Annotated in this window: 107 protein-coding genes, 2 tRNA genes and 1 pseudogene (1 of these 110 cut by a window edge); 72 read left to right on the top strand and 38 right to left on the bottom strand. The window is 57.5% G+C overall.

Annotation, left to right across the window (positions count from 1 at the left end; translation table 11 throughout):
• The 9 genes from ABIE59_RS02330 to flhB form a co-directional block, all read left to right on the top strand.
• Window positions 1–517: the 3' portion of a flagellar hook-length control protein FliK gene (locus ABIE59_RS02330; RefSeq protein ID WP_354443880.1), read on the top strand. 626 nt of this gene lie to the left of the window's left edge; only the last 517 of its 1,143 coding nucleotides appear in the window; its start codon lies off the left edge, out of view; its stop codon occupies window positions 515–517.
• Window positions 518–699: 182 nt separating this feature from the next.
• Window positions 700–1,200: a flagellar basal body-associated FliL family protein gene (locus tag ABIE59_RS02325; protein ID WP_354443878.1), complete on the top strand. Its 501-nt coding sequence runs from the start codon at window positions 700–702 to the stop codon at window positions 1,198–1,200.
• Between the two features lie 40 nt (window positions 1,201–1,240).
• Window positions 1,241–2,239 carry a flagellar motor switch protein FliM gene (fliM, locus tag ABIE59_RS02320; protein WP_072677664.1) on the top strand — a complete coding sequence of 333 codons (999 nt, stop codon included), beginning with the start codon at window positions 1,241–1,243 and terminating at the stop codon, window positions 2,237–2,239.
• Window positions 2,232–2,735: a flagellar motor switch protein FliN gene (fliN, locus tag ABIE59_RS02315; RefSeq protein WP_058090165.1), complete on the top strand. Its 504-nt coding sequence runs from the start codon at window positions 2,232–2,234 to the stop codon at window positions 2,733–2,735. The genes fliM and fliN overlap by 8 nt, the downstream gene beginning before the upstream one ends.
• 1 nt (window position 2,736) lies before the next feature.
• Window positions 2,737–3,183, top strand: a complete 447-nt coding sequence (fliO, locus tag ABIE59_RS02310) for a flagellar biosynthetic protein FliO (RefSeq protein WP_152437760.1) — start codon at window positions 2,737–2,739, stop codon at window positions 3,181–3,183.
• Between the two features lie 4 nt (window positions 3,184–3,187).
• Window positions 3,188–3,949, top strand: coding sequence for a flagellar type III secretion system pore protein FliP (gene fliP / locus ABIE59_RS02305; RefSeq protein ID WP_058090163.1), 762 nt, complete (start codon window positions 3,188–3,190; stop codon window positions 3,947–3,949).
• Between the two features lie 10 nt (window positions 3,950–3,959).
• The gene (gene fliQ, locus ABIE59_RS02300) at window positions 3,960–4,229 is read left to right on the top strand and encodes a flagellar biosynthesis protein FliQ (protein ID WP_106695404.1); all 270 of its coding nucleotides are present in this window, start codon (window positions 3,960–3,962) and stop codon (window positions 4,227–4,229) included.
• 4 nt (window positions 4,230–4,233) lie between these two features.
• Entirely contained in the window at window positions 4,234–5,019 is a 786-nt protein-coding gene (fliR, locus tag ABIE59_RS02295) for a flagellar biosynthetic protein FliR (protein WP_354443874.1), read from the top strand.
• A gap of 2 nt (window positions 5,020–5,021) precedes the next feature.
• Complete coding sequence (gene flhB, locus ABIE59_RS02290) at window positions 5,022–6,158, top strand: flagellar biosynthesis protein FlhB (RefSeq protein ID WP_354443872.1); 1,137 nt, start codon at window positions 5,022–5,024, stop codon at window positions 6,156–6,158.
• A 283-nt stretch (window positions 6,159–6,441) separates the two neighbouring features.
• Here the strand turns inward: flhB and ABIE59_RS02285 are convergent, their stop codons facing one another.
• Both ABIE59_RS02285 and upp read right to left on the bottom strand, forming a co-directional pair.
• Window positions 6,442–7,695: a uracil-xanthine permease family protein gene (locus ABIE59_RS02285; protein WP_354443870.1), complete on the bottom strand. Its 1,254-nt coding sequence runs from the start codon at window positions 7,693–7,695 to the stop codon at window positions 6,442–6,444.
• Between the two features lie 2 nt (window positions 7,696–7,697).
• On the bottom strand, window positions 7,698–8,336 hold the full coding sequence (upp, locus tag ABIE59_RS02280; protein WP_058090158.1) for a uracil phosphoribosyltransferase: 639 nt from the start codon (window positions 8,334–8,336) through the stop codon (window positions 7,698–7,700).
• Window positions 8,337–8,561: 225 nt separating this feature from the next.
• Between upp and flhA the strand changes: the two genes are divergently transcribed.
• From flhA to ABIE59_RS02200, 16 genes are all read left to right on the top strand, one after another.
• A complete protein-coding gene (gene flhA / locus ABIE59_RS02275; protein WP_058090157.1) occupies window positions 8,562–10,736 on the top strand; it encodes a flagellar biosynthesis protein FlhA in 2,175 nt (724 codons plus the stop codon).
• Window positions 10,737–10,793: 57 nt separating this feature from the next.
• The gene (gene flhF / locus ABIE59_RS02270) at window positions 10,794–12,110 is read left to right on the top strand and encodes a flagellar biosynthesis GTPase FlhF (RefSeq protein ID WP_354443867.1); all 1,317 of its coding nucleotides are present in this window, start codon (window positions 10,794–10,796) and stop codon (window positions 12,108–12,110) included.
• A 70-nt stretch (window positions 12,111–12,180) separates the two neighbouring features.
• A complete protein-coding gene (locus tag ABIE59_RS02265; protein ID WP_058090155.1) occupies window positions 12,181–12,993 on the top strand; it encodes a MinD/ParA family protein in 813 nt (270 codons plus the stop codon).
• A gap of 32 nt (window positions 12,994–13,025) precedes the next feature.
• Window positions 13,026–13,769, top strand: coding sequence for an RNA polymerase sigma factor FliA (locus ABIE59_RS02260; RefSeq protein ID WP_061331817.1), 744 nt, complete (start codon window positions 13,026–13,028; stop codon window positions 13,767–13,769).
• Window positions 13,770–13,928: 159 nt separating this feature from the next.
• Entirely contained in the window at window positions 13,929–14,312 is a 384-nt protein-coding gene (gene cheY / locus ABIE59_RS02255) for a chemotaxis response regulator CheY (protein WP_011785448.1), read from the top strand.
• Between the two features lie 20 nt (window positions 14,313–14,332).
• Window positions 14,333–15,118 (top strand): protein phosphatase CheZ, encoded by a 786-nt coding sequence (locus ABIE59_RS02250; protein ID WP_138436592.1) that lies wholly within the window; start codon window positions 14,333–14,335, stop codon window positions 15,116–15,118.
• 20 nt (window positions 15,119–15,138) lie between these two features.
• Window positions 15,139–17,232, top strand: a complete 2,094-nt coding sequence (locus ABIE59_RS02245; protein WP_354443863.1) for a chemotaxis protein CheA — start codon at window positions 15,139–15,141, stop codon at window positions 17,230–17,232.
• 44 nt (window positions 17,233–17,276) lie between these two features.
• Entirely contained in the window at window positions 17,277–18,437 is a 1,161-nt protein-coding gene (locus ABIE59_RS02240; RefSeq protein WP_354443861.1) for a protein-glutamate methylesterase/protein-glutamine glutaminase, read from the top strand.
• Window positions 18,437–19,177, top strand: coding sequence for a flagellar motor protein (locus ABIE59_RS02235; RefSeq protein ID WP_061331820.1), 741 nt, complete (start codon window positions 18,437–18,439; stop codon window positions 19,175–19,177). Before ABIE59_RS02240 ends, ABIE59_RS02235 begins: the two co-directional genes overlap by 1 nt.
• Window positions 19,178–19,194: 17 nt before the next feature.
• A complete protein-coding gene (gene motD, locus ABIE59_RS02230) occupies window positions 19,195–19,977 on the top strand; it encodes a flagellar motor protein MotD (RefSeq protein ID WP_152437766.1) in 783 nt (260 codons plus the stop codon).
• A 187-nt stretch (window positions 19,978–20,164) separates the two neighbouring features.
• Window positions 20,165–20,962 carry a ParA family protein gene (locus ABIE59_RS02225; protein ID WP_354443858.1) on the top strand — a complete coding sequence of 266 codons (798 nt, stop codon included), beginning with the start codon at window positions 20,165–20,167 and terminating at the stop codon, window positions 20,960–20,962.
• Window positions 20,955–21,758, top strand: a complete 804-nt coding sequence (locus tag ABIE59_RS02220) for a chemotaxis protein CheW (protein ID WP_354443856.1) — start codon at window positions 20,955–20,957, stop codon at window positions 21,756–21,758. Before ABIE59_RS02225 ends, ABIE59_RS02220 begins: the two co-directional genes overlap by 8 nt.
• Before the next feature lie 153 nt (window positions 21,759–21,911).
• A complete protein-coding gene (locus ABIE59_RS02215; protein ID WP_072677648.1) occupies window positions 21,912–22,400 on the top strand; it encodes a chemotaxis protein CheW in 489 nt (162 codons plus the stop codon).
• A gap of 65 nt (window positions 22,401–22,465) precedes the next feature.
• The gene (locus ABIE59_RS02210) at window positions 22,466–22,858 is read left to right on the top strand and encodes a DUF2802 domain-containing protein (RefSeq protein WP_354443854.1); all 393 of its coding nucleotides are present in this window, start codon (window positions 22,466–22,468) and stop codon (window positions 22,856–22,858) included.
• 26 nt (window positions 22,859–22,884) lie between these two features.
• Window positions 22,885–25,164, top strand: coding sequence for an ATPase, T2SS/T4P/T4SS family (locus tag ABIE59_RS02205; protein ID WP_354443852.1), 2,280 nt, complete (start codon window positions 22,885–22,887; stop codon window positions 25,162–25,164).
• Window positions 25,161–26,264, top strand: coding sequence for an ATP-binding protein (locus ABIE59_RS02200; RefSeq protein ID WP_354443850.1), 1,104 nt, complete (start codon window positions 25,161–25,163; stop codon window positions 26,262–26,264). Before ABIE59_RS02205 ends, ABIE59_RS02200 begins: the two co-directional genes overlap by 4 nt.
• On the opposite strand, the gene ABIE59_RS02195 is transcribed toward ABIE59_RS02200, so the two are convergent.
• Both ABIE59_RS02195 and fliK read right to left on the bottom strand, forming a co-directional pair.
• Complete coding sequence (locus ABIE59_RS02195; protein WP_152437771.1) at window positions 26,250–26,567, bottom strand: EscU/YscU/HrcU family type III secretion system export apparatus switch protein; 318 nt, start codon at window positions 26,565–26,567, stop codon at window positions 26,250–26,252. The two genes, ABIE59_RS02200 and ABIE59_RS02195, sit on opposite strands and share 15 nt — an antisense overlap.
• Entirely contained in the window at window positions 26,564–27,961 is a 1,398-nt protein-coding gene (gene fliK, locus ABIE59_RS02190) for a flagellar hook-length control protein FliK (RefSeq protein ID WP_354443848.1), read from the bottom strand. The genes ABIE59_RS02195 and fliK overlap by 4 nt, the downstream gene beginning before the upstream one ends.
• Before the next feature lie 135 nt (window positions 27,962–28,096).
• Here fliK and ccmA point away from each other — a divergent pair, with 135 nt between their 5' ends.
• The 9 genes from ccmA to ccmI are packed head-to-tail and all read left to right on the top strand — an operon-like array spanning window position 28,097 to window position 35,357.
• Window positions 28,097–28,726, top strand: a complete 630-nt coding sequence (ccmA, locus tag ABIE59_RS02185) for a cytochrome c biogenesis heme-transporting ATPase CcmA (protein ID WP_354443846.1) — start codon at window positions 28,097–28,099, stop codon at window positions 28,724–28,726.
• Window positions 28,726–29,451, top strand: coding sequence for a heme exporter protein CcmB (gene ccmB, locus ABIE59_RS02180; RefSeq protein WP_354443844.1), 726 nt, complete (start codon window positions 28,726–28,728; stop codon window positions 29,449–29,451). Before ccmA ends, ccmB begins: the two co-directional genes overlap by 1 nt.
• Before the next feature lie 60 nt (window positions 29,452–29,511).
• Window positions 29,512–30,255: a heme ABC transporter permease CcmC gene (gene ccmC, locus ABIE59_RS02175; RefSeq protein WP_354443842.1), complete on the top strand. Its 744-nt coding sequence runs from the start codon at window positions 29,512–29,514 to the stop codon at window positions 30,253–30,255.
• Between the two features lie 3 nt (window positions 30,256–30,258).
• The gene (gene ccmD, locus ABIE59_RS02170; protein ID WP_354443840.1) at window positions 30,259–30,495 is read left to right on the top strand and encodes a heme exporter protein CcmD; all 237 of its coding nucleotides are present in this window, start codon (window positions 30,259–30,261) and stop codon (window positions 30,493–30,495) included.
• Between the two features lie 14 nt (window positions 30,496–30,509).
• Window positions 30,510–30,989 carry a cytochrome c maturation protein CcmE gene (gene ccmE / locus ABIE59_RS02165; RefSeq protein ID WP_354443838.1) on the top strand — a complete coding sequence of 160 codons (480 nt, stop codon included), beginning with the start codon at window positions 30,510–30,512 and terminating at the stop codon, window positions 30,987–30,989.
• Between the two features lie 35 nt (window positions 30,990–31,024).
• Complete coding sequence (locus ABIE59_RS02160; RefSeq protein WP_354443836.1) at window positions 31,025–33,028, top strand: heme lyase CcmF/NrfE family subunit; 2,004 nt, start codon at window positions 31,025–31,027, stop codon at window positions 33,026–33,028.
• On the top strand, window positions 33,025–33,561 hold the full coding sequence (locus ABIE59_RS02155; protein WP_354443834.1) for a DsbE family thiol:disulfide interchange protein: 537 nt from the start codon (window positions 33,025–33,027) through the stop codon (window positions 33,559–33,561). Before ABIE59_RS02160 ends, ABIE59_RS02155 begins: the two co-directional genes overlap by 4 nt.
• Window positions 33,561–34,043: a cytochrome c-type biogenesis protein gene (locus tag ABIE59_RS02150; RefSeq protein WP_354443832.1), complete on the top strand. Its 483-nt coding sequence runs from the start codon at window positions 33,561–33,563 to the stop codon at window positions 34,041–34,043. The genes ABIE59_RS02155 and ABIE59_RS02150 overlap by 1 nt, the downstream gene beginning before the upstream one ends.
• Window positions 34,044–34,079: 36 nt before the next feature.
• Complete coding sequence (gene ccmI / locus ABIE59_RS02145; protein ID WP_354443830.1) at window positions 34,080–35,357, top strand: c-type cytochrome biogenesis protein CcmI; 1,278 nt, start codon at window positions 34,080–34,082, stop codon at window positions 35,355–35,357.
• 31 nt (window positions 35,358–35,388) lie between these two features.
• Here the strand turns inward: ccmI and ABIE59_RS02140 are convergent, their stop codons facing one another.
• The 6 genes from ABIE59_RS02140 to ABIE59_RS02115 are packed head-to-tail and all read right to left on the bottom strand — an operon-like array spanning window position 35,389 to window position 42,318.
• Window positions 35,389–37,116, bottom strand: a complete 1,728-nt coding sequence (locus ABIE59_RS02140; protein ID WP_354443828.1) for a BatD family protein — start codon at window positions 37,114–37,116, stop codon at window positions 35,389–35,391.
• Window positions 37,110–38,912: a VWA domain-containing protein gene (locus ABIE59_RS02135; protein ID WP_354443826.1), complete on the bottom strand. Its 1,803-nt coding sequence runs from the start codon at window positions 38,910–38,912 to the stop codon at window positions 37,110–37,112. Before ABIE59_RS02135 ends, ABIE59_RS02140 begins: the two co-directional genes overlap by 7 nt.
• Window positions 38,905–39,924 (bottom strand): vWA domain-containing protein, encoded by a 1,020-nt coding sequence (locus ABIE59_RS02130; protein ID WP_354443824.1) that lies wholly within the window; start codon window positions 39,922–39,924, stop codon window positions 38,905–38,907. The genes ABIE59_RS02135 and ABIE59_RS02130 overlap by 8 nt, the downstream gene beginning before the upstream one ends.
• Window positions 39,921–40,388, bottom strand: a complete 468-nt coding sequence (locus ABIE59_RS02125; RefSeq protein WP_354443822.1) for a DUF4381 domain-containing protein — start codon at window positions 40,386–40,388, stop codon at window positions 39,921–39,923. Before ABIE59_RS02125 ends, ABIE59_RS02130 begins: the two co-directional genes overlap by 4 nt.
• Entirely contained in the window at window positions 40,385–41,323 is a 939-nt protein-coding gene (locus ABIE59_RS02120; protein WP_354443820.1) for a DUF58 domain-containing protein, read from the bottom strand. Before ABIE59_RS02120 ends, ABIE59_RS02125 begins: the two co-directional genes overlap by 4 nt.
• A gap of 32 nt (window positions 41,324–41,355) precedes the next feature.
• Window positions 41,356–42,318, bottom strand: coding sequence for an AAA family ATPase (locus tag ABIE59_RS02115; RefSeq protein WP_354443818.1), 963 nt, complete (start codon window positions 42,316–42,318; stop codon window positions 41,356–41,358).
• Window positions 42,319–42,483: 165 nt separating this feature from the next.
• On the opposite strand from ABIE59_RS02115, the gene ABIE59_RS02110 reads away from it, so the two are divergent.
• The 5 genes from ABIE59_RS02110 (at window position 42,484) to ABIE59_RS02090 (ending at window position 50,933) form a co-directional block, all read left to right on the top strand.
• Window positions 42,484–47,364: an NAD-glutamate dehydrogenase gene (locus tag ABIE59_RS02110; protein WP_354443816.1), complete on the top strand. Its 4,881-nt coding sequence runs from the start codon at window positions 42,484–42,486 to the stop codon at window positions 47,362–47,364.
• 65 nt (window positions 47,365–47,429) lie between these two features.
• On the top strand, window positions 47,430–48,107 hold the full coding sequence (gene can / locus ABIE59_RS02105) for a carbonate dehydratase (protein WP_354443814.1): 678 nt from the start codon (window positions 47,430–47,432) through the stop codon (window positions 48,105–48,107).
• Between the two features lie 124 nt (window positions 48,108–48,231).
• Window positions 48,232–48,405, top strand: a complete 174-nt coding sequence (locus ABIE59_RS02100) for a hypothetical protein (RefSeq protein ID WP_354443812.1) — start codon at window positions 48,232–48,234, stop codon at window positions 48,403–48,405.
• A 142-nt stretch (window positions 48,406–48,547) separates the two neighbouring features.
• The gene (locus tag ABIE59_RS02095; protein WP_354443810.1) at window positions 48,548–49,615 is read left to right on the top strand and encodes a class I SAM-dependent methyltransferase; all 1,068 of its coding nucleotides are present in this window, start codon (window positions 48,548–48,550) and stop codon (window positions 49,613–49,615) included.
• 184 nt (window positions 49,616–49,799) lie between these two features.
• The gene (locus tag ABIE59_RS02090) at window positions 49,800–50,933 is read left to right on the top strand and encodes a class I SAM-dependent methyltransferase (RefSeq protein WP_354443808.1); all 1,134 of its coding nucleotides are present in this window, start codon (window positions 49,800–49,802) and stop codon (window positions 50,931–50,933) included.
• Between the two features lie 4 nt (window positions 50,934–50,937).
• On the opposite strand, the gene ABIE59_RS02085 is transcribed toward ABIE59_RS02090, so the two are convergent.
• Window positions 50,938–51,561, bottom strand: a complete 624-nt coding sequence (locus tag ABIE59_RS02085) for a riboflavin synthase subunit alpha (RefSeq protein ID WP_354443806.1) — start codon at window positions 51,559–51,561, stop codon at window positions 50,938–50,940.
• 156 nt (window positions 51,562–51,717) lie between these two features.
• On the opposite strand from ABIE59_RS02085, the gene ABIE59_RS02080 reads away from it, so the two are divergent.
• Genes ABIE59_RS02080 through ABIE59_RS02060 form a run of 5 tightly spaced genes read left to right on the top strand, consistent with a single transcriptional unit; the run spans window position 51,718 to window position 55,913 of the window.
• Window positions 51,718–52,614, top strand: a complete 897-nt coding sequence (locus ABIE59_RS02080) for a hypothetical protein (RefSeq protein ID WP_354443804.1) — start codon at window positions 51,718–51,720, stop codon at window positions 52,612–52,614.
• A 60-nt stretch (window positions 52,615–52,674) separates the two neighbouring features.
• Complete coding sequence (locus ABIE59_RS02075; RefSeq protein ID WP_058090121.1) at window positions 52,675–53,352, top strand: TetR/AcrR family transcriptional regulator; 678 nt, start codon at window positions 52,675–52,677, stop codon at window positions 53,350–53,352.
• Between the two features lie 59 nt (window positions 53,353–53,411).
• Window positions 53,412–53,912 (top strand): L,D-transpeptidase family protein, encoded by a 501-nt coding sequence (locus ABIE59_RS02070; protein WP_354444171.1) that lies wholly within the window; start codon window positions 53,412–53,414, stop codon window positions 53,910–53,912.
• A 23-nt stretch (window positions 53,913–53,935) separates the two neighbouring features.
• Complete coding sequence (locus tag ABIE59_RS02065; RefSeq protein WP_354443802.1) at window positions 53,936–55,141, top strand: mechanosensitive ion channel family protein; 1,206 nt, start codon at window positions 53,936–53,938, stop codon at window positions 55,139–55,141.
• Entirely contained in the window at window positions 55,125–55,913 is a 789-nt protein-coding gene (locus ABIE59_RS02060) for an S-methyl-5'-thioinosine phosphorylase (RefSeq protein WP_354443800.1), read from the top strand. The genes ABIE59_RS02065 and ABIE59_RS02060 overlap by 17 nt, the downstream gene beginning before the upstream one ends.
• Here ABIE59_RS02060 and ABIE59_RS02055 read toward each other — a convergent pair.
• Window positions 55,897–56,676, bottom strand: coding sequence for a CsiV family protein (locus ABIE59_RS02055; protein WP_354443798.1), 780 nt, complete (start codon window positions 56,674–56,676; stop codon window positions 55,897–55,899). The two genes, ABIE59_RS02060 and ABIE59_RS02055, sit on opposite strands and share 17 nt — an antisense overlap.
• A 30-nt stretch (window positions 56,677–56,706) precedes the next feature.
• Window positions 56,707–60,240, bottom strand: a complete 3,534-nt coding sequence (gene mfd, locus ABIE59_RS02050) for a transcription-repair coupling factor (RefSeq protein ID WP_354443796.1) — start codon at window positions 60,238–60,240, stop codon at window positions 56,707–56,709.
• Between the two features lie 171 nt (window positions 60,241–60,411).
• Here mfd and ABIE59_RS02045 point away from each other — a divergent pair, with 171 nt between their 5' ends.
• The 10 genes from ABIE59_RS02045 (at window position 60,412) to sthA (ending at window position 70,775) form a co-directional block, all read left to right on the top strand.
• Window positions 60,412–61,881, top strand: coding sequence for a glyceraldehyde-3-phosphate dehydrogenase (locus tag ABIE59_RS02045; RefSeq protein WP_502915316.1), 1,470 nt, complete (start codon window positions 60,412–60,414; stop codon window positions 61,879–61,881).
• A 236-nt stretch (window positions 61,882–62,117) separates the two neighbouring features.
• Window positions 62,118–63,464: a Na(+)-translocating NADH-quinone reductase subunit A gene (locus tag ABIE59_RS02040; protein ID WP_354443792.1), complete on the top strand. Its 1,347-nt coding sequence runs from the start codon at window positions 62,118–62,120 to the stop codon at window positions 63,462–63,464.
• 4 nt (window positions 63,465–63,468) lie between these two features.
• Window positions 63,469–64,677, top strand: a complete 1,209-nt coding sequence (locus ABIE59_RS02035) for an NADH:ubiquinone reductase (Na(+)-transporting) subunit B (protein WP_072677624.1) — start codon at window positions 63,469–63,471, stop codon at window positions 64,675–64,677.
• Window positions 64,670–65,464 carry a Na(+)-translocating NADH-quinone reductase subunit C gene (locus tag ABIE59_RS02030; RefSeq protein WP_354443789.1) on the top strand — a complete coding sequence of 265 codons (795 nt, stop codon included), beginning with the start codon at window positions 64,670–64,672 and terminating at the stop codon, window positions 65,462–65,464. Before ABIE59_RS02035 ends, ABIE59_RS02030 begins: the two co-directional genes overlap by 8 nt.
• A 2-nt stretch (window positions 65,465–65,466) precedes the next feature.
• Window positions 65,467–66,132, top strand: a complete 666-nt coding sequence (locus ABIE59_RS02025; protein WP_058090112.1) for an NADH:ubiquinone reductase (Na(+)-transporting) subunit D — start codon at window positions 65,467–65,469, stop codon at window positions 66,130–66,132.
• The gene (nqrE, locus tag ABIE59_RS02020) at window positions 66,132–66,740 is read left to right on the top strand and encodes an NADH:ubiquinone reductase (Na(+)-transporting) subunit E (RefSeq protein WP_354443787.1); all 609 of its coding nucleotides are present in this window, start codon (window positions 66,132–66,134) and stop codon (window positions 66,738–66,740) included. The genes ABIE59_RS02025 and nqrE overlap by 1 nt, the downstream gene beginning before the upstream one ends.
• Window positions 66,741–66,781: 41 nt before the next feature.
• On the top strand, window positions 66,782–68,008 hold the full coding sequence (gene nqrF / locus ABIE59_RS02015; protein ID WP_061331858.1) for an NADH:ubiquinone reductase (Na(+)-transporting) subunit F: 1,227 nt from the start codon (window positions 66,782–66,784) through the stop codon (window positions 68,006–68,008).
• Between the two features lie 9 nt (window positions 68,009–68,017).
• Complete coding sequence (locus ABIE59_RS02010; protein ID WP_354443784.1) at window positions 68,018–69,067, top strand: FAD:protein FMN transferase; 1,050 nt, start codon at window positions 68,018–68,020, stop codon at window positions 69,065–69,067.
• An 11-nt stretch (window positions 69,068–69,078) separates the two neighbouring features.
• The gene (nqrM, locus tag ABIE59_RS02005) at window positions 69,079–69,321 is read left to right on the top strand and encodes a (Na+)-NQR maturation NqrM (protein WP_152437793.1); all 243 of its coding nucleotides are present in this window, start codon (window positions 69,079–69,081) and stop codon (window positions 69,319–69,321) included.
• 62 nt (window positions 69,322–69,383) lie between these two features.
• A complete protein-coding gene (gene sthA / locus ABIE59_RS02000) occupies window positions 69,384–70,775 on the top strand; it encodes a Si-specific NAD(P)(+) transhydrogenase (protein WP_354443782.1) in 1,392 nt (463 codons plus the stop codon).
• Window positions 70,776–70,803: 28 nt separating this feature from the next.
• Here the strand turns inward: sthA and ABIE59_RS01995 are convergent, their stop codons facing one another.
• The 5 genes from ABIE59_RS01995 to dusA all read right to left on the bottom strand — a co-directional run bounded on the left by ABIE59_RS01995 (window position 70,804) and on the right by dusA (window position 75,316).
• Window positions 70,804–71,577: a glycerophosphodiester phosphodiesterase gene (locus ABIE59_RS01995; protein WP_354443780.1), complete on the bottom strand. Its 774-nt coding sequence runs from the start codon at window positions 71,575–71,577 to the stop codon at window positions 70,804–70,806.
• Entirely contained in the window at window positions 71,574–72,701 is a 1,128-nt protein-coding gene (locus tag ABIE59_RS01990; RefSeq protein WP_354443778.1) for a 3-deoxy-7-phosphoheptulonate synthase, read from the bottom strand. Before ABIE59_RS01990 ends, ABIE59_RS01995 begins: the two co-directional genes overlap by 4 nt.
• A gap of 15 nt (window positions 72,702–72,716) precedes the next feature.
• Window positions 72,717–73,166 (bottom strand): tellurite resistance TerB family protein, encoded by a 450-nt coding sequence (locus ABIE59_RS01985; RefSeq protein ID WP_354443776.1) that lies wholly within the window; start codon window positions 73,164–73,166, stop codon window positions 72,717–72,719.
• 33 nt (window positions 73,167–73,199) lie between these two features.
• Window positions 73,200–74,168 carry a transaldolase gene (gene tal, locus ABIE59_RS01980; protein ID WP_354443774.1) on the bottom strand — a complete coding sequence of 323 codons (969 nt, stop codon included), beginning with the start codon at window positions 74,166–74,168 and terminating at the stop codon, window positions 73,200–73,202.
• A gap of 119 nt (window positions 74,169–74,287) precedes the next feature.
• Window positions 74,288–75,316 carry a tRNA dihydrouridine(20/20a) synthase DusA gene (gene dusA, locus ABIE59_RS01975; protein WP_354443772.1) on the bottom strand — a complete coding sequence of 343 codons (1,029 nt, stop codon included), beginning with the start codon at window positions 75,314–75,316 and terminating at the stop codon, window positions 74,288–74,290.
• A 232-nt stretch (window positions 75,317–75,548) separates the two neighbouring features.
• On the opposite strand from dusA, the gene ABIE59_RS01970 reads away from it, so the two are divergent.
• The gene (locus tag ABIE59_RS01970) at window positions 75,549–76,403 is read left to right on the top strand and encodes a putative RNA methyltransferase (protein WP_354443770.1); all 855 of its coding nucleotides are present in this window, start codon (window positions 75,549–75,551) and stop codon (window positions 76,401–76,403) included.
• Here ABIE59_RS01970 and ABIE59_RS01965 read toward each other — a convergent pair.
• Together ABIE59_RS01965 and ABIE59_RS01960 are read right to left on the bottom strand one after the other, a co-directional pair.
• Entirely contained in the window at window positions 76,400–77,128 is a 729-nt protein-coding gene (locus ABIE59_RS01965; RefSeq protein ID WP_354443768.1) for a DUF3581 family protein, read from the bottom strand. The genes ABIE59_RS01970 and ABIE59_RS01965 overlap by 4 nt on opposite strands.
• Before the next feature lie 128 nt (window positions 77,129–77,256).
• Window positions 77,257–78,114, bottom strand: a complete 858-nt coding sequence (locus tag ABIE59_RS01960) for a PA4780 family RIO1-like protein kinase (protein WP_354443766.1) — start codon at window positions 78,112–78,114, stop codon at window positions 77,257–77,259.
• A 94-nt stretch (window positions 78,115–78,208) separates the two neighbouring features.
• On the opposite strand from ABIE59_RS01960, the gene ABIE59_RS01955 reads away from it, so the two are divergent.
• The 3 genes from ABIE59_RS01955 to ABIE59_RS01945 are packed head-to-tail and all read left to right on the top strand — an operon-like array spanning window position 78,209 to window position 80,323.
• Window positions 78,209–79,726, top strand: a complete 1,518-nt coding sequence (locus tag ABIE59_RS01955; RefSeq protein WP_354443764.1) for an intermembrane phospholipid transport YdbH family protein — start codon at window positions 78,209–78,211, stop codon at window positions 79,724–79,726.
• Window positions 79,723–79,938 carry a YnbE family lipoprotein gene (locus ABIE59_RS01950; protein ID WP_502915314.1) on the top strand — a complete coding sequence of 72 codons (216 nt, stop codon included), beginning with the start codon at window positions 79,723–79,725 and terminating at the stop codon, window positions 79,936–79,938. The genes ABIE59_RS01955 and ABIE59_RS01950 overlap by 4 nt, the downstream gene beginning before the upstream one ends.
• Before the next feature lie 40 nt (window positions 79,939–79,978).
• Entirely contained in the window at window positions 79,979–80,323 is a 345-nt protein-coding gene (locus tag ABIE59_RS01945) for a YdbL family probable chaperone protein (protein ID WP_354443762.1), read from the top strand.
• A 3-nt stretch (window positions 80,324–80,326) separates the two neighbouring features.
• Here ABIE59_RS01945 and ABIE59_RS01940 read toward each other — a convergent pair whose 3' ends face one another.
• Together ABIE59_RS01940 and ABIE59_RS01935 are read right to left on the bottom strand one after the other, a co-directional pair.
• A complete protein-coding gene (locus tag ABIE59_RS01940; RefSeq protein WP_354443760.1) occupies window positions 80,327–80,770 on the bottom strand; it encodes a gamma-glutamylcyclotransferase family protein in 444 nt (147 codons plus the stop codon).
• Window positions 80,771–80,776: 6 nt separating this feature from the next.
• Window positions 80,777–81,226: an acyl-CoA thioesterase gene (locus ABIE59_RS01935; protein ID WP_354443758.1), complete on the bottom strand. Its 450-nt coding sequence runs from the start codon at window positions 81,224–81,226 to the stop codon at window positions 80,777–80,779.
• A gap of 138 nt (window positions 81,227–81,364) precedes the next feature.
• Here ABIE59_RS01935 and ABIE59_RS01930 point away from each other — a divergent pair, with 138 nt between their 5' ends.
• On the top strand, window positions 81,365–82,285 hold the full coding sequence (locus tag ABIE59_RS01930) for a hypothetical protein (protein WP_354443756.1): 921 nt from the start codon (window positions 81,365–81,367) through the stop codon (window positions 82,283–82,285).
• A gap of 39 nt (window positions 82,286–82,324) precedes the next feature.
• Here ABIE59_RS01930 and ABIE59_RS01925 read toward each other — a convergent pair.
• A pseudogene (locus ABIE59_RS01925) lies at window positions 82,325–83,356 on the bottom strand (NAD(P)H-dependent flavin oxidoreductase).
• Window positions 83,357–83,697: 341 nt separating this feature from the next.
• Between ABIE59_RS01925 and ABIE59_RS01920 the strand changes: the two are divergent.
• The 4 genes from ABIE59_RS01920 (at window position 83,698) to ABIE59_RS01905 (ending at window position 87,836) form a co-directional block, all read left to right on the top strand.
• Entirely contained in the window at window positions 83,698–86,829 is a 3,132-nt protein-coding gene (locus ABIE59_RS01920; protein WP_354443754.1) for a DEAD/DEAH box helicase, read from the top strand.
• Window positions 86,826–87,419 carry a class I SAM-dependent methyltransferase gene (locus ABIE59_RS01915; protein WP_354443752.1) on the top strand — a complete coding sequence of 198 codons (594 nt, stop codon included), beginning with the start codon at window positions 86,826–86,828 and terminating at the stop codon, window positions 87,417–87,419. The genes ABIE59_RS01920 and ABIE59_RS01915 overlap by 4 nt, the downstream gene beginning before the upstream one ends.
• Before the next feature lie 85 nt (window positions 87,420–87,504).
• Window positions 87,505–87,684, top strand: coding sequence for a hypothetical protein (locus ABIE59_RS01910; RefSeq protein WP_354443750.1), 180 nt, complete (start codon window positions 87,505–87,507; stop codon window positions 87,682–87,684).
• 26 nt (window positions 87,685–87,710) lie between these two features.
• Complete coding sequence (locus ABIE59_RS01905; protein ID WP_354443748.1) at window positions 87,711–87,836, top strand: hypothetical protein; 126 nt, start codon at window positions 87,711–87,713, stop codon at window positions 87,834–87,836.
• Between the two features lie 141 nt (window positions 87,837–87,977).
• Here the strand turns inward: ABIE59_RS01905 and ABIE59_RS01900 are convergent, their stop codons facing one another.
• Entirely contained in the window at window positions 87,978–88,418 is a 441-nt protein-coding gene (locus ABIE59_RS01900) for a methylglyoxal synthase (RefSeq protein WP_354443746.1), read from the bottom strand.
• 211 nt (window positions 88,419–88,629) lie between these two features.
• Here ABIE59_RS01900 and ABIE59_RS01895 point away from each other — a divergent pair, with 211 nt between their 5' ends.
• Window positions 88,630–89,406: an SDR family oxidoreductase gene (locus tag ABIE59_RS01895; protein ID WP_354443744.1), complete on the top strand. Its 777-nt coding sequence runs from the start codon at window positions 88,630–88,632 to the stop codon at window positions 89,404–89,406.
• 60 nt (window positions 89,407–89,466) lie between these two features.
• Here ABIE59_RS01895 and ABIE59_RS01890 read toward each other — a convergent pair whose 3' ends face one another.
• From ABIE59_RS01890 to ABIE59_RS01870, 5 genes are all read right to left on the bottom strand, one after another.
• Window positions 89,467–90,729: a type II toxin-antitoxin system HipA family toxin gene (locus ABIE59_RS01890; protein ID WP_354443742.1), complete on the bottom strand. Its 1,263-nt coding sequence runs from the start codon at window positions 90,727–90,729 to the stop codon at window positions 89,467–89,469.
• Window positions 90,722–91,036 (bottom strand): helix-turn-helix domain-containing protein, encoded by a 315-nt coding sequence (locus tag ABIE59_RS01885; RefSeq protein WP_354443740.1) that lies wholly within the window; start codon window positions 91,034–91,036, stop codon window positions 90,722–90,724. The genes ABIE59_RS01890 and ABIE59_RS01885 overlap by 8 nt, the downstream gene beginning before the upstream one ends.
• A gap of 142 nt (window positions 91,037–91,178) precedes the next feature.
• Window positions 91,179–93,485, bottom strand: coding sequence for a protein translocase subunit SecD (gene secD / locus ABIE59_RS01880; RefSeq protein WP_354443738.1), 2,307 nt, complete (start codon window positions 93,483–93,485; stop codon window positions 91,179–91,181).
• 74 nt (window positions 93,486–93,559) lie between these two features.
• On the bottom strand, window positions 93,560–93,937 hold the full coding sequence (locus ABIE59_RS01875) for a hypothetical protein (RefSeq protein WP_354443736.1): 378 nt from the start codon (window positions 93,935–93,937) through the stop codon (window positions 93,560–93,562).
• Between the two features lie 115 nt (window positions 93,938–94,052).
• Entirely contained in the window at window positions 94,053–94,931 is an 879-nt protein-coding gene (locus ABIE59_RS01870; protein ID WP_354443734.1) for a fatty acid desaturase family protein, read from the bottom strand.
• 195 nt (window positions 94,932–95,126) lie between these two features.
• Between ABIE59_RS01870 and ABIE59_RS01865 the strand changes: the two genes are divergently transcribed.
• Window positions 95,127–96,104: an AraC family transcriptional regulator gene (locus ABIE59_RS01865; RefSeq protein ID WP_354443732.1), complete on the top strand. Its 978-nt coding sequence runs from the start codon at window positions 95,127–95,129 to the stop codon at window positions 96,102–96,104.
• A gap of 82 nt (window positions 96,105–96,186) precedes the next feature.
• Here the strand turns inward: ABIE59_RS01865 and ABIE59_RS01860 are convergent, their stop codons facing one another.
• From ABIE59_RS01860 to ABIE59_RS01845, 4 genes are all read right to left on the bottom strand, one after another.
• Entirely contained in the window at window positions 96,187–97,359 is a 1,173-nt protein-coding gene (locus ABIE59_RS01860) for a trans-sulfuration enzyme family protein (RefSeq protein WP_354443730.1), read from the bottom strand.
• Between the two features lie 36 nt (window positions 97,360–97,395).
• Window positions 97,396–98,691 carry a type II toxin-antitoxin system HipA family toxin gene (locus ABIE59_RS01855; protein WP_354443728.1) on the bottom strand — a complete coding sequence of 432 codons (1,296 nt, stop codon included), beginning with the start codon at window positions 98,689–98,691 and terminating at the stop codon, window positions 97,396–97,398.
• Between the two features lies 1 nt (window position 98,692).
• On the bottom strand, window positions 98,693–98,941 hold the full coding sequence (locus ABIE59_RS01850) for a helix-turn-helix domain-containing protein (RefSeq protein WP_354443726.1): 249 nt from the start codon (window positions 98,939–98,941) through the stop codon (window positions 98,693–98,695).
• A 244-nt stretch (window positions 98,942–99,185) separates the two neighbouring features.
• Window positions 99,186–100,118, bottom strand: a complete 933-nt coding sequence (locus ABIE59_RS01845; RefSeq protein WP_354443724.1) for a zinc ABC transporter substrate-binding protein — start codon at window positions 100,116–100,118, stop codon at window positions 99,186–99,188.
• Window positions 100,119–100,262: 144 nt separating this feature from the next.
• Here ABIE59_RS01845 and gltX point away from each other — a divergent pair, with 144 nt between their 5' ends.
• From gltX to ABIE59_RS01830, 3 genes are all read left to right on the top strand, one after another.
• The gene (gene gltX / locus ABIE59_RS01840; RefSeq protein WP_354443722.1) at window positions 100,263–101,744 is read left to right on the top strand and encodes a glutamate--tRNA ligase; all 1,482 of its coding nucleotides are present in this window, start codon (window positions 100,263–100,265) and stop codon (window positions 101,742–101,744) included.
• A 116-nt stretch (window positions 101,745–101,860) separates the two neighbouring features.
• A tRNA-Ala gene (locus tag ABIE59_RS01835) sits at window positions 101,861–101,936 on the top strand.
• Between the two features lie 7 nt (window positions 101,937–101,943).
• Window positions 101,944–102,019: transfer RNA gene (locus ABIE59_RS01830), tRNA-Glu, on the top strand.
• A gap of 295 nt (window positions 102,020–102,314) precedes the next feature.
• On the opposite strand, the gene ABIE59_RS01825 is transcribed toward ABIE59_RS01830, so the two are convergent.
• Window positions 102,315–103,169: a 6-carboxytetrahydropterin synthase gene (locus tag ABIE59_RS01825; RefSeq protein ID WP_354443720.1), complete on the bottom strand. Its 855-nt coding sequence runs from the start codon at window positions 103,167–103,169 to the stop codon at window positions 102,315–102,317.
• 185 nt (window positions 103,170–103,354) lie between these two features.
• Between ABIE59_RS01825 and ABIE59_RS01820 the strand changes: the two genes are divergently transcribed.
• A complete protein-coding gene (locus tag ABIE59_RS01820) occupies window positions 103,355–103,897 on the top strand; it encodes a nucleotidyltransferase family protein (protein WP_354443719.1) in 543 nt (180 codons plus the stop codon).
• Here ABIE59_RS01820 and ABIE59_RS01815 read toward each other — a convergent pair.
• From ABIE59_RS01815 to ABIE59_RS01805, 3 genes are all read right to left on the bottom strand, one after another.
• Window positions 103,880–104,977 carry a response regulator gene (locus tag ABIE59_RS01815; protein WP_354443718.1) on the bottom strand — a complete coding sequence of 366 codons (1,098 nt, stop codon included), beginning with the start codon at window positions 104,975–104,977 and terminating at the stop codon, window positions 103,880–103,882. The genes ABIE59_RS01820 and ABIE59_RS01815 overlap by 18 nt on opposite strands.
• A gap of 51 nt (window positions 104,978–105,028) precedes the next feature.
• Window positions 105,029–106,342, bottom strand: coding sequence for a PEGA domain-containing protein (locus ABIE59_RS01810; protein ID WP_354443717.1), 1,314 nt, complete (start codon window positions 106,340–106,342; stop codon window positions 105,029–105,031).
• A gap of 114 nt (window positions 106,343–106,456) precedes the next feature.
• Window positions 106,457–106,912, bottom strand: a complete 456-nt coding sequence (locus tag ABIE59_RS01805) for a hypothetical protein (RefSeq protein WP_354443715.1) — start codon at window positions 106,910–106,912, stop codon at window positions 106,457–106,459.
• A 100-nt stretch (window positions 106,913–107,012) separates the two neighbouring features.
• On the opposite strand from ABIE59_RS01805, the gene ABIE59_RS01800 reads away from it, so the two are divergent.
• Window positions 107,013–109,937, top strand: coding sequence for an insulinase family protein (locus ABIE59_RS01800; RefSeq protein WP_354443713.1), 2,925 nt, complete (start codon window positions 107,013–107,015; stop codon window positions 109,935–109,937).
• 102 nt (window positions 109,938–110,039) lie between these two features.
• Here the strand turns inward: ABIE59_RS01800 and ppsR are convergent, their stop codons facing one another.
• Complete coding sequence (gene ppsR, locus ABIE59_RS01795) at window positions 110,040–110,855, bottom strand: posphoenolpyruvate synthetase regulatory kinase/phosphorylase PpsR (protein ID WP_354443711.1); 816 nt, start codon at window positions 110,853–110,855, stop codon at window positions 110,040–110,042.
• Window positions 110,856–110,987: 132 nt separating this feature from the next.
• Between ppsR and ppsA the strand changes: the two genes are divergently transcribed.
• Both ppsA and rraA read left to right on the top strand, forming a co-directional pair.
• Window positions 110,988–113,360: a phosphoenolpyruvate synthase gene (gene ppsA / locus ABIE59_RS01790; protein ID WP_354443709.1), complete on the top strand. Its 2,373-nt coding sequence runs from the start codon at window positions 110,988–110,990 to the stop codon at window positions 113,358–113,360.
• Window positions 113,361–113,410: 50 nt separating this feature from the next.
• On the top strand, window positions 113,411–113,890 hold the full coding sequence (rraA, locus tag ABIE59_RS01785; RefSeq protein ID WP_354443707.1) for a ribonuclease E activity regulator RraA: 480 nt from the start codon (window positions 113,411–113,413) through the stop codon (window positions 113,888–113,890).
• Window positions 113,891–114,034 lie beyond the last annotated feature (144 nt).

The raw sequence follows: 114,034 nt of genomic DNA, 5'->3' as shown, positions 1-114,034 counted from the left end.
GGAGGTTGCTTCACAACAGGCAGCGCAACCCGCACGGCTGGCGGCAGAGGCTGCGGTGCCCCTGAAGGGATATGCCACATCGGTGGAAGTGCCCGTGGGGCAGGCGGAATGGGGCGACAAGGTGATGGGCAAGCTCAGCTGGCTGACCGCCCGAAACATGTCTGTGGCAGAAATTCACCTGACGCCACCGGATATGGGACCGATGGAGGTAAAGGTTCGGGTACAGAATGACCAGGCCAACATCACCGTGCAGGCCGCCAACCCGGTTGTACGGGAGCAGCTGGAACTCAACTCCCACAGGCTGCGGGATATGCTGGGGGAGCAGGGTTTGTCTCTGAGTCAGTTTGATGTTTCCGACCAGCCCGGCAGGCAGGGTGCTGAGCAGGGAGATGGTTCCGGAGAGCATGCGTCGGCTGGCGAAAGTGGCGGGCCGTTGACCGGAGATACTGATGAGTCCCTGCAAGAGATGGCTGGCCTCGACCTGGCCTGGAAGGGTGAGGTGGATGTGTTTGCCTGATTTTGTTCGTTTTCTGACCGCTTTGCGTTAACGCTCCAATCCTCTTTGCCCATCCCCTCCGGCAACGCTAAACTGCGGTTCTGAACCGGGGGGGGGTGGGAGTTCTGGCCCGCCCCTTGCATTAATCATGGAAAGTCAGGTGCAGATTGCCTGACTGACAAAAATCTGACAAAGCGGACATTATGGCTGAGAACACTGCTGCACCGGCACCCGCCAAGAAAGGTAAACTGAAGCTCATCATCATGCTGGTGGTGATCATTGTTTTGGCGGTTGCGCTTTCGATCGTTGGAACGCTCTGGTTCCTCGGGGGTGGCCTTCCGGGTGGCGGTGAAGGTGAGCGGGCATCAACGTCAGAGCCGGCCTTTGTCGCCAGCAGCTATATTGACCTGGAGCGCCCGCTGGTAACGACAGTTCAGGCCCAGGGGCGCCAGCGTTACGCCCAGGTTCACCTGTCACTCGAAGCGTCGGACCCAGTCGCCCTGGCCGCGGCGGAAACGCACATGCCGTTGATTCGCAGCCAGTTGGTGATGGTGCTTGGGAAGAGTGAATTCAATGAGCTGCAGACGCCGGAAGGGCGGTCAGCTCTTGCCGAGCAGCTGCTAACGACCGTTAACCAGGTGCTTGAGGAAGAAGGTGAGCCGTCGATCAAGCGGGTGCTATTCAGAAACTTTGTAGTGCAATAGGTACCCGATCGGGTAAACGAATCTCAGGGCAGGGTCAGGTATGCAGGATTTATTGTCACAGGACGAAATTGATGCGCTTCTCCACGGTGTGGATGACGGTGACATAGATACCTATGAAGAGACTGATGAAACCGGCGTAAAGACCTACGACCTGGCCAGTCAGGACCGTATCGTCCGTGGCCGTATGCCCACCCTTGAGATGATCAACGAGCGGTTTGCCCGCTACACCCGTATCAGCCTGTTCAACCTTTTACGCCGGAATGCTGACGTCTCCACCGGTGGCGTGCAGATCATGAAGTTCGGTGAATATATTCACACCCTGTATGTGCCCACCAGTCTCAACCTGTGCAAGGTGCGCCCACTGCGTGGCACCTCGCTGTTCGTTCTGGACGCCAAGCTGGTGTTCAAACTGGTGGATAACTTCTTCGGCGGGGAGGGCAGGCACGCCAAGATTGAGGGCCGGGAATTCACGCCCACCGAAACCCGCATTGTCCAGATGGTTCTGAACCAGGTTTTCCACGACATGAAAGAAGCCTGGCATGCGGTCCTGCAGGTGGAATTCGAATACCTGAGCTCGGAAGTGAATCCGGCGATGGCCAATATTGTCAGCCCGAGTGAAGTGGTGGTGGTCAGTACCTTCCATATCGAACTGGATGGCGGTGGTGGTGAGCTGCACTTTGCTTTGCCCTATTCCATGATTGAGCCCATTCGGGATGTGCTGGATGCCGGGGTGCAGAGCGATATCGACGATGTTGATGAGCGGTGGGTCAACGCCCTGCAGGAAGACATCAAGGAAGTGAATGTTCCGATCAATACAACGGTTTGCCGGCGCAGAATATCACTTAGGGATATTGCCAGGATGAAGGCCGGGGACGTGATCCCTGTAGAAGTGCCCGAGTATTTGACGGTTACCGCCAATGGAATTCCGATCTACAAGGCCACACTGGGAACCCGAGACGGAAAGCTGGCGCTGAGAATTCATGAGCGGGCGACATTGCCCAAAGTAAAGAAACAACTGAAGGTGGGACGCAATGGCTGAGGACGACAAGAAAGACGATAAGGAGCTCAGCGAGGACGAAAAGCTGGCTGCTGAGTGGGAAGCTGCCATGGAGGAAACCGGTGGTTCTGAAGAGAGCGATGCGGATGGCCGTGAGGACGAATGGGCAGCCGCGATGGCCGAAGCCGAGGGCGCCGATGAGCCCGGGCAGGATGTTCGTGCCGCCCCGATGGAAGAATTCCCTGACGACGCTGGTATGGGTGGTAGCGGGGAAGCTCCGGATATCGACGTTATCCTCGATATTCCAGTGACCATCTCCATGGAAGTGGGCAACACCCAGATTCCAATCCGCAACCTGCTGCAGCTTAACCAGGGCTCTGTGATTGAGCTGGACAGACTGGCGGGTGAGCCGCTGGATGTGCTGGTGAATGGCACCTTGATTGCCCACGGTGAGGTTGTGATGGTGAATGAAAAGTTCGGTATCCGCCTGACCGATGTGATCAGCCCGGGTGAGCGCATCAAACGGTTGCAGAAGTAACATGGTGCGACTTCTGAACGGCCTGGTGCCCCTTATTTTTGCTGTTCCAGCATTCGCCGAGGAGGCCAGTGCACCGGCTCGGGACGCTGGCCGAAACGCGCCGGATACTCTGGGGACCATTGTCAGCCTGGGCCTTGGGTTGCTGGCGGTTGTCGCGGTGATCTACGGCTGTGCCTGGCTGATCCGGCGTATGAACGGCATGACCGGCATGAATAACAACGCGATCAAGGTGGTCTCTGTGCTGGCTATTGGGGCCCGGGAGCGGATTGCCCTGGTGGAGGTGGGTGGCCAACAAATATTGCTGGGTATTACCCCTTCCACCATTCGAACCCTGCAGGTGTTCGACCACCCGGTTGTGGATTCCGCCAACCCTCCCACCGGAGAGTTTGCCCGCCGGTTACAGGGCATGATCGGCAAGTCCTGGTCGGCACCGGAAAGGAAAGACTGACGCTATGACCGTGGCCCTGCTCAAACGCTGTCTTCCATTGCTTGTGCTGTTCCCTGGGTTGTTGCTGGCGCCTGTGGCTTTTGCCGACCTGCCGGGCATTCCGGCCTTTACGGTGCAGCCCGGAGAAAACGGAACCGAGGAATACTCGGTAACCCTGCAAATCCTGGCGCTGATGACAGCGCTGACCTTCCTGCCCGCCATGTTGATGATGATGACATCGTTCACCCGCATCATCGTGGTCTTCGCCATTCTTCGGCAGGCCCTGGGTTTGCAGGCAACGCCATCCAACCAGATTCTGCTGGGCTTGGCTCTGTTCCTGAGTATTTTTATCATGAAGCCGGTACTGGAAGAGGCCAATCGGGTGGGGCTGCAGCCCTACATGCAGGAAGAGGTCACCTCCCTGGAGGCGGTGGAGCTGGCCAGTCAGCCGTTCCGCCGGTTCATGCTGGAGCAGACGCGGGAGTCGGATCTTGCGTTGTTTATGCGCATCGCCGATGTGCAGTATGAAACCCCCGAAGACGTTTCCTTCTGGGTGCTGATGCCGGCATTTGTGACCAGTGAACTCAAGACGGCGTTTCAGATCGGGTTTATTCTGTTCATACCCTTTCTTATCATCGATATGGTGGTGGCCAGTGTTCTGATGGCCATGGGTATGATGATGCTGTCGCCCATCATCATCTCCTTGCCTTTTAAAATCATGCTCTTTGTTCTGGTGGATGGCTGGGCGCTGATCATGGGCACCCTTGCCGCCAGTTACGGGATATAGGAGGCCAACCATGACCCCTGAGACCGTGATCGACATTCTGCGCGAAGCGCTCTGGATGATCGTGTTGCTTGCCGCTGTCATTATCGGGCCGGGTCTGGTGATCGGTCTGGTGGTGAGTACCTTCCAGGCAGCTACCCAGATCAACGAGCAGACCCTGAGCTTTCTACCTCGCCTGTTGGTCACACTGATAGTGATCATTGCGCTCGGCCCGTGGATGCTGACCCTGCTGCTCGATCATGCCAATCGCCTGATATCCAGCATCCCTTTCCTGATCGGCTGACGGGATGGTACCGGCGGAGTTCAGTGCAGACCTGATTGGCCAATGGGTGGGCCAGCACCTGTGGCCGCTGTTCCGGCTGGCCAGCTTTTTGATGGTCATTCCCATTTTCGGTACCCAACTGGTACCTGCACGAGTGCGGCTTGGGCTGGCCCTGCTGATGACCGTGCTTATTGCCCCACTGATCCCCGAAGTTCCCCAGGTTGAGGCGTTCAGCGCCGATGCCGTGGTGATCACCCTGCAGCAGATCCTGATCGGCGTTGGGCTGGGGTTTGCGCTGATGGCCCTTTGGCAGCTTTTCGTGATTGCCGGCCAGATGATCGCCATGCAGATGGGTCTTGGTTTTGCCTCCATGATGGACCCGGCCAATGGCGTCAACGTGCCGGTACTGGCGCAAATCTACACCATCACCATCACTCTGTTGTTTCTCGCCATGAACGGACACCTGGTGGCGTTCGAAGTGTTCATTGAGAGCTTCTACATCATGCCCATTGGCATGGAGGGGCTTGGCCAGGCGGGGGTGTGGGACCTTGCCCACCGGATCAGCTGGATGTTTGTGTCGGCCATTCTACTGGCACTGCCCGCCGTCACTGCCGTGTTCATCGTCAATATCTCCTTTGGCGTGATGACCCGCGCCGCTCCGCAGATGAATATCTTTGCCCTCGGTTTCCCCATTGGCCTGATTTTTGGATTGTTTGCTATCTGGGTGCTGCACGCCAATTTTCTGCCGCACTTTGAGCAGTACACCCGGGAAACCTTTGATTTTATGCGGCAGCTGCAGGGGCAACCATAGCCATGGCTGAAGAGAACGATAACAGCCAGGAGAAAACCGAAGAGCCGACCCCCCGACGACTTGAGAAAGCCAAGGAGGACGGCCAGACTGCCCGTTCGAAAGAGCTGGCCACCATGGCGGTGTTGCTGGCCGGGGCCGGGGGATTGTTGATGTTTGGTGGCGGCCTGGGCAATACCCTTGAAGGCATCATGCGCGACTCGTTTGTGATTGAGCGTGCCGCGATCTACGACACCCGCCACATGAGTGTTCAGCTCATACTTTCTGCCAAGGCAGCTGCCTTTGCCTTGTCTCCCATTCTGATCATGCTCTTGGTGGCGGCCATCGCAGGCTCTATTGGCATTGGTGGTTTGTTGTTCAGCGCCAAGGCGATTGCCCCGAAAGGCAGCCGGATGAATCCCATCAAGGGTCTGGGGCGGATGTTCTCGATGCGCTCCCTCATTGAGCTGGTCAAGGCGATTGCCAAGGTGGGGTTGGTGCTTTCGGTGGCCATTCTGATTCTCAACCTGCGCACTGAGGACCTGCTTGCGATCGCTGAAGAGCCGGTTATTCCGGCCATGGCCCATGTGGTCTGGACCTTGGGCTGGAGCTTCTTTTTCCTGTCTTGTGCCACCATCATCATTGCCATGATTGATGTGCCGTTTCAGATCTATGATCACCAGAAGAAACTACGTATGACCAAGCAGGAGGTGAAGGACGAGTACAAGGACACCGAGGGTAAGCCGGAGGTAAAGGGCAAGATTCGCCAGTTGCAGCGTGAGATGGCCCAGCGCCGGATGATGCAGGACGTGCCGACAGCGGATGTGGTGATTACCAACCCGACCCATTATGCGGTGGCGTTGAAGTACAACCAGGATTCGATGGGTGCGCCGGTGGTGGTGGCCAAGGGGGCGGATGAGATTGCCTTCAAGATCATGGAAATTGCCCGTGAGCACAAGGTAGAAATCCTGCGGACGCCGCCGCTGACCCGGGCGGTGTATCACAATACCGATGTGGGGCAGGAAATTCCCGACGGTTTGTATATGGCCATTGCTCAGGTGTTGGCTTATGTGTTTCAGCTTCGGCAGTTCCGAAAGGGGCGCGGGGCAAAACCGGGCATGCCTGATTTTCCGATTCCGCCGGAGATGCGGCGCGATATTTAGATCGTGGAGTTTGGCTCTGATTGTAGCCTGATGGTTTGGTGTGGCGAGCCGTCGGCATGGCCTCCCAAAAAACGCTACGAGCTCATCCATGAGCGCTTCGCTCCGGCCATCCATGGCCTTCGAGATTTTTGGGAGGCCATGCCGACGGCTCGCGACCGAATTGGCCAGTATGGGAATCAGAGCGTTCGTGAATTGAATCGGACAACGCCGGGATGGAAATCCGGCGGCTGTTAGGGGAGAGAGGTCAGGCCGAGCTCGGTGTCGACCTGACCGGTTTCATTTACTAAGCCTTGGGCTCCTGAATTCGCTTACCCCAGGCTTCTTTCTCGCCCGGCAGAATAAGGTTCAAGGCGATCGCGACAACCGCGCACAGAGCAATACCTTCCAGCGTTCCAATCACCATGTTGCCGATGCCGAATACCAGGGTCACGCCTACGATGACCAGGTTACGGGACTGGGACAGGTCTACCTGGTGGCGGATCAGGGTGTTCAGGCCGACCACGGCGATGGAGCCGAACAGCAGGCACAGGATGCCGCCCATAACCGGAACCGGAATGGTCTGCAGGGCTGCACCGAATTTGCCGACGAAGGCCAGGACGATGGCAGTACCCGCGGCCCACCACATTACTTTCGGGTTGAAGTTGCGGGTCAGCATGACGGCGCCGGTGACTTCAGAGTAGGTGGTGTTGGGTGGTCCGCCGAGCATGGAGGCAGCACTGGTGGCCAGGCCGTCGCCCAACAGGGTGCGATGCAGGCCGGGCTTTTGCAGGTAGTTTTTGCGGGTGACGTTGCCGATGGCGAGTACGTCACCGATGTGTTCAATGGCCGGGGCGATGGCGACCGGGATCATGAACAGGATGGCGCCCCAGCTGAAGGAGGGGGCGACAAAGTTGGGAACAGCAAACCAGGGGGCTTCCTGAATTGGTGTGGTATCTACAATGCCGGCGAACCAGGACAGGATGTAGCCGACGATAACGCCAAACATGATCGGGATCAGCCGGAAGATGCCCTTGGCCCAGACCGACATGACGATGGTGACGGCCAGGGAGATCATGGCAATGACGATGGCGGTGTTGTAAGGCACCAGTTCGGCGGCGCCGTCTCCGGTGCGGCCAGAAGCCATGTGTACCGCAACGGATGCCAACCCCAGGCCGATGGTCATGATTACCGGGGCGATGACCACCGGTGGCAGCAGGCGGGTGACGAATCCGGTGCCCCGGGCCCGTACCGCACCGGCAAGGATAATGTACAGGATGCCGGCCGCCATCAGGCCGCCGAGCGTTTCTTCCAGGCCAAAGCGGCCTTTGGCGGCGATGATCGGCGCGATGAAGGCAAAGGATGAGGCCAGGAAAATGGGGATCTGGCCGCCGGTGACTATGTGGAAAATCAGGGTGCCCACGCCGGCGGTAAACAGCGCCACGTTGGGGTCCAGCCCGGTGATCAGGGGCATCAATACCAGGGCGCCGAAGGCGACCAGTAGCATCTGGGAGCCGGCTAGTGCCTGCTTCCATACGGGTTCATTGGTGTGTTCCTGCATGCTCAGACGTCCTTCTGCTTGGTGCCGAAGATCTTGTCACCGGCATCCCCCAGGCCAGGCAGGATGTAGCCTTTTTCGTTCAGGCGCTCATCAACAGAAGCGGTGTAGATGGAAACGTCCGGGTGTTTCTCCAGTACTTTCTCGATACCCTCCGGGGCAGCCACCAGCACCAGGGCCCGAATTTCGGTGCTGCCGGCTTTCTTGAGCAGGTCGATGGTGGAGATCATGGAGCCACCGGTGGCCAGCATCGGGTCGATGATCAGGGCCATACGCTGGTCCAGCTCGCCCACCAGCTTTTCCAGATAGGTTTCAGCTTCCAGGGTGTCTTCGTTACGGATCTGGCCTACCACGCTCACTCGTGCCACCGGGATCAGGCTCAGCACGCCGTCGAGCATGCCCAGGCCAGCGCGCAGAATCGGCACGATGGTGACTTTCTTGCCGTGAATCTGTTCCACGGTCACCGGCCCGGCCCAGCCATCAATGGTCTTTTCCTGCAGGTTGAAGTCTTTGGTCGCCTCGTAGGTCAGAAGCGCGCCAACTTCCTGTGCCAGTTCACGAAAATTCTTGGTGCTGATGTCTGCGCGGCGCATCAGGCCGAGTTTGTGGCGGATCAGGGGGTGCTTCACTTCGTGGATCGGCATTGGGGTCACCTGTGTGTTCGAATGTTCGGGCTTGGATTCGGATGCAATAAATGGCGCAAGGATACCGTATCTGGGCGCCTGCGTCAGGCGCTGGTCGTGCTGTAGATATCAAAAATTGTAAGGCCTGGTACGGTTCTTGCGATAACTCTCCCAGATTGGCGCGCCGCGTCAGATTTTCGACCCTGACAGTTCCGGAAAGCACGGCAGAGCGGAGAAGTATCCAGCATGGACAGAGCGTTAGTTCTGAGTAACGTCAAAACCCTGACGCGGGGCAGTATCGGTATTCCGCTGATGCTGATGGGCTTGTTGGGTATGATGATCCTGCCCATGCCGGCCTTCCTGCTGGATGTGTTCTTTACCTTCAACATCACTTTGTCCATCGTCATCCTGCTGGTGTGTGTGTACGCGCTTCGGCCCATGGAGTTTGCGTCGTTCCCGACGGTACTGCTGGTTGCCACGCTCCTGCGTCTGGGGTTGAACGTGGCCTCTACCCGGATTGTCCTGCTCAACGGTCACGAAGGTGGCGATGCCGCCGGTAAGGTGATCGAATCGTTCGGTGAGGTACTGATCGGCGGTAACTACGCCGTTGGTCTGGTGGTGTTTGCCATCCTGATGATCATCAACTTCCTGGTAGTGACCAAGGGCGCCGGCCGGGTGTCGGAAGTCAGTGCCCGCTTTACCCTGGACGCCATGCCCGGCAAACAGATGGCCATTGATGCGGATTTGAACGCGGGCCTGATCAACCAGGACGAGGCCAAAAGCCGCCGTTCGGAGATTGCCCAGGAAGCGGATTTCTATGGGTCCATGGATGGTGCGTCCAAGTTTGTGAAGGGCGATGCCATTGCGGGGTTGCTGATTCTTGCGATCAATATCATCGGTGGTATCTCGATCGGCATGCTCCAGCATGGCCTGGACTTTGGCCTGGCGATGCAGCGGTACGCGCTGCTGACCATCGGTGACGGCCTGGTTGCCCAGATTCCATCACTGTTGCTGTCTACTTCCGCTGCCATCATGGTAACGCGGGTAACGGCCAGCCAGGACATGGGCGGGCAGATCATTCATCAGATGTTCAACGCGCCGAAGGCCATCGGTATTGCCGCCGTCATCCTGATTATCCTGGGCCTGATTCCGGGCATGCCCCATGTTGCTTTCCTTGGATTGGGCAGCCTTGCGGCCGGTGCGGCCTGGCTGATCTGGAAAAAGCAAAGCCAGACTGTGGAAGAAGAGGGCGTTTACGCCGGTCGTGGCGGCATGGCTGGTGGAGCGCCCCGTGCCGGTGGCGAGGTGGTTCAGGATCGGTCCGGCGCAGAAGGACAGGCGCTGCCGGCGCCCGGTGAAACCCGGGAGCTGGGCTGGGATGATGTGGCGACCGTTGACATCGTTGGTCTGGAAGTGGGCTACCGGCTGATTCCTCTGGTCGATAAATCCCAGGGCGGGCAGCTGCTCAGTCGCATCAAGGGGGTTCGCAAAAAACTGTCTCAGGATCTGGGTTTCCTGATGCCGTCAGTGCACATTCGGGACAATCTGGACCTGATGCCGAACGTCTATCGCATTACCCTGATGGGTGTGACCATTGCCGAGGCGGAGATTCACCCGGAACGTGAGCTGGCCATTGATCCGGGCCAGGTGTTCGGCAAGGTGGAAGGCATTGCCGGCAAAGACCCGGCCTTCGGCCTGGATGCCATCTGGATTGAGCCTGACAAGAAAGACCAGGCCCAGACTCTGGGCTACACCGTGGTGGATGCCAGCACGGTGGTGGCTACCCACCTTAACCAGATTCTGCAAAAGCACGCCCATGAACTTATCGGCCATGAAGAGGCCCAGAAGTGGCTGGACCAGTTGGAGAAAATGGCTCCGAAACTGGCTGAGGAGCTGGTGCCTACGACGATCTCCGTGAGCGTCCTGTTGCGGGTGCTTCAGAATCTGCTCCGGGAAGAAGTGCCGGTCAGGGATATGCGCTCCATTGCCGAAGCCATCGTTAACGTCCACCCCAGAAGCCAGGACCCGAAACTGTTGACCACCCTGGCTCGGCAGGCGTTGCGCCGAATGATCGTTCAAAGCATCTGTGGCAACGACACCGAGATACCGGTGATCACTCTGGATCCAGACCTGGAACAGTTGTTGCTTAAGTCAGTACAACAGAGTCAACAATCCGGCGGACAGGACGATATTGGCCTGGTGCTTGAGCCCAATATGGTGGAAAAGCTGCAGCGGTCCCTTCAGGACAGTGTTCAGCGCCAGGAAATGCTGGGCAAGCCGGCGATTCTTCTGGTTTCCGGGCCCTTGCGGCCAGTGCTGGCAAAGTTTGCCAGTTATGGGGTAGAGCGTTTGCATGTGCTCTCGTACCAGGAAATTCCGGATAACAAACAGATCACGATAGTCGCCTCTGTTGGTCAGTAAGGCCGGCAGGGCAAGGCGAACACCCGATTCGGGCACGCCGGTGGAGGATGAAGCGCTATGAAAGTACAACGGTTTTTTGCAAAGACCATGGCCGAAGCCCTGAAACAGGTCAGTCATGAGATGGGACCGGATGCCGTTATTTTGTCCAATCGCCGGGTGGACGGAGGCGTCGAAATTGTGACGGCCCTGGACTATGACGAAAATATGGCACGCCAGCGCCTTGGCGAGAAAGCGGCACAGGCCACCAACGGCTCGCGCCTGGCGGAGCTGCAGGCAGACCAGCATCGTCGGCTGGAAGAAGAGTTGAACCGATCACGCAGTCGCATTCGCGAAGTGCGGGAGAAGCGGGCGGGTGTCGGCGCGGAATATGATCGTGCACTGGCTGACGATCGGCCGGCTGCCGACTGGTCAGGTGAGTTGGCCGGCGGGTCGACCTCGGTGGGCAATGCAGGTGGCCGGCCAGCGGCGGGCTACTCGGATGAGTTGGCGAGCATGAGAGCGGAAATCAACTCCCTGAGAGAGATGGTCAGCGGCCGTACCTCGGTAACCGAGAATCCTGCAGTCGCGGCATCCAATGCAGTTCAGCAGAGGCTTGCCGAGCGGCTGCAGGAATTTGGTCTGGGCGCGGAGCTGGCAACCTCTCTGTCCCGTCAGCATCGTGCCGGCAGGTTGGAAGACGGTTGGAAGCAATCCCTGAAGATGCTGGCCACCGGCGTGCGTACCGCTCGGGAAGACTGGCTTGAGGCCGGCGGCGTCTATGCGCTGGTGGGGCCAACCGGGTCTGGGAAGACCACCACCATTGGCAAGCTGGCAGCCCAATATGTACTGGAGCATGGGCCGGATTCCCTGGCGTTGGTCACCACCGATCGCTACCGGGTGGCAGCCCATGAACAGCTATTCGTGTTTGGCCGTATTCTCAATGTGCCGGTCCGGGTTGTGGACGAGAGTCATTCCCTGGATGACATTCTGGACGAATTGTCAGATCGGCACCTGGTTCTGATTGATACCGCCGGGCTGACCAGCTCGGATCGCGGTTATCAGGAACAGCTGGCGGAGTTGGCCCGGAGCGATCACAATATCCGTACCCATCTGGTCGTGTCTGCCACCAGCCAGCCGCGCATCATGAAATCCGTGTGGCATTGCTATAAGATGGCAAACCTTGCAGGCTGCGTCATGACCAAGATTGACGAAGCGCTGACACTGGGTGAGTCTTTGGGCTTTGTCATGGAAACCGGCCTGCCAGTGGCGTGGTATACCGATGGCCAGAAGATTCCCGAAGACCTGCACCGGGCAGAGGCCATTCCTCTGGTGCGGTTGGGCGTAGAACGCCTGAAAACAATGCAGCACGGCCAGGCCGTTGCAGAAGGGGCCTGAGGCCCGGTGGTACAGCCGGTGCGCTGCCGTTTGTGCCCACACAAGAACGCAGTAAGAGACTGATAACAGTATGAGCAGACCACATCCGGTTCAGGTGATTGCGGTTACCGGCGGCAAGGGCGGTGTCGGCAAGAGTAATGTGTCCGTCAACCTCGGTATCGCGCTGGCCCAGAAAGGCCGGCGGGTGGTGTTGCTGGATGCAGACCTTGGCCTTGCCAATATCGACGTGCTGTTGGGCATTACCGCCAATCGCAATCTGCAGGATGTGCTCAGTGGCGAGTGCGACCTCAAGGACGTTCTGGTCAACGGCCCGGGTGGTATCAAGATTGTTCCCGCATCGTCCGGCACCCAGCGTATGACCCAGTTGAGCCCGATGGAACATGCGGGGCTGATCAACGCCTTCAGCGAGCTGGGTGACCAGATTGATGTGCTGATTGTTGACACCGCAGCCGGTATTTCCGAGTCCGTCGTCAGTTTCCTGCGGGCCTCCCAGGAATTGCTGCTGGTGGTGTGCGATGAGCCTACCTCGATTACCGACGCCTATGCCCTGATCAAGCTGATGAATCGCGACTACGGTACCAACCGTTTCCGTATTCTGGCGAATCAGGTGCGAAATGAGCAGGAAGGTCGGCATCTGTATGAAAAACTGACCCGTGTCACCGAGCGTTTCCTTGATGTAGCACTACAATATGTAGGTATCGTGCCTTACGACGAAGCCGTCAAAAAAGCCGTTCAGCGGCAGCGGGCCGTTCTGGATGCCTATCCACGGGCCAAGGCGTCGCTGGCGATCCGTGCCCTGGCAGAGAAAGTGGACAGCTGGCCGCTGCCATCATCGCCAAGAGGGCATCTGGAGTTTTTCGTGGAGCGGCTCGTCGAAGTCTGATCTGAATCCAGTCCTACAAGAAAATCGGATACATGACATTGGCGAAAAACCTGGGAATCTACCATCAGGCTGGCGCAAAAGGCCCCTCTCAGCTGATTGAGGAGCATGCGCCGCTGGTCAAGAAAATCGCCCTACACTTGATGGCCCGTTTGCCGGCCTCGGTTCAGCTTGAAGATCTTATGCAGGCGGGCATGATCGGCCTGCTGGAAGCTGCGCAACGCTATTCCACCGGCAAGGGTGCCACCTTTGAAACCTACGCAGGTATTCGTATCCGCGGTGCCATGGTGGATGAAATCCGCAAGGGCGACTGGGTTCCCCGCTCCGTTCACCGTAATGCCCGCCGTATCGCGGCAGCCATCAAGACGGTTGAAGACCGCACCGGGCGCGAGGCCCAGGATGTTGATGTTGCCGAAGAGCTGGGCATTGACCTGTCGGAATATCATGCCTCCCTGGCAGACGCCAACAGTGGCCGACTTTTTAGCCTTGATGAGCTCAATGAATCCGGGGAGCTGCCGATAGAAGAAACAGAGGCCAGCGATAATCCCCTGGATGGCATTGCATCAAATGCATTCCAGAAAAGCCTGGCAGAGGCAATTGAGGAGCTTCCTGAGCGAGAAAAGCTGGTGTTGAGCCTCTACTACCAGGAAGAGCTCAACCTGAAGGAAATTGGCGCGGTGCTTGGCGTCAGCGAGAGCCGGGTCAGCCAGATTCATAGCCAGGCGGCCCTTCGTCTCAGGGGACGGTTGTCCGATTGGCGGGAAGACGAGCCAGAATAAACCGGGCCGGCGCTGACCGCGCGGCGCGTAACTGTGTAGATTTTGGTAACCGGCGCTTTACAACGCGGCCAAACAACACACAATAAGCGGTTAAAGCAGCGGCCTGCTAGACTTTCAAAAGGCTTAATGAAATCCGGGTGTTACTGACTGGAGGTCCCATTGGACAAAAACATGAAAATTCTCATTGTGGATGACTTTTCCACAATGCGGCGAATCATCAAGAATCTGCTGCGCGATCTTGGCTTCACCAATACGGATGAAGCGGACGATGGCAACACTGCCTTGCCCATGCTCAGGAGCGGCAAGTACGACTTCCTGGTGACCGACTGGAACATGCCAGGCATGTCGGGTTTTGATCTGCTCAAGGCGGTGCGGGCAGACGAGAACCTGAAGAACCTGCCGGTGCTGATGGTAACTGCGGAGGCCAAGCGTGACCAGATTGTGGCGGCGGCCCAGGCCGGCGTTAACGGGTACGTCGTCAAACCCTTTACCGCTGCCGTTCTCAAGGAAAAGATTGAGAAGATCTTCGAGCGAATCCAGTAACCAGAGGTCGGATGGCTGTCATGACTGACAAGAACGAGAACCATCAGGGCCTCGACCCGGAGGTAACCGAAAAGCTCCAGCAGCAGAGTTCGGAGTTGGCCGAATGTATCAGTTCCGGTAACTACGCCCGGGCAATGTCGGTGATCAACGAGCTAAGTGAAGTTCGCGACCAGAGCCTCTATCGGGAAGTGGGGCGGTTGACCCGGAGCCTGCACGAGGCTATCCGGAATTTTCAGATAGACGCCCGCAGTGCCGAGCAGAAAGAAGCCTTGTCCAAGATGTCCGATGCCTCGGATCGGCTGGCCTACGTTGTCCAGATGACCAGCCAGGCGGCCAATCGCACCATGGACCTGGTCGAAGAAAGCATGCCGGTGGCGCACACCATGCGCGACGAAGCGACCGCCCTGCGAGACGAATGGCAGCGGTTGCGCCGTCGGGAAATGGAGCCGGCAGAATTCCGGGAACTGTACGGCCGCATTGATCGCTTCTTTGCGGGCCTGGCCACAGATTCCGATACCCTGTACAGCAATCTGTCTGAAATCCTTCTGGCCCAGGACTTCCAGGATCTTACCGGGCAGGTTATCCAGAAAGTCACGGCCCTTGTGAAAGAAGTCGAAGAGAACCTGCTTGGCCTGGTGGTGATGGCCAGCCACGTGGACCAGCTCACCGGCACCGTGCACCAGATTGAAGAAAAAGAAGAATCGGCCGAAAAAGGGGTAGGGCCTCAGATCAAGGCTGAGGAGCGTGATGATGTAGTTTCGGGGCAGGACGACGTTGATGACCTGTTATCCAGTCTCGGTTTCTGAACGATTATAGAGGGTGACGCATGGCGTTTGATGCCGACGAAGAGATCCTGCAGGACTTCCTGGTTGAGGCCGGCGAGATTCTCGAAAAGCTGTCCGAGCAGCTGGTAGATCTTGAACAGCATCCGGATGACAGCAACCTGCTCAACGCCATCTTCCGTGGTTTCCACACGGTCAAGGGCGGTGCCGGGTTCCTGCAGCTCGAAGCGCTGGTCAACTGCTGTCACTCTGCGGAAAATGTGTTCGATATCCTTCGCAACCACAAGCGCAAGGTTACCTCCGAATTGATGGACGTGGTGCTGGAAGCCCTGGACCACGTCAACGCCATGTTTGATCAGGTTCGTAACCGTGAAGAGCCGACGCCGGCTCCGGACGAATTGATCGCCGCGCTGGATGAACTTGCCAAGCCGGAAGGCGACACGGCAGCGCCGGCAACGCCAACGCCAGAACCCGAACCTGCCGTGGGTGCCGGCAATGATTCCGGTGATATTACCGACGAAGAGTTTGAGCAACTGCTGGATGCCCTGGCCGATGAAAAAGGTGCGGAGCAACAGCCGGCGGCCGCACCGGAAAACACCTCTGCCAATGACGCCGGGTCAGACGGCGACGAGATCACCGACGACGAATTTGAAGCCCTGCTGGACCAGTTGCATGGCAAAGGCCAGTTTGCCGGCCCCCCGGTTGTTGATAACGACACCCCGCCGGAGCCGGAACCAGAAGAACCGGCAAAATCATCCACTGGTGATGATCTGATCACCGATGACGAGTTTGAAAATCTGCTGGATGAGCTGCACGGCAAAGGCAAGAGCCCTGGTGCAGCCCCCGCAGCGGAGACCAAACCTGAGCCTGCGGCCAAGCCTGAGCCAAAGAAGCCGGAGCCAAAACAACCGGAACCCGCCAAGCAGGAAGCCAAACCGGCAGCCCCCGCCGCCCCGGCAAGAGATGCGGCGCCCGCAGCCGAGACCACTGTGCGGGTGGATACCAAGCGCCTTGACGACATCATGAATATGGTGGGTGAGCTGGTGCTGGTCCGTAATCGCCTGCAGCGTCTGGGTTCCGAGAGCGAAGATGAACATATGCACAAGGCGGTCGCCAACCTCGACGTGGTGACCACCGATTTGCAGGCGGCGGTCATGCAGACCCGCATGCAACCGATCAAAAAGGTATTTGGGCGCTTCCCACGGGTGGTACGAGACCTGGCCCGAGGGCTGAAGAAAGAAATCAACCTGGTGATGCACGGGGAAGAAACCGACCTGGACAAGAACCTGGTCGAAGCGCTGTCCGACCCGCTGGTTCACCTGGTAAGAAACTCCGTTGATCATGGCATTGAAATGCCAGAGGTGCGGGAAAAGGCCGGTAAGCCCCGTGCTGGCACCGTTACCCTGTCAGCGGAACAGGAGGGGGATCATATCCTGCTTTCCATCTCTGACGATGGCGCGGGTATGAACCCTGATGTTCTGCGCCGAAAAGCGGTGGAGAAGGGGCTGTACGACCAGGATGCCGCAGATCGACTGACCGATAACGAGTGTTTTAACCTGATTTTTGCCGCTGGTTTCTCGACCAAGGAACAGATATCCGACGTGTCTGGCCGGGGCGTGGGCATGGACGTGGTGAAGACCAAGATCGGCCAACTTAACGGCCAGATCAACATCGTGTCTGAACAGGGCAAGGGCACCAGCATTATTATCAAGGTGCCGCTCACCCTGGCGATCATGCCTACGCTGATGATCATGCTGGGCGATCAGTCCTTCGCCTTGCCCCTGGTGAACGTGGTTGAGATATTTCATCTGGATCTGTCAAAAACCAATATTGTCGACGGCAGGGAATGCATTGTGGTTCGTGACAAGGTGTTTCCTCTGTTCCACATCAAGCGTTGGCTGGTGCATGGCGCGGCCGGTCAGAAAGAACCAGATAATGCCCATGTGGTGATTGTGGCCATGGGCACCAAGCAGGTCGGATTTGTGGTGGACCAGCTGATCGGTCAGGAAGAGGTGGTGATCAAGCCGCTGGGGCGGGCGTTACAGGGTACGCCCGGTATGGCCGGGGCCACCATCACCGGTGACGGCCGCATTGCCCTGATTATTGACGTACCCAGCCTTCTTCAACATTACGGTTAGCGGTGCCAGGGCAGACAACATGCAGGATTGTTTAGGAGAAATGGATGACAGTTTCTGTCCTGGTCGTTGATGATTCAGGGTTCTTTCGCAAACGGCTGACGGAAATCCTCACGGCCTCGGGGCAGATCGAGGTTGTTGGTGCGGCAACCAATGGCCGTGAAGGGGTGGAGCTGGCCGAAAAGCTGCGCCCTGATGTGATTACCATGGACTACGAAATGCCCGTGATGGATGGCATTTCGGCGGTTCGTGAAATCATGAAAAAGCACCCGACCCCGGTATTGATGTTCTCCTCTCTGACGTATGAGGGCGCGCGGGTTACTCTGGATGCCCTTGAAGCCGGGGCAGTGGACTTCCTGCCCAAGAACTTCGAGGAAATTGCCCGGGATACCAGCCAACTTCAGAAAATCCTCATCGATCGGATTCTTGACGTGGCCGGCAGCAAGCCCAGCGGTCGTTCTGCGGCTCCGGTTGCGCGCCCGGCAGCGCCGCGTCCCGGGGTTTCGCGCCCGGCTGCCCCGCAGCCTCCAGAGCGGCCCGCCAGACCGGTAACCCGCGACCGCTCAACCCCGGTCCAGCCAGAGCCGACCCGCGAGCCGGAAACGCCAAGGCGGCCCTCCCGGAAAGCCGCACCAAGACATTACAGCGTGGTTGCAATTGGCACTTCCACAGGAGGACCGGTGGCGCTGCAGAAGGTCTTGACCGCACTGCCGGCGTCGTTCCCGGCTCCCATTGTGCTGGTGCAGCACATGCCTGCCAGTTTTACCCCGGCTTTTGCCGAGCGCCTGAACAAACTTTGCCGTATTCAGGTCAAGCAGGCAGAGGATGGCGATATCCTGAAGCCTGGTCATGCCCTGTTGGCGCCCGGCGGCAAGCAAATGATGATCGAAAATCGTGGCGGTCAGGCGAGAGTCAGGATCCTGCCGGGTGACGAACGGCTGAACTACAAACCCTGTGTGGATGTCACTTTCGGTTCTCTTGCCCGCAGCTTCCCGGGAAAAACCCTGGGCGTCATCCTGACGGGAATGGGAGCAGACGGTAAGGAAGGCTGCCGGATGATGAAGCAGTCCGGTTCGGTGGTCTGGTCCCAGGACGAGAAATCCTCGGTGATCTACGGCATGCCCATGGCCGTCGCCAAGGCCGGATTGAGTGACGAAATCCTGCCGCTTGATGAAGTGGGTCCCCGGCTGGTTGAAGGCGTGAGCTGATGGATATTCTGAGCCTGCTGGGCATCATCCTTGCCTTTGTAGCCATCCTGGGTGGCAATCTGCTCGAAGGTGGTGCCGTCGGCTCCCTGTTCAATGGGCCTGCCGGGCTGATCGTGGTTGGGGGCACACTGGCGGCCACCATTCTGCAAACCTCCTGGCCGATGCTCAAGCGTGCCATGGCGCAGATTCGCTGGGTGTTTGTGCCGCCCTACATCAGCCTGGAAGATGGTATTGGCAAGGTCATCGATTGGAGCGTCAAGGCTCGTAAGCAGGGTTTGCTGGGCCTTGAGGGCCTGGCAGAGCGAGAGCCGGAGAAATTTGCCCGCAAAGGGCTGCAGTTGCTGGTTGACGGCGCTGAGCCGGAAGCCATCCGCAGCATTATGGAAGTGGATCTGGAATCCCGTGAACAGCGGGATCTTGAGGCGGCGCGTATCTACGAAGCCATGGGTGGTTATTCGCCGACGATCGGTATCATCGGGGCGGTCATGGGCCTGATACAGGTAATGACCAACCTTGAAGACCCGCAGTCCCTGGGCAGCGGCATTGCCACCGCGTTCGTAGCCACCATCTACGGCGTGGCCCTGGCTAATCTGCTGTTTTTCCCTGTCGCCAACAAGTTGCGAAGTATCGTCAAGGAACGTACCCGCTACGAAGACATGATGATCGATGGCATCATCGCCATCGCTGAGGGTGAGAACCCGAAATCCATTGAACTGAGGCTGCGGGGCTTCCTGCAGTAATCAGTACGGAATAGCCTATGCGTCGGCGCAGACAACCCCAGGATGACCTGCACAACAAAGAGCGTTGGCTGATTTCCTACGCGGATTTCATCACGCTTCTGTTCGCTTTTTTTGTCGTCATGTACTCGGTGTCTTCGGTTAACGAGGGCAAATACAAAGTTCTGTCCGAAACCCTGACAGGCGTGTTTAACGCACCCCAGCGCTCGGTGCAGCCGGTCCAGGTGGGCGACCAGCCACTGCGGGTACGGACCAGTTCACCAGAAGACGTCATTCCCCCGCCGGTCACCGAAGCCCCTCGCAATCCTCAACTGGATGCCGAGAGCCGCACACAAGCCCTCAGAACCATGGCAGATCAACTGACTATGGAGTTTGATGAACTGATCAGTCAGGGCGTGGTCAGCCTGGAAACCAATGAACACTGGCTGGAGCTAAACCTGCCAAACAGCATGCTGTTCAGTAGTGGCGACGCCGAACCCCACTACGATGCATTCCAGGTCATCGAAAAGATCGCGACAGTGCTTCGCAACCGCGATAACGCGGTCAAAGTGGAAGGGTTTACCGATAACCAGCCAATAAGAACCAGCCGGTTTCCATCCAATTGGGAGCTTTCCAGCGCCAGGGCATCGGCCGTGGCTCGTATGTTGATGATGGAAGGTGTAGAACCCGAACGCCTGGCCGCGGTTGGTTACGGCCAGTACCAGCCGGTGGCGAGAAACGATACCGAGGAAGGGCGGCGGCGTAATCGCCGGGTTGTACTTCTGATTTCCCGAGACGCCAGTATTCGTGGTGCCGTTCGCTGATCTGTCGGTGGCAGATGCGTATGGCCGAACTGGCACGCTTCCTGTATTACAGTCTTTTTATCATCCGGATCGGCAAAGGCTTGCCGCGTAAAACGGACAGCGGACAGTCAAGTTTCGGGTCCGCGTGCCGATATGGTCAGTAGCGGCCGGTATTTCTGTCGGGCATAGCCAAACTGGAGTAACAAGAGTGCGAATCTGGGCTGTAGCCAATCAAAAAGGTGGTGTAGGTAAGACAACCTCGGTGGTAGCCCTGGGCGGGTTGTTGGCCGAACGCGGCAAACGCGTGCTGGTGGTCGACCTTGACCCCCATGGCTCTCTGACCAGCTGGTTCGGGTATGACCCCGATTCGCTGGCGCACAGCGTATTCGATCTGTTCCAGCACCAGGGCAAGGTGCCGGAAGGCCTGCCTGCCCAGCTGATTACCGAGACCAGTTGTCCGAATCTGTCGTTGCTGCCGGCCAGCACAGCCCTGGCCACCCTTGAGCGTCGGATGATTGGCGTGGAGGGGATGGGGTTGATTGTTTCCCGGGCCCTGGCGCAACTCTGGGATGACTTTGATTACGTGATTCTGGACAACACCCCGTCGTTGGGCGTGCTGATGGTCAATGCCCTGGCGGCGGCCCAGCATCTGATTATTCCGGTACAGACCGAGTTTCTGGCGATCAAGGGCCTGGAGCGCATGCTGCACACCCTGCAAATGATCATGCGTTCCCAGAAGAACGAATTGGCGTACACCATTGTGCCCACGCTCTATGATCGCCGTACCCAGGCCTCAGTGAAGAGCCTGAATCTGTTGCGTAAAACCTACGGCGACAAGCTCTGGCGTTTTGCCATTCCGGTGGACACCAAGTTCCGGGATGCCAGCCAGGCCGGCGTCATTCCCTCGGAATTGGACGCGGACACCCACGGCGTTCGAGCCTACCGGCACCTGCTCGACGATATTCTGGCGTTGACCGCTACCGCGAAGGAGCGGCAGCATGGCTGACAAAAAAATGACACGGCTGGCCACGCCCGATGCGGCGATCGCCAGCTACCTGGACGAACTTCTGCACACGGCAACCAGCAGTGCCCAGGTGCAAGAGCCGGAAAAGGCTCAGCCAGAACCGACATTGAAAACCGAAGCCCCAACCAGAGTCCGGGAAAAACCGCCTGAGATCGTGAAACCTGAGCCTACCCCGGTTATCGAGAAGGCGCCGACCGCGCCGCTGGTGTCAGCCAGGGTTGTTCAGTCTAAGGCGCAAGAGGTTCGGCAGGCTGAGGCCTCAGTAGCGACCACTCCTGAGCCATCGGCAGCCAGCACGGAGCCACCGACCCGGCCAGATTGGTCTCAGGGGCCGTTTGAATGCCTGATCTTTACGGTAGCCGGCCTGCAGCTAGCGGTACCATTGGTGTTACTTGGTGCCATTCATCGAATTGAAGAGGAAATCCGGCCAATTCCCGGTAGCCCCCGCTGGTACATGGGGATTCGGCCTGACCGGGACCATAACCTGCGGGTGGTGGACACCGCCGAGTGGATCATGGCGGGGCGGGTTCCGGCCGGTGCCCGGGATAACTATCGGTTTGTGATTCGTCTGGATGACAGTGATTGGGGCCTGGCCTGTGACGATGTTGCCCAGTCGTTCACCCTCAAGCCCGATGAGGTACGCTGGCGCACCGCGCGAAGCAAACGGCCCTGGCTGGCTGGCACGGTGATTGATCACATGTGCGCACTGATTGATGTCAGAACCATGGCTCACCTGTTGGTGAGGGCGGAGCGGGAGCATCACCTGGATCTGAGTTGACGTGGCCGCACAGGCGGGAACTGTACAAATTGGTTACTGAAAGAAACCGTGCAAGGCTGGCACGGTTTGTGCCCTTAACTATAGTATTGGGCACTGATGATGAATTTTTGACGATCAGGTTGCCCGCCGGGCAGCCGAGAAGGAGAGAGCGCTATGGCATCCCCGAGCGGACAAGTGAATCAGGCCCAGGATGATCAGGTACTGCAGTACGTGACCTTCCGCCTGGATGATGAGACCTATGGCATCAATGTGATGCAGATCCAGGAAGTACTTCGGTATACCGAGATCGCTCCGGTACCGGGTGCACCGGACTACGTACTGGGCATCATCAACCTGCGGGGCAACGTGGTTACGGTTATTGACACCCGTCGGCGCTTCGGCCTGGCGGATGCGGAAGTGACGGACGCCACGCGGATTGTGGTAATGGAGTCCTCCAGCCAGGTCATGGGAATTCTGGTGGATTCCGTGGCGGAAGTGGTCTATCTCAAGGCCAGTGAAATTGAAACTGCACCGAACGTGGGTAACGAGGAAAGTGCCAAGTTTATCCAGGGCGTGTGCAACAAGAATGGCGAGCTGATCATTCTCGTCGAGTTCGACAAAATGTTGTCAGACCACGAGTGGGCTGAAATCGCATCGCTGTAAGGGCCAGTCCTTCCAGCGCTCCCGATGGACGTCTTCCGTGGTTAAACACAAGGGAGACGTCTGTCATGAGTTATACCATTCCTTCCTGGCTCCCCTGGGGCCTGACTGCAGCCGCGATTGGCCTGGTGCTGGTTCAGAGCATCATCCATGGGCGTCAGATCAGTGCCTTGCGGGCCTCCGTTAAACAGCGTTGCGATACCCTCGGCCGTGAATTGCATGCCACAACCAGCGGCAGTATTGGCGTTGGCCAGCGCCTGGTGGCCTGCGAACGGCAGCTGCACGAACTGCGCAACTCTCTGGATGAAATGCGCCAGAACGACCCGCTGAGAATTTCCTACGACGAAGCGGCTCGCCTGGTTGATCTTGGTGCGGATATCGACGATCTTATGAATACGTGCGGAATATCCCGCCCCGAGGCCGAACTGGTGTCAGCGTTAAAGAAACGTCAGGCGGCCTGATCCATTGCTGTCACAGGCGCTGCTGAATGAAGAAACTCTACCCGAGAGCCGTCGAGGCTCTCAATGCCGTAGACCGGCGGGCGTTCGTCTCCGGTGTTGATATTGGCCCGTCGATTACCGGCCACTCCATTCCCAGGGAAGAAACCGTTGAGCATCTGCTGGCGCTTTGCCCGGAGATTGAGCCTGACCACGTGGTCATGCACATTGGTGGTGGTTCCGGTTACCTCACGGCCGTGCTCTCCGAGCTGGCGTACCGCGTCCTGTACGTTGATCGCAATCCGGTGCTTGCCGAAAAAGCCAGAGAACGCTTTACCCTTGGAGGCAAACACAACGTCGAGGTTCTGGTGGCTGATGCCGGCAAGGGCATGCCGACGGATCAGCTATGTGACCTGATTCTGTGTACCACCTTTATTGCTGAGCCCGCGGCTTTGGTCACCGCGTTGCGGGATGGCGGCAAACTGGTGTGCCTGGAAGGCCGGGCGGGACCGGTTCCGAGTCTGGCCATGTTCCAGCGCAGTGGCACCCGGATTGAACGGGTTCGAACCCTGGGTTGGGTGGATTTTAACCGCAATGCCGAACAGATCCTGATTGATCTTGGCATTGTGGACGAGGCGGTTCTGGCCCAGGCGCGGGCAGAAGCGGCAGGAAGGAATGAGCGTATTCTGGACGTGGTCCGGCGCAAGCTGAATCTTGAAGAGATTGATCTGTACCGATCCCTGGCCCAACAGCGTGGGATGACCTTTACGGATGCTGACGAAGTGCTCGGCAGCCTGCAACCTGCACTGTTCAGGCGGTTCTCCCGCACCTTCCTCGATCTTTCCCGGATGATCCCGGTGGCAGAGGAAGACGGCAGCTTGACGGTGGTAACCGATGACCCTGACGCCCACACCGATCAGCTCGAACGCCTGACTCCCAGGCACACGATTGTCTGCCTGCTGGTTACACCCACGGATTTTCGCAGGATCTGGTCAGCGCTTGATCTGACGGTCAAGGGCAGCCGTTTTGTCGCAGAGCATGGCAAGACCGTTCCGGAAGATGAGAATGAGCGGTCCCGGGATTTGTTGGGAGAGGAGAAGAACAACAATCGGAACATCAGCCCCTATCTGGTTTCCGTGTATGAGGCCATACTGCTGGACGCCGTCAGTGAGAAAGCCAGCGATATTCACATCGAGCAGTACGAAAACCGGGTTCGTATCCGGTTACGTGTAGATGGCGAGTTGCGTGACCTTCCCCAGTACCAGTTATCTGCCCGTGAAATCCGGGGCGTGATCAATGTTATCAAGCTCCGGGCCGAGCTCAATATTGCAGAACACCGTTTGCCTCAGGGTGGGCGCTCCCGATTGCAGCTCGGAAACACCTCCTACGACTTGCGAATTCAGACCCAGCCATCGTTGCATGGCGAAAATGCGATTATTCGGTTATTACCCCAGACCGGGCGGGCCATGACCATCGCCGAGCTCGGCATGTCACCGGCCATCGGCAGCCGCTATCAGCGTTTGCTGGATAACCCGGCGGGACTGGTGCTGGTGGTCGGGCCGACCGGTTCGGGTAAATCGACAACGCTTTATGCAGGTTTGCAGACCCTTGCTGATGATGGTCGCCGTAAGGTGATCACGGTGGAAGATCCCATCGAGTATTCCATTGAGAACATCCAGCAAACCCGCGTGCGTGCGGACATTGGTTTCAGCTTTGCGGATGCCATGCGAGCGTTCGTGCGGGAAGATCCGGATGTCATTCTGGTGGGCGAAATCCGGGACCAGGAGACGGCTCTGGAAGCTATCCGGGCCTCCCAGACCGGGCACGTGGTGCTGTCGACACTGCATTGTAACGACGCTGTGGATTCCCTCCAGCGCCTGTACGATCTCGGGGTTCACCCCAACTCTATCGCCGGTGAACTGCTGGCGGTGATTGCACAGCGTCTGGCCAAGCGCATCTGCAAACATTGTCGCAAACCGGCCAAACCGGACCCTGCCATTATGGCCGAGGTGTTCCCGGATGGCGCCCCTGCGGACTTCCGCTGTTTCGAGGGTAAAGGCTGCGACAAATGCAACGGCCGTGGCACCCAGGGGCGGGTGGCCATTATTGAGTATATGGAAGTGGAATCCGATATCCGGAACGCCATCTCCAGCCAGCCACCTATCGGTGAGCTGCGTTGGCGGGCACTGGATGCCGGTCTGGTAACCATGCGGGACAGCGCGCTGGATCACGTTATTGAGGGGATCATCCCGTTGTCGGAGTTGCCTCGCATCATACCGAGAGAGCGAATGGCACCGGAAGTTCGCGGCGGTCGCAGGAGTATCGGATGAAACAGAACAAACAAGCAGCCCGGCCTGCCCAGCGGGAACCGGCCGAGGTGACCTACCGGGAAGAGCTCGAAAAACTGATCGCCATGGACCTGGGCCCGATTCCGCCTGGCTGGCAAATGTCTCCCCGTGGAGTGGAAAAATTCCTGCTGGGCGATGAGACGCTGGGCATCGAGCGCAAGTTCGTTGCCGATCGTGGTGTCGTGGTCCGTATTATTATTTCCCTGTGCACCAGCCGTGGTTGCTTGCTGGTTGGTGAGCCGGGAACGGCCAAGTCCTGGCTATCTGAGCTGTTGGCGGCAGCCATTTCCGGCAACTCCACGTTGACGCTTCAGGGCGGTGCCATCAGTCAGGTTAGCCAGCTGTTGTACAGCTGGAACGAAGCGATTCTGCACAGTGAAGGACCAACCCTGAACGCCCTGGTGCCAACACCATTGCTACGGGGCATGATGGAAGGGCGCCTGGTTCGCTTCGAAGAAATCGCCCGCTGCCCTCAGTCGTTGCAGGACGCCATACTGTCGGTATTGTCTGACCGGGTTGTGGTGATTCCGGAACTGGCCGGGGAGGAAGGGGTCATCCTGGCTCGGGAAGGGTTCAATCTGGTGGCTACCTCGAACAGCATCGATGAGGGCGTGCATAGTATGAGTGCCGCCCTCAAGCGCCGGATGGATTTCGAAGAAATCCGGCCTATCCGCCACCTGGCTGATGAAATGGACGTAGTCCTTCGTGAGGTGGCCAAGGCGAATCGGCGTGCCGGTGTCGAGGTGGCGCTGGATGAGCCAGTGGTTGAGGTGTTGGTGACGCTGTTTCACGAATTGCGCAACGGCCAGACCCTGGATGGACGAAGCACCGACCGCCTGGCGGGCGCCGCCCTTTCAACCGCCGAAGCTGTCTCGGTGGCCCACGCGGCCAGCCTGAATGCCTGGTACTTCGGTGGCGGAGCCATGACCGTGGAGCACCTGATGCACCATATCATTGGTTCCGCACTCAAGGATCAGCCGGAAGACCGGCGGCGCCTGAAGCACTATTTCGAGACCGCAGTGGCGCCCCGCAAAGGGGATCATTGGCAGCAGGCCTGGGCCCTGCGCTCACTGATTAACTGAAGCGCTGCCCCCGATTGGCCGGGCGTCTCCGGGCGTCCGGCCCCGAATGTGAAACGCGAAAGCGAGTATTTCCGCAATCACCCGGTAAAGCTCTTCCGGGATTTCCTCGTTCAACGACAGTCTGGCGAGAATGCTGGCCAACTCGGCATTTTCATACAGCGGCACGTCGTGCTCCCTGGCGATGCGGATAATCTCTTCCGCCAGTTCCCAGGTCCCGGTTGCTGCGATAACCGGTGCCCGCTCGCCATCGTATTTCAGGGCGACGGCTGCCGGTATGGCTGTGTCAGTCTGTTTGTTCTTCATGCCTTGGTGTCCACCAGTCGGTGTTCCAGTCGGGTTTGTGTGCGCTGGGGGCTGCCGCGCCGGCAATCCAGGTCTTTTACCTCCAGCCCCAGGTCGGTCAGGCTCTGGCGAAGCAGCGGCAGTTCTTCGTTTACCTGGCGCAGGGTGCTCTGCTTTTCCGCCCACACCTGTGCACTGACCGATGGATACCGGAAAGAAACGTCGAAGTGAAGCGGCCCGGCTTCGTCCAGATCCATGGACAGCGCCAGCCGCCATTCACTGACAGTGGCATGACCGGTGGCTTTGGCAGACTCCTCGTCCCTTTCATATTGTTCCAGCCGCAGTTGAGCCATTCGTGGTTCCTGATGCGGCGTCAGCCAGGGCAATTCGATCAGTAGCGTGTTGGTGGGTGTGCCGGGTTCGGCACCGGCCCTGGCAGTAAGCACCTGGCTATGGAGCTGATTGACGGTAATCCGGTTCAGCATGCCGGCCAGCAGGCGCAGGGCCTGTGCCACCGACAGCGGTTCGGCCGTGCTGGTTGATGAGGGGCCAGTGGTATTCGGGAATTGCAGAGGTGATTGAACCAGGTCGTGGCTGGCAAGCGGTGTCAGCCGATTGAAGTGTTCAGGCCCCTGGCCCTGTGCAGCCAGGAGTGCATCTGCAACCCGAGCCAGGGCCAGCTTCAGATCGGTCGGCGAACCCTGGGCCGGGCTGGAATGCAACAACCTGGATTCTGCGAAAACTCCACTTTCGGTTAGCCATTGCCGGACCTGTTGGGCAATACCATCGGTCTTGCCCACGCCGGGTGCCAGGGCATCCGAGCGGGGCAGGCTGGCAAGCAGGTTCTGCAGTTGTTGCTGGGCCAGGGCAGGCAAGGGGAGTGCGGTGTTGGCGGCCGGCGGTTGGCCGGGCTGTAGCGCCGGTTTCAACCCGTTGGTCAGGCTTTGCAGCAGTTGCCCGAGCCCGGTTTGCAAGTTCTGCTGCCAGGGCAGCCTCTGGGCCAGTGCTCTCGCAATACTGGCGTCCGGCCCCGGAGCCAGCTTGCCAAGTAGTTGCAGCTCGTTGCCGGCCCGCATCACCTTGATCAGGTCACCTACAGACAGGCCTGCGGAATCCCGGCCGCTCGCAACCGCCAGGGCGCGGCCTCGCAACTCCAGAATCAGCTCGTGGCCGCCGCCCTTCTGTTGCACAATGTCGGCTACTCGCGCAATGGCAGCCTCGTTATTAGCGAGACGGAGCTGAGTTAACTGTTGCTGTGCGGATTTGAGAGGGTCTGCCCGGGGCACAGGCGATACGCCGTCCCGAAGTTCAGGGGGAGCCTGCCCGGGAGAAGTCCGGGCCGCTGGCGAGTCTGGAACTTTGACTGGTGGTTGTCCGCCGTTCAGCTTCATTGTCATGGATTTGATGTTGGGCAAGAGTATTCCGGTAACGCTTTCGTTATAATACGCCGCGCTGGCAACGATTGCCTTGATTTCATGATGGCACCTGCGTGACCTTCATCCATACACCCGATGCCTGCTGCGCATCCTTCGTCCTGAAACGGGGCCCTGATGTCCGAACCGTTACTACAGGCGGTTGATCTCGAGTGTGAACGGGATGAGCGCCTGTTGTTCCAGAACCTGTCTTTCTCCATAGTGCCCGGTACGCTCACCCGTGTCGAGGGCCCCAATGGCTCAGGTAAAACAACCCTGTTGCGCATTCTGGCAGGCCTCAATGATGCCTGGTCCGGGGAGATTCTGTGGTGTGGACAGCCCCGGGCTCATGATCGCGAGTCATTTTACCGAAACACCCTGTACCTGGGCCATCGCCCCGGTATCAAACCGTTGCTGACACCGCTGGAAAACCTGCGGGCATTGATGGCGGGCCGTCGCCCAGTCAATGACGAGGTGTTGGTTCAAGCCCTGGCCGGCACTGGCCTGGCGGGTTTTGAACATGTCCCCTGTCGCAACCTCTCGGCAGGCCAGCAGCGCCGGGTTGCGCTGGCTCGGTTGCTGATCGCCGACGAACCCTTGTGGCTATTGGACGAAGTATTTACCGCCATCGATGCGGACGGCGTTCAGGCCATCGAAACCCTGCTTCAGCAGCGAGCGGCAGAGGGCGGCGCCATTCTGGTCACCACCCACCATGACCTTCAGGTTGAGGGAATGGGCCGCATTACCTTGGGCAGGGGGGCGGCGTGATGAATAGCCCGGCAAACCCTGGGATAAAGCCGGTGGAGCAGGGCGTCGGGCCTGTCAACGCTATGGTGGCAGTGTTTGCCCGCGACGTCAGAGTCGCGTTCCGGCAGCGCCAGGATCTGCTTAACCCCCTCCTGTTCTTCGTTATGGTTGTCACTCTGTTTCCGCTCGGTGTCAGCCCCGAGGTAGAATTTCTGAAACAGTCAGGAGCGGGGATTCTCTGGGTGGCAGCGTTGTTGTCGGTGTTGTTGTCGCTTGATCACCTGTTCCGGCATGACTTTGATGACGGCACCCTGGAGCAACTGGTGTTGCAGCCGCAGCCCCTGTTTTTGCTCATCCTGGCAAAGACACTGGCGCACTGGATGCTGACTGGCCTGCCTTTGGTGCTACTGACCCCCGTTTTGGGTGTCATGGTGCATCTGGACGGGAACTCTGTTGCAATTCTGTGTCTAACGCTGCTGATCGGCACACCGGTACTCAGCCTGATCGGCTCCATTGGTGCTGCGTTGACACTGGGGCTGCGTTCTGCGGGCGTGCTCTTGTCATTGTTGATTATTCCGCTGTACATTCCCGTGCTGATTTTCGGAACCGGCACGGTGGCAGCGGCAGCCGAGGGTGCTCCAGTGGCTGGCTATGTAGCCCTGATGGGGGCTTTCTTGGTGCTGGCCCTGACTCTGGCCCCGTTCGCTTCCGCGGCAGCGTTACGGATCAGTATGTCAAACAGTTAAACGCCCCGGGTGTGCCCCGCCGGCAAAACGAACAGTGAACAGTAAGACGGTGACCAACTGATGTGGCAATGGTTTCACAAATTGGGTTCTCCCAAGTGGTTCTACGGGATTGCAACCCGGTTTATGCCCTGGCTTCTGGCTGGCGGTTTGCTCCTGCTGGTGGCGGGGCTGGTTTGGGGGCTGGCTTTTGCGCCCAAGGACTACCTGCAGGGCAATAGCTACCGGATTATTTTCATTCACGTGCCGAGTTCTTTCCTTGCCCAGTCGATTTATGTCTCCATGGCGGTCGCTGCGGTGGTGACTCTCGTCTGGCGCATGAAACTTGCTGATGTATTTGTCAAAGCGATAGCACCGGTGGGCCTTGTTTTCACGTTTCTGTCGCTGTTTACCGGCGCGGTATGGGGCAAACCCACCTGGGGCACGTGGTGGGTTTGGGATGCTCGCCTGACGTCCATGTTGATCCTGCTGTTTCTCTATGGTGGCGCCATTGCCCTGGATAGGGCCATTAATGATGAAAAGTCCGCCGCTCGTGCCGTTGCTGTCCTGGTTCTTGTGGGGGTAGTAAATATCCCGATTATTCAGTACTCCGTGGAGTGGTGGAATACGCTGCATCAGCCATCAACATTTACCTTGACCGAAAAGCCTGCCATGCCCATGGAGATGTGGATGCCGTTGCTGTTGTCGGTGTTGGGCCTTTACCTGCTGTTTGGCTGGTTTGCCTGCATCAGAATGAAAACCGAGATTCTGATTCGGGAGCAGAGAACCCGTTGGGTAAAAGAAATGATTCTGGCAGGAAGGACATAACCGATGGCGTTTGATTCGTTCTCAGCATTCATTGCGATGGAAGGCCACGGACCCTACGTCTGGGTCTGTTACGCGGTATTTGCCATTCTCCTTGCCGGCATGATGATCTGGTCGGTGAAGCGAAATCAATGGGCCCTGGAAGACTGCCGGCGCAGACATGAAACAGAAAGCCGGGCATCTGCCAAGGCACCGGGAAAGGCATCGGCAACCTTTACCCGGGTTGAAATTCCCCAAGACTGAAGAGCAGGTAATACATGCATCCGATTCGGAAAAAGCGACTGACCATTGTTTTGTTTCTGGTAGCCGGGCTTGCTATCGCAGTTGGCCTGACCACCTACGCATTTCGCCAGAATATCAATCTGTTCTACGACCCCAGCGAAATCGCAGACGGCAAGGCGCCGGTGGATGTTCGTATAAGGGCGGGCGGCATGGTCGAAGAGGGCAGCGTGTTGCGCGATCCGGAAAGCCTGAAGGTGGAGTTTCGGGTAACCGATTTTGCCGCATCCGTTCCAGTTGAGTACGTGGGTATACTGCCGGATCTTTTTGCAGAGGGACAGGGTGTGGTTGCCATGGGCCGGTTGAACGCCGATGGACGATTTGTGGCTGACCAGGTTCTGGCCAAGCACGATGAGAATTATATGCCACCAGAAGTGGCCGAAGCCCTTGAGCGGGCGTCGAAAGGCAGGCATCCCGCGGCTGATGCTGAAAAAGCCGCAGAATCCGCTGCATACTGATTACTTAATTCAAACCCTGTCACTGGAGGAATCCGATGTATCCGGAACTCGGACAGCTTGCACTGATTATTGGGCTGCTGCTGGCAGTACTCCTCGCCACCGTCCCTCTCGCCGGGGCAATGACCGGACGTGATAGCCTGCAGGCTTTTGCCCGCCCGCTGTCCGCCGGTATGTTTGTGTTCACCGGTCTGTCGTTTGCAGTGCTGACCCATGCCTTCATGGTGGACGACTTTTCCGTTGCTTACGTAGCGAACAACAGCAACAGCATGTTGCCCTGGTATTACAAGTTCAGTGCCGTGTGGGGAGGGCACGAGGGCTCTCTTCTGCTGTGGATTCTGATGCTGGCTGGCTGGACTCTGGCGGTGGCAATTTTTAGCCGTAAGCTCCCGTCAGTGATGGTGTCGCAGGTACTGTCTGTGATGGGCATGATCTGTGTCGGGTTCTTCCTGTTTATTATCATTACATCAAACCCCTTTGAACGTATCCTGCCCAATATTCCGGCCGATGGCCGGGATCTTAATCCGCTGCTGCAGGATATTGGTTTGATACTGCATCCACCCATGCTTTACATGGGCTATGTCGGTTTCTCCGTTGCCTTTGCCTTTGCCATTGCAGCGTTGATCAACGGTAAGCTGGATGCAGCCTGGGCGCGCTGGTCGCGGCCCTGGACCACGGTAGCCTGGTCTTTCTTGACGCTTGGAATTGCGCTTGGAAGCTGGTGGGCCTATTACGAGCTTGGCTGGGGCGGCTGGTGGTTCTGGGATCCGGTGGAGAACGCCTCCCTGTTGCCGTGGCTGTCTGGCACTGCCCTGATGCATTCCTTGGCCGTGACCGAGAAACGCGGCGTTTTTAAAAGCTGGACAGTGTTATTGGCGATTGTCACCTTTTCACTGAGCTTGCTGGGGGCATTCCTGGTTCGCTCCGGCGTTCTTACGTCGGTGCATTCGTTCGCCAATGATCCTGAGCGGGGAACGTTCCTGCTGGCGTTGCTGGGAATCACTGTTGTCTGCAGCCTGACACTGTACGCTTTCCGTGCTCCGGTGGTGCATGTGCGGTCCCGTTATGGCACCTTGTCGCGGGAGACCTTCCTCTTACTGAATAACGTATTACTGGTGGCTGCGACACTATTGGTCGCCCTTGGCACGCTGTACCCGCTTGTTCTTGATTACCTGAACATGGGTATGCTTTCGATCGGTGAGCCATTCTACAACGCGACATTCAGTCCGCTGGCTGTCGCCGCAGGTTTGTTGCTGGGCGCCGGTATCTTTTCCCGCTGGAAGAAGACCGACGGCGGATGGATGGGCCGTAAACTGCTCTGGCCACTGGCGGTCAGCATACTGGTCACAGCAGCGGTGATGCTGAACTACGGCGGTTTTGCGCCGTGGGCATTCGCGGGCGTATTTGCGGCGGCCTGGGTGACCCTGGCTACGGTCTGGGATTTGTGGGACAAGTCTGCCTCCCGGAAAGGTCGTTGGCACGGTTTGAAACGGCAGTCCCGGAGCTACTACGGCATGGTGCTGGGGCACCTGGGTATGGCCATGGTTATGGCTGGCGCCACAGTGGTCTCGAACTATGGCATCGCGCGGGATGTCCGCATGGTTCCGGGTGGTTCTGCAGACGTGGGTGACTACACCGTGGTGTTCAATTACATCGGGGAGCGGCAAGGTCCCAATTTTACTGCCCAATATGGTGAGTTCGACGTATTCCTTGACGGCCGGCAGGTTGCCAGTCTGCACCCAGAGAAACGCAATTACCCGGTGGGCATGAGCGTGATGACCGAGGCCGACATTGATGCGGGCTTCTTCCGGGATGTGTTTGTTGCCATTGGTGAACGTATCAGTGATGAAGCCTGGGCGATTCGTCTGCAGTACAAACCGCTGGTTCGCTGGTTGTGGTTGGGTTCCCTGATTATGGCGATTGGCGGTTTCCTGGCAATCGCAGATAAGCGCTACCGAATCCGCGTTAAGGCCAAAGCTGCGGCCAGTTCGGGCGAAAATGCACAACCGGTCGGCGCAAAGCCTTCGGAGGCGGGGACATGAAACGGTTGATGCTGTTTTTGCCTCTGGTGCTGGCTTTGGCGGTGGGGGTCTTTCTTGCAGCAGGCATTGGCAATGATCCGACAGAACTCGAATCAGCACGAGTTGGCAAGCCGGTACCTGAGTTCAGCCTTGAAAGTCTGCATCAGCCTGGTGAAATGCTTGACCAGTCGGTGTTTCAGGGCGAGGTGTCGTTGCTGAATGTCTGGGGCGAGTGGTGTCCGGCATGCTGGGACGAGCATGAGTACCTGATGTGGCTGGCTAACGACAAGGGTGTTCGCATTATTGGACTCAACTACAAGGATCAACGAGAGAATGCCTTTCGTTTCCTCGGGCGGCTGGGTGATCCCTATCAGACCATTATTTTCGATCCGCGCGGCAGCCTCGGCTTTGACCTTGGGGTATATGGTGCCCCGGAAACCTTCGTGATTGATGCCCAGGGCGTGGTGCGTTACCGCCATGTGGGCGTGGTTAACGAGCGGGTGTGGGAAGAAATCCTGTTACCGGTGGTCAACCAGGCCAGGGGGAATAGCTGATGCGATTTATACCTGTGGTTCTGGCGGCACTGCTGGCGTTGGCCCTCCCGGCTCATGCAGATTCGCCAGAGTTCTACGATTTTGACACCCGGGCCGAGGAGCAGCGCTTCAGAAACCTGATTGCTGAATTGCGTTGCCCGAAGTGCCAGAACCAGAACATCGCTGATTCCAATGCGCCCATCTCCAAGGATATGCGTGACCAGGTCTACTTGATGATGCAGGCCGGTGCCACCAACGACGAGATTGTCGGTTCCCTGGTCGATCGCTTCGGTGAGTTCGTCAAATACAAACCTCCGGTTGATCGCCGAACCATCATACTTTGGGCGTTTCCTGCCATTGCCGTGTTTGGTGGCCTGCTGATTGTGGCGGGTGTGGTGCTCAGGTCCCGACGTCGGGGTTCAGACGAGCCGGCGCTGAGTCCTGAGGAAAAAGCACGAGTCGAACAGATGCTGTCTGACAAGGATCCGTCTTCACGCAGCTGACCCCGGTAATACATTTTCAACTGTGATGATATCTCCATGACCGAAACATTCTGGATTGCCGCAACGGTACTCATTCTTCTGGCTTTGGCGTTTGTACTGTACCCGGTCGTTTTCCACCGTTCGAAAACGAGACTGGAAACCGATTTGAGAAACCAGAACCTGCTTGCCTATCGCAGCCGGCTGAAAGAGCTGGATAATGAACACGAGTCAGGCATTCTGGATGATGAAACATACGAACTGCTCAAGGATGAGCTGGCCGGCGCGATGCTGGATGACGTTCCAGAGAATGCGGTGCCTGAGAAACGCATTCCCGGGCGTCGCAGTGCTATGGTCATCGGCCTGGCGACGGTTCTGCTGCTGCCCGCCGGCACTTTTCTGGCCTACGATCGCTGGGGGGCCATGGAGCAGGTTGAACAGTACCTGACCATGCAGGAGATGAATGCCTCCGGTGGCCAGCAGGTGGCTCGGGTATCCGAATTGGCCGAACAGTTGCGTACTCGCCTGGAGGCTAACCCGGATAACGCTGACGGCTGGGCCATGCTGGGCCAAACCTACATGCGCATCGAGCGTTATGAAGATGCGGCCCGAGCGTTCCGGCGGTTGGCGTTGGTTGTTGACGAAGACCCGGCATCCAGCGCTGTCGCTCACGGTCTGGCGGCACAGGCACTGTTCTTCACCACCCAGGGTGAACTGACACCGGAAGTGCTGGAATCCATTGAGGCGGCACAGGCACGAAATCCGGATGAGGTGAACTCTCTGGGCTTGCTGGGCATCAGTGCGTTCAGCCAGCAGGACTACCAGGCGGCAATCGATTACTGGGAACGGATTGTTGAGGTGGCACCGGATCACCCTCAGATAGCTTCAATTCGCGGTGGTATTGATGAGTCCTATCGTCGCCTGGGGCAGCAGCCACCGGCGTCAGAGCAATCCACCGAGCCAGTGGCGGCAAGCGGCCCGGGTGTTTCTTTGTGGGTCTCTCTGGACGAAGATCTGCAGAATCAGGTACCTGCCGATACGGCATTGTTCATTTTTGCCCGTGCAGCGGGAACCAGCCAAGGCGCCCCGGTGGCGGTTGCCCGGCTGACCGCCGGTGCCTTGCCTGTGGAGATCCGGCTGGATGATCGCTATGCGATGTCACCGGAAACCACTATTTCGGCCGAGCAGGACGTAGTGATCATTGCCCGGCTCAGCCGCACCGGCAGTGTTAATCCTCAACCGGGCGACTGGCAGGGCAGGGTAGAGGCTCAGGTACAGTCACCTGAGGCGCAGGGCGAGCCGGTACAACTGGTGATTAATCAGAAACTCACAAACTGATCCAAACAATGGCGTGTACCCGGCTGGCCCGTCAGTTTGATAGGTCAGCGGGGTACAGAGGCGGTAAACCCGCCGTGTCTGCTGTTGCTGACTGATGGCTCCGGAGAGCTTCAAGATGTCTGGTCAGTTCTCTGGCCACCTGATCGCCGGATGATATCGGTTGATTTGAGAACAGCCCTTTCTGAAACTGCCGGACCGCTGTCGCAAGGTCGGCATTACCGCTGAAGTTGATCACATCTTCCAGAGTAACGAACGTCTGCCTGGGAAATCTCAGCTTTGCCCATTTCACAATCAGCCCGGTAGTCTGTGCTGAATTGGCGGCAATGGCCGCTTTCAGATTGCTGAAAGCCTGCCGTTCGCTCGCATCTCCCTGATGGCCTTCGTGCCTTGGTGGTGCGTGTCGTTTGCGGGAGTACCACCACAACCCTGCGGTGGCCAGCCATAAACCTGCCAGAACGAACGTTGTAATGAACCAAGGCGAGATCTGGACGGAGCCGGATGGGGCCGTATCAACAGTGTCGGGCCGTGTGTCAGGCGTTGCTCCGGACTCCGACACGGGCGCGGCAATCACAGCGCTCCCTCCTGCAATTGCGTATCGGCGGGGTGGCAATTCCGCGTATTCGAGCTGGTCAGTCTGGGTGTTCCACCAGGGGATGCGGATCGCGGGGAGCATGGCTTCGCCGGATTGCACCGGCACCAGAGCAGAGACTTGCTGAAGGGTCGAGCGCAGGCCGTCTGCCGTGGTTTCGGTATTCCTGAGCGGCTGTTCCGGGTAGCTGCGGATGGCATCAGGTACCGTCTGGGGCAGTGCCGGCAGAGCTTCGGAAGGCAGGCCAACGGCTTGCAGTGTCAGTTTGCGGTTCAGATTACTACCCGCTTGCAGTTCCCCGGAGGGCGGTAGCCCTTCATCGGTCAGGCTTAGTTGGCTGGCAGGCAACCAGGCTTGGTTGGCGGGATAGCTGTCGGGTACTGGCTTTACCCTTATATCAAAGAGCTCCTGGCGGTCTCGCAGAAAGCGGAGCTGGCCGGAGGCGTCACGGGCTTGCCCTTCGAAACGGATCGGGGATAACGTCAGTTCGCCTGGTTGTTGCGGGAAAATGGCATAGCGTCGCTCGACCACCCGGTAGCGAACCCCGTCGCGGTAGCGAGCGTATTCCCGCTGTTTGCCCAGGGGCTCAATGATTGCATCGGGATGTTCGGGTTCCGATAGCTCGCCCCGTATCAGGTTGCCCGAGAAGAACAGCTGGATAGTCAGCACCAGTTGTTCCTGTACATACACTTCGGCTTTATCCGCTGCCAGCTCGATAAAGCTGTCTCTGGCTGCAGCGGGTTGATTGGGTGGGGTGCCGTCGGTCACCTCGATCGTGACCGGGGATGAGCTGGCATCTTTGAACGTCAGCTCCGGGATGGTCAGAGTGCCGGTTCGGGTGGGCGCCAGCTGGTAGGTCCAGGTAATCTCGCCGACCATTTCATTGTTGACTGTTTGTACGCTGTAGCGCTGATTCCGCGCAAGAATCTCGAAATCCGGTACGACCTTTTCAATATCCGGTGATGGCAACTGGGAAAGATCAAAGTTGAACAGGTTATTCAGATTGATGTCGATTTTCATTGAGCCTTTGACCGTCAGTGTGAGCACTTCCCCCTGATACAACCGGGTGCGGTCTGGCTCCACAGACAGGGTGTCTGCCAGGGCCGGAGAGGTTATCAGCAATAGCAGCAGTCCAAGGTGGCTGATGGTTATGAGAAAGCGTTTTACCATGGTGTGTCGCCCTCGTCCGGTGTGGTCTGACGTTGTTGGTGTTGCTGCAGGAACTTGCGCTGCAGCAGTCCGCCGGGGTTGTCGGGTACGCGCCTGAGCCACTGCTCCTGGCCCTGAGTGAGGGGCTGTTCGGAGATGGCCGCCGGCGCCTCAGCGGTTTGCTCACCGGCATCCGGCTCTGTAGGGTCGGACGGTGCCTGCTGGGCGCTTTCCGTTGTATCCTGGTCCGGCTCCCCATCGTTCTGACCTTTGTCATCGGGCTGATCGGCGTCTGGCTGGCGGGATTGGCCGGGGTCATTGCCCTGATTGTTCTGCTCCGATTCTGAGCCATCTCCCTGCTGTGAATCCTGGTTCTGGTCACCGGAACTGTCTTGCTGGTCCTGGTTATCCTGGTTCTGATCGCCATTCTGTGAGCTGGACTCCTGCTGTTGTTCCAGCAACTGCCTGACCAGGTCATGGTTGGCCCGGGCATCCTCGAAATCGGGATCCTCATCCAGGGCCTGTTGGTAGGCTTCGAGAGCCTGCTCCAGTTGCCCGGCACGAGCCAGGGCATTACCCCGATTGTAATGACCAGTGGCGCCGGGCTGGTCCGCAAATACCTGGGCGGCATCATCGAACTTGCCATCCCGGTACAGGGCTGAGCCGCGCCAGCCTGGTTGCTGAAGCAGGTCCGCAGCCCGAGCCGGGTTCTGCTCGATCAACGAAGGTCCTCTTTGGTCTTCTCGCTGCCAGAGTCCTCCCCAGTCAAAGGCCATCACCGGTCGGGGAGCGAATGTCAGCGGCAGGATAGCCATCGCACAAATGGCAAAGGCGCCTTTTCGCCAGCCCAGCAGTAGCAAAGGCAGTGCAAGCCACAATAACCAATAGCCATCATCCTGCCAGCGATTGACAGTCAGTCCATCCTGGCCCTGATACCAGTCATCACTGATCACCGGCTGCAGTCTCAGTTGCTGGATGTCGGTGTCACCCAGGGTCAGTTCGTGGCTTAAGCCACGGTTTTCTCTCGCCAGCCGGGCAAGGTTCTCCGGGTCGGCACGGGTGATGACAATGTTTCCGTTGTCCCTGATGAAGCCGCGTTTGGCCAGGGGGATGGGGCCGCCCTCCCGGGAGCCTACTGCCAGGGTGTTCAGACTGTATGGTGTGCCATGCAAATGGGTACGGATATCGTTGTGATGTCGGGCTGGCACGTCATCGGCAATCAGCAGAATCCGGCCCCGGCCGGGAGCCCCCTGTTCCAGCAGCTCCACAGCGCGCTTGATTCCAAGGTCAGTCCGATTTCCCTGGGCCGGCATGATGGCCGGTTCCAGCACGTTGAGCATGGCTTCAATGGTGCGGCGATCTTCGGTCAGGGGTGTCACCACGTGGGCATCGCCAGAATACACCAGCAGTCCGGTCAGGCCTCCGTCCCGGACCGCCAGAATGTCCCGGATCTTGCGTTTGGCCAGGGTCAGCCGGTCAGGCTCAACATCTGTTGCCAGCATTGATAGCGACAGATCCAGCACGATGACCAGACTGTCCTCTGGCTGTTTGAGGGGAGTCGGCGCCTGTCGCCAGCTGGGGCCTGAGAGCGCGATCGCCACAACGAGTATGCCAAGGCTCAGCGGTAGCAGGGGAGATAGGAGCCTGGCTCCGGGTTGCTGGCCCTGGCGTCGGATCAACGGGTTCAGAAGCGCTTGCGGAATGTAGTGTTCCCAGCCGGTACCCCCTTGCCGGAGCCGATCGCGCATCACGTAGAGCAGGGGTATGGTCAGGGCCAGCAGCAGCCAGAGCGGGCGGATCAGGTGTAAATCAGCCATGGTCTGCCTCCGGTTTATCTGTCCTGCGCCGCATGCCCGCGCCCAGCCGTGTCGCCATGAGGATCATCCAGAGAGCGACCGATACGCTGGCTGGCCAGACATAGAGTTCGGTGACGGGCCGATAGAATTGCCCCTCCTGTTCAATGGGCTCCAGTTGATTGATGCTGTCGTAGATCATTTCAAGTTCCGGCAGGCTCCGGGCCCGGAAATAGCGCCCGCCTGTCTGCTCGGCCATGCGGGTGAGCAGGTCTTCGTCCAGGTCCCGGGACGGGTTGACCCGACGGGTCCCCAGAAGCCCTCGCTGGACCATGGAATCGGCGCCGATGCCGACCGTGTAGATCCTCACGCCAGCGGCCTCTGCAATCTCCGTGGCTTTGTCTGGCGTGATCTGGCCGGCGGTGTTGGCGCCGTCTGTCAGCAGCACCACTACCCGCTGCTCCTGGGGGCGGTCGCGCAGGCGTTTGATCGACAGGCCGATGGCATCACCGATGGCCGTTGCCCGTCCCGCCATGCCAATGCCGGATTCATGCAGCAGGGTGCGCACGGTTTCCCGGTCAAAAGTCAGTGGGGCCTGCACATAGGGCTCTGTGCCAAACAATATTAGCCCCAGCCGGTCACCTTCACGGTGGTCAATAAAATCGTCCAGCACCCGTTTTACCGCCTCCAGCCGGTCGATGCCGCGGCCGTGCAGAACCATGTCCTTTTCATCCATGCTGGGCGAAATGTCCACCACCAGCATCAGGTCGCGACCACTGACCGGCATCTGGATCTGTTCGCCAACATGCTGGGGCCTTGCGAGGGCCACAACCAGGCACAGCCAGGCCAGCAACAACAACAGTTGCCGCCACCGGGGTGTTGACTGGCCATTATTGCTGACCCCGGGTAACCCGGAAAGCCAGTGGCCGACCGGGATCACCGGTGCATCGCCAGACTTCTTGCCAGGTCGCCCGATGACCAACAGTGCAGGCAGCAGTGCCAGCAACAAAAGCCAGGGGTAAGCGAGGCTCATCATAGCTGCGCCTCTAGCCAGCGGATCGCGAAATTCAACGCTTGGCCCGGATCGGCCGTGGGTCTGGGTTGCCATGTGCTGGCCACCATAGCCTCCACCACCGGCCGGGAAGCGATTCGTTCGTCAGGCGCGGTTGCCAGTAAAAAGGCTACCCACTGCTCGCCAGACATGGCTTGCGGATTCTGACCGGGGTGGCTCCGCCGCGCCACGCGCTTCAGTAATGCGTTGAGTTCACTGAACCATCCAGGGGTCATGCTGGCACGGGCTTCAAGATCTGCCATCAAGCGGCGGGCCTCACGGCGCCATGCTGTATTGCGGTGTTGCCGTCGCCAAAGAATAACCGCGACCACAAGGCCAACGGCACACAATATTGCCAAAAGCCACCAGCCGGGCGCCGGGGGCCAGATTCCGCCGGTTTCTGGCAGGTGGATGTCCCGCAGTTGGGCCAGTGGGTCCTGTCCGTTCATCCGATTCGACCTCCCGGGCCCAGCGAAACACGAAGCGCGGCAGCCGGCTCCTGATGGGTCAGAATCGTTGCTGCCTGAACACCGGAGGTGCGGAAGCAGTCGGCCAGGTGTTGTTCATGGCTGGCCACTTTCTCACGCCATGCCTTCTGGAAAGAGGGGTTGGAGGCATCGAACCAGACTGGACCATCCGGGCCGGCAACGGCAAACCGGCCTTTTGATGGCAGCTCCTTCTCGAGCGGGTCAAGAATACGTATGGCGCTGACACTGTTGTGTCTTGCCAGTGCGCCCAAAAGGCTGGTTGTGTTGTCTGTGATCGTCATGAAATCGCTGATCACGACAATCCGACTGCCGGTATGGGCTACCCGGCGGGCTTCAGCCAGGGCTTTATCCAGCGGATGCTCACTGGCGGCCGACGGGGCGGGTGGTGAGTCAGACTGGTGCTGCAGGCCGGCGAGCTGATCCAGCAGCCGCAGTACCGATTTCTGGCGTCGCGCCGGGCGTAGCACCTCCAGTTTTTCGCCGTTGAACACCAGTCCGCCTACCTGGTCGCCCGCCCACAACGCCAGCCAGGCGAGCAATGCAGTGACCTGGGCGCAGCGCACCTGTTTATAGGCGCCGACGCTGGCGAAAAACAGGGTGGGCCCAAGATCAGCGATCAGCAGAACCGGACGCTCCCGTTCTTCTTCATACAATTTGGTATGGGGAGCCTGACGCCGGGCGGTTACTCGCCAGTCGATGCTCCGGATATCGTCACCGGGCTGATACTGACGAACTTCGGAAAAGGTCATTCCACGGCCTCGCTGGCGAGATTGTCGGAGGCCAGACTGACGGGACCGCACCGGCCGTGCCGAAGGCAGCTTTAGTGCCCGGGCGTCAGCCTGCAGTCGCACCAGCTCTTGCAAGGAGATGTGGGTGGCGGGAATTGCGTTAGCCATGCTGTCGTTACTGCCTCCTGCTGCAGGTAACTTCAGGCTGTCACCGGAACCTGGTCAATCAGTCTCTGGAGCACGGTGTCTGCGGTCATGCCTTCAGCCTCGGCTTCAAAAGTCAGCAAAATCCTGTGCCGGAGTACATCAAAGGCCATGGTCCGGACATCGTCCGGTGTGACGTAATCCCTGCCGTCCAGCCAGGCCAGGGCTCGGGCGCAACGATCCAGCGCAATGGTGCCACGGGGGCTGGCGCCGAATGCGGTCCAGCGGGCCAGTTCCGGGTCCAGGCTGGCGGCATCCCGGGTGGCGAGAATCAGGGCTAACAGATACTGCTCAACCGGTTCTGCCATGAAGATATCCGATACCGCCTGGCGTGCAGACATCACCTGATCCTCTGTTAGACGAATGTCTACGTTCGGGATTCCCTGACGGTAGTCGCTGCGGGCAAGGTGCAGAATCTGTCTCTCGGCATCGGCGGACGGGTAGTGAATCACTACGTGCATCAGAAACCGGTCGAGTTGGGCTTCCGGTAGCGGGTAGGTGCCTTCCTGCTCGATCGGGTTCTGGGTGGCCATCACCATGAACAGTTTGGGCAATGCGAAGGTCTGCATGCCAACACTGATCTGGCGCTCACCCATGGCTTCCAGCAGGGCGGACTGAACCTTGGCCGGTGCGCGGTTGATCTCATCGGCCAGCACCAGGTTGTGAAAGATTGGCCCGCGCTGGAATTCGAACAGGCCGGTTTCGGCCCGGTAGATCTCGCTGCCGGTGACGTCAGAGGGCAGTAGATCCGGGGTGAACTGGATACGGTGGAAATCACCCTCGAGGTGGTCGGAGAGTGCTTTTACCGCGGTGGTTTTGGCCAGGCCGGGGGCGCCTTCCACCAGTAAATGGCCGTCAGCCAGCAAGGCGATCAGCAGCCGATCCACCAGTTTTTCCTGCCCGATGATGCGCTTTGCCAGCTGTATACGGAGGTCACCAAACGTTTGCTGTAACGACATGAAATTTTTTGCTCTTGGTTCTTGATAGTCCAGCGGGCGCGGGACGAAATTCTGCGTAAGTAGTTGCCGCAGTTTTGGTGTCTGGCCGGCAAAAATCAAGGGCTTGACTATGCTTATGTGACGATACCCTGATTACGTTTATTTCACACAAACCAGAGGTTGGATATGAATGCGCTGACAATCGCCAGCAAGGATCAGTTTTTCGAACAGTTGGCCGATGCGTTCTCAGAGAAAATTGCGAAGACCGAGGCAAAAAAGATTGCGGAATTCGCCCGACAGCATTATGCGCATGTTCCCCTTGAGGAATTGGTGAGTCGCCGGTTTTCAGATACCTATGGTGCGATGCTTGCGGCGTGGCAGTTTATACAGAAGCGTAATGCCGGGGCGACGCCTGTTTCAGTATTCAATCCCGATCTCGAAAGCGACGGGTGGCAGTCCACTCACACCGTCATTTTTATCCTGCACCCTGACATCCCGTTCCTGATCGACTCGCTACGAATTGCCATTAATCAGCGTGAGATCGGCACGCACTCGATTCAGTATTCCATCCTGAATCTTCAGCGGGACAAGGATGGCAAACTCAAGAAATTGCTATCCACTAAAAAGGCGACGGCCGGCGCAGCCTATGAATCGTTTATTGTCCTCGAAATAGACCGGCACAGCGCGCCAGAAGATCTGCGTAACCTTGAGGATGCTCTGCAGAATGTGCTTCATGAGGTGCGGATTGCAGTGGAGGACTTTCCGGTTGTCCAAAGTAAGGTGAGTGAGATTCTCTCCGAACTCGAGGCCACCACGGCCGGCATCAGTGACGAAGGAAAGCAGGAGGCGAAGGCTTTCCTGCAGTGGCTGGTGGAAGAGCACTTCACATTTCTGGGTTATGACGAATACGACTTCGCCAAAGACAAGCAGGGTATGGTGGTCCGCCGGGTGGAAAATTCGGAGCTGGGCATTCTCCGGGTAAATAATGAGCGCCCCGACAAGGTTCGCCTGAATGAGCTGCCGCAGCGAACCCGGCACGAAATGACCCGTACGGATGATATTTTCATCTTTGCCAAGTCGGCACAGCGTTCCCGGGTGCATCGCCCAGCGTACCCTGATTACATCGCGGTCAAGAAATTCAATAGCAAGGGTGAAGTGGTTGGCGAACGACGGTTCCTGGGCCTCTACACGGCCCGGGTATACAATGAGCGGCCCGATGAAATCCCCCTGTTGCGCCGAAAATTCCAGAGCGTTATGAAGCGTTCCGGCTTCCTGACCGACGACTACGCAGGCAAGGAGCTGGTGCAGATTCTCACTCTGTACCCCCGTGACGAGCTGTTCCAGATCGAAACCGACGAACTGCTGAGGGTGGCCAAGAGCATCCTGTACATCCAGGAGCGCCGTCGAATCGAGCTGTTCATGCGTGAAGACGTCTATGGCCAGTTTGTGACCTGCCTGGCGTTCTTCCCCCGAGATATCTACAACACCGAATTGAGGTTGAAGGTGGAGCAGGTATTGCTGGACCGCCTGGAAGCCGAAGACATTGAGTTTGTTACCCACTTCTCCGAATCGGTGCTGGCCCGGGTACAGTTCACCATCCGGGTGCCACAGGTTGAAAACCGACAGCTGCCGCTGGCGGAAATCCGGGACAAGGTCATCGAGCTGGCGCAATCCTGGCGTGATGGGCTGTATGAGGCGTTGAGCGAAGCCTACGGTGAAGAATACGGCAATGAGATGTACCGGGTCTGGGCGGGTGGGTTCCCGGCCAGCTATACAGATATGTTTTCGCCCCGGCGGGCTGCGATTGATCTTGAGCACATTGTTGCCTCTGCCCGCAATGATGACCTGGCCATGAGTTTCTATCGGGCGTTGGAGGAAGACGAGAGCACCCTGCATTTCAAACTGTTCTATCCGGATGAGCCGTTGCCCCTGTCGGACGTGATGCCGATTTTTGACAACCTGGGCTTCCGGGTCATTGGCGAGCATCCTTTCGAAGTCATTGATCGTGCCGGCAAGACGGTGTGGATTCACGATTTCACCTTGCAGGCCCATTCGGGAACCGTGGTCGACATTCATCGTATTCGCCCGATCTTTGAAGAGCTGTTCCGCCGGGTATGGCACGGTGAAGCCGAGAACGACGCGTTTAACCGAATGATGCTGTCGTCCTACATGAGTTGGAGAGAAATTGCGCTGTTGCGGACCTACGCCCGCTACATGCGCCAGATCCGTTTCTCCAACAGTCAGACCTTTATCTCCAACACTCTGGTTAACCATGTCAATCTGACTCGAATACTGCTGGAGCTGTTCGAAATCCGCTTCAATCCGGACCGTTTCCAGAGCTTCGGCAAGTGCCAGGCGGCCCAGCAAAAGCTTGAAATCGAGTTCAACGCCGGCCTGGACGAAGTGGAAAACCTCAGTGAAGACAGAGTGCTGCGGCTGTTCATGGAGCTGATGCAGGCCACTTTGCGCACCAACTATTACCAGCCGGATGCGGACGGCCAGCCGAAACCTTACATCAGTGTAAAGTTTGACCCATCCAGGATTCCGGACATGCCTCTGCCCATGCCCATGTTCGAGATCTTTGTATACTCGCCGAGGGTAGAGGGGGTGCACCTGCGTGGCGGAAAAGTTGCCCGTGGTGGCTTGCGCTGGTCAGACAGGTTTGAGGACTATCGCACCGAGATTTTGGGTTTGGTCAAGGCCCAACAGGTGAAAAACGCAGTCATCGTGCCTGTTGGCGCCAAGGGTGGTTTTGTAGCCAAACGTTTGCCGGACGCTTCAGACCGGGAGGCGTTCCAGGCTGAGGGAATTGCTGCCTACAAAACCTTCATTCGGGGACTTCTGGATATCACTGACAACCTGGTGGACTCAGCCATTGAGCCGCCGCAGCGGGTCATCCGGCACGATGAGGATGACCACTATCTGGTGGTGGCTGCAGACAAGGGCACGGCGACCTTCTCTGATATTGCCAACGGACTGGCGGCTGATTATGGCTTCTGGATGGGCGATGCGTTTGCTTCCGGCGGCAGCAATGGCTACGACCACAAGAAAATGGGCATCACCGCACGGGGAGCCTGGGTGTCGGTTGAGCGGCACTTCCGTGAAATGGGCATCAACCCGGCGGTAGACGAGTTCTCCGCCATTGGCATTGGTGATATGGCCGGTGATGTCTTCGGCAATGGTTTATTGTGCTCGGAGAAAACCCGGCTGGTGGCGGCCTTTAACCACATTCATATCTTCATTGACCCGAACCCGGATGCGGAAAAGAGCTACAAGGAGCGCAAGCGGCTGTTTGAGCTGCCCCGATCGGCCTGGACTGATTATGATGCCAAGCTGATTTCCAAGGGCGGTGGGGTCTTCAGCAGAAGCGCCAAGTCTATCCCGGTCAGCCCGGAGATGAAAAAGTTGCTGGGGATTAAAGCAGACCGTGTTCCGCCCAACATGCTGATTAGCCACATTCTCAAGGCAGAAGTAGATCTGCTTTGGGTGGGCGGTATCGGCACCTATGTGAAATCCACCGCTGAGAGCCACTCGGATGTGGGCGATAAAGCCAACGATGGGCTTCGGGTTAACGGTGGCGAGCTTCGGTGCAAGGTGGTTGGTGAAGGCGGCAACCTTGGCTTAACCCAGCTCGGTCGTATCGAATATGCCTTGAAGGGCGGCCGTCTGAACACTGATTTCATCGACAACTCCGGCGGTGTGGATTGCTCAGACCATGAAGTGAACATGAAAATCCTGCTCAATCGGGCGGTCGCCATGGGCGATCTCACCGGCAAGCAGCGTAATATCATGCTAGAAGAAATGACCGATGATGTTTCTGCATTGGTACTCAAGAACAACTACCGCCAGACCCAGGCGATCAGCATTGCCAGTATCGATACAGCACCGCGCCTGGAAGAATATCGCAGGCTGATGAACACCTTTGAAAACCAGGGCAAGCTGAACCGCGACCTCGAGTTTCTTCCAGCCGACGAGGCGCTGTCCGAGCGCAAACTGGTGAAGAAGGGGCTGACCCGACCGGAATTGTCAGTGCTCATCTCCTACGTCAAGGGCGACCTCAAACAGACGTTAATAGATAGCGACCTGCCGGATGACCCGCTGCTGGCCGGAGAAATGTACAAAGTATTCCCGAAGGAACTCACCAAGCGGTTTTCCTCAGAGCTTGGTGAGCACCAGTTGCGCCGGGAGATCATCGCGACGCAGATTGCCAACGACATGGTTAACCACATGGGTATCACCTTTGTCGAGCGGCTGAACCAGTCAACGGGCGCCGATGCAGCATCCATTGCCCTTGCCTGGATTATCGCCCGGGACGTGTTCCGCATCGATAACTGGTGGGACCGCATTGAAGCAATGGATTACCATGTGTCGGCGAGCCTGCAGATGGAACTGATGCAGGACCTGATGCGCCTGATGCGCCGCGCAGTTCGCTGGTTGTTGCGCAATCGCCGTGCCGAGCTCAATATCCAGAACCACATGGAACGGTTTGCTGACAGCGTCTGGGCGATTACCTCCAACCTGCCAGAGTACCTGGGCGAGCAGGCCTGTGCGGTCTGGGAGAAACGCCATTCAGACCTGGCCAGTGCCGGGCTGCCGAAAGACCTGGCCCAGGTACTGGCCGGTACCGGGTATCTGTACTCGTCCCTGGGCATTATCGAAGCTCAGGAGGCAACTGATATGCCACTGAAAACCGTGGCCAACCTCTACTACGATCTGGGTGAACGGCTCGACCTGAACTGGTTCGCCAACTCCATTGCCGTGCTGACACCGAATTCCCATTGGCAGGCGCTGGCCCGTGAGAGTTTCCGGGAGGATCTGGATTGGCAGCAACGGGCTCTGACGACGGGCGTCCTCAAACTGGCGAGAAAACCGGAAGATGTCATGGCCAGCGTGGACGCCTGGCAGGTAAAGCATCAGCCCATGATAGATCGGTGGAAAGCCATGCTGGCTGAGCTGAAGAGCGCTCGGGAGCCCGAATATGCCATGTTTTCAGTGGCATTGCGTGAGCTTCTGGATCTAGCCCAGAGTACCATGCATCAGTCGCCCGAAGACGCCAAGACCAACTGACTATTGCGTTATGCCGTTGATTCCCGTTCAATCCCGGGCGGGAATCAATGCCGGGAGACGTGTGAATGCCACACCTGCAACATTTATTGGAGAAGAACCGTGCCTGGGCAGACGGCATCAAAGCTGGCGATCCGAAGTTTTTCGAGCGCCTGAAGAATCAGCAGGCGCCGGAATATCTCTGGATTGGGTGTGCAGACAGTCGGGTGCCGGCCAATCAGATTGTCGATCTTATGCCGGGGGAGTTGTTCGTGCACCGCAATGTGGCGAATGTGGTGGTGCATACGGATTTCAATTGCCTGTCGGTGCTTCAGTTTGCGATCGACGTGCTTAAGGTCAAGCACATCATGGTGGTTGGCCATTATGGTTGCGGTGGAGTGCGAGCAGCGCTTCTGAACGAGGGCTTTGGTCTGATTTCCAACTGGCTGCGCCATGTACAGGATGTCAGGGACCGCCACCAGTCCGTTCTCGATGCTTTGCCAACGGTTGAGGACCGGGTGGACCGCCTGTGCGAACTGAACGTGTTGGAACAGGTGGCCCACGTGTGTCAGAACAACATTCTCCTGGAAGCATGGCGCCGCGGCCAAACCCTTACCGTGCATGGGTTTGTCTACGATGTGGCCGACGGCCTGCTTCGGGATATGGGGCTGGCGATTACCGGTGAAGAGGAGCGTGAAAAAGTTCGCCAGAAAAACCTCCAGGCCTTGGTGGAGCGACCGGTCCGGTCAGGACGTCAAAAAACATGACATCCTGAATGTCAAAAAGTGTCAAAGAATCGTGACGAGCGTCACTTGTTGACCCCTTGCGTCATCACAGATGGTCACCCCTGTGTTTGGTACATTAGGTACTGTAGTAATGAGGGAGGTGACCATGAAAGAACTGATGCAAAAGGCCCTGAGTGCTATTGAGGCTCGCAGAAACGCAGGCGGGAACATGAACCGCCATCGTCGGGACAGCAAGCAAGGCGAACCTCGTCCCCAGGAAGACTGGGGAATGTCACCGGAAGATGCTTTGCGTGTTGGCACGGTCGCGCGATATAAGTAAGACTTTCGCCATGTGCCCGCCGGTGCCCTGATTGACCGTTCCGTTTCCCTTTTTGATAAAGCCCTGATGTGCCGTGATGGCAGACTCAGGGCTTTTTTCCGGTTAGCATAGCCCGTTTTACGATCCAACGGGCTTGTTATCCATGTCTGCACTGACCAATACCCACGACATTCTTCTTCGTAACCGCGATCTGTTGCAGGGCCGGCTTGCTGTACTGGGCGTTAGCGAGCCGGCTGTGCTGTCTCAATGCGGTGACAGTGGCCTGGCCATGAGTGAGCATGCAGGCGTATACAGCGCACTGGTGCAGCAGTCGGACTGGCAGGCCTGTTATGGCTACGATACTGGTGGTCTGTCCGCCGCAAGTTACGACACGGTCGTGGTTTTTCTGCCTAAAGCCAGGGCAGAGCTGGCGTTGCGGCTGGCCATGGCGCGCTTTCTGGGTCGCGAAGGTGCCAGGTTAGTGCTGATTGGCGAGAAGAAAGAAGGCATTGGTGGTGCTGTCAGACAGTTCCAGGAAGTGGCTTCCGATACGGGTAAGGTAGACAGTGCCAGACATTGTCAGGTTTGGGTCGGCAGCAATAGCCAGCCCCTGTTGGTATTCGATATCCGTGAGTGGATTCGCTGGAGCCAGGTTGAGTGTGCTGGTGTTGAAATGGCTGTGGCAGGCTTGCCAGGGGTGTTCAGTGAAGGGGAGCTGGATGCGGGCACGCGCATGTTGCTCGAGACACTGGCGGAGTCGCCCTTGAAGGCGGAACGCGTGCTCGACTTTGCTTGCGGTGCGGGCGTGATCGGTAGCTGGTTGCAGGGCTTTGCCAAACGGCATGGGCGCCCACCGGTGACCGTTGATGGTGTGGATGTCCAGGCACAGGCGGTAATCTGTGCCGAAGCAACCTACGCCAGAGCCCTTGCGAGTGGCCAGATCCACGCGGCCGATGGGCTTTCGGGCCTCGAGGGGCGCTGGCAGGCAGTGGTGACCAATCCACCGTTTCACAGCGGGGTCAAAACCGACACATCGATGACAGAGCAGTTTCTTCGGGACGTGGCCGTTCATCTGGTGCCTGGAGGGGAGTTGCGACTGGTGGCGAACAGTTTTCTGGCCTACGAGGGCCACATCCAGCGGCATATCGGGCCGGTAGAGCGGCTGGCTCAGGACCGTCGATTTACGGTTTATCGGGCCTTTCGCCGCGCCAGTGCCGGATTGCGCCCATAAAAAAGCCCCTGGGGTAAGGGGCAAAGGTTTATCTCCGGAAAAGTGCCGATCGTCCGGGTGTGAAGTGCCGGGCGACGTAACCGGAAAGGGTGTTCGGCGTGAACAGTTCTAACTTAAGATTATTTTCTAGAGTAAACAGCCTAAAACCGGTCATTTTCATCAAACCTGAAACAGAGTGCCCAAAATGACAACCGCAACGTTAGAGTTCTCTGCTGGACAGCGAGTGCTCTGCCGCCCCGGTGTGAGTGATCCGAACTTGCGTGCCTGGGATGCAGCGGATGAGCTGCTTCTGGACGAAGCCGTGCGCCGTGTGCACGCCGGAGATCGTGTGTTGGTGGTGGATGACCAGTTTGGCGCACTTACACTTGGGCTGTCTGATTACACACCAGTATCGGTAGCAGACAGCGCTGTTCTGGCGGGCGCATTGAGTACCAACGCCTCTTTGAACCCGGAGGTTCCTTTCCCGACAAAGCCAGCCAGTTGGCTGAATCCACCTCAGGGGCCTTTCGATCTGGTGGTGATGCGTGTCCCCCGCCAGAGTGAGTATCTGGGTTGGCTGCTGCGCTGGGTGAATTCTGTGCTGGCAGACAATGGTTACCTGCTTGCCGGGGGCATGATCAAGCACCTTCCCGATCGCAGTGTGGACGTATTTGCCGAGGCGATGCCCACCGAAGCTGTTCTGCCAGCGCGCAAAAAGGCGCGAGTTGTGGTCTGTCGCCGGGGAGAGGTGAGGCTGGCGGGCTGGTCGGGGCTCTGGAAAGGGTATCCCGTTCCGGAAGTTCCAGTCGCCGTGGAGGCCATGCCTGCGGTGTTTGCCCGGGACCGTCTGGATATTGGTACCCGTGAGCTATTGCCGCTGGTAGCGCCGGCTGTCGCCCGGCTCCCGAGTGGTGCCCGGTTACTGGACCTGGCCTGTGGCAATGGTGTTCTTGGACTGACTGCGCTGGCCTGTCGCGACAATATCCGGGTCGAGTTTGCCGATGTGTCGGCCCAGGCTGTGGCCAGTGTGTGGCATAACCTTAGTCGTTGTGGCTTCGAGGCGAGGGCCAGTGTCTGCCACAGCGATGGCGTCGACAGAGGCGCGGGAAACTATCAGCTGATTCTGCTCAACCCGCCGTTTCATGAGGGTGGGGTAGTAGGCGATCACATTGCCTTGAGGCTATTCCGGGATGCTGCCCGGCACCTGGAACCCGAGGGCACCTTGTTGATAGTGGGGAATCGCCACCTGGGGTATCACCGCTCTCTGAAACGCTATTTCAGCAGTGTGGTGCAGCGGGCGGCAAGCCCGCGTTTCGTCGTTTTTGAAGCTTGCCTGTGAACCCTTAGCGCCTGGCTGTCGGCGGCCGGTCGTAGCCGAGCCGGGCCAGGGTGTCTACGATGGTCTGGGTCTGGCTGTCGACCTCAATGTTCACTTTCTGTCCTTGCTCCGCACTCCCGAACGTGGTCGCGCGCAGGGTTTCCGGAATCAGATGCACGTTAAACCGGTTGTCCCGAACCTCGCCGATGGTCAGGCTGGCGCCGTTGATGGCGATATAACCTTTCGGGAACACGTACTTCTGCCATTCTGATGGAATCTCGAACCACAATGTCACGTTATTCTCGGGCCGAATGATGTCCACCAGGGTAGCCGTGGTGTGAACATGGCCGCTGAGCAGATGCCCGCCGATCTCATCGCCAATGCGGGCCGCCCTCTCAAAGTTTACCGTATCTCCGGGAGACAGCTCTCCCAGTGTGGTCATGCGCAGGGTTTCCTGCATGGCGTCAAAACACAGGTGGGTTCCGTCCTGGCGAGTGACTGTCAGGCAGGTGCCGTTGATCGCGACTGAGGCCCCGATGGTTACGCCTTGAACCCGTGCATCCGGAAAGTCGATAACCAGGGTGTTCAGGCCCGGTGATGCAATAATCTCGGTGACTTTGGCGATACCCTGAACAATTCCGGTAAACATAGTGATGCTCCTGAACCCTGAATGATGGAGCAAGGATACCGGTGGCCGGATCGGTTGCCAAGAAAGCCAGCTGGGCAAGCGTCGGCAAAGAGGACATTCAAGAAACAGTCGTAATGGCCGATACTTGCAAAAGGAACGAACCGATAAGGTGGCCTCATGGCTGAGCAAAGAGCGCAGAACCTGACAGACGATGCCAATGCCCCAGGCGCGGTCCTGAGGCCGGGCCGTGCGGCAGATCCTGCTCCTGAGGCTCCGGGAGCTGCGCTGAACGCGGCTCAGCGCACCGCAGCGCTGCAAGCCTCGGAGGCCGAGAGAGCAGCGTCTGATGACGCCCCGGAGCCTGCTGAGCAGCAGGCCAATGATGATCGGGGCGAGGGTGCAGACAGCGAATCAAAGGGCAATGTTGAGCAGGCGCTGGCGGAATCCAAGCAGCGCAGACTCAGGCTGGTGTTGCGTCAGTGTGATCGTGTGCTGTTGATGGATTTCGACCTGTTGTCCATGTCTGACTGGCCAACCAACTACCAGATGGCTGCCGCCCGCCGCAGTCGCGATCTGTGGGTATTCAGCGCACTGGTGGCAGCAACCATTTTTCTGTCCGGGCTCACGGGCTTTATTCCGGCCTGGATTGCCGGTGGTGGCTTTGGAGCCTTCGTGATCATCCTGTTGCTGGGGGTGCCGATGATTCGGCGGATCTACACCGAGAAACCGTCCTATCTGGACCTTGTGGTTAAGCGGCAGCGCCTGCTGCGTGATGCTCGGAAGCACGTCGAGCATCTGGAGGGCAAGGAAGGGCTGGTTTGGCAATGCGCCCGGATGGCGGACTATAACCCTGCGCTGAAGCATCCCAGGTTCAGCGATATTATTCGCTTGAGCGAGCAGAGGGTGCTGGCGAAACATCTGGTCAGAAGAGAGTATGTGCGCCTGTATCTGATTTATATGCTGGAAGCGGAAAAGGCATACAGTCGGGTGCAGCAAGCATTTTTTGACGGCAATCAGGAGGCCATCGACAAGGGCTGGCAATCTGTTGCTGCGCTGCCGGTTGAGCGAACTTGACATGGCGAGTCTTCAAACGTATGTTTCAAACAGACGTTTGCTAGAGGCACTGAAAACAACATGGCGCAGTCTGATACCGTTGACCGCATACTCGACGCTGCCGAGGAGCTGTTTGCCGAGCGTGGGTTCTCCGAAACATCACTTCGGATGATTACCAGTAAGGCTAAAGTAAATCTGGCCGCTGTCAATTATCACTTTGGGTCTAAAAACGCGCTGATCCACGCGGTTTTCGCCCGATTTCTGACGCCATTTTCGGCGACCCTGGAAACTGCCTTCGACGATCTGGAAGAACGGTGTGATGGCAATCCCCCCACGTTAAACCAGACTCTTTGGGCGCTCACTGAGAGCGCGATACGAATGCCCCAGCGCAATGAGCGTGGCATCTCCATCTTCATGCGTTTGCTGGGGCTTGCTTACACCCAGTCCCAGGGCCATCTGCGAAAGTTTCTGGAGCAGGAATACAGCCAGCCGTTTGGCCGGTTCATGCGGCTGCTCAAAGAAGCCACACCGGAGCTCACCGCTGTTGACCGTTACTGGCGTATCCAGTTTATGCTGGGAGCTACGGCGTTCACCATGTCCAGCAGTGATGCCTTGCGGGATATTCTGCAGAACAAATTGGGTGTTGAAACCTCCGTGCAGGAGATTGCTGCCAGGCTGGTGCCGTTCCTGGCCGCCGGCATGCAGGCGCCCGATAAATTGCTGGCTCCGCCACCTGAGAGCAAAGTCTCTGTTGCCTGAGGTTCCCCGCCTCGGGTAGGCTTCCCTCTGGTTTTTAACCGGAGGGAGCCGTGTCCCTTGTGAATACCCCATCCAAACCTGTCTCGCACATTGAGGTTTCCATTGCCGATCAGACTTTGGTGCTGGTGGGCGCGAACGGGCAGGCGTTAGCCCGCTACTGGATATCCACAGCGCTGAATGGCCCCGGTGAGCAGAACGCCAGTGGGTGCACACCGCGGGGTGAACACTACGTTCGCGCCATGATTGGTGATGGCCTGCCGCTTAACACGGTGTTCATAGCTCGCAGGCCGACCGGTGAGGGCTATTCACCGGAGCTGGCTGCGGCGCACCCGGAGCGGGACTGGATACTGTCACGTATTCTCTGGTTGTGCGGCCGTGAGTGGGGGCGTAATCGCGGGCCGGGCGTTGATACATTTCGCCGTTTTATTTATATCCACGGTACTCCGGATTCCGAGCCGATGGGGGTTCCCCGCTCCCACGGATGTATTCGCATGCGTAACCAGGATGTTGCAGACCTGTTTGAGCGGGTCGTACCCGGCACGCGGGTCCTGATTCACTAATTACTGTCATTCAGAGGGATACGATGATCGGAGAAGCATTAAGCATGTTGAACAGCTGGATAAAAGAATTCGGAATGCTTTCGGAGGGATGGCGCGCCGGTATTCTGATCTTCATGCTGGTGTTTGCAACCGCCACTGCGGCATTTATTGCATCCCGAGTGATCGTTGCTCTGGAGAACAAGTTCAGCGCAACCCGTAACCTGTGGGATGACGCGATTCTGCACGCCGCGCGCAAGCCGGTCGTGGCGTTTGTCTGGCTGCAAGGGGTCTACTGGGCCGCGGAGGTTGCCCACCACTTCTCCGATGCCGAAATCTTCAAGGCGAACGGCACGCTGTTGCAGATCGGGTTTGTCTGGGTTCTGGTCTGGGCGATGCTCAGGCTGGTCAAAGAGGCGGAGAAAATTCTGGTCTCGCCCATGAAAATGCGTAAACCGATGGACTACACAACGGTGAATGCGATCAGCAAGCTGCTGCGGGCGGTTGTGATTATCACCGCGGTTCTGACGGCATTGCAGACCCTCGGGTTCAGTATCTCCGGTGTTCTTGCTTTTGGTGGTGTAGGTGGTATTGCCGTCGGTTTTGCGGCGAAAGACCTGCTGGCCAATTTTTTTGGTGGCTTTATCATCCACCTGGACCGACCCTTCAAGGTGGGCGACTGGGTGCGTTCGCCAGACCGGAATATTGAGGGCACGGTGGAGCACATCGGCTGGCGACTCACAACGATTCGTACCTTCGACAAGCGCCCCCTCTACGTTCCCAATGCGGCCTTTACCACCATCGCGGTGGAGAACCCCTCCCGCATGACCAACCGTCGCATTTTCGAGAACATTGGTATTCGTTACGCAGACGTCCACTCCATGAGGAAAATTGTGGATGAGATCCGTAACATGCTGAAGAATCATGAAGATATTGCGGCCGATGAGACGTTGATCGTGAATTTCCTGGCGTTTAATGCATCATCCCTCGACATCATGGTTTATACCTTTACCAAAACCACCCAGTGGGTCCGGTTCCATGAGGTTAAAGAGGATGTTCTGCTGAAAATCAGTGACATCATTGAAAGCCATGGTGCCGAAGTGGCCTTCCCGACACGTACCCTGCACTTGCCGGACGGTGTGAAAGTCAGCGGTGACAATCTCAAGCGATCAGCGTCCGAACCAGCGAGCGAGGGCGGCCGTGAGAAAGACTCAGGAACACAGGCGGAGAAGCAGAATGACAACAGTCGCTGATAACAGGCCGGTCGGCATTATTGGTGGGACCGGGCTGACCAGCCTCAGTGACCTCACCATTGTGGGCGAGGAAAATGTTTCCACCCGATGGGGGGAGCCGTCCTCTGCGCTGGTTCATGGTGTGCTGGGGCGTCAGAAGGTGATTTTTCTGGCTCGTCACGGCAACCCGCACCGGATTCCGCCTCACCAGGTCAACTACCGGGCTAACATCCAGGCGCTTTACGATGCCGGCGTCAGAACCCTGGTGGGTGTCAACGCCGTTGGTGGTATTCATCGTGACATGGGGCCAGCCCACGTGGTCATTCCCGATCAGTTGATTGACTACACCTGGGGGCGACCGAGCACTTTCTATGAAGGGGACCTGGAACATGTCACCCACATTGATTTTACCTGGCCTTACGACAGGGACGCCCGGCAGCTACTGGTAACCACTGCGGGCGAGGCGAGCGTGCCATTCTCGGATTTTGGGGTATACGGCGCGACCCAGGGGCCCCGGCTTGAAACGTCCGCAGAGATACGCCGAATGGAGCGTGATGGCTGCGATATCGTTGGCATGACCGGTATGCCAGAAGCCGTGTTGGCTGCTGAGCTGGGGATGCGTTACGTGAGTCTGGGCCTGGTGGTGAACTGGGCGGCGGGCAAATCCGAACACATCATTACCATGGCCGAAATTGAGGAGGCCATTGAGCAGGGGATGTCCGGGGTGCGGTTGATCCTCGAGCGCTCAGTGGCCGACCTGGGCCAGCTTGGGGTGCTCACTCCACCCGCTTGAAAAATACCAGCACGCCGATAGTGGGGGAGTCAATGAAGTGGATTTCCTCACTGCGCATGCGGCGGGTTTCCCTGATCCAGGTAATCAGTTGAAGCGGCGCGGCCGGGGTAGCTGTCTCAGGCAATCCGAAAGTAGCTTCGTTGCCGGCGTCAGACCATTCGCCAGCGGCATCCGGAACGCCGGCCTCGCCCGCGTAGTCTGACTCATGGTGCGTTGTCTGGAGGATTCTCGGCGCGCTTTGGTCAATCATCCAGTGGTTCAGGTGAACGCCTACGTGCAGGAACCGCTGGCGGTCAATGGTGATGTGACCTTCCACTGCCCGCTGGCCGGCTTCCGGCAGCCAGTCGCCCAACGCAATCTCCAGCGGCTCGCCGTCGTAATCGGGTGGAAACGACTGGTACCAGCCGGTGACCGCCAGCACCCGATAGTTGCCGCTGTTTTCAAGGCGGCGGGCGGCCTGATTCAGATGCAGCTCGCCCTGCGGTACCAGTTGCAGATCAGATTGCCGGCTGCCGTCGGCCTGATTTACCCAGAGGGCTTTGACTGGCCGAGTGGTTGGCTCAACCTGTTTGCCCGACATTTTCTCTTCAATGCCGGATGGGTCTACCAGTCTTTCCAGGATAACTAATTCAGCCCGGTAGTAGTCCCGGGGTGCGTCGCCTGACTGGCTTTGCGCCATCAGGGCGGTCGGGGCGAGCATGAAGACCGCTACCAGAAGGGCACCAACCACTGTGTGCCGTAAACAGAAATGCTGGGCTTTCAAGAGTCTTACTCCACCTGAGTCGTTGTTTGCTCACGACGCCTTGGCTGGCTTGGTATCCGGCGTCAATTCCGTGAGCATGGCTGCAATGGCGTCGAGTTTACCACTGGTTGAATCATCATTCAGCCGGAAGCGGAAGCTGTTGGCGCCTTCCAGCCTGTAGGTATCCGGTGCGGATTGCACTTTTTTAACCAATGCCAGAGGATCTACCGGTGTGCTTGCACCAAACTCCAGGCGCACCCACTCCTTGCCAGCGTCCACTTTGCCGATGCCCAGGGCCTCGGCTTTAAGGCGCAGGCGGGCCTGGTTGACCAGATTCCTGGCCGGTTCCGGTAATAATCCGAAGCGGTCGATCATCTCAACCTGAAGTTCTTTTAATTCGTCTTCGGTCTGCACGCTGGCAATGCGCTTGTACAGCATCAGGCGGTTGTGCACATCCGGCAGGTAGTCGTCGGGAATCAGCGCCGGGATGCGCAGGTTCATTTCGGTGCCGTGGCTGAGTGGCAGCTCCGCATTAGGGGTGCGGCCCTCGCGAATGGCTTTCACTGCCTCATCCAGCAGTTGCATGTAGAGAGTGAAGCCAATACTTTCGATTTGCCCGCTCTGCTCTTCGCCCAGCAGCTCTCCGGCACCCCGGATTTCCAGATCATGGGTGGCCAGCATGAAACCGGCACCCAAATCCTGAGCCTCGGCGATGGCGTCAAGGCGTTTTTTGGCGTCGTTGGAGATGCTCTTGGGCGGCGGCGTCAGCAGGTAGGCGTAGGCCTGGTGGTGCGACCGGCCAACCCGGCCGCGCAACTGGTGTAACTGGGCCAGGCCAAACTTGTCGGCCCGCTCGATGATGATGGTATTGGCACTGGGAATATCAATACCGGTTTCCACAATGGTGGTGCACACCAGCACATTGAATCGCTTGTGGTAAAAGTCGGACATGATCTGTTCCAGCTGCCGTTCCCGCATCTGGCCGTGGGCCACGCCAACCCTGGCTTCGGGGATCAGCCTGCGCAGATCTTCAGCGGTTTTCTCAATGGTCGACACATCGTTGTGCAGGAAATACACCTGGCCGCCCCGCAGGATTTCCCGCAGGATCGCCTCTTTTACCATGGCTTCTTCCCTCTGGCGCACAAAGGTTTTGACCGACAGTCGGCGGGCAGGCGGGGTGGCGATGATAGACAGGTCCCGAAGGTGGCCCATGGCCATGTTCAGGGTTCTCGGAATCGGTGTGGCGGTCAGTGTGAGCATATCGACTTCTGCCCGCAGGGATTTCAGTCGTTCTTTTTGCTGAACACCGAACCGGTGTTCTTCATCAATGATCACAAGGCCCAGGTTCTTGAACTTCACGTCTCCCTGCAGCAACTTATGGGTGCCGATCACAATGTCGGCCTTGCCTTCCTCGATGGCTGCCATGGCCTTGGTGGTCTGGCTGCCGCTGCGAAAACGGCTGAGCAGTTCCACAGTGACAGGGGTGTCGGAAAAACGATCCCGGAAGGATTCGTAATGCTGTTGGGCCAGCAGGGTAGTGGGCACCAGCACAGCCACCTGCTTGCCAGACCAGGTGGCGAGGAAGGCCGCTCGCATGGCAACCTCGGTTTTGCCGAAGCCGACATCGCCGCACACCAGACGGTCCATGGGGCGCTCGCCGGTCATGTCTTCGAACACCGCCTGTATCGCTACCTGCTGATCGGGTGTTTCCTCGAACGGGAAGCCGGCGGCAAAAGCCCGGTAAGCCTCTTTCGGGTCTTCAAACTGAAAGCCTTTGCGGGCTTCACGGCGGGCGTAAACGTCGAGCAGTTCGGCGGCGGTGTCACGAATCTTCTCCAGAGCCTTCTGTTTGGCCGTGCTCCAGCGGTCGGTGCCCAGTTTGTGCAGTGGGGCGTGCTCTTCGTCGGTACCGGCGTAGCGGGAAATCAGATGCAGGCTGGAAACGGGAACATAGAGTTTCGAGCCGCCGGCGTATTCCAGGGTCAGGAACTCATCGGCCTGACCGCCAGCATTTATGGTTTCCAGGCCTTTGTAGCGGCCAACCCCGTGGTCAATATGCACTACCGGCGAGCCGATACGCAGTTCGGACAGGTCCCGGTAACCGTGGTCGTCCACTTCCGTGGGTTTTTCCCGTCGGCGCCGTTGCAATACCCGCTCGCCGAACAGAGCGGTTTCGGTAACCAGGGCCAAGTTCTGCTCCGGCAACACCATGCCCTGCTCCATGGGCGCGATGGTGATGGCCAGTGTCACGTTATTGCTTTGGGTGAACTCCTGCCAGCCACTGACGGTGGCAGGCTTCAGGTTATGATCCCGCAGGTTCTCGATCAGGGCTTCCCGCCGCCCCGAGGATTCGGCGCAAATCAGAACGCGCCCCGGGAAATCTTTGATAAAACGCTTGAGACGCCCGGCAGGGTCGGCCGCACGGCCATCCATAGCGACATCCGGCAACGGCGTCGCGCCACAATTGGCGGTGCCGGCGCCGTCTATGGCATCAGGTGTGCAGGTCACCCGCGGATAGTGTTTGATCTGTCCGAACACTTCGTCCTGAAGCAGGAACAGCTCGGCGGGCGGCAGGATCGGCCTGAGTCGGTCATGCCGGCGATCCTCGTGTCTGGCGCGGGTTTCCGAATCGAAGGCGGCAACGGCGTCATTAAGGCCATCTGCGGTAAACACAAGGGTGGTTTCCGGCAGGTAATCGAACAGGGTGGCGGTCTGGTCAAAGAACAGCGGCAGGTAGTATTCGATGCCCGGCGGGGTAATGCCGTTGCTTACGTCCTGATACACGGGTGCATCTTTGTCGGCATGGGGGAAATGCTCGAACCAGCGATTGCGGAAGCCGGACCGGGCCTCCTTGTGCCATGGGAACTCGTGTGCCGGCAGCAGCTCGATCTGCTCGATGCGATCGATGGAGCGCTGGGTTTCCGGGTCGAAGGTCCTCAGGGTTTCGATCTCGTCGTCAAACAGATCTATCCGATAGGGGAGGTTTGAGCCCATGGGATAGATATCCAGAATCGCCCCCCGCACGGCGTATTCGCCATGTTCATACACGTTTTCCGCATGGTGATACCCGGCGGCTTCCAGGTGCATACGCCAGCTGTCAATATCCAGGCTCTGGCCCACTTTCAATAACAGGGTATTGCCCTGAAGGTGGCTGGGTGGTGCCAGCCGGTGCATCAGCGTTCGGGCAGGCACCACCAGAATGCCGTGGCGGGTGGAGGGCAGCCGATGCAGGGTTCGGATGCGCCGGGAGGTGATGTCCTGATGCGGTGAAAACAGATCGTAGGGCAGGGTTTCCCAGTCCGGCAACGACAGCAGTTCCAGCCCATCGTCAGTCACCGTGGCGCCGTCTTCCTCCGGTGGCAGGTGAAGGAAGAACCGGATAGCTTGCTCCAGGCGAATGGCTTCATCGGTGCTTCGGGTAACCACCAGTGTCAGCCCTTTGTGCTGTCTCGCGCTCTCGCAGATCGCCAGGGCGTCACTGCAGCCGTGAAGCTGGCCCCATTTGCGGTGGTCGGCACTTTTGTCCGGCAGCGTCGGGGCAATCAACGGGGCGGGCGAGTCTGCACGGGCTGTACCTTGGGACATGAGCTGTCAAATCTCCTGAATTGGCGCGTCTGGAACAGGGCGGCGCTATTCTAGCGTTCGGGGGTTTCAGTGTCATGGCTGGTGCCGACAAATCGCTATTTGCCGTAAGGCGTCTTAAGTTGGATAATGTGCGCCTCAAAATTATTCCCAGTGCTATACGAGGTTCCAACCGTGAGTCACGAACAAATCAACCAGCACCTGTCCAACTGGACAGATAGAGAGTCCACTGCCGAAGCGATGATCCCGCTGATTGGCCGCCTGTACCGCAAAAACAACGTTGTTACGTCGGTTTACGGCCGGGCGATCATCAACCAGTCAGTCATCGACATCATCCGTGCACATCGTTTTGTTCGTCAGGTTGAGCACAGTGAATTGTCCGTTCACGACACGCTTCCCATCCTGCAGGCCATGGACAAGCTGGATCTTGGCCGCGCTCACGTAGATATTGGCAAGCTGGCGGTCAAGTTCAAGGCTGAAGGCGGTGATCTCACCGAATTCCTGAAGCGTGAAATCGGCCCCGTGGTTGGCCAATACGCCAGTCAGTCAGAACAGGACGCCCAGAACGAAACCAAAGATGTGGTCCTGTATGGTTTTGGTCGTATCGGCCGACTGCTGGCCCGCATCCTGATTGAGAAGGCTGGCGGTGGTAACAATCTGCGCCTGCGTGCCATCGTGGTTCGTCAGGGCGGTGCCGAAAACGATCTGGAAAAGCGTGCCAGCCTGCTGCGCCGTGACTCTGTGCATGGTCCCTTCGATGGCACCATCACGGTGGATGAAGAAAACTCCGCCCTGATCGCCAATGGCAACTTTATCAAAGTGATCTATTCCGATGGCCCGGATAAAGTGGATTACACCAGCTACGACATCCACAACGCCATTGTGATCGACAACACCGGTAAGTGGCGTGACGAAGCCGGGCTTGGTCTGCACCTGAAGTCCAAGGGTGTGAGCCGCGTGATCCTGACTGCGCCAGGCAAGGGTGACATCAAGAATATCGTTTATGGCATCAATAACGACTGGATTACTGACGAAGACAAGATCCTGTCCGCCGCTTCCTGCACCACCAACGCCATTACCCCGGTACTGAAGGCGATCAATGACGAATACGGCATTGAAGATGGCCACGTTGAGACCGTTCACTCCTACACCAACGACCAGAATCTGATCGACAACTACCACAAGGGTAGCCGTCGTGGTCGCAGTGCAGCACTGAACATGGTTATCACAGAGACAGGTGCGGCCAAGGCTGTTGCCAAGGCGCTGCCGGAGCTCAAAGGCAAGCTGAGCGGTAATGCTATCCGGGTGCCGACGCCGAACGTTTCCATGGCCATCCTGAACCTGAATCTCAAGTCCGACGTGGATGTAGAGAAGGTGAACGATTACCTTCGTGACATGGCTCTGCACTCTGAGCTGCAGAAACAGATTGATTTCGTGAATTCCCCGGAAGTGGTATCCACCGATTTCGTAGGCTCCCGCCACGCGGGTATCGTGGATGCTCAGGCCACCATCGCTAACGGTAAGCGCCTGATTCTGTACGTTTGGTACGACAATGAGTTCGGTTACAGTGCTCAGGTCATCCGCTGCGTTAACCAGATGGCTGGCGTAACCTACCCGATCTTTCCGAAGCGGGCGCGAGACTAAAGTCTAAGCCTGTTCGTAGGCAGATTGGTTCAGAAGGCCCCGATAGCGCATGCTGTCGGGGCTTTTTTACTTCGCTTGAGGGATGAAACCATTTTCCTTACCGGTGGAAATAGGATTCCTTAATCTCTATAATTGGCGCGATTTTGGGTATGTCTGGCACCCATATTCTCACCCCCGAGTGGCGGGGCCGGGCGTTATAAATCCACAGAATAGTTTCTGATGATTGGATGAGGCTAATGATCAAGATCAAAAAAGGCCTGGATCTTCCCATCAGCGGCGCTCCCGAACAGACCATTACGGACGGCAAACCGATTCGCCACGTGGCGTTGATCGGCTTTGACTACAACGGCATGAAGCCGACGATGGCTGTGAAAGAGGGAGACCGTGTCAAGCGCGGTACGCTGCTGTTCACGGACAAGAAGACCGAAGGCGTTCGTTATACCTCACCGGCAGCCGGTGTGGTGAAAGAAATCAATCGCGGTGAGCGTCGCGTGTTCCAGTCTGTTGTCATCGAGGTCGATGGCGATGACGCGGAAACCTACGCCCGCTACAACGATGCCGATCTTGCCGGCCTGGAACGCCAGCAGGTTGTTGATAACCTGGTTGAGTCCGGTCTGTGGACAGCGTTCCGCACCCGGCCATACAGCAAGGTTCCGGAGATTGACACCGCGCCCAACTCCATATTTGTCTCTGTCATGGATACCAATCCGCTGGCAGCAGACCCTACCGTTATCATCGGTGAAAACAGCAAGGCGTTCGAGAAAGGTCTGACCATTATCTCCCGCCTGACCAACGGCAAGGTCTTTGTTACCGGCAAACCGGGATCAGATGTGTCTGTCCCTAACGCGGATAACATCGAAGTACACCAGTTTGACGGTGTCCATCCTGCCGGTAACGTAGGTACCCACATCCACCACCTGGACCCGGTTTCGGTCAGCAAGACAGTCTGGAGCATCAATTACCAGGACGTGATCGATATCGCCAAACTGTTCGAGACCGGTGAAGTTCCGGTTGAGCGCATTGTGGCCATCGGTGGCCCGAAAGCCCTGAAGCCGCGCCTGGTTCGTACCCGCCTGGGTGCCAGCCTGCCGGAACTGCTGGATGGCGAGATCGACACTGACTGTGAAGTCCGTGCCATTTCAGGCTCGGTGTTCGGCGGTCGTCGTGGTGACGGTCCCTGTGCCTACCTGGGTCGTTTTGCCAACCAGGTGTCGGTGCTGGAAGAAGGCACCAAACGTGAGTTCATTGGCTGGCTGTCTCCGGGCACCAACAAGTTCTCAGTGCTGAACATCTACCTGTCCAAGCTGGCGGGCGGAAAACTGTTCAACTTCACCACTACCACCAACGGCAGTGAGCGAGCCATGGTGCCCGTTGGCGCCTATGAGCAGGTGATGCCCCTGGATATCCTGCCAACCCAGCTGCTGCGCGCGCTGATTGTTGGGGATACCGAAGTGGCACAGAAGCTCGGTGCTCTGGAGCTGGATGAAGAAGATCTGGCGTTGTGCACCTTTGTGTGCCCTGGCAAATATGAATACGGTCCGATTCTCCGCGAGAACCTGACCCGAATCGAGATCGAGGGCTAATACGATGGCTATCCGACAGTTTCTCGATGGAATCGAGCATCATTTTGAAAAAGGTGGCAAGTACGAGCGCTGGTACGCCTTGTATGAAGCCGTTGATACCATTTTCTACACTCCTGGCAAGGTAACTTCCACTACAGCTCACGTGCGTGACGGGGTAGACCTCAAGCGCATCATGATCACTGTGTGGTTGTGTACTTTCCCCGCCATGTTCTTCGGTATGTGGAACATTGGTTTTCAGGCCAATAATTTCTTGGCAGCCAACCCGGATGCCATGATTGCTGACGGCGGCCTGCGTGAAGCCTTTATCACCGCTCTGGCCGTGACCGGTTCCGGTGCCGGCTGGTGGGATAACTTCGTCTACGGTATGGCCTACTTTATTCCCATTTATGCCGTCACCTTCGTGGTTGGTGGTTTCTGGGAAGTGCTGTTCGCCACCGTGCGTCGTCACGAAGTGAATGAAGGCTTCTTCGTAACTTCTGTGCTGTTCGCACTGATCTGCCCGCCTACCATCCCGCTGTGGCAGGTGGCCCTGGGCATCACCTTCGGTGTCGTTATCGGTAAGGAAGTGTTCGGTGGTACCGGCAAGAACTTCCTGAACCCGGCCCTGACCGGTCGTGCTTTCCTGTACTTTGCCTATCCGGCGCAGATTTCCGGCGACACCGTCTGGACTGCGGTTGATGGCTTCAGTGGCGCAACGGCTCTGAGCTGGGCTGCGTCTGGCGGCCTGGAAGCACTGGAAACCCAGATTGGCTGGATGAATGCCTTCGTGGGCAACATCCAGGGTTCGATGGGTGAGACATCCACCATTGCCATACTGATTGGTGGTCTGATTCTCCTGGCCATGAAGATCGCCTCCTACCGCATCGTTGGGGGGGTGTTGATCGGCATGATCGGTATGTCGCTGCTGTTAAACATCGTCGGTTCCGAGACGAACCCGATGTTTGCTATTCCGGCACACTGGCATCTGGTTATGGGTGGCTTTGCCTTCGGCATGATGTTCATGGCGACAGACCCGGTATCCGCGGCAATGACCAACACCGGTCGCTGGATGTTTGGCATTCTGGTCGGTGTGATGACTATCCTGATTCGTGTGGTCAACCCGGCTTTCCCGGAAGGTATTATGCTGGCCATTCTGTTCGCCAACCTGTTCGCCCCGCTGATGGACCACTACGTGGTTCAGGCCAACATCAAACGGAGGCTCGCACGTGGCTAAGAAAAAAGAGACGGTCGGAAAGACCATTCAGGTCGCTTTCGCCCTGTGTATCGTTTGCTCCGTGATCGTGTCTGCTGCAGCCGTATCCCTTCGCCCGCAGCAGGCCCTGAACCAGGAGCTGGACATCAAGTCCAACATTCTTCAGGCCGCCGGCATGGCTGAGCCTGGTGCCAATCGGGCTCGCATCGAAGAGCTGTTTGGTCAGTTTGAGCCGCGCTTGGTTGACCTGCGCACTGGTCGGTTCACCACTCCGGAAGAGCTGGGTGTGCCAGATGTGCTGAGCTATAACCAGTACCGCGCTGCCGGTGACCCGAACATGTCTACCCGCCTGTCGGGTGAACAAGATACCGCTAATCTGCGTCGCCGCGCGCACGCAGCCACGGTTTATATCCTCGAGGAAGGCGGTGAGCTGGTTCGTGTGGTGCTGCCGGTTCATGGTCCTGGTCTGTGGTCCACCCTCTACGGGTTCATTTCACTGGAAGGTGACCTGAACACCATCGAGGGTCTGGGCTTCTATGACCACGCTGAGACACCCGGTCTGGGCGGTGAGGTAGACAATCCCCGCTGGAAAAGCCAGTGGGTTGGTCAGAAGATCTACGGTGATGACAAGAGCGAGCCCCAGATCCGCCTGATTAAAGGTGGTGCCAACCCGGACAGCGAACATCAGATTGATTCCCTGTCTGGTGCAACGCTGACGGCTCGTGGTGTCGAGAACCTGATCAACTTCTGGATGGGCGAGAACGGTTTCGCGCCGTTCCTGAAAAATCTGCGCGACGGGGAGGCCTGATCATGTCTGACGTATCAGCCAAGAAGGTTCTTTTTGAACCGATTTTCAGTAACAACCCTATCGCCCTGCAGATTCTTGGGATCTGTTCGGCGCTGGCGGTAACGACCAGCCTGAGCGTGACGCTGGTTATGTGTGCTTCGGTTATCGCGGTAACCGGGTTTTCAAACCTGGCGGTATCTCTGATTCGTACCCAGATTCCCAACAGCATTCGGATCATCGTACAGATGACCATCATTGCGTCGCTGGTAATCGTGGTCGACCAGGTACTGAAAGCTTATGCCTATGAAATCAGCAAGCAGCTGTCGGTATTCGTTGGTCTGATCATCACCAACTGTATCGTCATGGGCCGAGCCGAGGGCTTTGCCATGCAGAACCCGCCGATGCTGAGCTTCCTGGATGGTATCGGCAACGGCTTGGGATACTCCATCGCGATTCTGTTCGTAGCGTTCTTCCGTGAGCTGTTTGGTTCCGGTGAACTGCTTGGTTTCACCATCCTGGCATCCGTGAACGATGGTGGCTGGTATGTGCCGAACGGCATGATGCTGCTGCCGCCGAGTGCGTTCTTCATCATCGGTCTGGGCATCTGGGCACTGCGTACCTGGAAGCCGGATCAGGTTGAAGAGCCAGATTTCAAGATGTCAGCTCATAAAACCCGGGAGGCCTTCTAATGGATCATTATCTGAGTCTTCTGGTTACGGCGATCTTCGTTGAAAACCTGGCGTTGGCGTTCTTCCTGGGGATGTGTACCTTCCTGGCGATCTCCAAGAAGGTGGAAGCGGCGATTGGTCTGGGTATTGCCGTGGTTGTGGTGCTGACTCTGTCTGTGCCGGTAAACAACCTGATCTTCAATACCGTTCTGCGTGAAGGTGCTCTGTCCTGGGCGGGTCTGCCAAATGTTGACCTGAGCTTCCTGGGACTGCTGACCTACATCGGTGTTATTGCGGCACTGGTGCAGATTCTTGAGATGGTTCTCGACAAGTACATCCCGTCGCTGTATGCAGCGCTGGGCGTGTTCCTGCCGCTGATCACCGTTAACTGTGCAATCCTGGGTGCGTCACTGTTCATGGTTGAGCGTGACTACAACTTTGGTGAGAGTGTGGTGTACGGCTTTGGTGCCGGCGTTGGCTGGGCCCTGGCCATTGGTGCCCTGGCAGGTATCCGCGAGAAGCTCAAGTACAGTGATGTTCCCGATGGCCTTCGTGGCCTTGGTATTACCTTCATCACTGTCGGCCTGATGTCGCTCGGCTTTATGTCGTTCTCCGGCATCTCGCTGTAATGCGCACCCGGATCATCGGATAACTACGAGAAGGCGAGACCATGAATACAGAAATTATTCTTGGCGTGGTCATGTTCACCGTCATCGTGCTTGCACTGGTGGCGGTGATCCTGGCAGCGCGCTCAAAACTGGTCAGCACCGGCGACGTCACCATTGAAATCAATGACGACCCGGAACACACCATGAAAACGGAAGCAGGTGGCAAACTGCTCAACACCCTGGCGGGTAACGGCATTTTCCTGTCGTCTGCCTGTGGTGGCGGTGGTACCTGCGCCCAGTGTAAATGTAAGGTTCTGGAAGGTGGCGGTGCCATGCTGCCCACTGAAAAGACCCACTTCACGAATCGTGAAGAAAAAGAAGGCTGGCGCCTGTCGTGTCAGGTTCCTGTGAAGCAGGACATGAAAATTGAAGTGCCGGAGGAGTTCTTCGGTGTGAAGAAGTGGGAGTGCGAGGTGGTGTCGAACCACAACGTGGCCACCTTCATTAAAGAGCTGGTGCTGAAGTTGCCCGAAGGCGAGGAAGTGGATTTCCGCGCCGGTGGTTACGTGCAGCTTGAGTGCCCTCCCTACGAGATCGATTTCAAGGACTTCGATATCGAGGAAGAGTTCCACGAGGACTGGGACAAGCACGATATCTGGCGCTATAAGGCCATCAACAAGGAAGACACCATTCGTGCATACTCCATGGCGAACTACCCGGAAGAGAAGGGTCTTCTGAAGTTCAACATCCGTATTGCGACACCGCCTCCGGGAACGAATCATCCGCCGGGCATCATGTCCAGTTATGTGTTCAACCTGAAGCCGGGTGACAAGGTCACTGTAATGGGGCCGTTCGGTGAGTTCTTTGCGAAGAAGACCGATGCTGAAATGGTATTCATCGGTGGTGGCGCGGGTATGGCACCCATGCGCTCTCATATCTTTGACCAGCTCAAGCGTCTGAATTCCAAGCGCAAGATCAGCTTCTGGTACGGTGCACGTAGCGTTCGAGAAATGTTCTATGTGGAAGACTTTGATGGTCTGGCCGCTGAAAACGAGAACTTCGAGTGGCACTGCGCCCTGTCGGACCCGCTCCCGACCGACGACTGGGATGGCCCTACCGGCTTTATCCATAACGTGTTGTACGAAAACTATCTGAAGGACCACCCGGCTCCGGAAGATTGTGAGTTTTACATGTGTGGGCCGCCAATTATGAACGCGTCCGTTATCAAGATGCTGAAAGATCTTGGTGTCGAAGACGAAAACATCATGCTGGATGATTTCGGAGGTTAACAGGCTCAGATGACATCCCGCATGTTTGAACCCGTCAGGGTGGTCCTGGTCAGCGTCTTCATGACGCTGGCCGTGGCTGCCCTGGCGGGTTGCTCGTTTCAGGAACAGGAAAAAGTCTGGGAAATTTCCGGAGGTATCTTCGGAACGACCTATCACATAAACGTCGTATTGCCAGAAGACAAGGAACGCCTGCAGACTCTGGCTCAGGGTATTCAGAGAGAGCTCGAAGCGGTGGATGCTTCCATGTCGACCTGGAAACAGGACTCGGAGCTGTCTCGATGGAATCGCAAACCGGATCAGACTGAGTGGACGGAACTTTCCCCCGCTTTGTTTGAAGTGATACAGCGCTCCATTGAAATTGCCGAACTGTCCGATGGGGCGTTCGATATCACTATTGGTCCTGTGGTCAATCTCTGGGGCTTTGGCCCGGATGCGAGGCCTGAGACCGTGCCACCGGATACGGTGCTTGAGGAAGCGTTGGCAGGCATCGGATACCGTTATCTGGAACTGAACGCCGAAACCATGGCTTTGCGGAGTGCCAAGCCCCAGTACATCGACTTATCCGGGATTGCCAAAGGCTATGGCGTCGATGTGGTGGCCCGTTACCTGGACCGTGAAGGTGTGCAGGCGTACCTTGTTGAGATAGGCGGTGAGGTGAGGGTGAATGGCCGTAAGCCCGACGGCGGCGCCTGGCGCCTGGCGATCGAACAGCCATCGGAGGGCGCGCGTCAGGTTAATAAGATTGTCGCGATGGACCAGCATGCGATGGCAACCTCTGGTGACTATCGTAACTATTACGAATCGGATGGTGTGCGCTATTCGCATACAATAGATCCATCGACCGGTAAGCCGATAACGAACAGGATGGCGTCTGTGACGGTGATTACCGAAGATTGTATGACAGCAGATGCTCTGGCCACCGCATTCACAGTGATGGGGTTTGAGCGGGCAAGGGCGCTGTCAATACGGGAGAATATTCCCGCTTATTTCATTGTACGGGGTGAGAACGGCTTCGAGGTGCATGAAACACCGGCTTTCTCTTCCTTCGTGGTTCAGTAAAGGAGGTCAGTATGGGTACCTTTCTTCTGGTTTTGTTCATTGTCGGCATTCTGATTGCAGGCATGTCCATTGGTGTCATTTTTGGTCGTAAGCCAATCAGTGGCACTTGCGGCGGTATCGGTGCCCTCGGCATCAGCCAGTCCTGCGATATTTGTGGCGGTAATACTCAGAAATGCGAAGAAAGCCGCAGCGAGACCGGGGCCTCTGAGAGCGGTGAAGACCTGGCCTACGACGCCTCGCGCACAGAAAAGTAAGCGACACTCATCAATAAATAAAACTACGCATTCTTTGACGTAGATAAGGAGTCACTGCGCACATGGCAGAGCATCATTACGACGTCGTCGTGATTGGCGCCGGCCCTTCTGGTGAAGGGGCGGCAATGAACGCGGCCAAGCACAACAAGCGGGTCGCCATCATTGAAGACAAACCGACGGTGGGCGGTAACTGCACGCACTGGGGCACCATTCCATCCAAGGCGCTGCGCCACTCGGTGAAGCAGATCATCACCTTCAATACCAACCAGATGTTCCGGGATATCGGCGAGCCGCGCTGGTTCTCCTTCCCGAGGGTGTTGCAGAACGCCCAGAAGGTCATTGGCAAGCAGGTGAAACTGCGCACCCAGTTTTATTCCCGTAACCGGGTAGACCTGATCAACGGCCGTGCTTCGTTTGTTGACACCCATCGGCTGGAGATCCGTGGCAACAAGTCCGTTGAGACTATCCACTTCAAGCAGGCCATTATTGCTACTGGCTCCCGTCCGTATCTGCCGCCGGATGTGGATTTCCGCCATCACCGGATTTACAACTCTGACTCCATCCTGAACCTGTCCCATACCCCGCGCACCCTGATTATCTACGGCGCCGGTGTTATCGGTTCCGAGTACGCCTCCATTTTTGCCGGGCTGGGTGTAAAGGTTGACCTGATCAACCCGGGCAGTCGCCTGTTGTCATTCCTGGACGACGAAATCTCCGACGCGCTCAGCTACCACCTTCGCAACAATGGCGTGCTGGTTCGCCATAACGAGCAATACGAATCGGTGAAGGGCGACGACCATGGTGTGGTGTTGTCGTTGCAGTCCGGCAAGAAAATACGGGCCGATGCCTTCCTGTGGTGCAATGGCCGCAGTGGCAATACCGAAAACCTGGGACTGGAAAACGTTGGTCTGGTGCCGAATGGTCGTGGCCAGCTGGCGGTGGATGACCACTACCGTACCGAGGTGGAGCACATCTATGCAGCGGGCGATGTCATCGGTTGGCCGAGCCTGGCCAGTGCTGCTTATGACCAGGGCCGTGCGGCATCATCAGACATCACCCAGGACGAATATTTCCGCTTTGTGGACGATGTACCCACGGGTATCTACACCATCCCGGAAATCAGTTCTGTGGGTAAAACCGAGCGTGAATTGACCGAAGCGAAGGTGCCTTACGACGTTGGCCAGGCCTTCTTCAAGGATCTGGCGAGGGCGCAGATCACCGGTGAGGCGGTGGGCATGTTGAAGATTCTGTTCCACCGGGAAACTCGGGAGATTCTTGGTATTCATTGCTTTGGTGACCAGGCGGCGGAGATCGTCCATATCGGTCAGGCCATCATGAACCAGAAAGGTGAGGCCAATTCCCTGAATTACTTCATCAACACCACCTTCAATTACCCGACCATGGCGGAAGCCTACCGGGTAGCGGCACTGAACGGTCTGAACCGGATCTTCTGATCCGGCCAGTTTGTTCCCCGAGTTGGCACTAGGCCGGCTCGGGCGCTCCTTCTTTGGTTGGCAGGCTCAGAACCGCTCTGGCCCGGTTATCGAAGAACATCCGTGTGCTTGTGGGGTAGTCGGTAATAATGCTGTCTACGCCCATCTCCTCGAGCTTGAGCATGTCGTGTATCCGGTTTACGGTCCAGGTGGATACATGCATGTCGCGCTTGTGGGCCTGGGCAACCATGTCTACGCTCAGAATCTTCCAGTTTGCGCAAAAATACTCACAGCCCAGGCGGGTAGCCAGGTTCAGTGGTTTCGGGAACTTTCGCTCGGCCACAAGGCCAATCCGTATGCTCTTGTCCCGGCGCCTCAGTTCCCTGAGGAACCAGGGGTCGGATGAGGTAATCGCCGCGGTCTGGTAAAGGTTGCGGCGCTGGATTACTTCTGTCAGGCGATTGCAAAGAATATTCAGGCGGGCCCGGGAGTCCTTCTTCACTTCCAGTTGCAGGTGCTCCAGATCGTCAAACTGGTCGAGCAGGGTCTCCAGGGTAGGAATACCGGTTTTTCTGGGCCAGGCGCTGGTGTTACGCCGGGCGTCCATGTTGGCCAGCTCTGCTGCCGTGTAATGGCTTACATTGCCCTTCTGCCCGGTAGTGCGATCCACGGTCAGATCGTGTACCAGCACGGGCACGCCGTCTTTAGACAGCACCAGATCCAGCTCGAAATGCCGGATACCATGCCGATAGGCATGGATGAAACCGGGCATGGTATTTTCCGGGGCCTCACCTTTGGCCCCTCGGTGACCATAAACGATCATTCTGTGGTGCTGTCCTTGAGGTTCTGGTAAATGGCCTGGCGCTTTTTCCAGGTGTCGTGACACAGGCGAATGTCTTCCAGGTACGCCGGCAGTTCTTTCATCAGCAGCGCCTGGGGGCCGTCAACCAGAGCTTTCTCTGGTTTCGGGTGGAAGTCTACCAACACCATGTTGGCACCGGCAATCACGCCCTGGGCCGTCGCGTGCATGACATCCAGTATGCCATCCGGTGAGCGGTCCCGGCTGCCCACGGAGTGGGAGGGGTCCACGCACACAGGCATGCGGGTCAGGCGTTTTACTGCCGGTACGTGGGCAAAGTCGACCATGTTGCGGTGCGGTTGGCCGGCCTCTGTCTTCATGCCTCGCAGGCAGAAAATCACGTTGGCGTTGCCCTCGCTGGCCAGGTATTCCGCCGCGTTCAGGGACTCGTTCAGGGTAATGCCAAATCCTCGCTTCAACAGTGCCGGATAGGTTTTTTGGCGGCCAATGGCCTTCAGCAGTTCGAAGTTCTGGGTGTTCCGGGTGCCAATCTGCAGCATGACCCCGGTAGGCCGCCCCAGTTTCTCGAGGCAGTTATCGATCTCTTCGATATGGCTTTCGTGAGTGATCTCCATGGCAATGACCTTGATGCCATGCTTGCCGGCTTTCTCGAAGACCCAGGGCAGGCAGCCCTTGCCGTGGCCCTGGAACGAGTATGGGTTGGTGCGGGGTTTGTAGGCGCCCATGCGGGTACAGACTTCGCCGTTGTCTTCCAGTGCCTGCATCATCTGCTCAACGTGTTCCGGCACGTCTACCGCACACAGGCCGGCAAAGATGTTCAGATTGTTCTGGCTGAACTCTACGCCGTTGTAGGTAAAACCGCTCTGGCGGTGATCGTCTTTGTGGCGGCCCAGAATGCGGTAGTCATCAGAAATTCGGATGGCCCGCTCCACGGCGGGTAGCGCTTCAATCTCTTCTTTGTTCAGCGTTTTGGTATCGCCCAGCAGATAAATCTCCGTCAGCCGCTGGCTGGCACCCTGAACCTCGTGTACCCGAACACTGACATTGGGCAGGTTCTCCAGATAGTGTATGGTCTGGCGGTAGGCTTCACTGTCCAGTTCTGTGTTGGGGTGAAGAATGGCTAACATGGAATCTCCTTGGGGTTAACCGGCGGCGTCTTCCGCCCGGTGCCTGGCCTGCACGAATTCCCGATGATTAAGATGCAGCAGATCTGCAATCCGGCGAATAAGGTGTTCTTCGTATTTGTCTATTCGGCCGTCTGCCAGGGCTACCCGCCAGATGCTCTCCAGCAGGGCCTGTTTCTGGTTTTGGTCGAAGTGGTCGTTGATCTGCCCGGTAAACTCGTACAGTGACGTGGCATCTTCGGCGTGCTCAAGGGCATCACTCAGGATGTCTTCGGCTTCTTCGCGGGTTACTTGATGGGCTTGAACGGCGCAATCGACAATAATCTGCAGCTCTCGCTCGTCTTCGTGATTGTCCACACGGGCAAGCTGCACCATCAAGGCCGTAGCAGCCACCGCCAGTTGATGGGCGTCGGCTTGTACAGGCTCGGATTCCGGCACTGCAAACAGTTTTTTCAGGCGATCAATCATACAGCGCCCCTCGGCTAAAGGTTGGGGTGTTGATCAGGCAGCCTCGGTCGCTAACTGCCGCACCCGGCTTTCCAGTTCAATCTGGTCTGCGGCAAACCGGCGAATACCATCAGCCAGTTTCTCGGTGGCCATGGCATCCTCGTTGGATTCCCAGCGGAACAGTTTTTCGTCCAGATGGACTGGCTTGTCTGCAGAGCTGGCAGTGCTCGCATCCAGGCGCCGGGGCAGTTCGCCCTGATCATCTTTCAGTTCCTGCAGCAGGGCCGGGCTGATCGTCAGGCGGTCACAGCCGGCGAGCATTTCAATCTCACCCGTATTGCGGAAGCTCGCGCCCATCACTACGGTATTGAAGCCGTTGGCCTTGTAGTAATTATAGATCCGGGTGACCGATTGTACGCCTGGATCTTCCGCCGCCGGGTAACTGTCGCGGCCGGCGTTGGCCAGGTGCCAGTCCAGAATGCGCCCGACAAACGGCGAAATGAGATAGGCCCCGGCTTCGGCGCAGGCTGCGGCCTGGATAAAGGAAAACAGCAGGGTCAGGTTGCAGCGGATGCCTTCCTTCTCCAGCTGTTCCGCGGCGCGGATACCTTCCCAGGTGGAGGCAATTTTGATCAGAACCCGGCTGGTGTCTACGCCCTGCCGGTCATAGAAATCGATCAGCCGGCGCGCACGTTCGAGGGTGGCGGCGGTATCAAACGATAGTCGGGCGTCTACTTCGGTTGAGACGACGCCAGGAATCAGGTTAAGGATTTCCTTGCCGGCCAGCACTGCCAGCATGTCGGTGGCAATGGATAGCTGCTGGGCGGAAGAGCCTCCGTGCTGGCTGGCGAAGGCCACGGCCTTGTTCAGCATCGGGCGGTAGGCGTCGGAGGCCGCCGCTTTCAGCAGAAGCGATGGGTTGGTGGTGGCATCTTCTGGCCGCCATTGGGCAATGGCGTCAAGGTCGCCGGTGTCGGCCACCACGGTGGTCATGGTTTTCAGTTGATCAAGCTTGTTGTTCATTCGTCCTGTCGTCCCGGTTGTGCGGTGTTATTGCGGTATCCAGCTCCCGAATACCTTTGTAACCCCTACAATAACGGCAGCTTACGACAGGAACAAGACAACAAAAGGTATGGTGATGATCAACTTTCTGTAATGGGCTCGGGTTCTCTGACCTTGGCCAGGGCTTGCTCCACCACTTCCAGGCCGGAACCCGGTTTGTTGGCGTTCTCGCTCAGATGCCGGCGGAACTGTCGCCCGCCCGGCTGGCCCAGGAACAGGCCCATGATATGGCGGGTGATGTGGGTCAGGTACACGCCGCGGTCCAGCTCCTGCTGGATAAACGGAAACATGGCTCGCAGCGCGTCATGGCGGCTGGCAACCGGTGCCGGCTCACCGAAGAATTCGGTATCCACATCCGCCAGCAACCAGGGGTTGTGATAGGCCTCCCGGCCCAGCATCACGCCATCGGTATGGGCCAGGTGCCCGTGGCACTCATTAAAGGTTTTGATGCCGCCATTAATGATGATTTCCAGGTCAGGGTAGGCCTGTTTCAGGCGGTACACCCAGTCGTATTTCAGCGGCGGGATATCCCGGTTTTCCTTCGGGCTGAGGCCCTCGAGTATGGCAATGCGGGCATGCACGATAAACGTCTTGCAGCCGGCGGCGGCAACGGTTTCGATAAACTCGCACAGCTCATCCCAGGATTCCCGGCCATTGATGCCAATGCGGTGTTTGACGGTAACCGGTAGATCCGTGGCCTCAATCATCGCGGCTACACCCTCCGCCACCTTATCCGGATGGCCCATCAGGCAGGCACCAATCATATTGTTCTGCACCCGGTCGCTGGGGCAGCCCACGTTCAGGTTCACCTCATCAAAACCGAACTGCTGCGCCAGCCGCGCACAATGCGCCAGCTCATCAGCATTGCTGCCACCAAGCTGCAACGCCAGCGGATATTCGGATGGATCGTGGCGCAGAAAACGCTCGGTATCCCCATGAATCAACGCCCCGGTGGTGACCATCTCGGTATACAGCAACGCACGGCGGCTCAGAATCCGAGCCAGATAGCGAAAATGTGGTGTTGTCCAATCCATCATCGGAGCCACGCAAAAGCGGCGCGACAAGCCGGAATCAGCGGCAGAAACAATGGGCGATGGAGCAGAAGACATAGGGACTACCTGTAAACAGCAAGGGGGCAGAGCATACGAAAAACCAAGTGCGGTAGTTTATCAGCAATAGCCCTAATAAGCAGGCTGCAAGGGGGGGCTCCCAGCGCCATCCCCAAATGTAACAAAATGTACTGGGGTCTGACCCCAGTACATTTGACCAGGCGAAATGTCTTGGGGTCTGACCCCAGTATGTATAATCCCGGTCTGCATTGATCGGATAACAGGATATTGAATGACCATCACAGCCTTTGACGCCTTAGCTTGCCCCCTGGATGGCGCTGCCTTGCAGCGGGAGTCGGGTTCCTGGCGGTGTGCCAGTGGCCATAATTTTGATGTGGCGCGGCAGGGCTATGTGCATCTTTTGCCGGTGCAGAAGAAGCGCTCGCGGGACCCCGGTGACAGCAAGGTGATGGTGGCGGCACGCCAGCGGTTTCTTGAGGCGGGGTATTACCAGCCGATTGCCGAGGCGGTGTCGCGGGCAACGTTTGAGGATGCGCCGGCTGGCACCACATTGAATTGCCTGGATGCCGGCTGCGGCGAGGGCTATTACCTGCGTCGGTTGGCAGTGGCTGCCGGCGAGGAGCGCACGCTTGCGCTGCTGGGGCTGGATATCTCGAAGTGGGCGGTGCTGGCCGGGGCGCGGCAGGACAAGCGGCCGAGCTGGGTAGTGGGTAGCAACGCCAATCTGCCGGTATTGCCCGGCTCACTGGACCGGATCCTTTGCCTGTTCGGTTTTCCGGTGTACCCGGAATTTGCACGTGTTCTCAAACCTGGCGGTAAGCTGATTCAGGTGGATGCGGGGCAGGATCACCTGCGGGAGCTGCGGGAAATCATCTATCCAGAAATCCGGAATGAATCGAAGAAAGTAACACCGGCACCGGAAGGATTTCGCCGGGTGGCCTCTGAAGACCTTCGTTTCACTTTGCATCTGGCGGGTGCTGAGCCCATCGCCGATCTGCTGGTGATGACTCCGCACCTGTATCGCGCCAGCCAGGAAGGCCGGGAGCGGGCCGCCGCCCTGAAGTCGCTGTCACTCACCGTGGATGTGTGCCTGCATACCTTTGAGCGGGGCCTTCAGGCGGATTAATCCGCGCTTTCCATGCCCAGTCGGGTGCCGCGAGCCTTGAGCCGGTAAAATTCTTCCACAATGCCGGCCATGGCCTCTGGGCAATACTCGCGCAGGCCGCCCAGCATCAAACGCTTGGACACCTCTCCAACGGCATTACCCTCAGACTTCAGGTGGTATGACAGGGTCACGTTGCCGCGCTTGCCAGCCACTTCCAGATCCGCCTTGTTCAGCTCCAGTTCGGGCTGAAGGTTGTCATTCTTGCTGAATGCCACGCTCATGCTCTCATACATCACCATGGGGCGGTCGGGGTTGAACATTACCCCGTGGGATTCCATCAGCGGCTTGAGTGTATGAGGGAAATTCTTGCCAGAAGCGGCCACGTAGGCACGGGTAAAGTCGTCGATGATTTGCTCATCACGGATGATGTTGCCACTGCGGGTGACTTCCAGGTAAACCTTGCCGGCTTCGTCACAGACTTCGATGGTACCCTCTCCGGATTCCCGGAATTCCAGCGGAATCTCTGCGCCAAGCAGGTTACGGAAACGAAACGTCATGGTCTCCGACAGCCCGAAACGGGCGATCACTATGGCGAACAAAAGGTCGCCGGGAACGCAGAAACGGCGGGCATCGGGATCGTGGATCGGGTTGAAGTCTCCGGCGATCTCTTTCGCGAAGTGACTGGCCTGGGGCGCTGTAATAACAATGCGTCCGTCCTGGACGGCATAAAAACTATCTGAAAGCATGATGTACCTTTTACGGATCGCAGAGGTGAGGGAACGAGGTGTTGGTCGGTCCGCATATCGATACTAACATTCTAAACGATTAAACGCCGGGGCGACCCCCGGCTTTCGTACAATGCCGGCCCGCGGAATCAGTCGCCTTCTTCGGCATCCCGGATGCGCTCAAGGCGCTCCCATTCCTCTTCCTTGGCTGCTTCGATGACCTCCAGGAGTTCGTCAACATTGGCACTTTCGGTGTCGTGCTCAAAGCAGCCTGTCAGCTTGCTATCCGGGTGCAGGTCGCCAGATTCGTAAAGAGCCCAGATTTCTTTGCCGTAATCGGTGTTCAGAAGTTCCGGCGCGAAACGGCCAAAATAACGGCGCATGTTGTCCACATCCCGTTCCAGCATGCGTTCAGCGCTGTTGTTGCCGGCGGCGTTCACCGCCTGGGGCAGGTCAATAATGACCGGGCCGGTGGGGTCTACCAGCACGTTGAATTCGGAGAGGTCGCCGTGAATCAGCCCGGCGCTGAGCATGCGGACCACATCTGAGATCACCTTGGCGTAGTAAGCCCGCGCCTGCTCTGGTGTGAGTGTGACATCGTCCAGCCTTGGTGCGGCTCCGCCTTCTTCATCGGTAATCATTTCCATCAGCAGTACGCCATCCACAAAGCCATGGGGCTGCGGTACGCGTACACCGGCGTCTGCCAGCCGGTAGAGGGCGTCTACCTCGGCATTTAGCCAAGCTTCTTCCTGCTCCCTCTGGCCGTGACGGGTTTTCTTGCCCATGGCCCGGGCGCTTCGACTGTTGCGAACCTTGCGGCCCTCCTGGTACTGCACGGCTTGTTTGAAGCTGCGCTTCTGGGCCTCTTTGTAGATCTTGGCGCAGCGAACCTGGTCGCCGCAGCGCACAACGTAGACCTGCGCTTCCTTGCCGCTCATCAACTGGTACAACACCTCATCAACCATGCCTTCATCGACCAGGGGTTGTAATCGCTTTGGTATCTTCATATAAGTTTCTGTACCCGGTTCACCTTGCCGGCCTATGGTATTGGACGGCGTATATGGGCACATACTACCTGATTGTGAACAAAGGAGTGTTGAGTTGATCTTCGATGGCCCATTGCGATGGAACCGATGGCGACTGCTGATGGTCCTGCTGGCCTGTTTGCTGCCTGTTCCATCTGCTTTCGCCATGGATTGGTCGCTGTTGCTGCAGCAGGGGCGAATTGGCGTTGCCCTGCCGGATTTCGAGACCGGGGACTGGAGCGTGACCGGCATCCGGGCCGAGGTGGTTAACTCGGTTGAGGCAGACAACCACGCCGTCATCGTTCACTTCAAACCAGGTTCCCGCCTCACCGCCGCCACCGTTATCCAGAAAACCGGGGATTCTCCTGCCCGGCTGAAGAATGTTCAGCTGGACCTGGCCGATGTCACCCTCACCATTGACCATACTGGCGCCGGTACCTTGATGGAGCGAAGCACCTTGGCCGGCCAGATCTCCATCCGGGTTGGCGACTTTCAGCATCCCGCCGTGCAATCCCAGGGGTGGCGCTTTGACGGCCGGGTAAGCGGCGATTTTTCAGACCTCAGCCTTGAGGGGCAGTTGTTCTCAGATGCAGGCCTGTCGGCGGAGGTGGTGCTCAGAAACCGTACCGACGAGTTTCTGGCTGGCCGCATAACCATGGCGATGGCCGCAGAACAGGCAGCCAAGGCCCTGGCAAATACGCTTGCCCAGTGGCCCCCGTTGCTGACGTTGAACCAAGGGCAGCTAGAGGCGGTCGTCGCCCTCCGCCTGGAGCCTGAGACGCCGCTGGCACTGGACGCCCGGCTGAACGTCCGGGGCGCCAGTGGTACCTGGGATCGCACCGCCATTTCTGATATGACCGGCCGTCTGTTACTCAGCCTTGAAGAAGACTTGCTGGTCGCCCGATTGCGGGACATAACCATTGGCCAGATCAACTCCGGCATAGGCCTGGGACCGGTTCAGTTGTTGGCGGATTACCGGGCAACACGGGCGGCTCCGCTGGCAGGAGTGGTGGATATCCAGCAGGCAACGGCTGCTTTTCTGGACGGTCGCCTGAGAGTTGCGCCCCAGGCGTTCGACCTGTCGACGCAACCCCTGTTGCTGCCGGTGGATGTCCACGAAGTGTCTCTGGAACGGTTGCTGCAAGTGTACCCGGCGGAAGGTTTTGAAGGCACCGGACGGCTCAGTGGTCGTATTCCATTGAGGATTACTGGCGCCACCGTAGAAGTTGAACAGGGTAAGATGAGCGCCGTTTCACCGGGTGGCAGGCTTCGGCTGCCGGCAGAACGCCTGCAAGCCATGTTGGGCCGCAGCCAGGCCATGGAACTGGTGGTGCAAGCTTTGCAAAACTTTCACTATTCGGTGCTGGATAGCACGATAGACTACGATAGTAAGGGCAGGCTGGTACTTGGTCTGAGACTTGAGGGGCAAAACCCCGAGGTTCGCGGTGGCCAGCCGGTAGTGCTCAATATCAATCTTGAAGAAGACATTCCTGCCCTGTTAACCAGCCTACAGCTGAGCGGCAGGGTGAACGAAGCCGTCACCGAACGCGTTCGGGAGCGGCTGCAACAATCCGGGCAGGAGGCACAACCATGACACAACGATGGCGGCTACGCAGGCCGTTTATGGTGAGAGTTCTGATGATAGCGGCCCTGCCACTGGCGCTTGTGGCCTGTACGCCAACGGTGCAGATGGCCGCACCCAAAGAGCCGATTACCGTGAACCTGAACGTAAAAATCCAACACGAAATCTACGTAAAAGTGGACAGGGAAGTGGATGAACTGTTCAGTGATAAGGGCCTGTTCTGAGCAACAGCGGCCCGGGCAAGGGCGAATCAAGGGGTTGATGATGAAACGACTGATACAACTGGGCGCTTTCATACTGGCCATCGGCCTGGCACTGCCAGCGCTGGCCATGGGACTGGAAGAAGCCAAGCAGAAACTGGAAACCGCAAAACAGCAGGGCCTGGTGGGTGAAACCCCGACCGGTTACCTGGAAGTGGTGCGCGCAGAGGGCGATGCGGCTGCGGTGGTGCAAGCCATCAACAGCGCGCGCCGGGATGAATACGCTCGTATTGCCGAACGGCACGACATACCGGTTACCCAGGTGGAAACCGTGGCTGGCAAGAAGGCCATCGAGAAAACGCCAGCCGGGCAGTTCGTTCAGATCAATGGCCAGTGGGTGAGGAAATAACGCCTACTCCAATTCCAGGATCAATGGCTCCATCAGCCTGTACACCCAGGCTGATCGGCCATCCTGCAGTGTTAACTCCACCCTTTCGTAGCGCACACCCAGCCGTTCGTACCTGTCCAGTGCACGCAATTCACTAGCGCTCACTTCAATCACCTCTCCGGCTACGCTGGCATCAGGGTCCGGCTTTATATCCAGTTTTTTCTTGCGAAACCCCGGGAGTATTGCCGGTTCGCTGGTACCTGCACGCCCTGTTACCAGCCAACGCACCCAGGGCCGGGTGAGGGTGCCGTACACAAACACCGAATAGGTTTCGTCTTCATCGATGGTGGGTAATTCCCCGGTTGGGTTATAGCCAAAACTGCTGACAAAAGTCAGCCAGAGATAGGCAATGCCCACCATCAGCAGGGCCAGAATCAGCGCCAGGGTGCGTTTGATCGATTTCCTCATAGATGATTACGCAGTCTCTCCGGCATGGCTGATCAGGACACCCGGCGCGCCGGTTTCCAGCTTGTCTCGCAGGCTGCCTGGAATGGCGACCTTGGCCATCTTTGAGGGCTGGATAACCACATAGGTGATGTCGGCATCGGCGATGAATTGCCCGTCACCGTGCCGGAAGAATTCCAGGTGCAGGGTGAACGATGTATTCCCCAGCCGCCCGGCCTTGATGCGCGCCTCCAGAACATCGTCAAACTTCGCCGGCGCTTTCCAGTTCACCGTCAGGCTGACCACCTGAATATCCAGGTCCTGCTCCAGCAGGTGCTGGTAATCACCAAACAGCGTGCGGATATACTCATTTACGGCAATATCTACGAAATCCGCATAACGGGCGTTGAACACCACACCCTGGGCATCACACTCGCCGTAGCGCACCCGGAAGCGAAAACGGAAAGACTGTTCTGGCATGAAGACTCCTGATTTTATACCGATTGGCCTGTTCACCTTTCAATACTTGACGATGTGACCCATTATTGTAAAGCGGTCTAAAAACTGTGCCCGAATAAAGAAACCAGATGTTGGCGCGATTGTACAAAGGGAATAATTATGAGTCTTGCAAGGAAAAGTGTGCGTGGCTTTGCGGTATTATCCAGCGTTACCTTTTTGGCGGCCTGCGGTGGCGGCGGTGGAGGTGATGGTGGTGGTTCTGGCGGACCAGACCTGACGCTGGATAATGATAATCTTGCCGGGCAAACGGTTGAGGTTGCGCCGGAGTCGGATGTTCGCGGTATTTTGGGCCTGTATGACGATATTGATTACGGTTTGGCATTAATCGTTGATGTGCAGGAAAGGCTTGCGACTCAAAGCGGGGGAGTCTCGGGCACTACCGAGTGTGACGACGGGGGTACTGCTACGGTGACCTACGCGGGAACCGGTGAAAACAGTGACGAGACCTGGACATTGCTGGGCTGTGCAGTCAGCACGAGTGAGTTCGGTATCGTCACACTAAACGGTGATTACCGTTATGTCGACACGTTAACCGACACCAGCATTAAAGGGTTTGAAACATACAACATCAATGGCCAGGTGCAATCAGGGGATGGGTCCGAACAGCTCCTAATGCGAGGCCGGGCAGACTTCGATTATTCGGGAACGGAAGACTCCGCTCGCTTTATCGATACCATCAGCGTATTTGAGCTCAAAATTGGTGAACGGTACGTCGCGATTACCGAAGGCGAAACGCGTTTGATATTTAATGGATCTGAGGCGGAGTACTCCACCAAAGGCAAGCTGATTGGTTCTGCAATTGGTGGCTATATCCAGCTCACAACACCTGTGGTTGTTGAGTTTGTTGAAGGCCAGGAATGCCCCATCGCTGGCGTTATCCGAGTTGCCAGTAATGGCACCGCGGAGATCCGCTTCGGCAGCAGCGCTGGAGGGACTGGCGTAGTGGCGATCTGGATTGATAATCAGCTAGTTGAAAGCTACAACAATTGCAGTGAGATCGGGATCGTCCCTGCACTCTGATTACCAAGGGGTGAAGGCTAAGCCTTCACCCCAAGGCCCTCAAAGATCTTCGGCCAACTGTTTTAACAAATCTCCAGCCGAAATCTCCCTACAACCAGCAGCATTCTGCCCGCACCATAACGGCGAGAAATCCCCGGTGCCCTGCGCCTCGGCTGCCGCCCGTAATGGTGCTATAGCGTTGGTGGCCAATGGGAAAGCAGGAGCCAGGGCGGAGATCGGCCCCAACTCACGCATCACCCGGTTAACAATGCCGCGAGCAGGCCCACCAGAAAACAGGTTGGTGATGGCAGTGTGCCGGGTCGTTTCACGTTTCAATGCCTCTCGATGAACCGCCCGGGTTGTCGCCTCCGGGCAAAGCATGAAAGCGGTGCCTACCTGGGCAGCCACCGCCCCCAGCGCCAGTGCCGCCTTCACGCCCTGGGCATCGGCAATGCCACCGGCAGCAATAACGGGTATGTTCACCGCGGCGATCACCTGCGGTACAAGGGCAAACGTTCCCATCTGAGTGGTCATATCGGTAGTCAGAAAAATACCCCGGTGACCGCCCGCCTCCAAGCCCTGGGCAATAACAGCGTCTGCACCGTTACGCTCCAGCCAGACAGCCTCCTCCACTGTGGTCGCTGAAGACAGCACCCGAGCACCGGCAGCCTTGACCCGTTTCAGTAAAGCAGGCGCTGGCAGGCCAAAATGGAAGCTCACGACCGCTGGCCGGAACTCCTCTACAATGGCTGCCATCTCTGCGTTGAAGGGTTGCCGCCCGGAGCCATTGGCAATCACGCCCTCGTCCAGCCCGAACTCCCGGTAATAGGGCGCCAGAGCCGTCCGCCAGGCCTGTTCTGCTGAATGGTCGGGCTATGGCGGGGTGTGGGCAAAGAAATTCAGATTGAACGGCCGATCGGTACTGGCCTTCAGGGTTTCGAGTTCTGCCCTGAGTGCCGCCGCCGATAACATGGCACAAGGCAGCGACCCCAACCCGCCGGCATTGGAAACCGCCGCCGCCAGCCGGCTGTCTTGCACGCCTGCCATGGGCGCCTGAATGATGGGTAAGTTCGTTCCCGGAAAGTTCAGCATGATGATTTCCTATCCTGCATGATGGGCCCTGCTGTGGCTGTGGACCAAAGCGGGTAGGGGATGCCGGCCAGGCGATTCATAGCAAAAGCATGCGCCAGCAGCAAAGCGACGCCGGCCATCAGTATAGTTAAGCGAGCGGGGCTGGTATTAATTCAGCGGGAAGATTAATACGGTGGCTCCCGTCGATGAGCAGCGTTTAGAGCTAGACCATGCTTGCACAGATGCTTGGAAATCTGTTCCTCCAGGGTTAAGGTTCGTTGATAAGTTCGTTAGCAAGCAATCATCACGACCAGCGATCCCGAAGTCTAGCCGATGGTTTTCGTCAACACGGAACGTAATGGATGCAACAAACCGGAATCTACGAGCAGCTAATCACCAAGCTCATCGAAAGTCGCCTGGACAGAGATAGGTTCTACGTTGGCGAACGCCAGCTCAACAGCGCTGAAGCCTCAGTGTGGCTTTCACGATTCCTGTCAAACATCCTCGAATTTGCCATTGAGGCCGTGCCCTCGGGCGATGATCGGCTGCAGGAGCAGATCGACCTTTCCAATCAGTTGCTGATGTGGCTTAAGGGCAAGATTTCGGATGAGGGCTTTCTGGAAGAGAACCTTCTGGATAGCCAGGGAAAAATCCTGACAGCACTTTACGAGCTGGAAAACCCGGTTGCAGCCAACCTCAAACAATACGTGGAAGACATTGTTCCTCTCACCGGCCTAACTCAAAGTGAGCTGTTCTCCGGCAGCAATGCCGGATTGTCACTGGAGTCCGAACTGAAGCGGGAGATTCTTTCCGCCGACAAAATCTACTGGCTGGTGTCATTCATCAAATGGGCGGGCATCCGCATTTTCCGGAAGGAGCTGGAAGCCTTCACTGCCAGTGGCCGTGAGCTAATGATCATCACCACCTCCTACATGGGGGCAACGGATGCCAAAGCCGTTGAGTACCTGGCCAGTCTTCCGAATACGGAAGTGAAGCTAAGCTACAACACCGAGCGTGAAAGGTTGCACGCCAAAAGCTATTTATTCCTCCGGAACACAGGCTTTCACACTGGTTATATCGGCTCATCAAACCTTTCCAGATCAGCGCTGACCAATGGCCTGGAGTGGAACCTGAAGATCACATCTCAGGAAATCCCACACATCATCAACAAGTCCCTCAGTACCTTTGAAACCTATTGGGCATCTGAGGACTTTGAACTGTTTGATGGGCAGGCTGAAAGTACCGAAAAGCTCAATCGCGCATTAAAACAACAAAAAGGACTGGACGCACCTGGAGTCTCTCACTTTTTCGAAATCACACCATTTGCGCACCAGAAAGATATTCTGGAACAGTTGGCGGTTGAGAGGGATGTGCACCAGCGCTTTCGAAACCTTGTGGTGGCGGCCACAGGCACTGGTAAGACTCTGATCTCGGCTTTTGACTTTCAGCGGTTCCTGAAATCCAAACCAAACGCTCATTTTTTGTTCGTGGCGCATCGGGAAGAAATTCTGCGGCAGGCTCGCGAAGCCTATCGTGGCGTGCTGCGAAATAGTGCCTTTGGCGAACTCTGGGTAGGCGGCCAGTTGCCTGAGCACTATCGACAGTTATTCGTATCGATCCAGACCCTGAACAACCAGCTGGATCAGCTAAAGCTCACTGAAGACTATTACGATTACATCGTGATCGACGAAGTGCATCACATCGCCGCATCCAGTTATCGAGCGGTACTGGAACACTTCTCGCCGGAGATACTGCTGGGGCTGACAGCGACTCCGGAGCGACACGATGGCAGCGATATTCTCAGCGACTTTGGTGGCGTGATTGCCGCCGAACTCCGGTTGCCGGAGGCAATCAACAGGCGTCACCTTTGTCCGTTTCAGTATTTTGGCATTGATGACGATACGGATCTTCGAAACATTTCGTGGAGTAGAGGCCGTTACGATCCAGCTCAGCTTACCAATCTGTATACGCACAACCATGATCGGGTTAAAAAGATACTGCGCAGTTTGCGGGAGATCGTTACCGACATTTCCAGCATGAAAGCTCTTGCTTTCTGTGTGAGCCGTGAACACGCAACGTTCATGGTGGAACAGCTCCTGCTACATGGCATCAAGGCCGACATTCTCACCAGCGACAACAGCCACGAGCGACAACAAAAACAGCAGGCCATTCGCTCAGGGCAAATCAATGTGTTGTGCGTGGTCGATATCTTCAACGAAGGCGTCGATATTCCGGAAGTCGATACCTTGTTATTCCTGCGCCCAACTGAAAGCCTGACCATCTTCCTTCAGCAACTGGGCCGGGGGTTGCGCCTGGCCGATGACAAAGATTGCTGCACAGTCTTGGACTTTGTTGGTAATTCCCGGCCCGAATATGATTTTGCCAACAAATTCCGGGCACTGGTGGGTAAGTCTGAACGCTCAATCACGGAGGAGCTCAAACAAGGCTTCCCCCATGCGCCGCTGGGTTGCCGAATTGAACTCACCAAGAAAACCCAAGAGATGGTGCTGAGTCACATCCGCCGGGCCACTTTGACGATGAAACGGCTGGTGTCGCTGATTCGCCAGTTTCCCCAGCATTCCACTCAACCTCTGACTCTGAAAAACTTCCTGACGCATCATCCCCACATCGACTTGAACGAGCTATACAGGCGGGGCAGTTGGGCAGAGTTGGTTTCCAAAGCCAAAGATGAGGATGTTTCAGATGACTCGACGTTCAAACTGGCCAAAAAGGCGATCTACAACCGGATTCTGATCTGCGACGATCACCAGTACCTGCTGTTCCTCAGGAAACTATGCCAGTCAGGATTTCATTGGGACGACACGAATAATCGCCAAGCGTTAATGTGCCATTACGATTTCTGGCAAAAAGCCGGGCCAGAGTTGGAGTTTTCATCACTCCCCCAAAGCCTGGCAGAGCTCAACAGGTTGGGGTTGGAGCAGGAACTGGTGGACGTACTTGATTGGAAGCTGGCAAAAACCAAACACGAACAGCCAGGCATGCCGGAACTGCCGCAAGTGCCATTGCGCCTCCATGCCCGCTATTCCCGAGAGCAGATCCTGGCCGGATTTGGTGCTATGACCTTTGAGCACCAGCCGCCCTCAAGAGAAGGTGTTTATGTTATCCAAGATCAGAATATCGAGCTGTTGTTTGTCACCTTAGACAAAACCGAAAAGCAGTTTTCCCCAACCACCATGTATCACGATTACGCCATCAGCGAGCAGCTGTTTCACTGGCAGTCGCAGAACAGTGCCCGGCCAGATAGAGGGAAGGGGAAGGACTATATTCAGCACCAGATCATCCAAAAACGGTTGTTTCTGTTTGTGCGGGAGCAGGCGAAAGATGAGTACGGTCGAACCATAGGGTTTGTGAATTATGGTGAGGTGGACTACGTGTCTCACTCTGGCTCACAGCCCATGAGTATTACCTGGAAACTCCGAACGCCGATGCCGAACTTTATGTGGCAGCAGGCGGCGAAGCTGGCGGTGGCATGAGTTACGGACCCTACAACAAAAACGCCCAAAAATTCTTCACCCAATACCAGTCCCTGACCTTCGAACAGGTCCACAGCGACTGGCTCCCGCACTTGGACAAGAAAACCGGTCTGGCGCTGGATGTCGGTGCTGGTAGCGGCCGTGATGCGTCAGCTCTGGCGGAGCGTGGCTTGGACGTGGTGGCGGTGGAGCCGGCGGCGGAATTGCGCCGCCTGGGTGAAGCGGCAACAGCTCATCGCAGTATCCAGTGGGTGGATGATGCCCTGCCGGACCTGAGCGAAATCCGCAAACTCAGTTACCGGTTTGATCTGGTGCTGGTGTCTGCGGTGTGGATGCACCTGCCGCCTACTTCCAGGGAGCGGGCGTTCCGTATTTTAACGGAGCTGCTGGCGCCGTCCGGCATGTTGGTGATCACTCTGCGACACGGGCCAGGGGATGGTGAGCGTCATTTTTACGAAGTCACCAAGGCCGAGTTGGACAGTTTTGCCCGCCAACGTGCCGTGATGCCGGTACCTTTGCCGTATACTCCCCGCGCTGATCAACTGAACCGAGCGGATGTTTGGTGGGAAACCGCGGTGTATCGGGTTTAGGCTTCCGCCTTGCTTTACCGCAAAACGTATATACAATGTAGATATCTTTCGTTGATAAGCTTCACTATTTTCTGGAGTATCCGCAGTGTCCGATGAGCCCAAAAAAGTGAAGCCAAACAAGAAAGATAGCCAGTTGCTGATTCGAATCAGCAGCGCTGAGCGCGAGCAGTTCATTGAGTTGTGTGAACAGCTGGATACCAGCGCCGCTCGCGAAATCAGGCAGTTCATTCGTGGCTATATCAAGAAACACAAGCCAGGGAACTAGCCGATACCACGCCCAGGAGGCAGATCATGTCCAAAAAAACCAAGAAAACCGTGAAGAACCTCAAGAAGAAAATCAACGCACGCAAGGCCAAGGTCGAGAAGCACGAGGCCAAGATCAAGTCCCTCAAGAAGAAGTTGAAAAAGGCGGCCTGATCCGTTGTAACGGATCACCATTCACCGTCTTTTTGACCACTCAAAGTCAGCTCCCGTAGTCTGGCTTTGAGGCTTTCCTTTTCCAATTCCTCAAGTATCCCCGCCAACCTCTCAGCAAGCGATGCGTGTTTGTGGTTTCTTTTAACGAACGTCACGCCCTGTGTAATCCGAAAAGTCCGGCTTTTGCGGCTGGTGCTTGTCGTCTGTCATGTAGGCGGAGGTCAGAACAAACTCTGCGGTGGCGCGGTTGCAGGCTACGGGGATGTTCCACAGTGCAGCGATGCGCAGCAGGGCTTTGATATCTGGGTCGTGGGGCTGTGGTTCCAGAGGGTCCCAGAAGAACACCAGTAAGTCGATTTCGCCTTCGGCAATTTTGGCGCCGATTTGCTGATCGCCACCCAGAGGGCCGCTCAACAGGCAGTGCAGGTCTTCACGCTGCAGGCTCTCCCTTAACAGCCTGCCGGTGGTGCCGGTGGCATAAAGGTGCAGTGGCGCAAGGCGGGTACGATTCTCGTTCGCCCATTCAACCAGTTCCTTCTTCTTGTTGTCGTGTGCCACCAGGGCAACGGATGTTACGGCCATTGTGATTGCTTGCTCCTTTTCTGTGCCATGAGAGTGGCCAAGTGTTTCACAATCGGCAGGCTCGGGAAATAGTACCAATGTGGTGAGCAGCATAGGCTGGCGGGTGGGTCAATAGCCCCACTGTCGGTGGCCAGGAAGGCTCCTGGGGCATGGGGTGTCGTTACCAACGCCGATATGCTGGGGGTATAACAAGACATTGCGGAGTGTGATTGTGGAAAAACAGGTTTACATAACCGGCGGTGCCAGTGGTATTGGCCTTCAGCTTGCGCGTACGTACCTGGCTTCAGGTGCGGCGGTTACGCTGTTTGATGTGCAGCCAACGGATCAGGCAGTGAACGAGCTGGGCGCCATTGCCGGGCCTGAACGGATACGGGCGTTTGCCATGGATGTCACCAGACCGGACGAGGTGCGGGCAGCCTTCGCCAGGGCAGCGGAAGCCGCGCGGCCAGATCTGGTCATCCATTGCGCCGGCATTGCCATTGCGGCGGATTTCGATGCGATAGATGACGAAGCCTACGCCCGGGTGATCAACATCAACCTGGTTGGCTCCCGCAATGTGGTGGCTGGCGTGTTGCCTCATATGGCCACTGGTTCACAACTCGTTCTGGTTGCCTCAATGGCCGGGTTGGTGGGCTGCTACGGCTATGCTGCCTACTGCGCTTCCAAGTACGGCGTGGTTGGGCTGGCGGAAGTGTTGCGGATTGAACTGGCAACCAGGGGTATCGACGTCTCGGTGGTGTGCCCGCCAGAGGTGGAAACCCCGATGGTAGAGGCCGAGCGCCTCAATCGCCCAAAGCAGACGGAAGCCCTGAAGCTGATGGCCGGCACCTTGCAACTCGACGATGCCGTGGCGCAAATCCGCAAAGGCATCGACCGCCGCCGCTTCATGATCATACCCGGCTGGCGCGCCCGCAGCCTGTGGTTCACCAACAAACTCCTGCCCGGGTTCCTTACCCGAAAATTCGCCGACTTCCTGGTCAGCCGTTGAAATTGGGGTCAGACCCCAAGACATTTCGTTGGGTGAAATGTTCGGGGGTCTGACCCCAAATCAGATAATCCGGAAATCCGGGTGCAGGTTTTGCCAGTGCTGAGTCAGTTCCTGCCGGTGCCGTGGGATCATTGGTAGCTCTTTCAGAGCCTTGGGCCATTGGTCTCGGGCTTTGTCCAGGGTGTCCTGGAGGTGTGGCTTAACGGCTCGCCAGGGAATGCCGGATTTCTCAGCCCAGCTCTGGAACTGCGCCATATCAGATTTGTACCAGTCTTTGGCTTTCGCAAGGTTGAGGGCAAATTCATGCTCATCTGCGATGTAAACGCGGGTGGTTACGATATCGTAGGCTGGAGAGAGTCTAGGGGTGAAGTGGTCTGGATAGACTAGGCTCCAGTTCTTGAGGTGAGCATCTCCATTGGCGAGCAGGATGTTGACTAGAAGTCTCCGCGCCAGTTGTTGTACATCCGCAAGGCCATCTCCGGAATACTGGTAAAGAATCCGTGCAATTTGTTGGTAGTTCCCGCCCTGATACTTGTCGTGGGGGTATTGAGTCAGTATCTGTGCGAAATCTTCCATGTGAATGCGCATGCCACGGGCCCGGTCGAACCGTTTGATGGCGAACGCGTGTTGCTCATCCGGCAGGTTGATTTGTGGTAGCTGGTCCACTTGGCCCATTGGTACCAGTCGGATTTCAGGAATGTCGATGCCTGCCAGTTTGGCCATGTGCATGGCCGTGTATTCGTTAAGGGGAACCTGTTCGTGGGTGGTGGAGGGCGTCTTGATGATCCAATCACCGAGCGCGCCGCTATCCGCAACCTGATATCGACCATCTTGTTCCTGCATGGAGAATTTCATCTGTACGCCCGCCAAGGAGAACCGGTTGCTTGTACCTTGCGCTCTGGGCTTTACGATGCTGGGTTTGGCGCCCTGATCCAACACAAAGGCAGGGACAGCCTCCGGCTCCAGAGGCGTGGCAACCAGAGCGCCAGGTAAGTCTTTCCCGAGCCAGGAGAAGAGCTCGAATTCGTTGTCTGGGTGTACCTTCAATGCCTGGGCCAGAAACTGTCGCAATGCCCCTTCCGGCAGCAGGTTGGACAATACCGGGTGTAGTCTTTGCCGCCGAACCCAGGGTGAAGCCATTACCTGATCGGATTTGGGAAATGCGGGGTGGGTGATCAGGCTAAAGGTAGGGCGCCTGCTTGTTGCGCGGTATTCCGGACTGAAGGTCAGAATACTTCGGCCATCCCGGAAGCCGGTAAGGTAGCCAACAGTGGTTTCGTGCAGGGTAAGTTCTAGCACGCTGGCACTTGGTGCTTCAGTCATCCTCGTCTCCAAGCAGTCCTTGCCATGGATTGTCTGCCACGTGGTCGCTGATCGGTTCAGCGGTGGCCGTTAAGTCCGTTTGTCCGGTCAAAAACTCTTCAATAATGCGAACTTTGTCTTCCGGTATCAACATGACTCGCAGGTTAAGGCCTTTCGCCACCAGCTCCAGTGTCTCCAGCCTTGGATTACCACCAGACTCAAGCCGCTGATACTGCTGGCGAGGCATGCCGATGCGCATTTCCATATCCTGCTGGCGCAGGCCGAGTGCTTTGCGGCGTTGTTTCAATTGCTGGTGTAGGTTGCTCATTGCTTACTTTTATGCACCAAAAAAGTTTCATTGTTGACTCAAAGAATCATATTAGTTTCTTAATGGTGTGTTGCAAACTAAATTGGGGTCAGACCCCAAGACATTTCGTTGGGTGAAATGTCCGGGGGTCTGACCCCAAAGTTTAGGGGATCAGTTCCAGTTCTTTGCGCATTTCCTCGGCAGTGGGTCTCAGTTGGGGCAGGCCTTTTTGGGTTCTGCGTTCGCTCAGGTAATAGAGAATCGGTGAGGCGATGAACACCGATGAACTGGTGCCGACCACTACGCCGAACAGCATGGGCAGCGCGAAACTGGAGACCGCAGCGCCGCCGGCGATGGCCATGGGCAGCAGGGCCAGGAAGGTGGTCACGGAGGTGAACACGGTTCGGGTGAGGGTGGAGGAAATGCTCTCGTTGAGCAGGTCCAGCATGGGCATATCCGGATGCTGACGCAGGTTCTCCCGAATGCGGTCGAATACCACCACTTTGTCATTCACCGAGTAGCCGATCAAGGCCAACAGTGCTGCTACGGCGGTGAGGTTGAATTCGACGCCGGTCAGGGCAAAGAAGCCGATGGTTTTGGCGAGGTCCAGCCCGATGGTGAGGGTAGCGGCGGTGGCAAAGTGCGACTCAAACCGTAGCCACAGGAATGCCAGCATGCCAGCGCCGGCCAGCAGAATGGCCAGGATAGTGGCATCGCTGAAGCCGCCGCTTACTTTTGGGCCAACCAGGTCCACTTTTGGGAAGCTGGCGTCTGCTTGCACGCTGGTGATGGCGGCTTTGAGGGCCTCCACCGGGTGGGTCGCGCCCGTCGCGGTGGCGGTGTCCACCGGTAGCCGAATCAGAAAGTTGCCCGCGTTACCGATTTCCTGAATGGATGCGGCGCCCAGTTGCTGGCTGTGCAGGGTGGCGCGCAGTGTATCCACGCTTACCGAGGGTGCGCTCACTTCCACCAGAGTGCCGCCGGTAAAGTCGACGCCGTAGTTCAGCCCGGGCGAGACAAACAGAGCGATGGAAGCTATGGAGAGCACCGCAGACAGCGCCAGCCCCAACACCCGGCCCTTCATAAAGTTGATGCCGCGTTCGCCTAATTTGTCCAGCGAGGCGAAGCCGCCAATGGCCAGGGGCTGTCTTTCGTGACCTTTGATCCACCATTCCATCACCAGTCGATTGAACGCGACCGCTGTGAACAGAGACGTCAGCAAACCGATGCCAATGGTCACTGCAAATCCTCGCACCGGGCCGCTGCCAAACATGAACAGCAGGCTGACGGCGATCAGTGTGGTGATGTTGGAATCCAGAATGGTACTGTAGGCCCGGTCAAAGCCCTCCTTCAGGGCCATCCAGGCTGGTTTGCCGCGGCGGGACTCTTCCCGTATTCGCTCGTTGATCAGGATGTTGGCGTCCACCGCCATGCCGATGGTCAGAATAATGCCAGCGATGCCGGGCAAGGTGAGGGTGGCGCCCAGCAGGCTGAGGATGCCGAACACCAAGCCAACGTTGATGGCGAGCCCGAAGCAGGCGATGACACCCCAGCGGCCATAGATGCCGAGCATGAAGGCAACCACCAGCACGGCGCCCAGCAATCCGGTGCTGATACCCATTTTGATGGCATCGCTGCCCAGATCCGGGCCAACGGTGCGCTCTTCGATTACGTGCAGCGGCGCTGGCAAAGCGCCGGCCCGCAGCATCAGGGCAAGGTTGCTGGCGTCTTTGGTGGTGAAGGCACCGCTGATTTCGCCGCTGCCACCGGCAATTACTCCGCGAATAACCGGTGCGGTCAGTACCTTGTTGTCCATTACGATGGCCAGGGGGCGGCCAATGTTCTTGCGGGTCATGTCGCCGAACAGCCGGGCGCCCTCGGTATCGAGTTTGAAGTTCACCACCGGTTCGCTGGTGTCCGGGTTGAAGGCCAGTTGGGCGTCGCTGATGTGCTCGCCCGCCATGGCCACCTGCTTCTCCAATACGTAATCTGCGGTGCCGTCGGCGTCGGCTACGGTTATAGTGGCGGTGCGGCGTTCATTGCCGGGCTTGGCCACCCAGTGGAAGCTCATCTGTGCCGTGGTTCCCAGCAACTCACGGATCTCGGCCGGGTCGGCCACGCCGGGCATCTGCACCAGAATGTGGTTTTTTCCCTGCCGGGTGATGCCAGGCTCAACCAGGCCGGTTTCATCCAGTCGCCGGCGAACGACTTCCAGGCTGCGGTCGACGGCGTCTTTTATCAGGGCGTCTTCGGGCTGGTGCGGGTTATTGGCGAGTATATCGCGGGTATCCACTTCCAGCAGCAGGTGGGAGCCACCTTGCAGGTCCAGCCCGAGTGACAAAGTGTTCTCCAGATACCAGTCCGGGAATTTGTCGGCCAGGTTGGCCGGCAACAGATTCGGCATTGCACTCAGCAGCCCGAGCACAATCACCAAGCCATACACGATGGCCCGTGAACGTAATGATTTCATCGGCAATCCTTGATAAACAGAGTCGTGTCCAGACGGGCGCTACGGCCGGTCTGTGTGATGTTCAGTGCAGGGGATTACGCGATGGGCGGTGCCCGCAGGGGCGGCGTGGTGAAATCGGTGAGAGAGGCGGCGCGCTCTACGCGGTGATCGACCGCAGGCACCGGAGCGCGCGATTGCGACCAGAGCACTGCATCAAGAAGCCTGGCCAGTTGCTCCGGGCTATCGAGGAACGGCTCGTCTTCCGCTGAGCCGGTTTCTGCCACCGCCAACGCCGGGTTGTGGCTGGCAACCACCAGATGGTCCAGGTGATTGACCACAACCTTGCCTGCCGGGCTCGGCTGGGCGTGCGCCTGGGTGATGGAACACAGAAGAACCAGCGCAAACACAGCCACAGCAAATCCGGACACCATCTGGCGCCAGGGCGGTAACTGCATTGCGAGGGTTCTGTTCATGGAAATGTTCCCGGAATATCCCTGCATTATTGGGGCAAGGCCTCCGGGATTCAAGATGGGGTCAGACCCCAAGACATTTCACCCCTTCAAATGTTCTGGGGTCTGACCCCAAAAATTACTGCGGGCGGCGGTTGAAGATGCCGATGATCGGGGTGCCATGGGCCCGCAGGACCGGTTCGATCTCGCGGTGCAGCGCGTGGTACCGGTAAAACGGCACTCTCGGAAACAGGTGGTGGATCGAGTGCAGATTCTGCCCGAGCCAGAACCACTCCAGCGGTTTCATATAAGCGGGCATGATCAGGCTGTTGGTGTTGCGGTAGCGCTTTGGCTCTCTGTAGGGCAGGTGCGGCCGATAGGCGAACCAGTAGGCGGTAAAGGCGCCGCCAATCAAATACCCGAGCAAGACAACCACCACTGCGCCGCTCTGGCTCACCAGCGACAGAAATACGATTCGCCAACCGATGGATACAAACAGCTCTCCACAGTAGATGGCTTTTTCCCTTTGGGATGCGCTGCCCCAATGTTGTCGGGCGAAGAAGGTGTTCTGTACCCACAGGAACCTGAGCACCGTCAGCAGGGCACTGAAAGGCCCCTTGCCCATGCCGCTGATGACGAAATCCGGGTCTTTATCCGGCTGGTTGGTGTAGCGGTGATGGGTGAAATGCTCCAGCCGGTGTGACTGATAGGGTACGGCAATCAGCGGCGCAACCAGATAACCACACAGATGGTTGAGCCAGGTTAGCTGGTCGTTTTCACCGTGAATGTTGTTGTGAACGGCTTCATGAAGCGGGGTGTAGGAGAAATACGTCAGCGCTCCGATCAGCAGCGTGGCAGCCCAGACGGGTAGCATTCCGGCCGTGAACAATGCCAGGGTGAAGGCAAAGGAGACGACGGTGGCAACGGTCAGTGCCACGGTGGGCCAGGCTACCTTGCCCATGTGCCTTTTGGCAGCCGCGATTGCTTGTTTGTTCAGGGTGGTCAGGTCTTCGGTCATCGGGTTCTCCGGTTTGTTCCGACACTGCCCACGGTAAGCGCCTCGCACCATTACAGACAGGGCAGCTTTGGCCAATCAACAGGCATAAACGGCCTTGGCACCTTGTGCGCTTGTCCGGCTTGCGGGGGCGGGGCATACTCCCGAGCTATGTCAAACTCCGATACCCTTTTGCACCCAGTTACCATCAGTCAGGTCATGATCAACTTTGCTGTCAGGCAAGGAGTGGATCGCGAGACCTGTTTGCTGGGTACCGGTATTGCAGAGGAGGACTTGCAGGCGGCTGATGGCTTGATTACCCGCGCCCAGGAAATGCGGCTGATCGAGAACCTGATTCTAGCACTGCCAGACATGCCGGCTTTGGGGTTTCGTATGGGGCTGCAATACAGCGTGTCGACCTTTGGAATCTGGGGCTTTGCGCTGCGCACCAGCCGGACTCTGCGCGATGCCACCGCATTAGCCCTGCGGTATCTGCCGCTCAGTACCGCCTACTGCAAACTGCAAACCTTTGTGGAAGGCGATGACTTCGGCGTTGCGTTTGATCCCGATGACATTCCCCGTCATTTGCGCCAGTTTCTGCTGGAGCGGGATCTGGCCACGGGCCTTAACCTGTTCAAAGAGCTGAGCCTGGCAGGCTTTGACGTGCAGGCGATCGAACTGAAAGGCGAGCCACTGCCCTATGCCTCCTGCTTCGAGGAGCTGAGCGGCGTGAGGCTGACGTTTAATCGGCCGCGCAACGCACTGGTTATTCGGCGGGCGGATGCCGATCGTCCACTGCCCACCTTCGACCCACACCTGGTGCAAGTGCTGGACCATCAATGCCGACAACAACTTGAGCGGCGACAAACAGGCGGCTTTGCCGGACAAGTGCGACAGCAGTTACTCGGGCCGCTGGGGTTGGTGGCATCGCTGGATGAGGTGGCAGGAACATTGGCGCTCTCTCCCCGCAGTCTTCGGCGCAAGCTGGACCAGGAGGGCACCAGTTTCCGCAAGCTATTGGAAGAAGAACGCCGCCAACTGGCGTTGCAGCTGCTGAAGAACAGCGCCATGAAGCTGGACGAACTCGCCATTCACCTCGGCTATACCGACACCGCCAGCTTCACCCGAGCCTTCCGCCGCTGGATGCATTGCTCCCCCGGCGAATACCGCAGAACTTCGTCACCAACGCAGGACTGAATCAATCTTTGGGGTCAGACCCCAAGACATTTCGCCCCTTCAAATGTCCTGGGGTCAATGTCCTGGGGTCTGACCCCAAAGTTTACTTCAGGGCCTGGTGGAGGTCTGCGATCAGGTCCTGGGCGTCTTCCAGGCCGACGGACAGGCGCAGCATGCCATCGCCGATGCCGCGTTTCAGGCGTTCTTCCCGGCTCAGGCTGTGATGGCTGGTGGCGCTGGGTTGGCTGACCAGGCTTTCTACCCCGCCAAGGCTGGTGGCCAGGAGGAACACCCGAAGGTTGTCGGCAACCGCTGCTGCGGCTTGCTGGCCGCCCTCCACTTCGATACTGAGCATGCCACCGAAGCCGGTCATTTGTTGTTTGGCCAGTTCGTGTCCGTCGAACGAGGGTAGGCCTGGGTAGAACACCTTGGTGATTCTTGGGTGTTGTTCCATGGCTTCGGCAACGGCCATGGCATTTTCGTTATGCTGGCGGATTCTCACTGGCAGGGTGCGCAAGCTGCGAGAGAGCAGGGCGGCGGTTTCCGGCGACAGCAGTTGCCCCAGGTTCTTGCGCCAGGCTGCGACGGGCTTGGCCAGTGCCCCGGTGGTCATCAATGCTCCGGCGGTCAGGTCGCTGTGGCCGCCCAGGTACTTGGTGGCGCTATGGAGCACCAGGTCGGCCCCAAGGCTGATCGGGTTCTGGTTAATGGGGCTAGCGAAGGTGTTGTCCACCGCCACCAGGGCACCGCGGCGGTGAGCGATGTCGGCGATCGCCCGAATGTCCAGAATCGCCAGGTTCGGGTTGGCGGGTGTCTCGAAGTACACCAGCTTGCCCGGCACATCCAGCCGGCTTTCCAGCTGTGCGAGCTCTTCCCTGAACAGGAATTGCACATCAATGCCCAGCGCCATGCAGTGGTTTTTCAGCAGCTCCTGGGTGCCACCGTACAGATCACCTACGCAGACAATGCCGTTACGGCCATGGGTGAGTAGCGTGGCGGATATGGCCGCCATGCCGGAGGCAAACGCCAGCGCTGCTTCCGCCTGCTCCAACCCTGCAAGCCCCTGTTCCAGCTCATTGATGCTGGGGTTGGTGCCCCAGCGGGTGTACAAATTACCCTCGGTGCGCCTTTCAATCACATCCAGCAGTGCTTCCGTGTTCTCAAACCGGTAGGTGGTGGTGTTGTACACCGGTGAGTAAGGACTGCCGAACGCATCCTGGTGGCGACGGTTGTGAATGATGCGGGTGGCGGGGCCTTGGTTCTCTGGTTTGGTCATGGGCATTCCTGTTGATGGGGCAATTTGTTGAGGAGCTTAGGCTTCTAGTTTTTGAGCTTGTGCCCGGAGGCCGGTGAGGATCGGGTCAGCCACTTTAGCGGGAAATCCATCGGGCAGCCGTGCGTTGACGGTTTCGATGACGGCTTCAGTTTGAGCCACTGTCTCTTCCATTATGGCTGTGGCTCGCGTCTGCGAAAAGCCGATGGCCTTGGCTGTTGAGAGAAAATGCCGGGGAAGCATCCTCGCCCAGTGATAATGGCGATTGTGGCCCTTTAGAGACATGGCCATTTTGGCGCGTGCGGGTGCCAAGCTTCCCTGATGCATCAGCGGATAGGCTGAAATTACATCGTACAGTGGCGTCATCCGATAAGCCGATCCGGGCTCAAGGAACAGGCTGAAATTCTTGGCATGGCCATCAATGGCTGCTAGAAGCCAGAACACCAACTGAGTTTTGAAGAATGTGTCCCTATCCTGGCTGGAATTCTGCGAGCCCTCAAGCAGCTTCATGCATTGCCGAAGGCCTGGCCCGCCATCGCTTTCATATTTCAGCGCGGGTGCAATGCCCAGCGCCTGGCAGAAGTCTTCCTGTGGCAAACGCATCAACCAGGAGCCATCACGCGACCATCTTCGGTCAAAACGTTCAACAACCAGGATGTTTTGGCGGCCGAAGTGCGCAAGGTCTGCGTTGGCAGCTGGCAGGCCGAAGGCTTTCAGAATCTGAAGGCAGAGCCATTCGTTCTCGCTGCTTTCGCGCAGATCAATGTTGCTGTGTTCAAGAAAACCAATGGGCAGTTTGAATATATGGCTAGTGGGCGTCGACCCCAGAGGAAGTTGCCATTGATTCTGGTGCCACAGTAATGCCGTTTTCTCCTGTGCGCCAGCCAGAGAAAGGCGGAAGTCGTGATCTCTGGCCATGCCCAGCGGCGCATCCTGGTAGCCGTCCAGAAGATTGTCGATGTCCTGGTTGGAGAGTGGCCGGGCCTTGGTCTGTGTAACGTCGGGAAGCGACATTCCGCTGGAGTAAAGCTGGATCGCTCCAACGCAGTCCCTGCCAACGCTGGCGAGTAGGTCGAAGGGGTGACTGCTGACAATGCGAAAGCGAGCTTGCATGCGGGCGCGAAGGGTATCGGAATCCGGCAGCAGGTTATCGAAGAAGTTATAGACCTTCTCGCCCTTATAGGATGCGAGTGTGAGCGGTAGGGATAACGAGATGGCCCGCGCGCCTTGCCGGCTGACCCACTCTTTAAGGTAACGAAAAGTCATCGCGCCTGATCGGGCCTTTTCAAGAACGCCAACCTCAATTCCGTTGAGCGCTACCAGCAGCTGTGACATCTCACCACTCCTGGTCCCAGCCAGCCTCGGGTTTTTCTGAGTTACGCTCGCTCAGGTGCAGTTCCAGATCAAGCGCCGTAAGCAGCTTGAACAAGGTTTCAACCCGGGATCCTTCCGGTTGGTTCTCGAAACCGGAAATGGTGGCCTGCTTAAGGCCAACGCTATCTGCAACCACGCTCTGGCTGAGCTGACGTTCCTTCCTGATGTTTTTTAATGCCTGAGCCAGCATTGCCGGTGATGTGATTCTCACGCCTATCCCCTTAAGCGGATTTTCTTAAATATATACCGTGTAGGGGATAAAGTCTATTTATCAGCTGTGGCGGATAATATTTTCGGGGTCTGACCCCAAAAATTGGAGTGGGAGATGGTGGCCAGTTCACCCACGGTCCAGTTGCGAAGCAGGCTGACCAGCTCTTCGCTGTGCCTGAAAAGAGCAACGTGCAATTGAGGCCCGGCCGGTTTATACGGATGACCGGGCCCTGAGTCAGGTGGGGTTATTCTGGAAGGCAGTTGGTAACGGCGTCGGCGATGCTGTACTGGAAGTTGATGTAGCCCTCCGCATTGCTTTCGATGTTGGTGGCCAGTGGGTCCCAGGTGCTGAAGGTGACATCCAGGCCTTCGGTGATGGAACGCCACCACTGTCTGTTGAACTGGGGCTCTGTGAGCAGGCATGGCTGGTTGGCTTGCTGCAGCTTGCGCTGAACTTCGGCGATGTGTCGGGCACCGGGAGACAGTTCCGGGTTCAGAGTCAGTACGCCGTCCAGGGTCAGGTCGTAGTGCTCCGCATAGCGGGTGAAGGCGTTGTGGTAGGTGAACAGGCTGACATTCTGTGCGCCGCTGAGTCGAGCGCGAATGTCCTGCTCAGCCGTGGCCAGGCTTTCTTCAAAGCGCGCCAGGTTGGCATCAAGCTGTTCTGCACTCATACCGTCCAGAGTGGCGAGCCTGGTGCGAACGCCTTTTGCCATCTCCAGGGCCAATGCAGGATCTATCCAGATGTGGGGGTCTTCGCCGTCGCCATGGTCGTGATGGTGGTGATGGGCGTGGGCATCTTCCTGGTGGCCATGATCGTCGTGGTGGTCGTGATGGTTATCTTTCTGATCGATTTCAGGTCCTTCCATAAATGCCATGGCCCGGTCCTGGAATTCCCGGCCGCTCAGCAGTCGGTTCAGGAAGGTTTCCATCTCCGGCCCTACCCAGAAGATCACATCGGCCTGTTCCAGAGCCCGGCGCTGGGATGGCTTCATGGAGTAGTTGTGGGGGCTGGAGCCCGCCGGGACCAGGGTTGTTACCTTGGCGTCGTCGCCGGCGACCGCCTTAACGATCAGTTCCAGTGGTTTGATGGAGGTGACAATGTTGGCTGCTGCGACCGGGGCCGAGGCAGCCAGGGCGCTCAGCCCGAGGGCGAGGTAAGACGCTTTGATGTGCATGATGGACGATTATCCTGATGATTTTTCGATACGTTATAATATTACACTTTAAGTGCGCGGTGCAAAACCGGATCATGCGAAAACCAGCCATGGCCGTTATAATGCCGGCTTTATTCACTGGTCAGTTATTTTCAGGATGGTTTCATGACTGTACGCACCCGAATTGCCCCGTCGCCCACCGGTGACCCACACGTTGGTACCGCCTACGTGGCGCTGTTTAATCTGTGCTTTGCTCGCCAGCACGGTGGTCAATTCATTCTGCGCATTGAAGATACCGACCAGGCCCGCAGCACGGCAGAATCCGAGCAGGATATTCTCAAGGCATTGCGCTGGCTGGGCCTGAACTGGGATGAGGGCCCCGATGTTGGCGGCCCCCACGGTCCTTATCGCCAGTCTGAGCGTAAGCACATGTACGGTCAGTATGCGGAAGATCTGGTCACGGCCGGCCATGCTTTCTACTGCTTCCGCACACCGGATGAGCTGGATGCGATTCGCGAAGAGCGCAAGGCCCAGGGCCTGAACCCGGGCATCAAAGGTGACCTGGAACTGCCCCAGGAAGAAGTGAAGCGTCGACTGGACGCTGGCGACCCCTACGTCATTCGCATGAAAGTGCCGGATGAAGGCGTGTGCGAGATCCAGGATATGCTGCGGGGCACCATCGAGATCGACTGGGCCCAGGTGGATTGCCAGATTCTTCTGAAATCCGATGGTATGCCCACTTATCACCTGGCGAACGTGGTGGATGACCACCTGATGGGCATTACCCATGTGTTGCGCGGCGAGGAGTGGATCAACTCCGCGCCCAAGCACAAGTTGTTGTACCAGTATTTTGGCTGGGACATGCCGGAGCTTTGCCACCTGCCGCTGCTGCGTAACCCGGACAAGAGCAAGCTGTCCAAGCGCAAGAACCCCACCAGCATCAACTTCTATGAGCGCATGGGCTTTTTACCGGAGGCGGTCACCAACTATCTGGGCCGTATGGGCTGGTCCATGCCGGACGAGCGCGAGAAATTCACCCTGGATGAGATGATTGAGAACTTCGACATCCAGCGTGTGTCCCTCGGCGGTCCGGTGTTTGATGTGGAGAAGCTGCGCTGGTTGAATGGCCAGTGGATTCGCGACGAGCTGAGCGATGAGCAGTTCATGGAGCGCATGCATCAGTGGTGGTTCAACCGCGATGATCTGCAGTCGTTGGTGCCGCATATCAAGGGCAGGGCAGAGGTGTTTTCCGATGTGGCCCCCATGGCACAGTTCATGTTCAGTGGTATGTTGAACCTGAAGCCGGAAGACTTTGCCCATAACAAACTGGATGAGGGCCAGATTAAACGGGTGCTGCAGTTTGCCCTTTGGAAGCTGGAAGCCCAACGCCACTGGGGCAAGGACACCATCTTTGCCGACATCAAGGCGTTGGCCAAGGCTATGGACCTGAAGATGGGGGATTTCATGTTCTCCATATTCGTGGCCATTGCCGGGACACCCAATTCCTGGTCCGTGATGGACTCCATGGCTTTGCTTGGCCCGGACATGACCCGTTCCCGTTTGCGCCACGCCCTGGACGTGATGGGCGGCTTTTCCAAGAAAGAAACGAAGAAAGTGGAGAAGGAATACGCCGCTCTGGGTATTTGATGAGCGGTTTGTTGGTTAATTGAACGGCATGAACAGGGATGTTCAAAAAACTTTAAAAAAAGCGGGATCGGGTGTTGACGCCCCAAGGGCGGATCCTTAATATACGCATCCGTTGAGGGGCCATAGCTCAGCTGGGAGAGCGCAACACTGGCAGTGTTGAGGTCAGCGGTTCGATCCCGCTTGGCTCCACCAATTTCTAGTCCCCTTCGTCTAGTGGCCTAGGACTCCGCCCTTTCACGGCGGCAACAGGGGTTCGAACCCCCTAGGGGACGCCAATTCGGCTTGACGGTTTAGTCCACCGGAAAGCCACAAAAAAACCGCCTTCGGGCGGTTTTTTTTGTGCGGGTCTGTCCCCGAACGGGGACTGACCCACTTTTGCCCGTCTATTGCACCAAATCAGAGCCCATGGGAAAACCAGACCTCCGCCGGCAGAAGGGTGGGGTCTTCAGGTTTGGTGCCATAAAAAGGGTCAGTCCCCAGGGGGACAGACCCTGAAAACCCATGGGTTCTTATGCGTTGCTCCAGACGGGCAAAAGTGGGTCAGTCCCCATGCGGGGACAGACCCCTAGGTCAGACCCTTTTGGCAATCGCGCCCTTACCAACCCCCTCGTAGGCCTTCACCCGAATCTCGTCCTCCGGAAACTCCGACTTCAGCGTATCCGCAATATGAGCAGCGATGAGCTCCACGGTGGTGTCGGTGTCGAGCATATACACGCGGCTTTCCGGCAGGGTGAGGGCGAATTCGCCCTGGTTGGCTTCGTATTCGAAGGTGATATAGGCGACGCCGTCTTCGCCAACAAAGCGCCGGGTCACGTCTTCTTCAGTGCCTACGTAGATATCTTTCCATAACTTGGCCCAGCGGTTTTCCAGCTCGTAGTCCCGGTGGCCGTTGCGATCTATTCGGATGGGGGATCGGTGGCCGTGGGCAATACGCTGGCAGTTACCCAGGTGCTTCTTCAGGCCGTGTACGTAGTGGTAGTAAGCGCCCTCAATCACATCTTCCCGCAGGTTGATCTCAACCGACGTGACGTTGCCAGGCAGAACGGCTTTCAGTTCTTTCTCCAGCAGAGCTGCCACGGCAGACGGCACTACCCGGTCGGAAGACAGCCACACCACGGCTTCGTCCGGTGAGCGGTGTTCTATGTGGCTGCCATCGGTTAGCTCCCAGATGAAGGTGTCTGGCGCTTCTTCGTTCCAGTGCAGCCCTTCGTAGCCGCGCGGGATCACCAGCCGGTGATCGACTCGTTCATCAATAACCCGCTTGATGGTACGTTTTACCAGGCTGAAATCGAACACCATGCCCTGATCGTCCAGTTCTCCGCCCAGCACCACGTCCGTAATCCAGCTTTCACCCACAAGGCCCCGGGCCGGGTCCAGGTAGGCAAAGTCAATCACGGTGAGGTTGTCGACAAACAGGTGGTTCATGGGTGGTCCGGCTGATTTGGTTGCATGGTGGCGGAATTCTAGCAAAAATCGCGTGATTCAGCAGTTTACCGCGGTTCTCTCCGGATTCCCGCAGATAAAAGGAGACGTTTATCATAACCCGCGACAGCGCCGCTCTCGATCCGCAGTTTCCGGCATTGGTGCTGGCGGCTGGTCGTGCGTCCCGTATGGGGCGCAGGAAACAGCTACTGATTTTGCCAGGCGGGGAAACGCTGTTGGCCAGAGCGATTTGTCAGGCCGGGCATTTGTCCCGCCAGGTCAGGGTAGTGGTCGGTTGTGGCTACCCGCTGATTCGTTACCGCTGTGGCCGGCAGCCTGTTGCCTGGGTTTACCATCCGGATTGGGCCCAGGGGCTATCCGGCTCTCTGGGTGCCGGTATTCAATCGCTGGGGCCACAAGCCCTGGGCGTGTTTGTGCTGTTGGGAGATCAGCCATTGCTGGCACCCGAGGGATTGCGCCAACTGGCCGAGCGCGCCCGCGCGAAACCGGGGCTGGTATGGGCGGCTAACTATGGGCAGAGGGTGGGTGTGCCCGCCTGGATACCGCGGTCGCTGTGGCCGGAGGTGATGGCTCTGGAGGGGGATGCCGGGGCGGGGCGGCTACTCAATCGCGCCGGTGCCCGGGCCATTGATATTGCCGGGGTGCAACAGGACGTTGACACCCCTGAAACCTGGCAAGCAGTAAAGCGATTGTTAACCGAACAGGCCTGACAGCCAGGCGATGCCGACAGTGAATATGCCCAGGCTAACCGCCAGCCCCAGGGTATAAATGCGGGAGTTGGCAGACCGCTGTTGTGAGACGTAGAGGTCAATGGTGCGCTGGGCAATGTCTTCGGCGGTTTCACGGGAGATCTCGTGGGCTTGCTGAATGGCCTCAGACTGCAGGGTTTGCCAGAACTCGGTGTCGATGGTCTGAACGCTGGTGATATGGTCTTTAAGCTCCGCCATGTGCTCGGCGGTAAAGCCGGCGTTCTTTGACAATTCTTTCTTCAGCCGCGCAAGTTCCTGGCTGAGGCTAAGGTTGACCTCGGCGGCAACGTCATCCCGAAGATTGCGGGTACGGTCATCCAGCAGCTTGGTGAGCTCGTTCAGCCTCTCTTCAATGGCCGCATCCTGTTTGCTGCGGTTTTCGTCCAGCGCTCTTTTCAGGTGGTCAAACTGCTCGTCAAACAGGTCGCTGAGCAGCTCGTGTAGCCGGTTGTTGATGTGGGTTTTTACAGCAGAGCGGGCAATCTGTTCAATCAGGTCGCTGGTCAGTGGCACCACGTTCGGGCTGGTGCGCCCGTTAATGCTGATATCGCCTTTCGGTGACATCTCTACAGACGCATTTGTTGGTATGTTCAGCAGCTCGTCTTCGGTGTCTGGCAACTTGGCGTCGTTTGCGGTGGTAATAGACGGTGGAAGTGTCCCCTGTTCCACGTCGCTGGCCAGCTGTTCCAGAACCAGGCTGAGGCCATCAGTCTGCGGGGGTTTGGTCAATATGTTATACACCCCGAAATTGCGAGCCTCCTCCATAAACGAGGAGGACTTCTTGGAGGTGCACATGATGATGGGGATGCCGGCGGTGTCGGGGTTTCCCTTGATGGCTTTGGTAGCCTCAACACCGTTCATGCCAGGCATCAGGTGGTCCATAAAGATCACGTCCGGGCGATCATGGCTTTTCAGGAAGTCCAGAGCTTCCTCGGCAGAGCCCGCCATGTTTACTTCCATGTCCCGACCTTCAAGCAATTTGCTGAGCGCAAATCTCGCTACTTTAGAGTCGTCCACCAGCAGAGCGTTTTTGATTGCCATGTCACTACCTCAACCTGTTACTGCAAACACGTGTTTACTGCGACCGGGTGGTTACCAGCCTTCCAGTTGCGGGCATTGCGTTGCCCGATAACTCTTGTCCCTGTAACACACACCGGGTTCAGTGGTGCGGGCGGTAAAGATTTCGCCGGCCGCAGTGGTCAGTCGCACCTGTCCATAGGGTTCACCATGGCGGAAGGTGGCTTCGATGGAGCTGCCGTTGGGGTTCCGCAGCATGCCCCGTCCATGGAACCTGCCTTCCATGTACTGACCATCGTATTTTTTGCCGTCGGCAAACACTTCCGAGCCCTTGCCGTGGAATTCGCCGTTGGAGAACTCGCCCTCATAGGAGCGGCCATCCGGGTAGGTCAGGGCGCCTTGACCATGGAATTCGTCGTTGCGGAAGCCTCCAACGTAAAGCATACCGTCTGCTGTGGTAAGCGACCCATGGCCATCCATACGACCGCGGCTCCAGTTGCCGGTGAGTATGTCGCCGTTGTTCAGGGTCAGTGTGCCTTTGCCGTGGAACTGATCCCGTTCGAACTGACCGGTGTAGGCTGAGCCATCAGCGCTGCGCCATTGGCCCTCACCATGGCGCTCGCCATTGTTCCAGTCGCCCTCGTAACGGCTGCCATCGGGGTACCAGGCCTTTCCGGTGCCGTGAAACTTGCCGTCCACAAAGTGGCCTTCATAACTTAGGCCGGAATCATCCTGCCAGGTGCCATCTCCGGTACGGACATCACCAACCCATTCGCCATTGCGGTAATTAACCGTGGTATAGGCCTCAAGGCGGCCTACCAGCGTTAGCTCCTGGCCGGCGGTCAGGGCAACGGTATTGGTCCAGGGCTGGTAACCGGGCTTTTCGATGGTCACATCATAGCGGCCAGGCTCCAGTTCCAGGTCGAGCCTGGTGGCGCCGTAAGTCTTGCCGTTGATCGTGACCTGGTCGCCCACGACGTTGGAGCGCAGGACCAGTTTGCCAGTACTCGGGGGCAGCGGCTTCTTCGCCTGCTCCGGAGCCGGTTGCTGAACCGGGCGTTCAGCCTGTGGGGTGTCCAGCCGGGTGCTGATGGCTGATACCGGCTCTGCCATGGCAACCATCTCCGGCTTTTCCGGCATAGGTGGTAGGGTAAAGGGAGTCGCGCTGGCGGTATCGGCAACGGGTTGCTCGGGTTGTCTGGATTCTGTTGCAGCAGGTTCTTGCGATGGCTCTGGTGCCAGAACCGGTTCCGCCGCTGCGACGATGGTTTCAGCCACGTTGGGAACGATTACCTCGGGCACGTCTTTTCTGACCGAAGCAAAGCCGGCGGTAACCAGGAGCATTAACGCAAGGGCGTTTACGAACAGTAGTGGTCTGAAATCGACCATGACAAAACCTCGTGATCCAAACTTTCCGGATGCTTTGTTATGGTTTCATCTTAACCACTGTCTGCAACGTTATGTAACAGAAAGTGTCTGAAGTTGGTCAGAATGCTGGCCAAATCACATTTTGTCCGGAAGCTGGTCATGATTGAGCTGTTCCCAGGACTTCATGTATACATCGGCTTCGTATTGATACGGTGACCGGAACGGTGTCAGCACGAAATCGAACACCAGAAAGAAGGATCCGATCGACAGCCAGGCAATGGTCAAGGTACTGATGGTAGTGGCCTGCTGTTCAGGGTTGGAATTCACAAACCCCTGCAGTAGGGGGATCATGTCGGACGCCATCACCACCGGATTAAAACTGGACAGAACGAATGGCAGCCAAAAAGCGATAAAGATGGGAAAAAAGCCGTACGACCATAGCAGGCGGCGCAGCAGGTAAATGGCAACTTCTCGCCAGAAGCGCTGTCTTATTTCCGGAACCTTGCGGATTCGTTCCAGATACTGGCGTCGTTCTGTCCACCAGGCGGCGACTTCCGGGGCATCAATATGCTTGTGGGTGCGGTCTGTCATAGTTCGGCAGGCTACCTTGTTGAGTCCGTTCCGTGCATCATATCTGATACTACGTGTTACCCTGTAATTCTCCAATTGTTCAATAAACAGGATTGTCTTAATGGCTGCAGCGACCGATAACGCAATTCATCCGGCCTTCGAAAAACTTCGCAGTCACCGGATCAACACGCTGAACCTTGAGGTTGAAGAATACCGCCATAAGAAAACCGGCGCCCGCCACCTACACCTGGCGGCAGACAACGACGAGAACGTTTTTTTCGTGGCTCTGCGGACGTTTCCGATGGATTCCACCGGCGTGGCCCATATTCTGGAGCATACGGCGCTGTGTGGCAGCGAGCGATACCCGGTCCGCGATCCGTTCTTCATGATGATCCGGCGTTCGCTCAACACTTTTATGAACGCTTTTACCAGCAGTGACTGGACTGCTTATCCGTTCGCCAGCATGAATCGCAAGGATTTCGACAATCTGCTGTCCGTATACCTGGATTCAGTGTTTTTCTCCAAGCTGGACCCTCTGGATTTCGCCCAGGAGGGCCATCGTCTGGAATTTGACAAGCCGGATGATCCCTCAAGCGACCTGGTTTACCGGGGCGTGGTCTACAACGAGATGAAAGGGGCCATGAGTGCGCCCACCTCCCAGTTGTGGCAGAACCTGACCAGCCACCTGTTCCCGACCACCACCTACCACTACAACAGTGGTGGTGAGCCGGATCATATTGTTGATCTGACTTACGATGACCTGGTGAAGTTCTACAAACATCATTACCACCCGAGCAACGCCATCTTCGCCACCTACGGCAATATTCCGGCCCGGGAGCACCACGAGAAGTTTGAGGAGTTGGCGCTCAAGCGGTTTGATCGCCTGGATGTGGAACTGCCGGTCCGTGACGAGAAACGAATGTTTGCGCCTCTGCGTGTAGAGCAGGGCTATGCGGTTAATGACGGTGAAGGCACCGAGAACAAGACCCATATTGTGATGGGCTGGTTGCTTGGCCACAGCTTTGACCTGCAGGAAAACCTGGAAGGCCAGTTGCTGTCTGCCGTGTTGCTGGAAAACAGTGCCTCGCCGCTGATGCGGGCTCTGGAAACCACCGATATTGGCCATTCGCCGTCACCCATGTGTGGCCTGGAAGATTCCAATCGGGAAATGACCTTTGTGTGCGGTATCGAAGGCAGCGAGCCGGAAAGCCGGGCACAACTGGAAGCCCTGGTTGAAGCCACCCTACAGAAGGTGGTGGACGAGGGCGTCAGTCAGGAACGGCTGGAAGCCATTCTCCACCAGCTTGAACTGCACCAGCGGGAAATTGCCGGGGACAGTTTCCCCTATGGCCTGCAACTGATCATGAGCGCCATTGCGCCGATGGTGCACGGTGGTGATCCGGTGGAGCTTCTGGATCTCGAGCCTGTGCTGGCCAGCCTGCGGGAGAAAATCAAAGACCCGGATTACGTACCCGGATTGATTCGCCGCAAGCTGCTGGACAACCCACACCGCGTGACCCTTACTCTGCGCCCGGATGAAAAGCTGGAGGGCCATCACCAGCAGGCCATTCGGGAGGCTCTGGCGCGCCGCAAAGCCAGCCTGACCGAAGACGAAGTGACAGCTATTGTGGAGCGTGCCCAGGCGCTGGAGCAGCGCCAGCTGCGCAAAGACGACGATTCCATACTGCCGAAAGTCGGGCTGGATGACGTGCCCCTGCAGATGCCGGAGCCGGAAGGCAGTTACGATGCCGCGCTTGGCGCAACCGTCTACTCCCGGGGTACGAATGGCCTCGTGTACCAGCAGGTTGTGGTGCCAGTACCTGCGTTGTCTGAACAGGAACTGTTGCTGTTACCTTACTACACGACGCTGATTTCCGAGGTGGGTTGTGGTGATCTGGACTACCTGCAGATGCAGGACCGTATTTCTGCGGAATCCGGCGGCATTGGCGCCTCGTTCAGTGCCAAGGGCCGCATCGACGATGTGCAGGACGTATCCGGCTACCTGATTTTCAGCGGCAAGGCCCTTGCCCGCAACAGCAAGGCGCTGACCAACCTGTTGAAAGATGTGTACACCGGTGTCCGGTTTGATGAGCAGGAGCGCATCCGCGAGATCATTGCCCAGGTAAGGGCGCGCCGTGAGCAGGCGGTGACCGGCAGTGGGCACGCCCTGGCTATGGGTGCTGCTGCGCAGGGGCTGAGCGCGGGGTCCTGGTTGACTTTCCGCCTGGGCGGTCTGGCCGGTATTCGTGGCACCAAGGAGCTGGATAAATCCCTGAAGGACGACAAAGCCCTGGCTGAATTTTGTGCCAGCCTGACGGCGCTGCACGGTAAAATCCGTAACCAGCACCGGCAATTCCTGCTGATTGGCGAAGATGGCCAGTTGGCGCCCATGCTGGATGACCTCAAATCCTGCTGGCAGGGCGATGCCGGCCAGGCGGGCGATGCCTGGGCCATGGCACCGGTCAGTTACAGCACCCGAGAAGCCTGGCTGACTTCAACCCAGGTGAATTTCTGCGCCAAAGCCTACAGTACGGTTGCGGTGGATCATCCGGATGCCGCTGCGCTGACGGTTCTGGGCGGCTTTTTACGCAATGGCTACCTGCACAGGGCTATCCGGGAAAAGGGTGGCGCCTATGGCGGCGGCGCCGGTCAGGACAGCGTAAACGGTGTGTTCCGTTTCTTTTCGTACCGTGACCCAAGGCTGGCGGACACCCTGGATGACTTCGACGGCGCTTTGAACTGGCTGCGTACGGAAAACCACGATGCCCAGGCCCTTGAAGAGGCCATCCTTGGCGTTATCGGTCAGCTGGATAGGCCAAGGTCGCCGGCTGGGGCGGCTCGCCATGCGTTTCATAACAAGCTGTTTGGTCGCACGCCAGAGCAGCGGGCCCGGTTCCGGGAGCGAGTGCTGGCGGTGACACTGGGCGAGTTGCAACGGGTGGCCGACACCTGGCTGGTGCCCGAAAACGCCAGTGTGGCGGTGGTGACAAACCCCGACAACCGAGCAGTGGTTGAGGGTTTGGGTATGGCGATTCAGGAACTCTGAACCAGCGGTTTGACCGCAGGCATGTTGCTGAACTGAGAACGGGCCAGGAAATCTGATTCCTGGCCCGTTTTCTTTGTCGGTAAAAGCCTGGGCTGGTCGCTGCTACCGGTGCCGCTTGAGACCGGTGGTGACCATGATCCGGGTTGAAATCTCCTCGACCGAATAGGCCGTGGTGTTCAGATAGGGAATGCGCTCCCGCTTGTACATCAGTTCAATTTCCTCGATTTCGTGCATGCACTGCTGGATTGAGGAGTAGCGAGAGTTCGGTCGACGTTCATTCCGGATGGTCGCCAGTCGTTCCGGCTCGATGGTGAGCCCGAAGATTTTTTCTTTGTGAGGGCGCAGCGCCGCAGGCAGCTTCTGATCCTCCAGATCTTCTTCAGTGATGGGGTAGTTTGCCGCCTTGATGCCATATTGCAGGGCAAGGTATAGGCACGTTGGCGTCTTGCCGCTTCGGGAGGCGCCCACCAGAATCAGATCCGCCTCGTTGTAGTGCCGGGTGCGGGCGCCATCGTCGTTATCCAGGGCAAAGTTCACCGCGTTGATCCGGCGCTCATAACTACCGGCGTTATTGATGGCGTGGGATTTGCCCACAGTGTAAGACGACGATGAGTTAAGTTCCTGCTCCAGCGGGCTAAGGAAAGTGCCAAAAATGTCGATCATGAAGCCATCGGCAGTGCTGATGATTTCCCGGATACTGCTGTTGACGATGGTGTCCAGAACCAGGGGCGCGGCACCGTCCACCTCTGCTGCCTTGTTGATGCGTTTGACCAGGTCATGAGCCTTTTCTTCATCATCAATATAGGGCACGGTTATACGTTCGAAATCGATTTTCTCGAACTGGGCTAGCAGTGCATGGCCGAGTGCTTCTGCCGTCAGGCCTGTGCCGTCCGAAATAAAAAAAGCGGTTCTTTTCATGGCTGTATCCGGTTTGATTTTGGCTGATTGCCGGGAGTTGTTCCGCAGCTCCCTAGGTAATTTCTGCAGGTTACAGTATCATACACGCCAGATTCGAGACTCCGCGCACCACAGACTCAAGGGAGACGTGCTTTGGAAGATTACATCATCTGGTTTGACCACCTGGGAATGTCCGATGTTGACCGGGTTGGAGGCAAGAACGCTTCCCTCGGTGAAATGATCAGTAATCTCGCCAATGCAGGCGTTACCGTTCCCGGCGGTTTTGCCACCACTGCATACGCTTACCGCGAGTTTCTGGCCACCGATGGCCTGAAAGACAAAATTGACCAGGCGCTCGATGCCCTCGACATTAACGACGTCAACGAACTCGCCCGGGTGGGCGCGCAGATTCGTCAATGGGTGGTTGATACTCCGTTCCCCGATAGTCTGGATAATGCCCTGAAAGAGGCCTTTGCGAAACTCCAGAATGGTAACGAAGACATGGCCGTTGCCGTTCGCTCTTCTGCTACTGCAGAAGACTTGCCTGACGCCTCATTTGCCGGCCAGCAGGAAACCTTCCTGAATGTGTCCGGTCTGCAACAGGTTCGCACCTCGGTAAAAGAGGTGTTTGCTTCCCTGTTTAACGACCGGGCGATTTCTTACCGTGTTCACCACGGATTTGATCACAAGCTGGTGGCGCTGTCTGCGGGTATCCAGAAGATGGTTCGCAGTGAAACCGCTTCCAGTGGTGTGATGTTTACTCTGGACACCGAATCCGGCTTCCGTGATGTGGTATTCATCACGTCGTCCTACGGCCTGGGCGAGACAGTCGTGCAGGGCGCGGTTAACCCTGATGAGTTTTACGTGCACAAGCCCACACTAGAGGCTGGTCGCCCGGCCGTGCTGCGTCGTAACCTGGGCAGCAAGGCCATCAAGATGGTTTACCATTCCGAGCCGGGAGAAGGCCAGTTTGTGGAAACCGTCAAGGTCGAGCAGGAAGACCGTAACCGTTTTTCCATTACAGACGCCGAAGTGGAAGAGCTGGCCAAGCAGGCCATGATTATCGAGAAGCACTACCAGCGTCCAATGGATATCGAGTGGGCCAAAGACGGTGACGACGGCAAGATTTACATCGTTCAGGCCCGTCCGGAAACGGTCAAGAGCCGCGCTTCTGCCAACGTGATGGAACGCTATCTGCTGAAAGAAACCGGCAAGGTATTGGTAGAAGGCCGAAGCATCGGCCACAAGATCGGCAGTGGTCCGGTCAAGATCATCACCAGCATTAACGAAATGGACCGGGTTCAGCCCGGTGATGTGCTGGTTACCGACATGACTGACCCGGACTGGGAACCGGTGATGAAGCGTGCTTCCGCCATCGTCACCGACCGTGGCGGCCGTACCTGCCACGCTGCAATCATTGCTCGTGAGCTAGGTATTCCCGCGGTTGTGGGTTGTGGTGACGCCACCGAATTGCTTAAGGATGGCCAGGATGTGACCGTATCCTGTGCCGAAGGCGACACCGGCATGATTTACGAAGGTGCCCTGGACTTCGAACTGCGGGAAAACACCGTGGATTCGATGCCGAATATTCCGTTCAAGATCATGATGAACGTGGGCAATCCGGACCGCGCCTTCGACTTCCAGGCGCTGCCCAACGAGGGTGTTGGTCTGGCTCGCCTGGAATTCATTATCAACCGGATGATCGGCGTTCACCCGAAAGCGCTGTTGAACTATGACGGACTGCCGCGGGATATCAAACAGACGGTCGACAAACGTATTGCCGGCTACGCCTCCCCGGTGGATTTCTACGTCGACAAGCTGGTTGAAGGTATTTCGACCCTGGCCGCAGCCTTTGCACCGAAGAAAGTGATTGTGCGGTTGTCTGACTTCAAATCCAACGAGTACGCCAATCTGATTGGCGGAACTCTCTATGAGCCGGACGAAGAGAACCCGATGCTGGGCTTCCGTGGCGCATCCCGTTATATCTCCGAAACCTTCCGCGACTGTTTCGAGCTGGAATGCCGGGCGCTCAAGAAAGTCCGTAACGAGATGGGCCTGACCAACGTTGAGGTGATGGTGCCGTTCGTGCGCACTGTTGGTGAGGCGGAACAGGTGGTCAACCTGCTGGCGGAGAATGGCCTCAAGCGTGGAGACAATGGCTTGCGGGTCATCATGATGTGTGAGCTGCCGGCCAACGCGATTCTGGCGGAGCAGTTCCTGGAACACTTTGACGGTTTCTCCATCGGCTCCAATGATCTGACTCAGCTGACTCTGGGCCTGGATCGGGACTCCGGCATCATTGCCCATCTGTTTGACGAGCGGAACGACGCCGTCAAGGCGCTGCTGTCCAACGCCATTCAGGCCTGCAAAAAGGCCGGAAAGTACATTGGCATCTGTGGTCAGGGCCCGTCTGATCATCCGGACCTGGCAAAATGGCTGATGGATGAGGGGATCGATACGGTATCCCTGAACCCGGATTCCGTGCTGGATACCTGGTTCTTCCTGGCCGACGAGAAGATTGACTGAGCGCGAATATTTCGGAAAAGGCCAACATTTCGAAAAAGGAGAGTAGCAAGGTGAGCAAGATCATTACGCCAGATCTGTGCGACGAGTTTCCGGAAGTCCAGGTGGTTGAACCTGGCTTCAACAATTACGGTGGTGTGCGCCAGTTTGGCGGCGAAATCGTTACCGTGAAATGCTTTGAGGACAACTCGGTGGTCAAGGAACAGGTTGGCTTGCCGGGCAATGGCCGGGTGATGGTAGTCGATGGCGGCGCATCCAAGCGTAATGCGTTGCTGGGCGACATGCTGGCTGAGAAAGCCGCAGAGAATGGCTGGGCCGGGCTGATTATCTATGGCTGCATCCGGGATGTGGACGAGATAGGCGAAACTCACCTGGGTGTGCAGGCGTTGGGCACTGTTCCCCGCAAGACTGAAAAACGCGGTATTGGTGACCTCAACATTCCGGTTACCTTCCACGGTGTAACCTTCCACCCGGGTCACTACGTTTATGCCGATAACAACGGCATTATCGTATCCGAGAAACCCCTCGTCTGACGCGGGGTGAAGCCGGATTAACGAAAAACGGCGGCCATTGGGCCGCCGTTTTTTGTTTGCCCGGCGAAGCCGGCAAACCCGTCCGCCTGAAAGAGGGCGGAGTCACCCCGACTGAGGGGAAGACAATCCGAATGGCAAGGGCGT

It is taken from the genome of Marinobacter sp. MBR-99, assembly GCF_040547575.1.
Taxonomy (GTDB): domain Bacteria; phylum Pseudomonadota; class Gammaproteobacteria; order Pseudomonadales; family Oleiphilaceae; genus Marinobacter.
The sequence above is the reverse complement of the archived record's forward strand: the minus strand, read 5'-3'. Positions and strand labels throughout refer to the sequence as shown.

Coding starts and splice junctions, on each gene's coding strand:
- ABIE59_RS02325 (WP_354443878.1), top strand. CDS start 700: ATGGCTGAGAACACTGCTGCACCGGCACCCGCCAAGAAAGGTAAACTG.
- fliM (WP_072677664.1), top strand. CDS start 1,241: ATGCAGGATTTATTGTCACAGGACGAAATTGATGCGCTTCTCCACGGT.
- fliN (WP_058090165.1), top strand. CDS start 2,232: ATGGCTGAGGACGACAAGAAAGACGATAAGGAGCTCAGCGAGGACGAA.
- fliO (WP_152437760.1), top strand. CDS start 2,737: ATGGTGCGACTTCTGAACGGCCTGGTGCCCCTTATTTTTGCTGTTCCA.
- fliP (WP_058090163.1), top strand. CDS start 3,188: ATGACCGTGGCCCTGCTCAAACGCTGTCTTCCATTGCTTGTGCTGTTC.
- fliQ (WP_106695404.1), top strand. CDS start 3,960: ATGACCCCTGAGACCGTGATCGACATTCTGCGCGAAGCGCTCTGGATG.
- fliR (WP_354443874.1), top strand. CDS start 4,234: ATGGTACCGGCGGAGTTCAGTGCAGACCTGATTGGCCAATGGGTGGGC.
- flhB (WP_354443872.1), top strand. CDS start 5,022: ATGGCTGAAGAGAACGATAACAGCCAGGAGAAAACCGAAGAGCCGACC.
- ABIE59_RS02285 (WP_354443870.1), bottom strand. CDS start 7,695: ATGCAGGAACACACCAATGAACCCGTATGGAAGCAGGCACTAGCCGGC.
- upp (WP_058090158.1), bottom strand. CDS start 8,336: ATGCCGATCCACGAAGTGAAGCACCCCCTGATCCGCCACAAACTCGGC.
- flhA (WP_058090157.1), top strand. CDS start 8,562: ATGGACAGAGCGTTAGTTCTGAGTAACGTCAAAACCCTGACGCGGGGC.
- flhF (WP_354443867.1), top strand. CDS start 10,794: ATGAAAGTACAACGGTTTTTTGCAAAGACCATGGCCGAAGCCCTGAAA.
- ABIE59_RS02265 (WP_058090155.1), top strand. CDS start 12,181: ATGAGCAGACCACATCCGGTTCAGGTGATTGCGGTTACCGGCGGCAAG.
- ABIE59_RS02260 (WP_061331817.1), top strand. CDS start 13,026: ATGACATTGGCGAAAAACCTGGGAATCTACCATCAGGCTGGCGCAAAA.
- ABIE59_RS02250 (WP_138436592.1), top strand. CDS start 14,333: ATGACTGACAAGAACGAGAACCATCAGGGCCTCGACCCGGAGGTAACC.
- ABIE59_RS02245 (WP_354443863.1), top strand. CDS start 15,139: ATGGCGTTTGATGCCGACGAAGAGATCCTGCAGGACTTCCTGGTTGAG.
- ABIE59_RS02240 (WP_354443861.1), top strand. CDS start 17,277: ATGACAGTTTCTGTCCTGGTCGTTGATGATTCAGGGTTCTTTCGCAAA.
- ABIE59_RS02235 (WP_061331820.1), top strand. CDS start 18,437: ATGGATATTCTGAGCCTGCTGGGCATCATCCTTGCCTTTGTAGCCATC.
- motD (WP_152437766.1), top strand. CDS start 19,195: ATGCGTCGGCGCAGACAACCCCAGGATGACCTGCACAACAAAGAGCGT.
- ABIE59_RS02220 (WP_354443856.1), top strand. CDS start 20,955: ATGGCTGACAAAAAAATGACACGGCTGGCCACGCCCGATGCGGCGATC.
- ABIE59_RS02215 (WP_072677648.1), top strand. CDS start 21,912: ATGGCATCCCCGAGCGGACAAGTGAATCAGGCCCAGGATGATCAGGTA.
- ABIE59_RS02210 (WP_354443854.1), top strand. CDS start 22,466: ATGAGTTATACCATTCCTTCCTGGCTCCCCTGGGGCCTGACTGCAGCC.
- ABIE59_RS02205 (WP_354443852.1), top strand. CDS start 22,885: ATGAAGAAACTCTACCCGAGAGCCGTCGAGGCTCTCAATGCCGTAGAC.
- ABIE59_RS02200 (WP_354443850.1), top strand. CDS start 25,161: ATGAAACAGAACAAACAAGCAGCCCGGCCTGCCCAGCGGGAACCGGCC.
- ABIE59_RS02195 (WP_152437771.1), bottom strand. CDS start 26,567: ATGAAGAACAAACAGACTGACACAGCCATACCGGCAGCCGTCGCCCTG.
- ccmA (WP_354443846.1), top strand. CDS start 28,097: ATGTCCGAACCGTTACTACAGGCGGTTGATCTCGAGTGTGAACGGGAT.
- ccmB (WP_354443844.1), top strand. CDS start 28,726: ATGAATAGCCCGGCAAACCCTGGGATAAAGCCGGTGGAGCAGGGCGTC.
- ccmC (WP_354443842.1), top strand. CDS start 29,512: ATGTGGCAATGGTTTCACAAATTGGGTTCTCCCAAGTGGTTCTACGGG.
- ccmD (WP_354443840.1), top strand. CDS start 30,259: ATGGCGTTTGATTCGTTCTCAGCATTCATTGCGATGGAAGGCCACGGA.
- ccmE (WP_354443838.1), top strand. CDS start 30,510: ATGCATCCGATTCGGAAAAAGCGACTGACCATTGTTTTGTTTCTGGTA.
- ABIE59_RS02160 (WP_354443836.1), top strand. CDS start 31,025: ATGTATCCGGAACTCGGACAGCTTGCACTGATTATTGGGCTGCTGCTG.
- ABIE59_RS02155 (WP_354443834.1), top strand. CDS start 33,025: ATGAAACGGTTGATGCTGTTTTTGCCTCTGGTGCTGGCTTTGGCGGTG.
- ABIE59_RS02150 (WP_354443832.1), top strand. CDS start 33,561: ATGCGATTTATACCTGTGGTTCTGGCGGCACTGCTGGCGTTGGCCCTC.
- ccmI (WP_354443830.1), top strand. CDS start 34,080: ATGACCGAAACATTCTGGATTGCCGCAACGGTACTCATTCTTCTGGCT.
- ABIE59_RS02140 (WP_354443828.1), bottom strand. CDS start 37,116: ATGGTAAAACGCTTTCTCATAACCATCAGCCACCTTGGACTGCTGCTA.
- ABIE59_RS02135 (WP_354443826.1), bottom strand. CDS start 38,912: ATGGCTGATTTACACCTGATCCGCCCGCTCTGGCTGCTGCTGGCCCTG.
- ABIE59_RS02130 (WP_354443824.1), bottom strand. CDS start 39,924: ATGATGAGCCTCGCTTACCCCTGGCTTTTGTTGCTGGCACTGCTGCCT.
- ABIE59_RS02125 (WP_354443822.1), bottom strand. CDS start 40,388: ATGAACGGACAGGACCCACTGGCCCAACTGCGGGACATCCACCTGCCA.
- ABIE59_RS02120 (WP_354443820.1), bottom strand. CDS start 41,323: ATGGCTAACGCAATTCCCGCCACCCACATCTCCTTGCAAGAGCTGGTG.
- ABIE59_RS02115 (WP_354443818.1), bottom strand. CDS start 42,318: ATGTCGTTACAGCAAACGTTTGGTGACCTCCGTATACAGCTGGCAAAG.
- ABIE59_RS02110 (WP_354443816.1), top strand. CDS start 42,484: ATGAATGCGCTGACAATCGCCAGCAAGGATCAGTTTTTCGAACAGTTG.
- can (WP_354443814.1), top strand. CDS start 47,430: ATGCCACACCTGCAACATTTATTGGAGAAGAACCGTGCCTGGGCAGAC.
- ABIE59_RS02100 (WP_354443812.1), top strand. CDS start 48,232: ATGAAAGAACTGATGCAAAAGGCCCTGAGTGCTATTGAGGCTCGCAGA.
- ABIE59_RS02095 (WP_354443810.1), top strand. CDS start 48,548: ATGTCTGCACTGACCAATACCCACGACATTCTTCTTCGTAACCGCGAT.
- ABIE59_RS02090 (WP_354443808.1), top strand. CDS start 49,800: ATGACAACCGCAACGTTAGAGTTCTCTGCTGGACAGCGAGTGCTCTGC.
- ABIE59_RS02085 (WP_354443806.1), bottom strand. CDS start 51,561: ATGTTTACCGGAATTGTTCAGGGTATCGCCAAAGTCACCGAGATTATT.
- ABIE59_RS02080 (WP_354443804.1), top strand. CDS start 51,718: ATGGCTGAGCAAAGAGCGCAGAACCTGACAGACGATGCCAATGCCCCA.
- ABIE59_RS02075 (WP_058090121.1), top strand. CDS start 52,675: ATGGCGCAGTCTGATACCGTTGACCGCATACTCGACGCTGCCGAGGAG.
- ABIE59_RS02065 (WP_354443802.1), top strand. CDS start 53,936: ATGATCGGAGAAGCATTAAGCATGTTGAACAGCTGGATAAAAGAATTC.
- ABIE59_RS02060 (WP_354443800.1), top strand. CDS start 55,125: ATGACAACAGTCGCTGATAACAGGCCGGTCGGCATTATTGGTGGGACC.
- mfd (WP_354443796.1), bottom strand. CDS start 60,240: ATGTCCCAAGGTACAGCCCGTGCAGACTCGCCCGCCCCGTTGATTGCC.
- ABIE59_RS02040 (WP_354443792.1), top strand. CDS start 62,118: ATGATCAAGATCAAAAAAGGCCTGGATCTTCCCATCAGCGGCGCTCCC.
- ABIE59_RS02035 (WP_072677624.1), top strand. CDS start 63,469: ATGGCTATCCGACAGTTTCTCGATGGAATCGAGCATCATTTTGAAAAA.
- ABIE59_RS02025 (WP_058090112.1), top strand. CDS start 65,467: ATGTCTGACGTATCAGCCAAGAAGGTTCTTTTTGAACCGATTTTCAGT.
- nqrE (WP_354443787.1), top strand. CDS start 66,132: ATGGATCATTATCTGAGTCTTCTGGTTACGGCGATCTTCGTTGAAAAC.
- nqrF (WP_061331858.1), top strand. CDS start 66,782: ATGAATACAGAAATTATTCTTGGCGTGGTCATGTTCACCGTCATCGTG.
- ABIE59_RS02010 (WP_354443784.1), top strand. CDS start 68,018: ATGACATCCCGCATGTTTGAACCCGTCAGGGTGGTCCTGGTCAGCGTC.
- nqrM (WP_152437793.1), top strand. CDS start 69,079: ATGGGTACCTTTCTTCTGGTTTTGTTCATTGTCGGCATTCTGATTGCA.
- sthA (WP_354443782.1), top strand. CDS start 69,384: ATGGCAGAGCATCATTACGACGTCGTCGTGATTGGCGCCGGCCCTTCT.
- ABIE59_RS01995 (WP_354443780.1), bottom strand. CDS start 71,577: ATGATCGTTTATGGTCACCGAGGGGCCAAAGGTGAGGCCCCGGAAAAT.
- ABIE59_RS01990 (WP_354443778.1), bottom strand. CDS start 72,701: ATGTTAGCCATTCTTCACCCCAACACAGAACTGGACAGTGAAGCCTAC.
- ABIE59_RS01985 (WP_354443776.1), bottom strand. CDS start 73,166: ATGATTGATCGCCTGAAAAAACTGTTTGCAGTGCCGGAATCCGAGCCT.
- tal (WP_354443774.1), bottom strand. CDS start 74,168: ATGAACAACAAGCTTGATCAACTGAAAACCATGACCACCGTGGTGGCC.
- dusA (WP_354443772.1), bottom strand. CDS start 75,316: ATGTCTTCTGCTCCATCGCCCATTGTTTCTGCCGCTGATTCCGGCTTG.
- ABIE59_RS01970 (WP_354443770.1), top strand. CDS start 75,549: ATGACCATCACAGCCTTTGACGCCTTAGCTTGCCCCCTGGATGGCGCT.
- ABIE59_RS01965 (WP_354443768.1), bottom strand. CDS start 77,128: ATGCTTTCAGATAGTTTTTATGCCGTCCAGGACGGACGCATTGTTATT.
- ABIE59_RS01960 (WP_354443766.1), bottom strand. CDS start 78,114: ATGAAGATACCAAAGCGATTACAACCCCTGGTCGATGAAGGCATGGTT.
- ABIE59_RS01950 (WP_502915314.1), top strand. CDS start 79,723: ATGACACAACGATGGCGGCTACGCAGGCCGTTTATGGTGAGAGTTCTG.
- ABIE59_RS01945 (WP_354443762.1), top strand. CDS start 79,979: ATGAAACGACTGATACAACTGGGCGCTTTCATACTGGCCATCGGCCTG.
- ABIE59_RS01940 (WP_354443760.1), bottom strand. CDS start 80,770: ATGAGGAAATCGATCAAACGCACCCTGGCGCTGATTCTGGCCCTGCTG.
- ABIE59_RS01935 (WP_354443758.1), bottom strand. CDS start 81,226: ATGCCAGAACAGTCTTTCCGTTTTCGCTTCCGGGTGCGCTACGGCGAG.
- ABIE59_RS01930 (WP_354443756.1), top strand. CDS start 81,365: ATGAGTCTTGCAAGGAAAAGTGTGCGTGGCTTTGCGGTATTATCCAGC.
- ABIE59_RS01920 (WP_354443754.1), top strand. CDS start 83,698: ATGCAACAAACCGGAATCTACGAGCAGCTAATCACCAAGCTCATCGAA.
- ABIE59_RS01915 (WP_354443752.1), top strand. CDS start 86,826: ATGAGTTACGGACCCTACAACAAAAACGCCCAAAAATTCTTCACCCAA.
- ABIE59_RS01905 (WP_354443748.1), top strand. CDS start 87,711: ATGTCCAAAAAAACCAAGAAAACCGTGAAGAACCTCAAGAAGAAAATC.
- ABIE59_RS01900 (WP_354443746.1), bottom strand. CDS start 88,418: ATGGCCGTAACATCCGTTGCCCTGGTGGCACACGACAACAAGAAGAAG.
- ABIE59_RS01890 (WP_354443742.1), bottom strand. CDS start 90,729: ATGACTGAAGCACCAAGTGCCAGCGTGCTAGAACTTACCCTGCACGAA.
- ABIE59_RS01885 (WP_354443740.1), bottom strand. CDS start 91,036: ATGAGCAACCTACACCAGCAATTGAAACAACGCCGCAAAGCACTCGGC.
- secD (WP_354443738.1), bottom strand. CDS start 93,485: ATGAAATCATTACGTTCACGGGCCATCGTGTATGGCTTGGTGATTGTG.
- ABIE59_RS01875 (WP_354443736.1), bottom strand. CDS start 93,937: ATGAACAGAACCCTCGCAATGCAGTTACCGCCCTGGCGCCAGATGGTG.
- ABIE59_RS01870 (WP_354443734.1), bottom strand. CDS start 94,931: ATGACCGAAGACCTGACCACCCTGAACAAACAAGCAATCGCGGCTGCC.
- ABIE59_RS01865 (WP_354443732.1), top strand. CDS start 95,127: ATGATCAACTTTGCTGTCAGGCAAGGAGTGGATCGCGAGACCTGTTTG.
- ABIE59_RS01860 (WP_354443730.1), bottom strand. CDS start 97,359: ATGACCAAACCAGAGAACCAAGGCCCCGCCACCCGCATCATTCACAAC.
- ABIE59_RS01855 (WP_354443728.1), bottom strand. CDS start 98,691: ATGTCACAGCTGCTGGTAGCGCTCAACGGAATTGAGGTTGGCGTTCTT.
- ABIE59_RS01845 (WP_354443724.1), bottom strand. CDS start 100,118: ATGCACATCAAAGCGTCTTACCTCGCCCTCGGGCTGAGCGCCCTGGCT.
- gltX (WP_354443722.1), top strand. CDS start 100,263: ATGACTGTACGCACCCGAATTGCCCCGTCGCCCACCGGTGACCCACAC.
- ABIE59_RS01825 (WP_354443720.1), bottom strand. CDS start 103,169: ATGAACCACCTGTTTGTCGACAACCTCACCGTGATTGACTTTGCCTAC.
- ABIE59_RS01820 (WP_354443719.1), top strand. CDS start 103,355: ATGGGGCGCAGGAAACAGCTACTGATTTTGCCAGGCGGGGAAACGCTG.
- ABIE59_RS01815 (WP_354443718.1), bottom strand. CDS start 104,977: ATGGCAATCAAAAACGCTCTGCTGGTGGACGACTCTAAAGTAGCGAGA.
- ABIE59_RS01810 (WP_354443717.1), bottom strand. CDS start 106,342: ATGGTCGATTTCAGACCACTACTGTTCGTAAACGCCCTTGCGTTAATG.
- ABIE59_RS01805 (WP_354443715.1), bottom strand. CDS start 106,912: ATGACAGACCGCACCCACAAGCATATTGATGCCCCGGAAGTCGCCGCC.
- ABIE59_RS01800 (WP_354443713.1), top strand. CDS start 107,013: ATGGCTGCAGCGACCGATAACGCAATTCATCCGGCCTTCGAAAAACTT.
- ppsR (WP_354443711.1), bottom strand. CDS start 110,855: ATGAAAAGAACCGCTTTTTTTATTTCGGACGGCACAGGCCTGACGGCA.